The sequence below is a fragment of the Stenotrophomonas sp. RG-453 genome, from assembly GCF_033843685.1.
In the GTDB taxonomy this organism is placed as follows: Bacteria; Pseudomonadota; Gammaproteobacteria; order Xanthomonadales; family Xanthomonadaceae; genus Stenotrophomonas; species Stenotrophomonas bentonitica_A.
Genome location: NZ_JAMYED010000008.1, coordinates 56,157 through 170,842, shown reverse-complemented (window position 1 = coordinate 170,842; position 114,686 = coordinate 56,157). Strand labels below are relative to the sequence as shown.

General features: G+C 68.1%; 97 protein-coding genes (2 of these 97 cut by a window edge). 54 read left to right on the top strand and 43 right to left on the bottom strand.

What is annotated here, in order from left to right:
- The 6 genes from NJD74_RS16130 to NJD74_RS16105 all read left to right on the top strand — a co-directional run.
- Positions 1-105, top strand: partial view of a biopolymer transporter ExbD gene (locus NJD74_RS16130; protein WP_319624568.1) — the end only. Its footprint begins 309 nt before the window's first position; 105 of the gene's 414 nt are visible here — the last part of the coding sequence; its start codon lies off the left edge, out of view; it ends in the stop codon at positions 103-105.
- 115 nt (positions 106-220) lie between these two features.
- Positions 221-1,681 (top strand): cardiolipin synthase, encoded by a 1,461-nt coding sequence (gene cls, locus NJD74_RS16125; RefSeq protein ID WP_070474227.1) that lies wholly within the window; start codon positions 221-223, stop codon positions 1,679-1,681.
- 68 nt (positions 1,682-1,749) lie between these two features.
- Positions 1,750-2,010, top strand: a complete 261-nt coding sequence (locus tag NJD74_RS16120) for a hypothetical protein (RefSeq protein ID WP_019184059.1) — start codon at positions 1,750-1,752, stop codon at positions 2,008-2,010.
- 4 nt (positions 2,011-2,014) lie between these two features.
- Positions 2,015-2,758 carry a pyridoxine 5'-phosphate synthase gene (locus NJD74_RS16115; RefSeq protein ID WP_102788768.1) on the top strand — a complete coding sequence of 248 codons (744 nt, stop codon included), beginning with the start codon at positions 2,015-2,017 and terminating at the stop codon, positions 2,756-2,758.
- A 286-nt stretch (positions 2,759-3,044) separates the two neighbouring features.
- The gene (locus NJD74_RS16110) at positions 3,045-4,136 is read left to right on the top strand and encodes a PA0069 family radical SAM protein (protein WP_319624567.1); all 1,092 of its coding nucleotides are present in this window, start codon (positions 3,045-3,047) and stop codon (positions 4,134-4,136) included.
- Between the two features lie 103 nt (positions 4,137-4,239).
- Positions 4,240-4,605: a hypothetical protein gene (locus tag NJD74_RS16105; RefSeq protein ID WP_070474195.1), complete on the top strand. Its 366-nt coding sequence runs from the start codon at positions 4,240-4,242 to the stop codon at positions 4,603-4,605.
- Here the strand turns inward: NJD74_RS16105 and NJD74_RS16100 are convergent, their stop codons facing one another.
- The 3 genes from NJD74_RS16100 to NJD74_RS16090 form a co-directional block, all read right to left on the bottom strand.
- Entirely contained in the window at positions 4,606-5,316 is a 711-nt protein-coding gene (locus tag NJD74_RS16100) for a 2OG-Fe(II) oxygenase (RefSeq protein WP_319624587.1), read from the bottom strand.
- A gap of 109 nt (positions 5,317-5,425) precedes the next feature.
- The gene (locus NJD74_RS16095) at positions 5,426-6,442 is read right to left on the bottom strand and encodes a class 1 fructose-bisphosphatase (protein WP_070474199.1); all 1,017 of its coding nucleotides are present in this window, start codon (positions 6,440-6,442) and stop codon (positions 5,426-5,428) included.
- Between the two features lie 167 nt (positions 6,443-6,609).
- Positions 6,610-7,812, bottom strand: a complete 1,203-nt coding sequence (locus NJD74_RS16090; RefSeq protein ID WP_102788772.1) for an amino acid aminotransferase — start codon at positions 7,810-7,812, stop codon at positions 6,610-6,612.
- 176 nt (positions 7,813-7,988) lie between these two features.
- Here NJD74_RS16090 and NJD74_RS16085 point away from each other — a divergent pair, with 176 nt between their 5' ends.
- On the top strand, positions 7,989-10,115 hold the full coding sequence (locus NJD74_RS16085; RefSeq protein WP_319624566.1) for a TonB-dependent receptor: 2,127 nt from the start codon (positions 7,989-7,991) through the stop codon (positions 10,113-10,115).
- Between the two features lie 10 nt (positions 10,116-10,125).
- Here NJD74_RS16085 and NJD74_RS16080 read toward each other — a convergent pair whose 3' ends face one another.
- Entirely contained in the window at positions 10,126-10,467 is a 342-nt protein-coding gene (locus tag NJD74_RS16080; protein ID WP_102788774.1) for a hypothetical protein, read from the bottom strand.
- A gap of 144 nt (positions 10,468-10,611) precedes the next feature.
- On the opposite strand from NJD74_RS16080, the gene NJD74_RS16075 reads away from it, so the two are divergent.
- The 3 genes from NJD74_RS16075 (at position 10,612) to ligD (ending at position 14,639) form a co-directional block, all read left to right on the top strand.
- Positions 10,612-11,007, top strand: coding sequence for a hypothetical protein (locus NJD74_RS16075; protein ID WP_019184068.1), 396 nt, complete (start codon positions 10,612-10,614; stop codon positions 11,005-11,007).
- 98 nt (positions 11,008-11,105) lie between these two features.
- Positions 11,106-12,047, top strand: coding sequence for a Ku protein (locus NJD74_RS16070; RefSeq protein ID WP_102788775.1), 942 nt, complete (start codon positions 11,106-11,108; stop codon positions 12,045-12,047).
- A gap of 6 nt (positions 12,048-12,053) precedes the next feature.
- Entirely contained in the window at positions 12,054-14,639 is a 2,586-nt protein-coding gene (gene ligD, locus NJD74_RS16065) for a DNA ligase D (RefSeq protein WP_102788776.1), read from the top strand.
- On the opposite strand, the gene NJD74_RS16060 is transcribed toward ligD, so the two are convergent.
- The 4 genes from NJD74_RS16060 to adh all read right to left on the bottom strand — a co-directional run bounded on the left by NJD74_RS16060 (position 14,640) and on the right by adh (position 18,202).
- Positions 14,640-15,035, bottom strand: coding sequence for a hypothetical protein (locus tag NJD74_RS16060; protein ID WP_319624565.1), 396 nt, complete (start codon positions 15,033-15,035; stop codon positions 14,640-14,642).
- Positions 15,036-15,091: 56 nt separating this feature from the next.
- Entirely contained in the window at positions 15,092-15,469 is a 378-nt protein-coding gene (locus NJD74_RS16055; RefSeq protein WP_102788778.1) for a DUF779 domain-containing protein, read from the bottom strand.
- Positions 15,470-15,557: 88 nt separating this feature from the next.
- The gene (gene adhP, locus NJD74_RS16050) at positions 15,558-16,586 is read right to left on the bottom strand and encodes an alcohol dehydrogenase AdhP (protein WP_019184073.1); all 1,029 of its coding nucleotides are present in this window, start codon (positions 16,584-16,586) and stop codon (positions 15,558-15,560) included.
- Positions 16,587-16,672: 86 nt separating this feature from the next.
- Positions 16,673-18,202 (bottom strand): aldehyde dehydrogenase, encoded by a 1,530-nt coding sequence (gene adh, locus NJD74_RS16045; RefSeq protein WP_319624564.1) that lies wholly within the window; start codon positions 18,200-18,202, stop codon positions 16,673-16,675.
- 239 nt (positions 18,203-18,441) lie between these two features.
- Here adh and NJD74_RS16040 point away from each other — a divergent pair, with 239 nt between their 5' ends.
- Entirely contained in the window at positions 18,442-20,325 is a 1,884-nt protein-coding gene (locus NJD74_RS16040; RefSeq protein ID WP_102788780.1) for a sigma-54-dependent Fis family transcriptional regulator, read from the top strand.
- 19 nt (positions 20,326-20,344) lie between these two features.
- Here the strand turns inward: NJD74_RS16040 and eda are convergent, their stop codons facing one another.
- A complete protein-coding gene (eda, locus tag NJD74_RS16035) occupies positions 20,345-20,983 on the bottom strand; it encodes a bifunctional 4-hydroxy-2-oxoglutarate aldolase/2-dehydro-3-deoxy-phosphogluconate aldolase (protein ID WP_019184076.1) in 639 nt (212 codons plus the stop codon).
- On the bottom strand, positions 20,970-21,986 hold the full coding sequence (locus NJD74_RS16030) for a sugar kinase (protein WP_083298789.1): 1,017 nt from the start codon (positions 21,984-21,986) through the stop codon (positions 20,970-20,972). Before NJD74_RS16030 ends, eda begins: the two co-directional genes overlap by 14 nt.
- Positions 21,987-22,257: 271 nt before the next feature.
- Here NJD74_RS16030 and NJD74_RS16025 point away from each other — a divergent pair, with 271 nt between their 5' ends.
- From NJD74_RS16025 to NJD74_RS16015, 3 genes are all read left to right on the top strand, one after another.
- Positions 22,258-25,014, top strand: coding sequence for a TonB-dependent receptor (locus NJD74_RS16025; protein ID WP_070472762.1), 2,757 nt, complete (start codon positions 22,258-22,260; stop codon positions 25,012-25,014).
- 263 nt (positions 25,015-25,277) lie between these two features.
- Positions 25,278-28,457, top strand: coding sequence for a TonB-dependent receptor (locus NJD74_RS16020; protein WP_102788781.1), 3,180 nt, complete (start codon positions 25,278-25,280; stop codon positions 28,455-28,457).
- Positions 28,458-28,608: 151 nt separating this feature from the next.
- Positions 28,609-32,427, top strand: coding sequence for a LamG-like jellyroll fold domain-containing protein (locus NJD74_RS16015; RefSeq protein WP_174704351.1), 3,819 nt, complete (start codon positions 28,609-28,611; stop codon positions 32,425-32,427).
- Between the two features lie 27 nt (positions 32,428-32,454).
- Here the strand turns inward: NJD74_RS16015 and NJD74_RS16010 are convergent, their stop codons facing one another.
- The 5 genes from NJD74_RS16010 to NJD74_RS15990 all read right to left on the bottom strand — a co-directional run bounded on the left by NJD74_RS16010 (position 32,455) and on the right by NJD74_RS15990 (position 37,549).
- Positions 32,455-33,294 (bottom strand): PhzF family phenazine biosynthesis protein, encoded by an 840-nt coding sequence (locus tag NJD74_RS16010; protein ID WP_070472755.1) that lies wholly within the window; start codon positions 33,292-33,294, stop codon positions 32,455-32,457.
- 80 nt (positions 33,295-33,374) lie between these two features.
- On the bottom strand, positions 33,375-33,965 hold the full coding sequence (locus NJD74_RS16005; RefSeq protein ID WP_070472752.1) for a cysteine dioxygenase family protein: 591 nt from the start codon (positions 33,963-33,965) through the stop codon (positions 33,375-33,377).
- A gap of 116 nt (positions 33,966-34,081) precedes the next feature.
- On the bottom strand, positions 34,082-34,900 hold the full coding sequence (locus NJD74_RS16000; RefSeq protein ID WP_083298790.1) for a rhamnogalacturonan acetylesterase: 819 nt from the start codon (positions 34,898-34,900) through the stop codon (positions 34,082-34,084).
- A gap of 44 nt (positions 34,901-34,944) precedes the next feature.
- Entirely contained in the window at positions 34,945-36,567 is a 1,623-nt protein-coding gene (locus tag NJD74_RS15995; protein WP_319624563.1) for a carboxylesterase/lipase family protein, read from the bottom strand.
- Positions 36,560-37,549, bottom strand: a complete 990-nt coding sequence (locus tag NJD74_RS15990; protein WP_319624562.1) for an alpha/beta hydrolase — start codon at positions 37,547-37,549, stop codon at positions 36,560-36,562. The genes NJD74_RS15995 and NJD74_RS15990 overlap by 8 nt, the downstream gene beginning before the upstream one ends.
- 151 nt (positions 37,550-37,700) lie before the next feature.
- Here NJD74_RS15990 and NJD74_RS15985 point away from each other — a divergent pair, with 151 nt between their 5' ends.
- From NJD74_RS15985 to NJD74_RS15940, 10 genes are all read left to right on the top strand, one after another.
- Entirely contained in the window at positions 37,701-38,522 is an 822-nt protein-coding gene (locus NJD74_RS15985; RefSeq protein ID WP_083279831.1) for a 2-keto-4-pentenoate hydratase, read from the top strand.
- 37 nt (positions 38,523-38,559) lie between these two features.
- Complete coding sequence (locus NJD74_RS15980) at positions 38,560-39,564, top strand: TRAP transporter substrate-binding protein (RefSeq protein WP_026069922.1); 1,005 nt, start codon at positions 38,560-38,562, stop codon at positions 39,562-39,564.
- A gap of 12 nt (positions 39,565-39,576) precedes the next feature.
- Positions 39,577-40,107, top strand: a complete 531-nt coding sequence (locus NJD74_RS15975) for a TRAP transporter small permease (RefSeq protein ID WP_019184090.1) — start codon at positions 39,577-39,579, stop codon at positions 40,105-40,107.
- 3 nt (positions 40,108-40,110) lie between these two features.
- Positions 40,111-41,394, top strand: a complete 1,284-nt coding sequence (locus NJD74_RS15970; RefSeq protein WP_319624561.1) for a TRAP transporter large permease — start codon at positions 40,111-40,113, stop codon at positions 41,392-41,394.
- Positions 41,367-42,524 carry a pectate lyase gene (gene pelA, locus NJD74_RS15965; protein WP_319624560.1) on the top strand — a complete coding sequence of 386 codons (1,158 nt, stop codon included), beginning with the start codon at positions 41,367-41,369 and terminating at the stop codon, positions 42,522-42,524. The genes NJD74_RS15970 and pelA overlap by 28 nt, the downstream gene beginning before the upstream one ends.
- A 38-nt stretch (positions 42,525-42,562) precedes the next feature.
- Positions 42,563-44,143, top strand: a complete 1,581-nt coding sequence (locus NJD74_RS15960; protein ID WP_070472734.1) for a family 43 glycosylhydrolase — start codon at positions 42,563-42,565, stop codon at positions 44,141-44,143.
- 43 nt (positions 44,144-44,186) lie between these two features.
- Complete coding sequence (locus NJD74_RS15955) at positions 44,187-45,245, top strand: LacI family DNA-binding transcriptional regulator (protein WP_046274231.1); 1,059 nt, start codon at positions 44,187-44,189, stop codon at positions 45,243-45,245.
- A gap of 219 nt (positions 45,246-45,464) precedes the next feature.
- Positions 45,465-46,313 carry a 5-dehydro-4-deoxy-D-glucuronate isomerase gene (gene kduI / locus NJD74_RS15950; protein WP_319624559.1) on the top strand — a complete coding sequence of 283 codons (849 nt, stop codon included), beginning with the start codon at positions 45,465-45,467 and terminating at the stop codon, positions 46,311-46,313.
- A gap of 66 nt (positions 46,314-46,379) precedes the next feature.
- A complete protein-coding gene (kduD, locus tag NJD74_RS15945) occupies positions 46,380-47,135 on the top strand; it encodes a 2-dehydro-3-deoxy-D-gluconate 5-dehydrogenase KduD (RefSeq protein ID WP_019184096.1) in 756 nt (251 codons plus the stop codon).
- Between the two features lie 178 nt (positions 47,136-47,313).
- Complete coding sequence (locus NJD74_RS15940) at positions 47,314-48,414, top strand: GDSL-type esterase/lipase family protein (RefSeq protein ID WP_319624558.1); 1,101 nt, start codon at positions 47,314-47,316, stop codon at positions 48,412-48,414.
- Positions 48,415-48,525: 111 nt separating this feature from the next.
- Here the strand turns inward: NJD74_RS15940 and phhA are convergent, their stop codons facing one another.
- Positions 48,526-49,422 (bottom strand): phenylalanine 4-monooxygenase, encoded by an 897-nt coding sequence (gene phhA, locus NJD74_RS15935; RefSeq protein WP_046274215.1) that lies wholly within the window; start codon positions 49,420-49,422, stop codon positions 48,526-48,528.
- Between the two features lie 127 nt (positions 49,423-49,549).
- On the opposite strand from phhA, the gene NJD74_RS15930 reads away from it, so the two are divergent.
- A complete protein-coding gene (locus NJD74_RS15930; RefSeq protein ID WP_019184100.1) occupies positions 49,550-50,032 on the top strand; it encodes an Lrp/AsnC family transcriptional regulator in 483 nt (160 codons plus the stop codon).
- 125 nt (positions 50,033-50,157) lie between these two features.
- On the opposite strand, the gene NJD74_RS15925 is transcribed toward NJD74_RS15930, so the two are convergent.
- On the bottom strand, positions 50,158-51,156 hold the full coding sequence (locus tag NJD74_RS15925) for a patatin-like phospholipase family protein (RefSeq protein WP_070472724.1): 999 nt from the start codon (positions 51,154-51,156) through the stop codon (positions 50,158-50,160).
- Positions 51,157-51,396: 240 nt separating this feature from the next.
- On the opposite strand from NJD74_RS15925, the gene NJD74_RS15920 reads away from it, so the two are divergent.
- On the top strand, positions 51,397-53,664 hold the full coding sequence (locus NJD74_RS15920) for a TonB-dependent receptor (RefSeq protein ID WP_070472721.1): 2,268 nt from the start codon (positions 51,397-51,399) through the stop codon (positions 53,662-53,664).
- A gap of 126 nt (positions 53,665-53,790) precedes the next feature.
- Here the strand turns inward: NJD74_RS15920 and NJD74_RS15915 are convergent, their stop codons facing one another.
- Both NJD74_RS15915 and NJD74_RS15910 read right to left on the bottom strand, forming a co-directional pair.
- Positions 53,791-54,639, bottom strand: a complete 849-nt coding sequence (locus NJD74_RS15915) for a phosphatase PAP2 family protein (RefSeq protein WP_319624557.1) — start codon at positions 54,637-54,639, stop codon at positions 53,791-53,793.
- Between the two features lie 128 nt (positions 54,640-54,767).
- Positions 54,768-55,553, bottom strand: a complete 786-nt coding sequence (locus NJD74_RS15910; protein ID WP_319624586.1) for an ATP-binding cassette domain-containing protein — start codon at positions 55,551-55,553, stop codon at positions 54,768-54,770.
- Between the two features lie 195 nt (positions 55,554-55,748).
- Between NJD74_RS15910 and NJD74_RS15905 the strand changes: the two genes are divergently transcribed.
- The 6 genes from NJD74_RS15905 (at position 55,749) to NJD74_RS15880 (ending at position 63,403) form a co-directional block, all read left to right on the top strand.
- Entirely contained in the window at positions 55,749-56,951 is a 1,203-nt protein-coding gene (locus NJD74_RS15905) for a fatty acid desaturase (protein ID WP_019184105.1), read from the top strand.
- A 3-nt stretch (positions 56,952-56,954) separates the two neighbouring features.
- On the top strand, positions 56,955-57,332 hold the full coding sequence (locus NJD74_RS15900; protein ID WP_070472711.1) for an EF-hand domain-containing protein: 378 nt from the start codon (positions 56,955-56,957) through the stop codon (positions 57,330-57,332).
- A gap of 73 nt (positions 57,333-57,405) precedes the next feature.
- The gene (gene mutM, locus NJD74_RS15895) at positions 57,406-58,218 is read left to right on the top strand and encodes a bifunctional DNA-formamidopyrimidine glycosylase/DNA-(apurinic or apyrimidinic site) lyase (protein ID WP_319624556.1); all 813 of its coding nucleotides are present in this window, start codon (positions 57,406-57,408) and stop codon (positions 58,216-58,218) included.
- Between the two features lie 65 nt (positions 58,219-58,283).
- Positions 58,284-58,847 carry an ECF-type sigma factor gene (locus NJD74_RS15890; protein WP_019184109.1) on the top strand — a complete coding sequence of 188 codons (564 nt, stop codon included), beginning with the start codon at positions 58,284-58,286 and terminating at the stop codon, positions 58,845-58,847.
- A gap of 30 nt (positions 58,848-58,877) precedes the next feature.
- Positions 58,878-61,709 (top strand): serine/threonine-protein kinase, encoded by a 2,832-nt coding sequence (locus NJD74_RS15885; protein WP_284128570.1) that lies wholly within the window; start codon positions 58,878-58,880, stop codon positions 61,707-61,709.
- A 92-nt stretch (positions 61,710-61,801) separates the two neighbouring features.
- A complete protein-coding gene (locus NJD74_RS15880; RefSeq protein ID WP_319624555.1) occupies positions 61,802-63,403 on the top strand; it encodes a glucan biosynthesis protein D in 1,602 nt (533 codons plus the stop codon).
- Positions 63,404-63,434: 31 nt separating this feature from the next.
- Here the strand turns inward: NJD74_RS15880 and NJD74_RS15875 are convergent, their stop codons facing one another.
- Positions 63,435-64,046 (bottom strand): thymidine kinase, encoded by a 612-nt coding sequence (locus tag NJD74_RS15875; RefSeq protein ID WP_019184112.1) that lies wholly within the window; start codon positions 64,044-64,046, stop codon positions 63,435-63,437.
- A 47-nt stretch (positions 64,047-64,093) separates the two neighbouring features.
- Positions 64,094-64,786 carry an SEL1-like repeat protein gene (locus tag NJD74_RS15870; protein ID WP_070426328.1) on the bottom strand — a complete coding sequence of 231 codons (693 nt, stop codon included), beginning with the start codon at positions 64,784-64,786 and terminating at the stop codon, positions 64,094-64,096.
- A 158-nt stretch (positions 64,787-64,944) separates the two neighbouring features.
- On the opposite strand from NJD74_RS15870, the gene NJD74_RS15865 reads away from it, so the two are divergent.
- Complete coding sequence (locus NJD74_RS15865) at positions 64,945-66,921, top strand: UvrD-helicase domain-containing protein (RefSeq protein ID WP_319624554.1); 1,977 nt, start codon at positions 64,945-64,947, stop codon at positions 66,919-66,921.
- A 153-nt stretch (positions 66,922-67,074) separates the two neighbouring features.
- Entirely contained in the window at positions 67,075-67,605 is a 531-nt protein-coding gene (locus NJD74_RS15860) for a GNAT family N-acetyltransferase (RefSeq protein WP_070472700.1), read from the top strand.
- Positions 67,606-67,724: 119 nt separating this feature from the next.
- On the opposite strand, the gene NJD74_RS15855 is transcribed toward NJD74_RS15860, so the two are convergent.
- Entirely contained in the window at positions 67,725-68,393 is a 669-nt protein-coding gene (locus NJD74_RS15855; protein WP_070472695.1) for a DUF480 domain-containing protein, read from the bottom strand.
- A 102-nt stretch (positions 68,394-68,495) separates the two neighbouring features.
- Between NJD74_RS15855 and NJD74_RS15850 the strand changes: the two genes are divergently transcribed.
- Both NJD74_RS15850 and pyrF read left to right on the top strand, forming a co-directional pair.
- A complete protein-coding gene (locus tag NJD74_RS15850; protein WP_319624553.1) occupies positions 68,496-69,428 on the top strand; it encodes a 5'-nucleotidase, lipoprotein e(P4) family in 933 nt (310 codons plus the stop codon).
- On the top strand, positions 69,425-70,150 hold the full coding sequence (gene pyrF, locus NJD74_RS15845) for an orotidine-5'-phosphate decarboxylase (RefSeq protein WP_070472694.1): 726 nt from the start codon (positions 69,425-69,427) through the stop codon (positions 70,148-70,150). Before NJD74_RS15850 ends, pyrF begins: the two co-directional genes overlap by 4 nt.
- A 26-nt stretch (positions 70,151-70,176) precedes the next feature.
- Here the strand turns inward: pyrF and NJD74_RS15840 are convergent, their stop codons facing one another.
- Positions 70,177-70,302, bottom strand: coding sequence for a hypothetical protein (locus NJD74_RS15840; protein WP_261798221.1), 126 nt, complete (start codon positions 70,300-70,302; stop codon positions 70,177-70,179).
- On the opposite strand from NJD74_RS15840, the gene NJD74_RS15835 reads away from it, so the two are divergent.
- Both NJD74_RS15835 and plsB read left to right on the top strand, forming a co-directional pair.
- A complete protein-coding gene (locus tag NJD74_RS15835) occupies positions 70,301-71,269 on the top strand; it encodes a hypothetical protein (protein WP_070472689.1) in 969 nt (322 codons plus the stop codon). The genes NJD74_RS15840 and NJD74_RS15835 overlap by 2 nt on opposite strands.
- Positions 71,269-73,983 (top strand): glycerol-3-phosphate 1-O-acyltransferase PlsB, encoded by a 2,715-nt coding sequence (gene plsB / locus NJD74_RS15830; RefSeq protein ID WP_019184120.1) that lies wholly within the window; start codon positions 71,269-71,271, stop codon positions 73,981-73,983. The genes NJD74_RS15835 and plsB overlap by 1 nt, the downstream gene beginning before the upstream one ends.
- Before the next feature lie 296 nt (positions 73,984-74,279).
- Here plsB and NJD74_RS15825 read toward each other — a convergent pair whose 3' ends face one another.
- Positions 74,280-74,483 carry a DUF465 domain-containing protein gene (locus NJD74_RS15825; protein ID WP_026069927.1) on the bottom strand — a complete coding sequence of 68 codons (204 nt, stop codon included), beginning with the start codon at positions 74,481-74,483 and terminating at the stop codon, positions 74,280-74,282.
- Between the two features lie 96 nt (positions 74,484-74,579).
- Between NJD74_RS15825 and ttcA the strand changes: the two genes are divergently transcribed.
- The 3 genes from ttcA to NJD74_RS15810 are packed head-to-tail and all read left to right on the top strand — an operon-like array spanning position 74,580 to position 77,293.
- Entirely contained in the window at positions 74,580-75,491 is a 912-nt protein-coding gene (ttcA, locus tag NJD74_RS15820) for a tRNA 2-thiocytidine(32) synthetase TtcA (protein WP_319624552.1), read from the top strand.
- A 50-nt stretch (positions 75,492-75,541) separates the two neighbouring features.
- Positions 75,542-76,447: a recombination-associated protein RdgC gene (locus NJD74_RS15815; RefSeq protein WP_228884748.1), complete on the top strand. Its 906-nt coding sequence runs from the start codon at positions 75,542-75,544 to the stop codon at positions 76,445-76,447.
- A 57-nt stretch (positions 76,448-76,504) separates the two neighbouring features.
- On the top strand, positions 76,505-77,293 hold the full coding sequence (locus tag NJD74_RS15810) for a SprT family zinc-dependent metalloprotease (protein WP_070472676.1): 789 nt from the start codon (positions 76,505-76,507) through the stop codon (positions 77,291-77,293).
- 115 nt (positions 77,294-77,408) lie between these two features.
- Here NJD74_RS15810 and NJD74_RS15805 read toward each other — a convergent pair whose 3' ends face one another.
- Positions 77,409-78,281: a methylglyoxal synthase gene (locus NJD74_RS15805; RefSeq protein WP_319624551.1), complete on the bottom strand. Its 873-nt coding sequence runs from the start codon at positions 78,279-78,281 to the stop codon at positions 77,409-77,411.
- 174 nt (positions 78,282-78,455) lie between these two features.
- On the opposite strand from NJD74_RS15805, the gene NJD74_RS15800 reads away from it, so the two are divergent.
- The gene (locus NJD74_RS15800; protein ID WP_070472669.1) at positions 78,456-78,752 is read left to right on the top strand and encodes a hypothetical protein; all 297 of its coding nucleotides are present in this window, start codon (positions 78,456-78,458) and stop codon (positions 78,750-78,752) included.
- A gap of 83 nt (positions 78,753-78,835) precedes the next feature.
- Here the strand turns inward: NJD74_RS15800 and NJD74_RS15795 are convergent, their stop codons facing one another.
- The 3 genes from NJD74_RS15795 to NJD74_RS15785 form a co-directional block, all read right to left on the bottom strand.
- The gene (locus NJD74_RS15795) at positions 78,836-80,281 is read right to left on the bottom strand and encodes an FAD-dependent oxidoreductase (RefSeq protein ID WP_102788794.1); all 1,446 of its coding nucleotides are present in this window, start codon (positions 80,279-80,281) and stop codon (positions 78,836-78,838) included.
- A gap of 127 nt (positions 80,282-80,408) precedes the next feature.
- The gene (gene gltB / locus NJD74_RS15790) at positions 80,409-84,863 is read right to left on the bottom strand and encodes a glutamate synthase large subunit (RefSeq protein WP_102788795.1); all 4,455 of its coding nucleotides are present in this window, start codon (positions 84,861-84,863) and stop codon (positions 80,409-80,411) included.
- A 166-nt stretch (positions 84,864-85,029) separates the two neighbouring features.
- Positions 85,030-85,386 carry an I78 family peptidase inhibitor gene (locus NJD74_RS15785; RefSeq protein ID WP_235319035.1) on the bottom strand — a complete coding sequence of 119 codons (357 nt, stop codon included), beginning with the start codon at positions 85,384-85,386 and terminating at the stop codon, positions 85,030-85,032.
- A 179-nt stretch (positions 85,387-85,565) separates the two neighbouring features.
- On the opposite strand from NJD74_RS15785, the gene NJD74_RS15780 reads away from it, so the two are divergent.
- A complete protein-coding gene (locus NJD74_RS15780) occupies positions 85,566-86,630 on the top strand; it encodes a DNA topoisomerase IB (protein ID WP_319624550.1) in 1,065 nt (354 codons plus the stop codon).
- A 9-nt stretch (positions 86,631-86,639) separates the two neighbouring features.
- Here NJD74_RS15780 and NJD74_RS15775 read toward each other — a convergent pair whose 3' ends face one another.
- Positions 86,640-86,981 carry a hypothetical protein gene (locus tag NJD74_RS15775; protein WP_019184131.1) on the bottom strand — a complete coding sequence of 114 codons (342 nt, stop codon included), beginning with the start codon at positions 86,979-86,981 and terminating at the stop codon, positions 86,640-86,642.
- A gap of 207 nt (positions 86,982-87,188) precedes the next feature.
- On the opposite strand from NJD74_RS15775, the gene NJD74_RS15770 reads away from it, so the two are divergent.
- Positions 87,189-88,310: an SDR family oxidoreductase gene (locus tag NJD74_RS15770; protein ID WP_070472659.1), complete on the top strand. Its 1,122-nt coding sequence runs from the start codon at positions 87,189-87,191 to the stop codon at positions 88,308-88,310.
- Here NJD74_RS15770 and NJD74_RS15765 read toward each other — a convergent pair.
- Positions 88,267-88,671: a serine hydrolase gene (locus tag NJD74_RS15765; protein WP_139146360.1), complete on the bottom strand. Its 405-nt coding sequence runs from the start codon at positions 88,669-88,671 to the stop codon at positions 88,267-88,269. The genes NJD74_RS15770 and NJD74_RS15765 overlap by 44 nt on opposite strands.
- A 110-nt stretch (positions 88,672-88,781) precedes the next feature.
- Between NJD74_RS15765 and NJD74_RS15760 the strand changes: the two genes are divergently transcribed.
- Both NJD74_RS15760 and NJD74_RS15755 read left to right on the top strand, forming a co-directional pair.
- A complete protein-coding gene (locus NJD74_RS15760; RefSeq protein WP_102788798.1) occupies positions 88,782-89,168 on the top strand; it encodes a BlaI/MecI/CopY family transcriptional regulator in 387 nt (128 codons plus the stop codon).
- Positions 89,169-89,183: 15 nt separating this feature from the next.
- A complete protein-coding gene (locus tag NJD74_RS15755) occupies positions 89,184-91,037 on the top strand; it encodes a M56 family metallopeptidase (protein ID WP_319624549.1) in 1,854 nt (617 codons plus the stop codon).
- Between the two features lie 80 nt (positions 91,038-91,117).
- Here NJD74_RS15755 and NJD74_RS15750 read toward each other — a convergent pair whose 3' ends face one another.
- Genes NJD74_RS15750 through NJD74_RS15740 form a run of 3 tightly spaced genes read right to left on the bottom strand, consistent with a single transcriptional unit; the run spans position 91,118 to position 95,085 of the window.
- Positions 91,118-91,453 (bottom strand): I78 family peptidase inhibitor, encoded by a 336-nt coding sequence (locus tag NJD74_RS15750; RefSeq protein ID WP_070473849.1) that lies wholly within the window; start codon positions 91,451-91,453, stop codon positions 91,118-91,120.
- 48 nt (positions 91,454-91,501) lie between these two features.
- Positions 91,502-92,608: a ribonuclease H-like domain-containing protein gene (locus tag NJD74_RS15745; protein ID WP_070473847.1), complete on the bottom strand. Its 1,107-nt coding sequence runs from the start codon at positions 92,606-92,608 to the stop codon at positions 91,502-91,504.
- Positions 92,605-95,085, bottom strand: coding sequence for a DEAD/DEAH box helicase (locus NJD74_RS15740; RefSeq protein WP_026070064.1), 2,481 nt, complete (start codon positions 95,083-95,085; stop codon positions 92,605-92,607). Before NJD74_RS15740 ends, NJD74_RS15745 begins: the two co-directional genes overlap by 4 nt.
- Before the next feature lie 171 nt (positions 95,086-95,256).
- Between NJD74_RS15740 and NJD74_RS15735 the strand changes: the two genes are divergently transcribed.
- Complete coding sequence (locus NJD74_RS15735) at positions 95,257-95,739, top strand: hypothetical protein (RefSeq protein WP_102788800.1); 483 nt, start codon at positions 95,257-95,259, stop codon at positions 95,737-95,739.
- 30 nt (positions 95,740-95,769) lie between these two features.
- Here the strand turns inward: NJD74_RS15735 and NJD74_RS15730 are convergent, their stop codons facing one another.
- The 9 genes from NJD74_RS15730 to NJD74_RS15690 all read right to left on the bottom strand — a co-directional run bounded on the left by NJD74_RS15730 (position 95,770) and on the right by NJD74_RS15690 (position 108,350).
- Positions 95,770-97,599, bottom strand: coding sequence for a hypothetical protein (locus tag NJD74_RS15730; protein ID WP_070473843.1), 1,830 nt, complete (start codon positions 97,597-97,599; stop codon positions 95,770-95,772).
- Positions 97,596-99,767: a hypothetical protein gene (locus NJD74_RS15725; protein WP_102788801.1), complete on the bottom strand. Its 2,172-nt coding sequence runs from the start codon at positions 99,765-99,767 to the stop codon at positions 97,596-97,598. Before NJD74_RS15725 ends, NJD74_RS15730 begins: the two co-directional genes overlap by 4 nt.
- Complete coding sequence (locus tag NJD74_RS15720; protein ID WP_319624548.1) at positions 99,764-100,882, bottom strand: BatA domain-containing protein; 1,119 nt, start codon at positions 100,880-100,882, stop codon at positions 99,764-99,766. The genes NJD74_RS15725 and NJD74_RS15720 overlap by 4 nt, the downstream gene beginning before the upstream one ends.
- Positions 100,879-101,775 carry a DUF58 domain-containing protein gene (locus tag NJD74_RS15715; protein ID WP_070473836.1) on the bottom strand — a complete coding sequence of 299 codons (897 nt, stop codon included), beginning with the start codon at positions 101,773-101,775 and terminating at the stop codon, positions 100,879-100,881. The genes NJD74_RS15720 and NJD74_RS15715 overlap by 4 nt, the downstream gene beginning before the upstream one ends.
- A gap of 10 nt (positions 101,776-101,785) precedes the next feature.
- Entirely contained in the window at positions 101,786-102,769 is a 984-nt protein-coding gene (locus tag NJD74_RS15710; protein WP_019184930.1) for a MoxR family ATPase, read from the bottom strand.
- 61 nt (positions 102,770-102,830) lie between these two features.
- Positions 102,831-103,532, bottom strand: coding sequence for a DUF4159 domain-containing protein (locus tag NJD74_RS15705; RefSeq protein WP_070473832.1), 702 nt, complete (start codon positions 103,530-103,532; stop codon positions 102,831-102,833).
- Between the two features lie 67 nt (positions 103,533-103,599).
- Complete coding sequence (locus NJD74_RS15700) at positions 103,600-104,934, bottom strand: TldD/PmbA family protein (RefSeq protein ID WP_070473830.1); 1,335 nt, start codon at positions 104,932-104,934, stop codon at positions 103,600-103,602.
- Between the two features lie 20 nt (positions 104,935-104,954).
- A complete protein-coding gene (locus NJD74_RS15695) occupies positions 104,955-106,589 on the bottom strand; it encodes a TldD/PmbA family protein (protein ID WP_019184927.1) in 1,635 nt (544 codons plus the stop codon).
- A 132-nt stretch (positions 106,590-106,721) separates the two neighbouring features.
- A complete protein-coding gene (locus NJD74_RS15690) occupies positions 106,722-108,350 on the bottom strand; it encodes a TldD/PmbA family protein (protein ID WP_319624547.1) in 1,629 nt (542 codons plus the stop codon).
- Positions 108,351-108,494: 144 nt separating this feature from the next.
- Here NJD74_RS15690 and NJD74_RS15685 point away from each other — a divergent pair, with 144 nt between their 5' ends.
- From NJD74_RS15685 to NJD74_RS15675, 3 genes are all read left to right on the top strand, one after another.
- A complete protein-coding gene (locus tag NJD74_RS15685; RefSeq protein WP_019184923.1) occupies positions 108,495-109,121 on the top strand; it encodes a DUF938 domain-containing protein in 627 nt (208 codons plus the stop codon).
- 92 nt (positions 109,122-109,213) lie between these two features.
- The gene (locus NJD74_RS15680) at positions 109,214-109,852 is read left to right on the top strand and encodes a hypothetical protein (RefSeq protein WP_019184922.1); all 639 of its coding nucleotides are present in this window, start codon (positions 109,214-109,216) and stop codon (positions 109,850-109,852) included.
- Between the two features lie 108 nt (positions 109,853-109,960).
- Positions 109,961-110,893: an AEC family transporter gene (locus NJD74_RS15675; RefSeq protein WP_319624546.1), complete on the top strand. Its 933-nt coding sequence runs from the start codon at positions 109,961-109,963 to the stop codon at positions 110,891-110,893.
- Between the two features lie 33 nt (positions 110,894-110,926).
- Here NJD74_RS15675 and NJD74_RS15670 read toward each other — a convergent pair whose 3' ends face one another.
- On the bottom strand, positions 110,927-112,411 hold the full coding sequence (locus NJD74_RS15670; RefSeq protein ID WP_070473824.1) for an AAA family ATPase: 1,485 nt from the start codon (positions 112,409-112,411) through the stop codon (positions 110,927-110,929).
- Positions 112,412-112,543: 132 nt separating this feature from the next.
- Here NJD74_RS15670 and NJD74_RS15665 point away from each other — a divergent pair, with 132 nt between their 5' ends.
- The 4 genes in view from NJD74_RS15665 to NJD74_RS15650 are tightly spaced (at most 42 nt apart) and all read left to right on the top strand, a layout consistent with a single transcriptional unit that may run on beyond the window.
- Positions 112,544-113,176 carry a ParA family protein gene (locus NJD74_RS15665; RefSeq protein WP_019184919.1) on the top strand — a complete coding sequence of 211 codons (633 nt, stop codon included), beginning with the start codon at positions 112,544-112,546 and terminating at the stop codon, positions 113,174-113,176.
- 13 nt (positions 113,177-113,189) lie between these two features.
- Positions 113,190-113,666 carry a histidine phosphatase family protein gene (locus tag NJD74_RS15660; protein WP_070426355.1) on the top strand — a complete coding sequence of 159 codons (477 nt, stop codon included), beginning with the start codon at positions 113,190-113,192 and terminating at the stop codon, positions 113,664-113,666.
- A 42-nt stretch (positions 113,667-113,708) separates the two neighbouring features.
- The gene (locus NJD74_RS15655; RefSeq protein WP_051010531.1) at positions 113,709-114,266 is read left to right on the top strand and encodes a YceI family protein; all 558 of its coding nucleotides are present in this window, start codon (positions 113,709-113,711) and stop codon (positions 114,264-114,266) included.
- A protein-coding gene (locus tag NJD74_RS15650) for a phospholipase D family protein (protein WP_319624545.1) crosses the window boundary here: on the top strand, positions 114,263-114,686 show its 5' portion. The gene runs 1,610 nt beyond the window's last position; only the first 424 of its 2,034 coding nucleotides appear in the window; the start codon lies at positions 114,263-114,265; its stop codon lies off the right edge, out of view. Before NJD74_RS15655 ends, NJD74_RS15650 begins: the two co-directional genes overlap by 4 nt.

The window sequence follows — 114,686 nt, the reverse complement described above, 5'->3', positions numbered from 1 at the left end:
CTGCGCATCGATGCCAGCCCGGACTCCGAGTACGACGTGATGGCCAAGGTGTTGGCTGCCGCGAAGAATGCTCAGATGAAGAAGATCGGCTTCGTACAGCATTAATACGCAAGACGCAGTCATGACGCGACTGGAAAACGCCCCTGGAAACAGGGGCGTTTTTTTTGTGCCACCGCCCGTGGATACGCGCCAGCGCCACGCCGCCCGCTATCATCCGGCCATGCTCGCAACCTTCGATCTCTTCGGGGACTGGCTCGACGCCATCCCGCACCTGCGCCCGCTGATGGTGGCGGCCTACATTCTCTATCTGCTGTGGCTGACCGGTTGGATCATGCTGCAGAAGCGCGAGCCGGTCGCCACGCTGAGCTGGATCCTGTCGCTGGCCGCCCTGCCCTACCTTGGCCTGTTCATCTACTACCTGCTCGGCCCGCAGAAGGTGAAGCGGCAGCGCCTGCGCCGTGGTCGTTCGCGCTCGGGGATGGAGCATTACAGCAGCGTCTGCCCACCGGATGCGGACTGCACCGAGCTGGCCAAGATCGCCCAGGCCACCACCGGGCTCTCACCGAGCTCGGCCACCGAGGTGGAGTGGCTGGTCGATGGCGCGGCCACCTACAGCGCACTGCTTGCCGCGGTGGCCACGGCCAAGGACCACCTGCACCTGGAGTACTACATCTTCAATCCGGACCACGCCGGCACCGCGCTGCGCGATGCGCTGACCGAGCGTGCGGCGGCCGGCGTGCGCGTGCGCCTGTTGTTGGATGCGGTCGGCTCGTCGTCCATCCGCAAGCGCTTCCTGCAGCCGCTGCTGGATGCAGGCGCCGAAGTCGTCTGGTTCCATCCGCGGCAGCTGCTCAAGCCGTTCAAGCGGCCCTGGTTGAACCTGCGCACGCACCGCAAGCTCGTCATCATCGACGGCCTGCAGGCCTTTACCGGCGGCATCAACATCACCGATGAGGAAGACGAGAGCGTCCGCCCGGATGCGTATCGCGACCTGCACATGCGGCTGCGTGGCCACGTGGTGCGCAGCCTGCAGCTGGTCTTCATCGAGGATTGGATCTACGCCACCGGCCAGGAGCCGGCGCGCTTCAACATCGCCCAGCTGTGGCCGGAAACCATGCCCAGCCGCAGCGAGGGCAGCATCAATGCGCAGGTGCTGGTGTCCGGTCCGGATTCGTCGTGGGAGACCATCCACCGGCTGCACGTGGCGGCGATCCACGAAGCGAAGGAGCGCGTCTGGCTGGTGACGCCCTACTTCGTGCCCGGCGAAGCCGCACGCATGGCACTGACCTCGGCCGCACTCGGTGGCCTGGACGTGCGCCTGCTGGTGCCCAAGATGAGCGACTCCTGGTTCGTCACCCAGGCCGCGCGCTCCTACTTCGACGAGCTGCTGCAGGCCGGGGTCAAGATCTACGAGTACGGCCCGCGCATGCTGCACACCAAGGCCTTCATCGCCGATGACGACGTCTGCATCGTCGGCAGTGCCAACTTCGATCACCGCAGCTTCCGGCTCAACTTCGAGCTCTCGATGATGATCAGCGATACCGGCCGCGTTGCCGCGCTGGCCGAGATCCTGCTGGCCGAATACAGCAGCGCCGCGCCCGTCTACAACGACCGCCAGCGTTCGCTCTGGCGGCACCGTGTTCCGGAGGCGTTCGCCCGCCTGGCCTCGCCGCTGCTGTAGCCGCTGCTCCCCGTGGAACCGCACCCGGCGCCAGCGCTACACTGGCCCGGTCAATCGGGGAGAACGACATGTACTGGCTGTTTCTGCTGTTCGCGCTGGCCTGTTTCGGCATGGCGCTCAAGACCCCCCACATGGGGCTGATGGCGCTGTCGCTGCTGGGCACCCTGGTGTTCCTGCTGGCGTGGGTCCGCGGCCTCTACGTGGCCCGCTTCGGCGATGTACAGCCCACCCGCGCAGCCATCACCGATCCCAACGAACTCCGTCGGCTGCGGGAGCTCGCCCTCCAGGCGCGCACCCCGACCGCTCAGGGTGAATCCGACCCCTCGTAGTGCCATGACCCAACTCAGCGTCAACGTGAACAAGATCGCCGTCCTGCGCAACTCGCGGGGTGGCAGCGACCCGGACGTGCTGCAGGCCGCCCGTGCCTGCCTGGATGCCGGCGCCCACGGGATCACCGTGCACCCGCGCCCGGACCGCCGCCACATCCACGCCGAGGACGTGCTGGCCTTGTCCGCGCTGACGGCCGAGCGCGGCGTGGAGTTCAACATCGAGGGCAACCCGTTCGCGCCACCGCGCGAGGGCTACCCGGGGCTGCTGCCGCTGTGCGCGCAGACCCGCCCCGCCCAGGCCACCCTGGTGCCCGATGGCGACGGCCAGCTCACGTCCGACCACGGCGTCGACTTCGCCCGGGATGCGCAGCGCCTCCGCCCGCTGATCGCCGAATTGAAGACGTACGGCTGCCGGGTCAGCCTGTTCGTGGACGCGGGCAACCCCGACATCGCACAGGCCGCGGCCATCGGTGCCGACCGCGTGGAGCTCTACACCGGCCCCTACGCCGAGGCGCATGCCGCCGGCGATGCCACCGCCATGCTGGCGGTGTTCGCCGATGCCGCCCGCCGCGCCCAGGCGGCCGGCCTGGGCGTCAACGCCGGCCACGACCTGTCGCAGGACAACCTGGCCGATTTCCTGCGGACCGTGCCGGACGTGCTGGAAGTCTCGATCGGCCATGCGCTGATCAGCGAGGCGCTGTATGACGGGCTGGATGCCACGGTGAAGGGCTATCTGCGGCTGCTGTGATGCGGCGCGTAGCCCTGCCGCGTAAGGGGCGCCCGGCATCAGGTAGCGCCGACCGTTGGTCGGCTCAGCGGCCCGTGACGTGGCACCGCAGGCACGCGCTCTGGCCCTGTGGATAATGTAGGGGATCAAATCGGTCTCCACCTCCGCCGACCCATACCCGGCGCGGGTTTCACTTCCCATTACGCCTGTGGTTAGTAATACTACTAACCATGGATATCCCCTATCCCCGCCGTTCCGACGCCACGACGTCTCATTCCCTGAGACATCCGGGCGATAGGCTTTGAAGATGGGTATTGCGATCAAAGGCCGGGGCTCCAGCACGCACCTGGCGGGCCGCTTCGAGGTCACCGTCAGCGAAGCGATGGACGACGGCTGGGCGCCGGACGAGAGTGAAGAGTTCGCTGCCCCGCGCCTGCGCACCGAAGTCCGTGCCGAGACCGCACGCAGCATCATCAGCCGCAACAAGTCGCCGGACGTCGGCTTCAGCCAGTCGGTCAATCCGTACCGCGGTTGCGAGCATGGCTGTTCGTACTGTTTTGCCCGGCCCTCGCACGCCTATCTCAATCTCTCGCCCGGGCTGGACTTCGAGACCAAGCTGTTCGCCAAGACCAATGCGCCGCAGCTGCTGCGCAAGGAGTTCTCGCGCCCCGGCTACGTGCCGCAGCCGATCGCGCTGGGCATCAACACCGACGCCTACCAGCCGATCGAGCGCAAGCTCAAACTCACCCGCCAGCTGATCGAGGTGATGCTGGAAACGCAGCACCCGTTCTCGCTGATCACCAAGAATGCGCTGGTCGAGCGCGACATCGACCTGCTCGCACCGCTGGCGGAAAAGCAGCTGGTCAGCGTGCACTTCTCGGTGACCTCGCTGGACCCGCACCTGTCGGCGAAGCTGGAGCCACGCGCCTCGGCCCCGCATGCACGGCTGCGCGCGATGCGTCGCCTGAGCGATGCCGGCATCCCGGTCGGGGTAATGGTCGCGCCGGTGATCCCGTGGATCAACGATGCCGAACTGGAAGCCGTGCTTGAGGCCGCCCACGATGCCGGTGCCTCCACCGCCGGCTACGTGCTGCTGCGCCTGCCGCTGGAAGTGGCGCCGCTGTTCCGCGATTGGCTCGACACCCACCACCCGGACCGCGCCACGCACGTGATGAGCACCATCAACCAGCTGCGCGGTGGCAAGGACTACAACAGCGGGTTCGGCACGCGCATGCGCGGCGAAGGGGTCTACGCGGACCTGCTGTCCAACCGTTTCAAGCTGGCCCGCAAGCGCCTGGGCTTCGATGCGCAGCACAGCCATTGGCCGAAGCTGGACTGCACCCGCTTCCTGCGGCCGTTGCCGCCGCGGGTGGACTCGCCCCAGGGCTCGCTGTTCTAACCAGCGCCCCCGATGGACTTTGGGCCGCGCCCGCCCAACAATCGGGCCAAGGCGCCGCGTCGCGGTGGTCTGACGTCCATATCGGATAGCCAGGGGGAACCCCATGTCATCGGCAGCCACCTCGGCCGCGTCGAACGCGGCCAACATCGCGATCAATGCCGCCATCACCGCAGCGGTGCAGCAGCAGCGCGACGCGTTGATCGCACACTTCACCGGCCATCAGGCGCTGTCGCCGCAAAGCGCGATCGCGGCGGACGGCATCGACCCGGCACTCCATGCGCCACTGAAGTACTACCGCGACAACGGCGTCATCCGCGACGCGGGCGGTGATCGTCTCTATCTCGATCTGGACGTGCTGGCCGGGTTGAAGGCCAAGGCGAAGCGCACCGGGCGCAATGTGCTGATCACGGTGATGGTGTTGGCCGTGGTTGTGGTTGCCGGTGCTGTGTTGCTGGTGTTGGCGCGCTGATCAATTCCCACCAAACAATTTCTGCGCACTCTGGAAAAGAATCCAGCTCGTCGCAATGAACTTGTCCCCACCCTGCGGCCGGTTGCCCCGATGCGTGTGGGTGAACGCGGTCGGTGCGATCAACAGGCTGCCCGTGCGCGGCGCGACCTTGCGGCCCTGGAACAGGAACTCGGTTTCGCCGGCGCCGAAATCGTCATTGAGGTAGAGCGTCCACAGCAGATGGCGGTGCAGCGTTTCGCCGGCCGGATCGCGTGGGTACAGCTCGCAGTGCCAGTACGGATAGCCACCCTCGCCCGCCGCATACCATTGCAGATTGATGGCACCGGGCCGCAGGCAGGTGCGGGCCAGGTCGGACAGCGTGGCGTCGTCCATGTCGGGGAAATCCTCGGCCCCCAGCCGGCGCGGCTGGCCCTGGCTGTCCTGGATCTGCAACATCAACGGCGAGATCAGGGCCTGTGGATAACGGCGTAGATAAGTCAGCAAACCCTTGAAAACCGCCTGCTGCAGCACTGCTTCGGCCTGCCGCCACTCGGGGCGCCCGCTGATGCGAAGATCCTTGCTGTGCTTGAGTTCCGGGAACACACCGCTGCCCACTTCGCCCGGCTGCAACTGCGCACTGGATCGCATCTGGGCCTGCAGGGCCGCGCAGACCTCGTTGGGGACGGCGTTGTGGATTACTTCGATGAAATCGAGCGGCGCGTCGGCAGTCATGGGGTCATCCGTGGGCACGAATGGCCGATGGTGAACGCTGCCGTGGCCGATGTCACGCCGTTGCCACGTATCAACAGGGCTGACCGGATGGCCAGCCCTGTGTAGCAAATCAACCCGCCGCGCTGTCGTGTTCGCGGTGGTAACGGGTGGCTTCTTCCACTTCATTGCGCGACCCGAGGAACACCGGCACGCGCTGGTGCAGCTGATCGGGCTGGATGTCGAGAATGCGCTTGCGGCCGGTGGTGGCGGCGCCGCCGGCCTGCTCGACCAGCAGGCCCATCGGGTTGGCTTCGTACATCAGGCGCAGCTTGCCGGCCTTGGAGGGATCCTTCGTGTCCCACGGGTAGATGAAGATGCCGCCGCGGGTCAGGATGCGATGCACGTCGGCCACCATGCTGGCGATCCAGCGCATGTTGAAGTTCTTGCCGCGCGCGCCTTCCTTGCCGGCCAGCAGGTCCTGCACGTAGCCCTGCATCGGGGCTTCCCAATGCCGCTGGTTGGACATGTTGATCGCGAATTCCTGGGTGTCCGCCGGGATCTGCATGTCCGGCGTGGTCAGCACGAACTCGCCCTTCTCGCGGTCCAGGGTGAACGCGTGCGTGCCGTGGCCGACGGTGAGCACCATCTGCGTGCTCGGCCCGTAGATGCAGTAGCCGGCGGCGACCTGCGCGGTACCCGGCTGCAGGAAGCTGGCGTCGTTGGGCTGTTCGGTGCCGGGCGGGCAGCGCAGCACCGAGAAGATGGTGCCGACCGAGACATTGACGTCGATGTTGGAGCTGCCATCGAGGGGATCGAACAGCAGCAGGAAGTCACCGCGCGGGTAGGTGTCCGGCACCGGCTGGCAGTGATCCATTTCTTCCGAGGCGCAGGCGGCGAGATGGCCGCCCCAGGCGTTGGCTTCCAGCAGGATCTCGTTGCTGATCACGTCCAGCTTCTTCTGCGCTTCGCCCTGCACGTTGCCGGTACCGGCTTCGCCGAGCACACCGCCCAGCGCGCCCTTGCTGACCGCGATGGAGATGCTGGTGCAGGCGCGGGCGACAACAGCGATCAGCTGGCGCAGATCGGCGTTGATGCGGCCGGCATGTTGCTCTTCGATCAGATAGCGGGTCAGCGACGTCTGGGACATGGAATCAGGCGGCCTTTAGAGGAGAAGCGCCTATTGTCGCCCTTCGCCGGAGCCATTACGAGGCGCGGGCCGCCGTAACCGTTCCCACCGCGCGCAACGCGCTGCCGGCGCGGCAAAGAAAAACGGCCGCGCAGGGCGGCCGTTCTGCTTCACAGGAGCACTACTGCTCAGCCCTTGCTGACGGTCGCCACGGCCTTGGCCACGTATGCCAGGTTGCCCTGGTTGAGTGCGGCCACGCAGATGCGGCCGGTGCCGACGGCGTAGATCGCGAACTCGTCGCGCAGGCGGTCCACCTGGGCGCGGCTCAGGCCCGAGTACGAGAACATGCCGGCCTGGTCGTTGATGAAGGCGTACTCCGGTGCGCCGGCGGCGACCAGGTTCTCCACCAGACCGTGGCGCAGGGCGTGGATACGCTCACGCATCTCGGTCAGTTCCGCTTCCCACACCTGGCGCAGCTCAGCGCTGTTGAGCACGCCGGCCACCAGTGCCGCACCATGGTTGGACGGGCTGGAGTAGATCGTGCGGATGATGCGCTTGACCTGCGACTGCACGGCCTTGGCCGCGTTCGCGTCCGGGGCGACCACCGACAGCGCGCCAATGCGCTCGCCATACAGCGAGAACGACTTGGAGTACGAGTTGGCGACCACGAAGCTGTCGATGCCGGCCTCGGCGATGATGCGCACGGCGGCGCCATCTTCGCTGATGCCCTTGTCGAAGCCCTGGTAAGCCATGTCGATGAACGGGAACAGCTGGCGGTCCTTCAGCAGCTCGGCCACCTGCTTCCACTGCGCGACGGTGAGGTCGGCACCGGTCGGGTTGTGGCAGCACGCGTGCAGCAGCACCACGGTGCCCGGCTGCAGCTTGCCCAGGTCGGCCAGCATGCCGTCGAAGTCCACGCCATGGGTGGCGGCATCGAAGTAGGTGTAATCGACCACGTCGAAACCGGCCGCGCCGAACACCGCGCGATGGTTTTCCCAGCTCGGGTTGCTGATGGCGATGGTGGCGTGCGGCAGCAGCTTGTGCAGCAGGTCCGCGCCGACGCGCAGCGCACCGCTGCCGCCGATGGTCTGCGAGGTGGCCACGCGGCCAGCGGCCAGCAGCGGCGAATCCTTGCCGAAGACCAGCTCGCGGGTGGCCTGGTTGTAGGCCGGCAGGCCGTCGATCGGCAGGTAGCCGCGCGGTTTGGCGTCATTGGCCAGCTGCTGTTCGATCCTGTTCACGGCGCGGAGCAGCGGGATGCGGCCGCTCTCGTCGTAATAGATGCCCACGCCCAGGTTGACCTTGGTCGGACGGCTGTCGGCGTTGTAAGCCTCGGTCAGGCCCAGGATCGGGTCGCCTGGGACCAGTTCCACATTTGCAAAGAAGGACACGGCGGTACTCATTCGGATGACGGAAGGGGGAGGGTGGCGCGACGCAGGATTGGCGGCAGAATCAGCCAAAACCGACCCATCGTAACAAAGCCCTGCCAAGGGCGCCGAGGCCGTCGTCACGTCATCTTCCGTACCATGGCGTGCGGCACGCCCATTTACCGAGGATCCCGCCCCGCATGCTCCGTCTTACCCCGCTGGCCCGCCATTGGGCGCTGGCCTCGGCCGTGTTGCTGCCGTCGCTGGCGCAGGCCCAGAACACCCCCGCTCCCACCGCCCCGATCGAGCGGCTGCCCACGGTCCAGGTCCAGGCTGCGCGCGTGGCGCAGGTGGCCGATATCGACCTGCCCGCCTCGCTGACCACGGTCTGGGTGGATGAAGACCGTACCGGCCCGCTGGCCCAGCTCTCCGAGGCGCTCAACGGCATCCCCGGGGTAGTCGCACGCGATCGTCAGAACTACGCGCAGGACACCCAGCTCTCGATCCGCGGCTTCGGCGCGCGTTCGACCTTCGGCGTGCGCGGCGTGCGCGTGCTGGTGGACGGTGTGCCGGCCACCATGCCCGACGGCCAGGGCCAGCTCTCCCACGCCAGCCTGCTTTCGGCGCAGCGCGTGGAGGTGCTGCGCGGGCCGTTCTCGGCGCTGTACGGCAACTCCTCCGGTGGCGTGGTCCAGGTGTGGAGCGCGGACGGTGCCGAAGGCGACCCGTGGCGCCTGCGGCTGGATACCGGCAGCGACAACACTGTCAGCGCCGGCGCCCAGCTGCGCGGCGTGCAGGGGCCGATCCGCTACAACGTGGCCGCCAACCACTTCCGCACCGACGGTTGGCGCGATCACAGCCAGGCCCGGCGCGAGTCGGTCAACGCCCGGCTGGGCACCGATGTCGGCGGCGGCCAGCTGGATCTGGTCCTGAACTACTTCGATGCGCCCGACGCACAGGATCCGCTCGGCCTCACCCGCGCCCAGGTGCGCGAGAACCCGCGTCAGGCGACCGCGGTGGCTACCCAGTACAACACCCGCAAATCCGTGCGCCAGGCCCAGGCCGGGCTGGTCTTCACCCGAACGGAGGGCGCGCAGACCTGGCGTGCGATGGGCTATGCCGGCCAGCGCAGCGTGGAGCAGTACCTGGCGATCCCACCGGGGCCGCAGGCCAACCCGCTGCACGCCGGCGGGGTGATCAATCTGGACGGGGCCTATGGCGGCCTGGACGCGCGCTGGGCGTGGCACGGTGACTGGGCCGGCCGCCCGTTGGATGTGGTGATCGGTGCCAATGCCGACCGTCAGCAGCAGGATCGCCGCGGTTACGAGAACTTCGTGGGTGATCAGGTCGGTATCAAGGGCCGCCTGCGCCGCGACCAGAGCGACCGGGTCGAGAACGTGGACCAGTTCGCGCAGGCGTGGTGGCAGTGGGCACCGCGCTGGTCGTTGCTGCTCGGTGTGCGCCACAGCACCGTCCGCTTCCGCTCCAACGACCACTACATCACCGCCGGCAATCCGGACGACAGCGGATCGCGTCGCTACGAAGCGACCACGCCGGTGGCCGGCGTGGTGTTCCGCGCCAGCGATGCCTGGCGGCTGTACGCGTCGGCCGGGCGTGGCTTCGAGACCCCGACCTTCAACGAGCTGGGCTACCGCGCCGATGGCCAGGCCGGGCTGGCGCTGGATCTCTCGGCGGCCCGTAGCCGCAACCTGGAAGTGGGCAGCAAGTGGCACGGCCAGAGTGGCGCACAGGTCGAGGCTGCGCTGTTCCGCGCCGATACCGATGACGAGCTGGCGGTGGCGAGCAACAGCGGCGGCCGCAGTACCTACCGCAACATCGGCCGGACCCGCCGCCAGGGCGCGGAGGCCAGCTATGTACAGCCGCTGGGTGCGCAGGCGGATCTCACGCTGGCCTACACCTGGATCGAGGCCACCGTGCGCGACCCGTATGCGCTGTGCGCGGCCGCTGGCTGCAACACGGTGGCGGCCGGCTCACGCCTGCCGGGCGTACCCAGGCAGCAGTGGAACGCGCGGGTGCAGTACCGCCCGGGCCCGTGGCAGTGGGCCGCCGAGGTGGTGGCCTCCAGCGACACCGTGGTCAACGATGTGGCCACCGACAGCGCGCCGGGCTATGCCCTGTTGAACCTGGAGGTGTCGCGGCGCTGGACCACCGCGCAGGGCACGCTGCGGGCCTTCGCGCGGATCGACAATGCGCTGGACCAGCGCTACATCGGCTCGGTGATCGTCAACGACGGCAACCAGCGCTTCTTCGAACCCGGCCCGGACCGCCGCTACAACGTGGGCCTGCAGTGGCAGTGGGCGCCCTGATCGGAGCGGCTTACCTGGGCGGCTTGGCCGGCACGAACGGTGAGGTCGGGTCGCTGGCCGGGAAGGTCTCTTCCAGCGCCTCGTCCTGGTTGTCGCTGGCGTGTTCCTTGCGCTGGCGGCGCTGGTATTCATCCTCGCGGCGATGATGACCGGCCGGGCCTTTCTCGCCGGCCGCCGAATCCTTGCGGTCGCGCGGGACCGGATCCGGCGTGACCGCCACCGGCAGGTGATCGGGTGCGTCATCGGGCACGGACATGCCGGCGCCGCGGTCTTCGGCGTCCTGGTTGTCATGTTTGGCGCGCTGCTCGCCGGGGACCGGGGCGGTGGCGTCGCGCAGGGGATCGCGGGGCATGGGAGTTCTCCAGTTGCTGTGCAGCCCACTACAGCGCGCGGCGGGTGAAGTCGCTGCGAATCCCGGTGCGTCAACGAATCTGTCACGGCTGGATAACGGCGGCGGGTCTATTCCTGCCTCCCCCACCGCTGTCGGAGTCGTGTCATGCCCCGCCTGGACCGCCGTGCCGCACCCGCGTTGTTCAACGCCTACCTGCAGCCGGAACGGAGCGGGCGCCGCGCGCGCCGCGACCGCGCCGAAGACGCGCAGGCGGTCGCCCAGGACTACCTGCAGTACATGCGCAGTGACTACGAGCAGCGCCGCAGCCAGGGGCGCCGCAGCTGGCGCGACCTGTACCCGGCCTATGCCTTCGCCCTGACCACGCATTACGCCGACTGGCCGCGCGGCGCCGATGACACCGACGGCGAGCTGGCCGAGCACTGGGAACAGATGCGCGGCCAGTCGCGGCTGGGCTGGCACCAGGCACGGGCGGTGGTCGAGGATGCCTGGCTGGCGCTGGACCACATGCCGGCGGCGGCGGTGCACGGCCTGCTGCAGTAACCGCGGGCGTGCAGCCACGGCCTGCACAGGCCGGACACAGGCGTTTCACGTGCTGCGCGGTACAGCTGCCCTCCCTGAAGTGTTGGAGTGGCGCCACCATGGCCCGACCGATCTGGACCGGCACGCTGTCATTCGGGCTGCTCAATGTCCCGGTGTCGCTGATGTCCGGCGAACGCAATGTGGATCTGCACTTCCGGATGCTGGATTCGCGCGACCGCAAACCGATCCGCTTCGAGCGCGTCAACGCGGATACCGGCGAAGAAGTGCCGTGGAAGGATATCGTCAAAGCCTACGAGTACGACAAGGGCAGCTACGTCGTATTGGAAGAAGACGACATCCGCTCGGCCGCGCCGGAAAGTCATGAAGCGGTGGAGGTGGAGACCTTCGTCGATGCCGGCACGATCGATCCGCGCTACTACGAGAAGCCCTACCTGCTGGTGCCCGCCAAGAAAGCCGAGAAAGGCTACGTGCTGCTGCGCGAAACGTTGCGCAGCACCGGCAAGGTCGGCATCGCGCGGGTCGTGGTGCGCACCCGCGAGTACCTGTGCGCGGTGATGCCGCACGGCGACGCGCTGGTGCTGATGATCCTGCGTTATCCACAGGAACTGGTCGACCCGGACGAGTACAAGCTGCCCAGCGGCAGCCTCGCCGAGTACCGCATCAACAGCAAAGAAACGGCGATGGCCGAGCAGTTGATCGCCTCCATGTCCGGCGAATGGAAGCCGGATGAGTACCACGATGAATTCCGCGAGCGCCTGCACACGCTGCTGAAAAAGCGGATCAAGGCCAAGGGTGGCACCACCAAGGTGGAGGAAGAGCCGGCCCCGCGCGAGGACGATGCGACCAATGTGGTCGACTTCATGTCGTTGCTGCAGAAGAGCCTGGATGCCAAGAAGCGCACGCCGGCCGCCAAAAAGTCAGCGGCGAAGAAGGCCACGGCGAAGGTCGCCAAACCCGCTGCGGCCAAAAAGGCGACCAAGACAGCAGGCAAGGCGACCAAGAAAACCACCAAGCGCGCGCCCGCGCGCAAAGCCGGGTAAGCCGACGTGTCCCTGCAGGAATACCGCCGCAAACGCCGCTTCGATGGCACCCCCGAGCCGGATGCCGAGCGCCGCGGCGCGCCGGCGCGGCGACCGATCTTCGTGGTGCAGCTGCACCACGCCAGCTCGCGCCATTACGACTTCCGGCTGGAAGCCGACGGCGTGCTCAAGAGCTGGGCGGTGCCGAAAGGCCCCTCGCTGCGCGTTGGTGAAAAACGGCTCGCGGTGGAGGTTGAAGATCACCCGCTGTCCTACGCGACGTTTGCCGGCGATATCCCCAGCGGCCATTACGGCGCCGGGCATGTGGACGTCTACGACCACGGCACCTGGGCCTGCGATGGCGATCCGCTGGAGGCGATCGCGGCCGGCAAGGTGGACTTCGTCCTGCACGGTGAACGGCTCAAGGGCGGGTGGAAACTGGTGCGCACCGCGATGAAGGGCAAGCAGCACCAGTGGTTGCTGATCAAACGCGATGACGAGGAGGCCAGGGATATGGAGGCTGATGATCTGTTGAAGGGGGCGCCGAAGGCAGCCAAGCGCACGAGCGCGAAGAAGGTTGCCGCTGCCAACGCCAGCAAAGCTGCCCCGGCAAGGAAGACCGCGCCGGCCAAGGCCGCGACAGGTGGCCCCGCACGCAAGGCCGAACGCAAGGCCGACGCGCGCTGGTCCAAGCGCGCGCTGGCCCTGCAGGGCGCTCGCACAACGCCCTACCCGCACGACTTCAAGCCCCAGCTGACCGATCACCGTGCCACCGCACCGGACGGCGAGCAGTGGCTGCACGAGATCAAATGGGATGGCTATCGCCTGCTGGTCGATGTGCGCGATGGCGTGGTGTCGCTGCGCTCGCGTGGCGGGCTGAACTGGACCGACGATTTTCCCGAGGTGGTGCAGGCGATCGAGCGGCTGCCGGTGCGCGATCTGCGCCTGGACGGTGAGCTGGTGGTGCTGGATGCGCAGGGCCGCAGTGACTTCACTGCATTGCAGAAGGTCATCGATGGCACCGCCAAACAGCCGCTGCGCTATGTGGTGTTCGACATGCCCGGCATCGCCGGGGTGGATGTCAGCCGGGTGCCACTGCTGGCGCGCAAGGCCCTGCTCAAGGACCTGCTGGGCGCCACGCCGGGCACCCTGGCCTACAGCGACCACGTGCGCGACCACGGCCCGGCGGTGTTTGCCGCCAGTGGCGAGGCCGGCTTCGAAGGCATCATCAGCAAGCGGATCGACGCGCCCTACGTCAACGCGCGCTCGCGCGACTGGATCAAGATCAAGCACGAGAACACCGATGAGTTCCTCATCGTCGGCTATACCGAACCGAAGGGATCGCGCAGTGGCTTCGGCTCGCTGCTGATGGCCACCCCGGACAAGCGCGGGCTGCGCTATGTCGGCCGCGTCGGCACGGGCTTCGACGATGCCGCGCTGCGCGCGCTGACCAGGCAGCTGACCCCGCTGACGGTGAAGGACGCAGTGGTCGAGCTGCCTGCGCATGTGCCGTTCACCGCACGCAGCGTGCACTGGGTGAAGCCGGTGCTGGTGGCGGAGGTCGCGTTCCGTGGATGGGCCAAGGAAGGGTTGCTGCGCCAGGCCAGCTTCAAGCGGCTGCGCGAGGACAAACACGCCAAGGATCTGGGCGCCACAGCTACTGCCGTCTCCCCTATCGTCTCCAGTACCGCGGCCTCCGCCACCCCGGCCGGAACGCGCGGGCGAAAGAAGGCAGCTACGGCCGCGCAGGACGAGAGCACCGTGACGATCAGCCATCCCGAGCGCGTGGTGTTCGCCAAGGCGAAGATCACCAAGGGCGAGGTGGCCGACTACTACCGCCGCATGGCGCGCTGGATCCTGCCCGAGGTGGCGCACCGCCCGCTGTCGGTGCTGCGCTGCCCGGACGGGGTGGACAAGCCCTGCTTCTTCCAGAAACACCATGGCACCGGCCTGAGTGGCGCGGTCAAGGCGATCCCGCTGGAGCAGAAGAGCGGGCGCGAAGACTACCTCTACATCGAGGACGTGGAGGGTCTGCTGCAGCTGGTGCAGATGAACACCCTGGAGCTGCATCCCTGGGGCGCCACCGTCGAGGACCCCGAACATCCGGACCGGTTGGTGTTCGATCTGGATCCCGGCGAAGGCGTGAACTGGACGCAGATAAAGGCCGCCGCACGCGACGTGCGCGCGCGCCTGCAGGAAGCCGGGCTGGAGAGCTTCGTCCGGCTCTCCGGCGGCAAGGGCGTGCACGTGGTGGTGCCGCTGCAGCCCAAGGCCGACTGGGCGCAGGCCAAGGACTTCTGCGAGGCGTTTGCGCAGGCCATGTCCACCCAGGCACCGGATCGCTATGTGGCGACGATGAGCAAGGCCAAGCGCGACGGGGTGATCTTCATCGACTGGCTGCGCAATGCGCGCGGCGCCACCAGCGTGAGCTCGTGGTCGCTGCGGGCGCGGCCCGGAGCCGGCGTGGCGGTGCCGCTGCGCTGGGAAGAGCTGGGCCGCATCGCGGCGCCGGACGCCTTCCCGATGGCGAAAGCACTGCAGCGCGCGGAGCGGCTGAAGCAGGACCCGTGGGAAGGCATGAAGCAGGTGAAGCAGGTGCTGCCCGGCAGCTGATCAGGCGCGCGCTGGCCGGAACCGCGTGCCTACCCACAGGCCCACGAATGCCTGCACCGGCAGCGAGACCAGCAGGATCACCACGAACCAGAACGGGAAATCGCTGCCGAAATCCCACGCGGTGTAGATCGATGCGGCCGCGATCACCGCCCACACCACGCCGCCGTGCACACGCGGCCAGATGGGCGCATAACGGCTGGCAAAGGCGATTGCGGTGATGCCGCTGAGGATCGTCCAGGCCAGGTCCCAGGCCAGCTGCGGCTCGCCGCCCGGCGGAATGCGCAGCAACGGCACCAGCCACGAACCGAGGCTGTTGACCAGCACCATCACCGCGAACGCGAACACGACAGCCAGTACGGACAGCAGTGGATTCTTCAGGGCGGACCACACAGGCATGGCAGGGGCGTCACGGCGGGGGAGTCGCCATTATGGACGGGTTGCCGCGGCGTGTTTCAGACCCGGCCGGCTGCCTTGAGCTGGGCGAACTCGTCATCACTGAACAGCCGTGAGCGGACCAGGAAGCGCACGCCCTCGCCGTTCTCCAGCGAGAACATGCCGCCCCGGCCAGGCACCACGTCGATGATCAGCTGGGTGTGCTTCCAGTACGCGAACTGCGACGGGCTGATGTAGAACGGGGCGCCGCCGATCTCGCCGAGCTGCACGTCGCGGTCGCCCACGATGAAATCGCCCTGGGCAAAACACATCGGCGAGGAGCCGTCGCAGCAGCCACCGGACTGATGGAACAGCAGGTCGCCATGGCGGGCCTGCAATGTCTCGATCAGCTGCAGGGCCGGGAGCGTGGCCATTACCTGGAGCGGGAGGTCGGGCATGGTCGGGATTCTCCGGGAGCCGGCCAGCGAGGCCGGCACTACCGTGGAACAGGCGCTGCCGAGGTACATCGGCAGCGCGCCGTGTGTTCTACGCGTTCATGTCGAGCACCACGCGGCCTTCGATCTTGCCTGCGTGCATGCGCGCGAAGATGTCGTTGATGTTCTCCAGCGAATCGCTGGTGACCGTCGCGGCGACCTTGCCCTGCTCGGCGAATTCCAGCGATTCCTGCAGGTCCAGGCGGGTGCCGACGATCGACCCACGCACGGTGATGCCGTTGAGCACCATGCCGAAGATGTCCAGCGGGAAGTTGCCCGGCGGCAGGCCGTTCAACGAGACCGTACCGCCCCGGCGGACCATGCCCAGTGCCTGCTCGAAGGCCTTCGGCGAGACCGCGGTGACCAGTGCGCCGTGCGCGCCGCCGATCTCCTTCTTCAGGAACGCGGCCGGATCGGTATTGCGCGCGTTGACGGTGATCGTCGCGCCCAACCGCTCGGCCAGCGCCAGCTTGCCGTCATCGATATCCACCGCGGCCACGTTCAGGCCCATCGCCTTGGCGTACTGCACGGCCATGTGGCCGAGCCCGCCGATGCCGGAGATCACCACCCACTGGCCGGGCTTGGTATCGGTGACCTTCAGGCCTTTGTAGACGGTGACGCCGGCACACAGGATCGGCGCGACCTCGATGAAGCCCACGCCCTTCGGCAGCAGGCCGACATAGGCTGCATTGGCCAGCGCATATTCGGCGAAGCCACCGTTCACCGAGTAGCCGGTGTTCTGCTGCGCTTCGCACAGGGTTTCCCAGCCGCCCAGGCAGTGCTCGCAGTAGCCGCACGCCGAATACAGCCACGGGATGCCGACGCGGTCGCCCTCGCGGATGTGGCTGACACCCGCACCCACCGCAACCACGTGGCCGACCCCTTCATGGCCGGGAATGAAGGGCGGGTTGGGCTTGACCGGCCAGTCACCGTCCACCGCATGCAGGTCGGTGTGGCACACGCCACAGGCTTCGATCTTCACCAGGATGTCGCCGGGCCCCGGACGCGGCACCTCGACCTCCTCGATGCGCAACGGCTTTCCGAATTCGCGGACGACAGCGGCCTTCATGGTCTTGTTCATGCGTGGATCTCCGTGGATTGCCAATGACAGCACTGTGGCGCCGGCCGCATGCCGGCGCCTTGATCGGGATCAAGCCCGACGCGGGCTCAGAAGAAGCCCAGCTTCTTGGGCGAATAGCTGACCAGCAGGTTCTTGGTCTGCTGGTAGTGGTCGAGCATCATCTTGTGGTTCTCGCGGCCGATGCCCGACTGCTTGTAGCCGCCGAACGCGGCATGTGCCGGATAGGCGTGGTAGCAGTTGGTCCACACGCGCCCGGCCTGGATGCCACGGCCCATGCGGTACAGGCGCGACGCATCGCGGCTCCACACGCCGGCGCCGAGGCCGTACAGGGTGTCGTTGGCGAGCTCCAGCGCTTCCTCCTCGGTCTTGAACGTGGTCACCGAGACCACCGGCCCGAAGATTTCTTCCTGGAACACGCGCATCTTGTTGTGGCCCTTGAACACGGTGGGCTTCACGTAGAAGCCGCCGGCCAGGTCGCCGTCCAGCTTGGCCTGCTCACCGCCGATCAACACTTCGGCACCCTCCTGCTTGCCGATGTCGAAGTAGGAGAGGATTTTCTCCAACTGCTCGGAGGAGGCCTGCGCACCGACCATGGTGTTGGGATCGAGCGGATTGCCCTGCTTGATCGCGGCCACGCGCTTGAGCGCGCGTTCCATGAATTTCTCGTAGATCGATTCCTGTATCAGCGCGCGCGACGGGCAGGTACACACCTCGCCCTGGTTGAAGGCGAACAGCACGAAGCCTTCGATGGCCTTGTCGAGGAAGTCGTCGTCCTCGGCCATGACATCGGCGAAGAAGATGTTCGGGGATTTGCCGCCCAGCTCCAGCGTCACCGGGATCAGGTTCTGGCTGGCGTACTGCATGATCAGCCGGCCGGTGGTGGTCTCGCCGGTGAAGGCGATCTTGGCGATGCGCGGGTTGGACGCCAGCGGCTTGCCCGCCTCCACACCGAAGCCATTGACCACGTTGAGCACGCCCTTGGGCAGCAGATCGCCGATCACCTCCATCAGCACCAGGATCGAAGCCGGGGTCTGCTCGGCCGGCTTGAGCACCACGCAGTTGCCGGCGGCCAGGGCCGGGGCCAGCTTCCAGGCGGCCATCAGCATCGGGAAATTCCACGGGATGATCTGCCCGACCACGCCGAGCGGCTCGTGGAAGTGGTAGGCGATGGTGTCCTTGTCGATCTCCGACAGGCTGCCTTCCTGCGCGCGCACCGCCCCGGCGAAGTAGCGGAAGTGGTCGGCCATCAGCGGGATGTCGGCGTTGAGCGTTTCGCGGATCGGCTTGCCGTTGTCCCAGGTCTCGGCATGGGCGAGCAGCTCGAGATTTTCTTCGATGCGGTCGGCGATCCGGTTGAGGATGTTGGCGCGCTCGGTGGTCGAGGTCTGGCCCCAGGCGGTCTTGGCCGCGTGGGCGGCGTCCAGCGCCTCTTCGATGTCCTCGGCGTTGGAGCGGGCGACCTCGGTGAACACCTTGCCGGTCACCGGCGTGGTGTTGTCGAAATACTGACCGCTGCGCGGCGCCACCCACTCCCCGCCGATGTAATTGCCGTAGCGCGGCTTGAAGATGGACTGCGGGTCGGTGGCGTGCGGCTTGGCGGACGTGACGGCATTCATGGGTGCATCTCCGGATGGCGGTGGACAGGCCCGGTAAGGGTCTGTTCCATGGCGCAAGGACGATGCCAGGTTCGACGTGGTGCGGTGCGACATGGCCTCACCCGGCGCACCGATTGGGGAGGCCCGCGGAAACTGGTGCGGTGCACCACCGCCGGTCATTGCACGGTAACGCCGGGTGTGGTGTTTATCGGAACAGGCCCCGCTACAACTGTCGCAGATTGCGACACTGGAGAATCCAGGTGTCCCAGCTCCCGCTCCAGCACCGTGTCGGCAATGCGCGACGCTCCTTTTTCGAGCGCGGCGCGGCGCCGGTCGGCATCGTGCCCGACACCATCCTGCAGTCGTGGCAGCGCTGCCAGCGCGGCGGGCTCTCGGTGGATGCACAGCCGGAGGTCGAACCGCTGCCGGACGCCCGCCTGCGCGAGCTGCGTCAGCGCCAGGAAACACTGTGGCGGTTGGCGCGGCCGGAGCTGGATGGCCTGGCCGCCGACATCGCCGCGACCGGCAGCATCGCGCTGCTCACCGACGAAGCCGGCTGGATCCTGGATGCGGAGGGCAACCCGGGTTTCCTCGACAAGGCCGGGCGGGTGGCGTTGATGCCAGGCGTGCGCTGGGATGAAACCACGGTGGGCACCAATGCGATCGGCACCGCCATCGTGGAAGGTCGCTCGGTGGAGGTGCGTGGCGGTGAGCACTACTTTGCCCCGCACGCGATCCTGACCTGTTCGGCGACGCCGATCTTCGATCCCTACGGGCAGCGCGTGGGGGTACTGGATATCTCCGGCGATGCGCGCCAGCAGCACCTGCATGCCCGCGTCCTGGCGCGGCAGGCGGTGGCGCACATCGAACACCGTTACTTCGAGGCAGGGCTGGGCGACTGCGAGGTGGTCCGCCTGCATCACGACGCCGGGCTGCTCGGCACCGCGCGCGAAGGCGTGCTGGGCTTCCGCAATGGCCGCCTGGTGGCCGCCAACCGTGCCGGGCTGGCCCTGTTCGGCCTGGACCACGGCGACATCGGCAGGGCGCCCTACGAGGCGTTGTTCGATGGCCCGCTGTCGCGGCTGCACGATGATGGCGCGCTGGTCGACCGCCAGGGACGCGCGCTGTATGGCCACGTGAGCCCGTCCGGTGGCGCCACGGTACGCTCGCCACTGCCCGCGCGGCCGACCCCCGCGGCACCCGCGCGCGCCGCCGCAGCTGCGGTGCGGGTGGACGCCACGCCGCTGTTCGATGCGGCCCAGCAGCAGGTGCTCGAGCGCGCCTGCCGCGTGCTGGATGCGCAGCTGCCGGTGCTGCTGCAGGGGGAGACCGGTACCGGCAAGGAAGTCTTCGCACGTGAGCTGCACCGGCGCAGTACGCGTGCCGACAAGCCGTTCGTGGCGGTCAACTGTGCGGCGCTGCCGGAAGGCCTGATCGAAGCCGAGCTGTTCGGCTACGAGGAAGGTGCCTTCACCGGCGCGCGCAAGAGCGGCAACACCGGCCTGCTGCGCCAGGCCCAGGGCGGGGTGCTGTTCCTCGATGAGATCGGCGACATGCCGCTGGCGCTGCAGCCGCGGCTGCTGCGCGTGCTGCAGGAGCGCACGCTGTCACCGCTGGGCGGCGGCAAGCCGGTGCAGCTGGATTTCGCCCTGATCTGCGCCACCCACCGCGATCTGGACCAGGCAATGGCCGCCGGTGATTTCCGCAGCGATCTCTACTACCGCATCGCCGATCACAGCGTGCGCCTGCCGGCGCTGCGCGAGCATGGCGACCGTACGGCGCTGGTGCAGGGCCTGTGGCAACGCCTTGGCCAGGGCCGGCAACTGGAGTCCGCCGCGCTGGAGGCGCTGGCCGGGTATGCCTGGCCAGGCAATGTGCGGCAGTTGTGCTCGTGCCTGCGCACGCTGGTGGCGCTGAGCGATCCGGGCGAGGTGATCCTGCATGGGATGCTGCCGGCCTATCTGCACAGGGTGCACGCAGCGGTGATGCCATCCACGGCAGAGGGGCTGGAGGCGATGACCGAAACCGCCATGCGCGATGCGCTGCGCGCCAGCCATGGCAATGTCGCCCAGGCCGCGCGCGCGCTGGGCATCAGTCGCAGCACCCTGTATCGCCGCGTCGGGGCGACGGCCCGCCGCCACTGAGGCGGCAGGCCGTGCGGGCTCAGCCGACCAGCGCGGCCGAATCGCGCGCGAGCTGCTCGATGCCGGCCCAGTCCCTGGCCTGCAGCAGCGCCCGCGTGGTGAGCCACGAACCGCCCACGCACAGCACGTTGGGCAGATGCAGGAAATCGCGCGCGGTCTGCGCGCTGATGCCGCCGGTCGGGCAGAACCGCACATCGCCGAACGGGCCGTTCCATGCCGACAGCATGGCCGCGCCGCCGGCCTGCACCGCCGGGAAGAACTTGAAGGTATCCAGGCCCTGCTCCAGGCCGAGCATCAGCTCCGACGAGGTCGCCACGCCCGGCAGGAACGGCAGATCGGTATCGCGCGCGGCGGCGTACAGGCGCGGGGTCGCGCCCGGCGATACCGCAAAGCGCCCGCCCACCTGCTTGACCTTCTCCATCTGCGCGGCGGTCAACACGGTACCGGCGCCGACCACGGCATCGGGCACGGCCTCGACCATCGCCTGGATCGCCTCCATCGCCATCGGCGTGCGCAGCGTCACTTCGATCACCGGCAGGCCGCCGTTGAACAGGGCACGCGCGACCTCGACCGCATCCTCGACATTTTCCGGGGTGAACACCGGAATCACCGGGGCCAGTTTCAGGACTGCGCGTACGCGCGGATCAGCGCCGGACATCGAATCGCTCCTCGCCCGTGAGGGCCATGACGTCAGCCTCGCTGACAGGGTTGAAATCGCCGGGGATGGAATGCTTCAGGCAGCCTGCGGCGAGGCCGAAACGCACGATCGCGTCCGGCGCGAAGCCGCGCATCATGCCATGCAGGATGCCGGCGGCGAAGGCATCACCGCCGCCGATGCGGTCCACGATGCCGATCATTTCGCGGGTTGGCGCCACCGCGCGGGTGCCATCACGGCCGATCAGCATCGCCCCGAGTGCATGGTTGTCCACGCTGTGCGGGGTGCGCTGGGTGCAGGCCATCCACTGCAACCGCGGGAACGCGGCGAAGGCCTGCGCCGCGGCCGCATCGACGCGCTCACGCACATCGGCCTGCTCGAACGCACCCCCGAGCACCACGCCGATATCGCGGTAGTCAGCGAAGACGAGATCGGCGCAGGCGAACAATTCGCGCAGGATGCCAGGCGCATCGCCCTGCCAGCGCGCCCACAGCGACGGGCGGAAGTTGCCGTCGAAGGACACCTTCACGCCGCGCGCGCACGCCGCACGGGCTGCGGCCAGCGTGGCCTGGGCCATCGCCGGGTTGAGCGCCGGGCTGACCCCGGACAGGTGCAGCCAGTCGGCGCCGGCCAGCAGCGTGTCCCAGTCGTAGTCGGCGGGACTGCTGTTGGCGAAGGCCGAATCGGCGCGGTCGTAGACCACTTCACTGGCACGCTGCACGGCGCCGGTGGTCAGGAAGTACAGGCCCATCCGGCCGTCGGTGCGCCGCACGGCGGTGGTGTCCACGCCGTGGCGGCGCAGCTCGCCCACGGCGTACTCGCCCAGCGGGTTGGCCGGCACCGTGCTGACCGCGGCCACTGCATGCCCCAGATGGGCCAGAGAGACACCGACATTGGCCTCCGCACCCCCGGCGTGCACGGCCAGCTGCGGGCTCTGCAGCAACAGCTCCCGGCCGGGGGCGCTCATGCGCAGCAACAACTCTCCGAAACAGACAACACGACTCATGGTCTTGGATCCTTGTGAGGGCCGCAGACGCCGCAAGGACGCCCAGCAGCAATGGCTAGCGGTGTCATTCTAGCGATGGACGCCGCCCCGTCCACCTGTCCCGAATGTCGGAACCATTGTCCTGCAAGCGTCTGCGGGACATTGAAAGTCTGCTGCGGTGCAAGATGCCGGATCAGTAACGGGCTGTTAACGTCCGCCCTGACCAGCGGTGTCATTGCACTGACATGTCGTTGGATAGCTGTTTCATGTAGCACCTTGGGAGAGGGAAAACATGCAAGTCCAGAACACGCAGAAAAAGACACCGGTTACCTTGCTCGCATTGTCGATCGGCCTGGCGCTGAGTGGTACCGCGCTGGCCCAGGATGCGGGCACCAACCCCACCGACCTGGATACCGTCACCGTCACCGGCTACCGCGCCAGTGTCGAGAAGGCGCTGGACATCAAGCGCGGCGAAGCCGGCGTGGTCGATGCCATCGTCGCCGAGGATATCGGCAAGTTCCCGGATCTGAACCTGGCCGAGTCGCTGCAGCGCATTCCCGGCGTGGTCATCACCCGTGAGGCCGGCGAAGGCCGCAACATCTCGGTGCGCGGCCTGGGCCCGGACTTCACCCGCGTGCGCATCAACGGCATGGAAGCGCTGACCACCGTCGGCGCCGGCGACCAGAGCGGCGGCACCAACCGTGGCCGTGGCTTCGATTTCAACGTGTTCGCCTCGGACCTGTTCTCGCAGTTGATGGTGCGCAAGACCGCCTCGGCGGACGTCGAGGAAGGCTCGCTGGGGGCCACGGTCGACCTGCGCACCGCGCGCCCGTTCGACTATGACGGCTTCACCTTCGCCGCCAGCGGCCAGGCCGGCTACAACGCGATGGCCGAAAAGGCCGACCCGCGCATGGCCGCGCTGATCTCCAACACCTTTGCCGACGGCACCTTCGGTGCCTTGTTGTCGGTGGCCTATTCCGAGCGCCAGGCGCTGGAAGAGGGCTCCAACACCGGCCGCTGGGCCAACGGCCCGAGCAACGGCAACTTCAATGCGGCCTCGCCGTTCGCCGCCGCCCGTTCGGCCGACGTCTACCACCCGCGCTTCCCGCGCTACGTGCAGATGGAGCATGAGCAGAAGCGCCTGGGCGTGACCGGCACCCTGCAGTGGAAGCCGAGCGATGCCACCGAATTCTCGCTGGATGCACTGTATTCCAAGATCGATGCGACCCGCGACGAACACTACATCGAAGCGATCTCCTTCAGCCGTGGCACCAGCACCACGCCGCGCCTGGTCGGCAAGCCGGCGATGATCGTCAAGAACGGCGCGATCGAGAACAACGCACTGGTCTACGGCGAGTTCGACAACGTCGACATCCGCACCGAAAACCGCCATGACGAGTGGAGCACCGAGTTCAAGCAGCTCAGCCTGAACGGCCAGCACCGCTTCGGTGATGACTTCACCCTGTCCGGCAAGGTCGGCATCTCGCGCTCCAAGCACGAGAACCCGGTGCAGACCACGATCATCATGGACAAGTACGACGTCGACAATTACAGCTACGACTACCGGGGCAACAGCCGGTTCCCGACGCTGAACTACGGCATCGACCCGACCAACCCGGCGGGCTGGGAACTGGCAGAAATCCGCCTGCGCCCGCAGTACGTGGACAATGACTTCGATACCGGCCAGCTCGACTTCAACTGGAACATCAGCCCGGGCTTCCGCCTGAAGGGCGGCGTGCTGGCCAAGGACTACACCTTCAAGACCACCGAGCTGCGCCGTGCCAGCGAACTGGCCGTGCCCAACTTCGCCGATGGCACCAAGATCGTGCCGGTGGACATGACCGAGCAGGCCGGCCTGAAGGGCATCAACGGCAGCCCGTCCAACTGGGTGGTGCCGGACCTGAACGCGATTGCCGACCAGTTCGACATCTACAGCAACAGCGGCATCTTCGCCGTCGCCCCGCGCGCCAACAACGTGCGCAGCGTCGAAGAGAAGGACCGTGGTGCCTACCTGATGGGCGAGTTCTCCACCGAACTGGGCAGCCTGCCGCTGTCGGGCAACGTGGGTGTACGCTACGTGCGCACCAAGCAGAGCTCCACCGGCCTGTCCACGCTGGCCACCGGTACGGTCTCCACCACCGAGAACCGCACCTACAACGACACCCTGCCCTCGTTCAACCTGGTGGCTGAAGTCACCCCGGACTTCCTGATCCGCCTCGGCGCGGCCAAGGTGATGAGCCGCCCGGGCCTGGGCAGCCTGACGCCGGGCGCAACGGTGGCCGTGGCCGGTGGTGCGCGCACCATCTCCAGCGGCAACCCGGACCTGGAGCCGATCCGCGCGACCAACGTCGACCTCGGCTTCGAGTGGTACTTCGCCGAAGGCGCGATGGCCGGCATCGGGCTGTTCTACAAGGACATCGAGAGCTTCGTGCAGACCACCCGCGAAGTGCGTCCGTACTCCGACAGCGGCCTGCCCGCCTCGCTGCTGATCGGCACCGGTGCCTCGCCCGCCGACGACTTCACCTACAGCCGCCCGGTCAACACCCCGGGCGGTGAACTGCACGGCGTGGAAGCCAACTACACCCAGCCGTTCACCTTCCTGCCGGGCAAGTGGTCCAACCTGGGCGTGCAGTTGAACTACACCTGGGTGGAATCGCAGATCCAGTACCTCAACGCGGCCGGCCAGCCGGTGATGAAGACCGACCTGACCGGCCTGTCCAAGTCGTCCTGGAACGCCACGCTGTTCTACGAAGGCAAGGTCTTCTCCGGCCGTGTCTCGGCGACCAACCGCGATGACTACCTGACCCAGGCACCGGGTACGGAAGCCGGCTTCAACCTCGACGGTTACCACGGCATGACCGGCACCACCGTCATCGATGCCTCGATCCGCTACACGATCAGCGACCAGCTCGAACTGAGCCTGGAAGGCATCAACCTGACCAACGAAGCTTCCGACGAGTGGGTCTACTCGCCGGCCACCGGTCGGCTGCCGCTGCAGTACACCGAAACCGGCCGCCAGTTCCTGCTCGGCGTGCGCTACAAGTTCTGATTCAACGGCAGTACCCGCCGGCGGCGTGAGTGATCACGCCGCCGGCTGCGCGCGCGCCGCCATCGTTGCCATCCCACGACTCTCACCAGCGAATGCACGCTGCTGCGGCGCAAGATGCCGCCGCGTGAAGGGTTTGTTACGTTTCGGATGACCAGCGGTGTCACCGCGGCAATGCGCGCTGGACGCTCCGGGGGAGGCCGGACGTCATGACTCATCAACATCACGGTCGCATGGCGGCGAACCCTGGGAGGGGCTTACACACGATGGAACGACTCGACACCCGCAAAAAGACACCGGTTACCTTGCTCGCAGTATCGGTCGCCTTGGCGTTGCAGGGCGTGGCTGGCATCGCCGCGGCACAGCAGACGCCGGAACAGGCCGCGTCACTCAACGCGGTCGATCTGGACAAGGTGGAGGTCAAGGCGACCTACCGCGAAAGCCTGCAGCAGTCGCTGGATGAAAAGCGCTACAGCGTCGAGCAGGTCGATGCGATCTACGCTGAAGACATCGGCAAGTTCCCGGATCTGAACCTGGCCGAGTCGATGCAGCGCATCGCCGGCGTCTCGATCGACCGTGAAGGCGGCGAAGGCCAGCAGATTTCCGTGCGCGGCCTGGGCTCGGACTTCACCCGCGTGCGCATCAACGGCCTGGAAGCGCTGTCCACCGCAGGCAGCGGCACCACCGGCGTCAACCGCAGCCGCGGCTTCGACTTCAATACCTTCGCCTCGGAGCTGTTCAGCCGGGTCAAGATCAACAAGACCCAGTCGGCGCAGACCGATGAGGGCTCTCTCGGCGCCACTGTCGACCTGCGCGGCTCGCGCCCGTTCGATTTCGAGGGCTTCCAGGCCTCGCTCGGCGGCCAGTACGGCTTCAACGAACTCTCCAGGAACAAGGACCCGCGCATCTCCGGGCTGATCAGCAACACCTGGGCCGACGGCCGGGTCGGCGCGCTGATGTCGGTGGCCTACAGCAAGCGCACCATCTTCGAAGAAGGCTACAACCCGGTCCGCTGGGAGCACGGCAACTACCGCAACTCCAACCAGAGCACCGCGGCCAACAACGGCACCTATGGCTTCTGCAGCCCGGCCGGCTACGACCCGCAGACCCCGCGCAACCCGCTGGCCAATGAAACCGCCGCCGGTGTCGGCAGCGCCGCCAACCAGGCGCGCAGCAACGGCTGGGGCAGCTACGGCATCGATGCGACCCACTGCGGCCCCGGCCTGGATCGCCCGGCCGCGACCGCCGAGAACATCGCCGCCTACGAGACCGCGACCAACGCCTGGATCCCGCGTTACCCGCGTTATATCCGCACCGAACATGAGATCGAGCGCCTGGGTGTCACCGGCGCAGTGCAGTTCAAGGTCAGCGACGACACGCAGTTGAACCTGGACATGCTGTACTCCAAGCTCGACAAGAACGTGCGCGAAGACTCCATCGGCGCCAACCTGCATCGCACCGCGCAGTACGGCGGCAAGACCCAGATCGTGGTCCGCGAAGCGCATGCCGATGAGCAGAACCGCCTGACCTACGGCGTGTTCGACAACGTCGACTTCCGCACCGAATCCACCGCCATCGAAGAAAGCACCGAGTTCAAGCAGTTCAGCCTGAACCTGGAGCATCGCTTCAATGATGCGGTGCGCCTGGATGCCGTGGTCGGCCACTCCGAGTCGAACTATGAGCGGCCGGTCTTCTCGATGGTCAGCTTCGACAACAGCAACCTGGACGGCTTCGTGCTGGACATGCGCAACGGCAAGGTGCCGGCGATGTCCTTCCCGTTCGATCTCAACGCCGTGGACAACTGGAAGTGGCTCGGCTACGGCAGCACGCCGGTCAACGCCAACGGCACCGCGCGTGGCGGCAACATCAGCGAAGTGCGCTTGAATCCGCAGTACGTCGACAACGCCTTCGACACGGCCAAGGTCGATCTGACCTTCGATATCAGCCCCACCTTCACCCTGCGCGGCGGTCTGGCCTTCAAAGACTACGACATGAGCACGCAGGAGTTCCGCAACATCAGTTACGGGCGCCTGTCGCAGGCACTGCCGGCCGGCGTCACCGTGGGTGACCTGAGCGATACGCTGAGCGGCTTCGGCAAGGGCATGGACGGCAACCTGCCCAACAGCTGGCTGGTGCCGGACTTCAACCAGATCGCCAAGCTGCTGGACATCTACTGCAACTGCGACACCGGTACCCTGGGCGGCGACTACCGCCTGGCCAGCGTGGGCCACTTCGGCGCGTCCAACAACAACTTCGACGTCAACGAGAAGAGCTACGGCAGCTACCTGCAGCTCGACTTCAACACCGATCTGCTGGGTCGTGCGTTCCGTGGCAACCTCGGCGTGCGCTATGTGCAGACGCGGATCACCGCCGATGGCTATGCGCCGTGCACCGCGGCCAATGCGACCGATCTGTCTTCGGCCTGCGCGCCGTTCTTCGGCGTGGCCAGCGCCACCGCCGATCCCGGCGAGCGCCTGCAGGTCGCCACCCGGGTCGGCCACAAGTACGACGACTGGCTGCCCTCGCTGAACCTGGCCTGGGACCTGAGCGATACCTTCGTGCTGCGCTTCGGCGCGGCCAAGACCATGGCCCGCCCGACCCTGTCCAACCTGTCGCCCAGCGTCAGCGGGGGACCTACCGCGTACTTCGATGACGACCGCAGCTACTCGATCAACCTGGGCAACCCCAAGCTCGATCCGTTCCGCTCGACCAACTACGACCTGAGCGCGGAGTGGTACTTCGAGGAAGGGGCGCTGCTGTCGGCGGCACTGTTCTACAAGGACATCGACAGCTACGTGCAGCGCACGCGCCTGCTCACCACCTGGGCGGACATGGGCTACTCGCTGGACCTGCTGCCGACCGGCTTCAGCCCGGACACCGTGTTCAACGTGCAGAGCTACTTCAACACCCCGGGCGGCCCGCTCAAGGGCTATGAAGTGTCCTACCAGCAGCCTTTCAGCTTCCTGCCCGGCTTCTGGAAGAACTTCGGCGTGCAGCTGAACTACACGCACGTCGAGTCGAAGATCAAATACATGTTCAGCTCGGGCACCGGCAGCACGATCGTCACCACCTACACCGAGAACGACCTGCTGAACCTCTCGCCGAACTCGTACAACGCCACCCTGTACTACGACGACGGCCGCTTCAGCGCCCGCGTCTCCACCAGCTACCGCGACGCGTACATCAGCACGATCCTCTCGCAGGAGAACGTGTGGGACCTGGACGGCAACCAGTTCGCCACCGCCGACGTGCAGGGCAAGTACAGCGTGGAGAACGTGGACTTCAACATGTCCTACAAGGTCAACAAGAACCTCTCGCTGACCTTCGAGGCGATCAACCTGCTCGACACCGCCGACGAGCGCTACGTCGATTCAGCGCTGTCGCTGCCGGATCGCTACACCCATACGGGCCGCCAGTACTACCTCGGCCTGCGTTACAAGTTCTGACCGTGCTGCGTCTTCCGCCACAGGTATCGCGCCCGCTTGCATCCTTCTCTCCGGGATGGCGGGCGCGGTGCCGGGGCGGGAGGCCACCGTGAGCGGCTGACCCCCGCTGCTGGTTCCGCTGTACTGTTTCTGCTGTCGAAAGGAAGGTCTCATGCATCGCGTTGTCGCCGCCTCGATCCGCCCCTCCCGCCTGTCCGCCAGCCTGCTGGCGCTGCTGCTTGCGGGCAGTGGCACCGCCTGGGCGCAGACCGCGCCCCAGCTGCTGTTCCACGTGTCGGCCGACCAGGGCCTGCAGGCCGATACCGCCGCGGGCGACCCGGTCCCCAACTTCGTGGACAAGGTGAAGCGGGTTCCCGACGGGGCGCATGGCAGTGCGATCGAATGGGCCGATGACGGCGTGCTGTCGTGGAATGCCCCCGGCAACATCCAGGCCCAACGCGGTACGCTGGGCTTCTTCTGGCGTTCGCGCTACGCGGTGGGTGAAGCACCGTTCGTGATCTTCCGGGTTGGTTATGCCGACCACAGCAGCTGGGACATGGCCTGGCTGCGCATCGACTGGAACGGCCACGGCTTCGATGCCTTCGTCACCGATGCCAACCTGGCGCGCACCCGCGTGTCGTTCAAGCTCGACCAGAACCCCTCGCCGCAGCAGTGGCAGCACATCGCCTTCGGCTGGGACGAAAACCACGGCGTGCGCCTGTACGTGGACGGCAAAGAGGTTGCCCGCCAGGAGACCACCGCCGACTACGACGCCGCACTCGATCAGCTCGGCCTGGCCGGACGCGTGATGGCGCCCTACCAGGTGCAGAGCCGCTACAACTTCCTGCGTGGCAGCGATTTCGACGAGATCCGCGTCTACGACCGTCTGCTCGATCCGGCCGGCATGGCCGCACTGGCCCGGAATGCTGCCCCGACCACGGCCGTGGCCGCGCCTGACCCGATGCGCGCCTGGCGCCATCGCCATGGGTGGGAGGCCACGCCGCCGCCGGCATTGAGTGCCCCGACCACCACGATCCGCAAAATCGAATTCGCCGATACCAAGGACCACAAGCAGTGGATGTGGAAGGCGACCGACGGCATCGCCGAGACCACCTGGCCGGGCGTCTACAACCGCTCGCGGCTGGCCGGACGGGATGATTACTTCCAGCTGCCGGACTGGAATACCTATGTCGAGGGTGGCCAGCAGCTCGACCTGACCCTGCCGGCCGGTGAAACCGTCAACCGCATCGAAGTGCGCGGTGCAGCGTTTGGCGGGCTCAGCCACAGCGTGGACGGCCAGCCGGCACAGACCCTGTTCCAGCGCCCGCAGGGCGTGGTCCGCAGCGTCAACAGCATTCCAGCCCAGGACGGCGGCGTGCTGCACTTCCGCAATACCGCGCAGGAAACCCCGATCCAGGAAATCTGGGCCTACCAGGTCAGCGACGCCGCCGAGCCGGAGGGCACGGTCAAGCAGCGCTACCTGATCGACAGCCAGGCGCTGCCGGATTACACCAACATCGCCGCACTGCGCGAGTACATCGACGGCCGCTACCCGGCGGCCGAACGCAGCACGGTGATGGCGCTGCCCAAGGGCGCCGGCTCGCGCAAGCGCACGGCCGACACGCTGCCCGCGCAGCCGATGCCGATCGTGCACGTGCTGATTCCCTCCGGCGTGAGCGACGCGCCGGCCGCGCAGCCGCTGATCCGCAGCTGGGCACACAGCTGGGAGAACATGCATGACGGCCTGGATGGCATCGCCATCGATCTGCCCAAGCTGGATCTGCCGGCCACGCAGGACGGCCTGATCCCGCTCAACATCCGCATCAAGGACCCGATCTGGCCGGCGCGCGACATGATCGACGTGTCGGTCTCGGTCAAGCCGGGCCAGAAGCGCACCCTGTGGCTGGACCTGCGCGATCGCATCCTGACCGCCGACAGCCTGTGGATCTCCATCGCCTCTGCGGCGCCCGGCTTCAATGCGACCTCGCTGGATGGTGCGGAAATCCGCATGGTCTACAAGGACCGCGAGGAGGCGAAGAAGGAACACATCGCCGACCGCTTCAATCAGGTACGCGACAACTGGGGCTTCCTGGTCGAAGAGCACACCACCTCCAAGCGCCAGCGCCTGTATGCGCGCGTCTATGCCGACCTCAGCGATCTGCTGCGCGTCGATCCGGACCACGAACTGGGCCGGCTGTACTGGAACTACATCAGCTACAACAGCCAGGGCAAACCGCCGTTCACCCAGCCCGACGCGCCCAAGGGCGTACCGCTGTGGGCCTTCCGCCAGACCGAAGACCTCAAGTACGTACGCCGCTTCATCGACTGGTGGATCGACAACCGCCAGATTGCGTACGGGGATTTCGGCGGGGGCATTTCCGATGATTCCGATCTCACCCAGCAGTGGCCGGGCCTGGCCCTGATGGGCGTGCAGCCGGACAAGCTCAATGCCTCGCTGACCGCGCTGTCCGATGCGGTGTACCGCAATGGCATGTTCAGCAATGGCTTGAGCACCATCGAGACCGACGAGCTGCATGCCTACGAGGAAGGCATCAACACCAACAGCGCGATGCTCTACCTCAACTGGGGTGATCCGCTCACCGTCGAGCGCCTGATGGAAACGGTGAAGGCCTTCGATGAACGCATCATCCTGCCCAATCCGCAGGGGCATCTGCTGTTCTCCAGCAACTGGTTCGGCGGCAACAAGGTCTACCGCGAGCCGAACTGGCAGTGGCAGAAACCGTACTCCTTCCCGGTGCTGCACCCGGCGTTCCTGATCGGGCAGTACAACGCCGACCCGACCGGCCGAAAGCTGGTCACCGGCCTGGCCGACAGCTACCTGGCCCACGCCTACACCGACGACAAGGGGCGCTGGGCGCTGCCGAACGAGATCCACTGGGCGACCGGCAAGACCCGCGGCGGCGAGCTCAACAACGGCTCGGGCAGCGGCGACATCATGCACACCTTCTGGGCGGCATGGCGCTGGACCGGCGATGACAAGTACCTCAAGGCGCTGGACTACCGCGTGGAGCGCGGTGGCCCGGGTGCCTTGTCCAACCTGGGCGAGAACTACGTCGAGGCGCTGGGCCGCGGTGCCGAGTGGAACCCGCGCTTCATCAGCGATGCCGACGGTGGCAACACCGGCTTCTCCAGTCTGATGGCGTGGCAGGCCACCGGCGACAAGAAGTACCTGGAGGCATTGCACGCTGATGGCATCCAGGCCAAGGCCCAGCGCGAGTACATGAACACCGAAGGCCACTGGTGGTCCGACCGTGTCGAGGCGCCGAGCGAGTTCCTGCAGCGCGCGCGGTTGGGCGGTATCGCGCTCAAGCGCAACCAGAGCTGGCCCGGCCACACCGTGAGCTGGCGCTTCGCCCAGCCGGACGCGGCCGAACAGGTGGCGCTGCTGGTGCACGCGCCTTCGCCGGACCGCTTCAAGGTGATCGCCTACAACCTGGGCACGCGCGCGGTGGACGCGGAGATGAGCACCTGGAACGTCACCGCCGGGCAATGGCGGATGACCAGCGGCGTGGACCGCGACGGCGATGACCGGATCGACGGCAAGGCGACGACGCGCGATCTGGCGCTGGAACGCAGTGCCTCGACCACGCTGCGCTTCGCGCCGGGGCAGAGCCAGGTGTTCGAGTTCGAGCTGGTGCAGGCCGGCACGCCGGTCGAGCAGCGGGCCGACCTCGGGATCGGGCGGAGCGATGTCCGCGTGGAGGGCGGCCAGGTGCAGGTGACCGTGCACAGCCTGGGCCACGTCGCGACCAGCGTGGGCGTGGCGGTGCTGGAAGATGCCAAGGGCCGTGCGCTTGCCCGGGTGGAGATTCCCAGCCTGCCCGCGCCGAGCGATCTGGTGCCGAAAACCACCACGATCAGCCTGCCGCTGCCGGCCGGGGATCACAGTGGGCTGCGCGTGCGTGTCATGCAGGCCGATGGCGCCGCCGAGGTGACCCAGCGCAACAACCTGGTGGTGCTGGACCGGTAGTGCCATGCCATGCATGGCAGCGACGGATCACAGCGTGACCTGCCCCTCGATGCAGGTCACGCAGTCCCCGCCGATCCATAGTGCTTCGCCCACGCGTTCTACCCGCAGCCGTCCAGCACGGCCCATCGCGGTGCCCTGGCTGATCACATAGCGCTCCGGCGCCTCGCCGGTGCTCAGCAGCCAGCGCGCGATGCCGGCATTGAGGCTGCCGGTGGCGGGGTCCTCCGGTGCGCCGTCACCGGCAATGAAGGCGCGGCTTTCGTACTGGGCCTCGTCGCCATCGCTGGCCTGCCACGGCCCGAACACGCCGACCTTCAGCCCCTGCAGCTGCGCGTAGTCCGGCTGGATCGCCAGCACCGCGGCGCGGTCACGCAGGCGCAGGGCCAGCCAGCCGGTGCCGTTGTCCGCCCAGCGCGCGTCCACCACGTCCTCCGCCGCCACGCCGAGCCCGCGCCGCACCTGTTCGCGCAGGTCCGGTGCCAATGCCTCGCCCCGCAGCAGTGGCGGCGCCAGGAATGCCAGGCCCGCCTCGCTGCGACGGATCCGCACCAGGCCGATGCCGCACTCCTGCACGATCTCTTCGTCCTTGGGCACGCCGCCATGGGCCAGCCAGGCATGACAGCTGCCCAGGGTGGGATGCCCGGCGAACGGGAGTTCTTCCAGCGTGGTGAAGATGCGCACGCGATAGTCTGCCTGCGGATCGGTAGGCGGCAGCAGGAAGGTGGTCTCGCTCAGGTTGGTCCAGTGCGCGAACGCGGCCATGCGCGCCGCGTCGATGCCTTGGGCGTCCAGAACCACGGCAAGCGGATTGCCCCGCAGGGGATCCTGGCTGAACACATTGACCTGTTGGAACGGCAGCGTAGGCATGGCGGAACGTCGGTAACCGGGTGCAACGCGCATGATGCGCGCCACCGCGGCGTCGGGTCGAGCGGTGCGCCCGTCGCGCCCTAGGCCGCGTCGGTTTCCATCACCTGCACGCGGCGCTGGTACCAGCCATCGGCCTCGGGTTCGAAGATGGCACTACGGGTCATCTTGCCCTGGTAGACGTGCACCGAGATCGCCAGCTCCGCATCGCTGGTATTGCGGATGGTGTGGTACTCGTGCGGCGGGATCAGGCTGCCGGCACTGCCACAGTCGCCCACCACGGCCGCTTCGGGGCGGAAGCTGAACCGCTCGCCATCACGCTCCAGCAGCTGGTACTGGGTGATTTCCAGCTGGCCCAGCCACACGCCCTCCACGCACCACAGCCCGCTGTGGTCGTGCAGCGGCGTGCCCTGCCCCGGCCCCCAGCTCATCGCCACGATGCTGTAGCCGTGCACGGGGCTGCGGTACAGCTCGCGGCGCGCGTAGTGGTCCTGGATTGGGCGATGCACGCAGGCCGGCAGCTGGATGCGGCTGTCGGCGATCGCCTCACGCAACGCCGAGCGCAGCGTGGTGGCGATCTGGTGCGCGTGCTCGTGCTGCACCGCATGGTCGACCGCGGCGATCAATCGATCGCGGCCATGGAACGGCGGAAACGGGTTGCATTGGTCTTGCATGCCCCGAGTCTAGGCGATCCGGGTGAACAACGTGTTTGACCTGGATCACATCCGTTTGCCCCACGATCTCCGACATACCCCGCCATTCGAAAGAAATAGTCGGACTTGCCTATTGATCAGGGAATCAGCAGCGTCCGCAACGAGGGAACCTGACGGGCAAGTTCCTCGGTGACCAGTGTGGCGAACAGCGCCGCGCCGTCCGGGCCCAGATGGGTGTAATCAAAGGCGACCTTGGCCTGCCCCATGGGCTCGGTGGCGGCGTTGTTCTGCGCGACAGGTGCGCCAGCGACGGGCGCTGCACCCACCGTCGTACCGCCCAGCGCCGCACTCACCTGCGCAGGCGTGGCGGCCGCCTGTGCCAGCGGCATCGAGGCTACCGGCCCAAGCGCCTGCACCACCGCGCGGCTGCGTGCGTGGAGGTCGACCAGCGGCACCTCCAGTTCCCGCGCAACAGTGCGCACGGCCTCGGCCCACGGGGCCAGATCATCGATCAGCACGCCGTCGGCGAACTGGCGGCGGGTCAACGGGGTCAGCAGCACCGGCTGTGCACCGGTGGCGCGGACCTCGCGCACGTAGCGGCGCAGATTGTCCGGGAACTCGCGCTGCAGATCGGTGGAGCGGCCCGGCTTGCCTGGCTGGTCGTTGTGGCCGAACTGGATCAGTACCCAGGTCTGCGCATAGCCCGGCATGCGCATCTCCGCCTCGGCCAGCGCCCACGAGCCTTCGGCACGGTAGTTGTAGGTGCTGCGGCCGCCGCGGGCGAGGTTGGTGCAGGTCAGGAACGAGGTCACGTGCCGTGCGCAGAACGCCGGCCCCCAGCCGCCCTGCACGGCCGTGGTGGAATCGCCGACCAGCACGATCTTGCTGGCGCGGATCGGGGTCGGTGCCGGGCGGTCCATCACCGCCGGATCCACGGCGGCCTGCGCCGCGCTCATCAGGGCGAACAGTGCGCTGCCGAGCAGCCAGGACGTACACCGCATCAGAATGTGCCTCGTTGGATGAAGGGGGCCTGCTGATAGAGACGACGCTCGCCACCGCGCGGGTCGTCGGCCTGCTGTGAGGTGGCATCGAACAGCATCGTTTCGCGGCGGGCGAGCGAATAGGTCTGCCAGCGTGGCAGTCCGCCATGATTCGGATCGCCATGGCGGGCGAAGGCGATCAAGGCCTCGCTCATCGTGGCCGCCACGCGGCTGGCTTCCTCGCCGTTGCCGGTGCGCGAACCGGGGCGGTCGATGTTGTCGAACACCAGCGGGATATCCAGGGTGTGGAACGCACCGAACCTGCCGCCGTCCAGCGGCGAGCCCCAATCGAGTTGATAGGCCCAGGTGGGTGCGCCCTGGCGTGCACGCGCCTCCAGTTCCTCCACCGCACCGCGCCATGAACGACCGGCGGTGGTGGCGGCGAAGAACACCTCCGAAGGCGTGTAGTGCGGATACAGGCGGCGGTACTCGGCGATCACCACCGAGGGCAGCAGGTCCACGTATTGCTCTTTTTCCAGCTTGGCCGGCAGCGTCTCCCAGGTCAGGGCGAAGTTGGCCGGATCGTTGCCGAGGAAGGCGCGGGTTTCATCGTGGGTGTTGCCGATCACCATCGGGATTCCGGCGGACTGTGCCGGCGCCTCCGGCCAGAACGGATGCACCGGCAGCGAGCGACCGTCCAGCACGGGGCCCACGTACAGGCTGCTGTTCTCCACGCGCGAGGGATCGCGTGCACGGGTGGCGGCCAGCAGCGCTTCCATCGGCATCGTGCGCAGCGCCTCGGCATCGGCCGCCCCCACGGCCTGCATCGCGATCTGCGCGCGCTGGGTGGCCGCACGCGGGCCGGCAGCGGTGACCTGCTGCCCGCTCATCGTCCACGCGCGCTGGAACAGGCCGCGCGCGGCCGGCATCGCCATCAGCGTGGCGATCTTCGCCCCGCCACCGGATTGGCCGACCACGGTAATGTTGCCCGCATCGCCACCGAACTCCGGCGCGTGCTGGCGTACCCACTGCAGCGCCTGGACCAGATCGAGCTGGCCGACATTGCCCGAATCGGCGAAGCGCGCATCGCCCAGCTGCGCCAGGTACAGGTAACCGAACACGTTGAGCCGATGGTTGACCGTGACCACGACCACGTCACCACGCCGGCACAACGCGCTGCCGTCATACAGCGGGTCGCTGCCCGAGCCGTTGTTGTAGGCACCGCCATGGATATAGAACACGATCGGCCGCGTGCCGCCGTCGCGCAGCGCCGGGGTCCACACGTTGAGAAACAGGCAGTCCTCGCTGCCCGGCCCTTCGTTACCGCCCTGCGGCGCGGCATTGCCGTACGCCAGTGCATCACGCACGCCACGCCAGGCCGATTCCTGCACGGCCGGCTGGAAGCGCCGGGGCGCGGTATCGGCGCCGTAGGGAATGCCGCGGAACACATTCACGCCCTGCTCGAGCTGCCCGCGCAGGCGCCCGCTGCGTACACGCGCCAGCGGCGCGGCATCGTGGCGCGGGCCGGGCACCCCGGCAAAGGCCGGCAACAGCGGCAGGCTGGTAGCACCGAGCATGAGTGCGTAGCGCGCACTGTCGCGCAGGAAACGACGCCGTTGAAGATCGGCGGGGGTATCAGTCATGGCGCGCGGGCTCCGTGTGGCGCGAAGGGATCCAGCGCAGGGCCAGCTCGGACCACTGCGCAACGGTCAAACCGGGCGGGATGCGCACGCCGAAGCCGTGGCCGCCGAACGGGAACAGATGTATTTCGGTGGTGACGCCGGCGCGCCGCAGCGCCTGGTAATACACCAGGCTGTTATCGACCGAGACCACGGTGTCGTCCTGCGCATGCACCAGGAAGGTCGGCGGCGTATCGGCGCGGACCTGCTCCTGCATCGAGAACCGCGCCTGCAGCGCGGCATCGGGGTGCGGGCCAAGCAGGCGCGTACGCGAGCCGGTATGCGCGTGCGCGCCCATGTCGATCACCGGGTAGATCAGCAAAGCGACATCCGGGCGTGCGCTGAGCGCATCGATGGCATCGCGATGGGGATAGACCGGTGCATCGAAGCCATTGCTCAGCCGTGCCGCGACGTGGCCGCCGGCCGAAAAACCCATTACTCCGACGCGCTGCGGATCGATCTGCCAGCGCGAAGCATCCGCGCGGATCACCCGCATCGCGCGCTGCGCATCGGCCAGGGCGGCCTGGCGATCACTGCGGCCGGCGGGCAGCCGGTAGCGCAGCACGAACAGGGTCACCCCGCCCTGCTCGACGAACGCCGGCACCAGGGCAGTGCCTTCCTTGTCGAGCACGACGCGCTGGTAGCCGCCGCCGGGCACCACCAGCAGCGCGCTGCCGTTCGGGCGCGGTGGCCGGTACACCACCAGGTAGGGCGCACTGACGTTGTCGATGTAGCGATCCGGCAGGGCGGGATCATGGCTGCGCTCCACCACGTTGGGCACGCTGGCCGGGCCGGCTTCGCCCGGCACCTCGCCCGCCGGCCACAACGCGATCCGGTCCGCCGCGCCAGCGGCCGGCTCGGTGTCCGGCACGGCATGCTCGGCTGCGCGCGCGAGGCCGCAGGCCAGCAGGAAAGGCAACAATGACAACACTAGGGGGCGGCGCATCGGCGGACGTCCTTCCGGCAGGGGAACAGGCATCGTGCCTGACCGGCAGCCGTTCTGATGCGCTGCACATTGCCAATGACACCGGTTTACCATATACAGCACATCCAACCGCTGTCGATTGGCAGTGCAACAATTTTTCCGGGAGACCCGCTTGAGCAACGACCACGGCAAACAGGACCTGCCCGACCAGGGGTTGGGCGAGATCGCCCGGCACTTCGTCAGCGCCCGCCAACACGGCCAATCCCTGCCGGATTTCCCGGGCACCATCCCGGAAGACCTCGTCACCGCCTATCAGGTACAGGACCAGGCCATCGCGCTGTGGGACGACCAGGTGGTCGGCTGGAAGGTGGGCTACATCGCCGCCGAGCGCCGCGATGTCTCCGGCGACGATCGGCTGCTGGGCCCGATCTTCTCGCGTCAACTCTGGAATGCTACCGGTGGAACAGTAGAGATTCCGGTGTTCGTCGGGGGCTTCGGCGCGGTCGAGGCCGAGTACGTGATCCAGCTGCAGGAAGACGCCCCGGCGGACAAGCTGCAGTGGACTCCGGAAGAAGCCGAGGCCCTGGCCGCCAAGCTCTTCATCGGCGTTGAAGTGGCCAGCAGCCCGCTGGCGACCATCAACAAGCTCGGCCCGCGCGTGGTGGTGTCGGACTTCGGCAACAACAATGGCCTGGTGCTGGGCCCGGAAATCCCGGACTGGACCCGCCTGGACGATGCCGACCTGCGTGCGGAAACCCGCATCGAGGGCGAGGTGGTCGGCACCGGTGGCGCGACCCTGCTGCCCGGTGGCCTGCGTACCGCCTATGCCTTCGCCCTGGGCCGCTCGGCGCAGCGTGGGCGGCCGTTGAAGGCCGGCGACCTGATCGCCAGTGGCAACGCTACCGGCATCCACGATATCGCCGTGGGCCAGCAAGCATTGATCCGTTTCGTCGGCTACGGCGACATTACCTGCAAGGCCATCGCCGCCGGGTAACCGCGCGGACATGGCGAGCACGCTTGGGAGGGCGCAGATGTTCACTCGCAGAAGTTTCCTGGCCACCAGTCTGGGCGCGCTTGCCGCGCCCGCGCTGACGGCTTGTTCGCGGTCGTCCAACGCCGCACCGGCTGGTGCGCAGTTGCTGACCGCCACCGACGTCCACGTCGCCGACTACCCCACCGTCACGGCGGTGAAATGGATCGGGAAGACGCTGGAAGAAAAAACCGGCGGCCGGCTGCGCCTGCGCCAGTACCACTCCGGCCAGCTCGGCCGCGAGTCCGAGGCGATCGACATGGCCCGCTTCGGCGCCATCGACATCACCCGCGTCTACTCCGGCGCGCTCAACAACGCATTTCCGCTGACCCAAGGCCTGTGCCTGCCGTATGTGTTCGAGTCGGTGGCGCACATGCGCCGCGCCCTCGATGGTGGCGTTGCCGATACGGTCCTGCAGGGCTTTGAAACCCGCGATCTGGTCGGCCTGGCCATCTACGATTCCGGCGCGCGCTGCTTCTACAACACCAAGCATCCGATCGTGGAACCCAAGGACCTGCACGGCCTGAAGCTGCGCGTGGCGTCTTCGGACATCTTCATCCAGCTGATGCGCCTGCTCGGTGCCAACCCGACCCCGATGTCGCTGGGCGATACCTTCTCGGGCATGGAAACGCACATGATCGACGGTGCGGAAAACAACATGCGCAGCTTCCACTCCAGCCGCCACTTCGAGGCCGCGCACTACTGGTCGCAGAGCGATCATTCCTACGCGCCGGACGTGCTGCTGATGTCGCGCCAGAGCTTCGATGCGCTGAGTCCGGCCGACCGCACCCTGGTGATCGAGACCGCACGCGAGTCGGTGCAGGTGATGCGCGAGCAGTGGGATGCCTCGGAAAACACCGCCCGCCAGGCCGTGGCCGACTTCGGCATCAAATTCAACGAGGTCGACATGCCGGCCTTCCGCAAGGCCGCAGACCCGCTGCTGCAGCGATACCTGCAGCAGCCGGAGCTGGCCGCCCTCACCCGTCGCATCCGCGACTTCGCCTGAGGCCCCGACGCGATGTCCGACTCGACTTCCGAAACCGTCATCACCCCGACCGCGCCGCAGCGCCTGCTCAACGTCATCGCCGATGTGGCGATCTACATTGCCGTCATCGCCCTGCTGGGCCTGGTGGTGGTGCAGGGCTGGCAGGTGTTCGCCCGCTATGTGATCAATGATTCGCCCAGCTGGACCGAGCCGGTCACGCTGCTGCTGCTCGCCACCGCGATGAGCCTGGGCGCGGCCACCGGCGTGCATACCCGCCGCCATTTCGGCTTCTTCCTGCTCGCCGCGCACATGGGCCCGGGCCTGCGCCGCGCGGTCGATGTGTTCGCCGCGCTGGTGGTGGCCGTGCTGGGCGTGGTCATCGCCTGGTGGGCGGCCGTGCTGCTGATGGACGGCCTGGACATCAAGGCCGCCGGCGCCAACCTGCCGCAGAGCATCAACTACCTGCCCCTGTCGATCGGTGGCGCCTTGATGGCGATCTTCGCCGTGAACCAGATGGCGCTGGCTGTACGGCCGGCCGATGCCGTTGCCGAGGGAGATCGCTGAGTCATGGGTATCACCATTCTTTTCACCGTGTTCGCGGTGCTGTTGCTGCTCGGTGTGCCGGTCGCGTTCGCGCTCGCCGCCGCCGCCCTGGCTACCTTGTGGTACCTGGATCTGCCGACGCTGGTGCTGGTCCAGCAGATCTCGGCCGGTACCGGCTCGGCCTCGCTGATCGCCATTCCATTGTTCATCTTCGCCGGCGAAATCATGATGCGCGGCGGCATTTCCGAGCGCCTGATCTCACTGGCGTCTTCGCTGGTCGGGCGCATGCGCGGCGGCCTGGGCCAGTTGTCGATCCTGTCCTCGCTGTTCTTCGGCGGTGTATCCGGTTCGGCCATCGCCGATGTCTCGGCGGTCGGCGGCACGATGATTCCGCAGATGGTCAAGCGCGGCTATGACCGTGACTTCGCGGTCAACGTCAGCATCACTGCCGCGCTGGTCGCGCTGCTGGTGCCGCCCTCGCACAACCTGATCCTGTTCTCGGCCGCGGCCGGGGGTGGCCTGTCGATCGCCGATCTGTTCGCGGCCGGCATCGTGCCGGCGCTGCTGATGACCGTCGCCCTGATGATCACCGGCTACGTGGTCGCGCGCCGTCGCGGCTATGGCGTGGAAATCTTCCCAGGCTGGCGGGCGGTGCTGCTGCGGCTGGTCTCGGCCCTGCCCGGCCTGGGCCTGGTCGCGCTGATCTTCATCGGTATCCGCGCCGGCATCTTCACCGCGGTGGAAAGCGCGGCGATCGCCGTGGTCTACGCCCTGCTGGTGACCACGGTGCTGTATCGCCAGCTGGACTGGCGCGAGTTCCTCGGCACGGTCACCCATGCCGCGCGCAGTACCGGCGTGATCCTGTTCGTGATCGCGACCGCGGCGGTGTTCGGCTGGCTGCTGGCCTATCTGGAAGTGCCGTCGGCGGCGGTCAATTTCCTGCAGTCGTTCGCGCACAGCCAGTTCATGGTGCTGTTGATGATCGTGATCATGCTGTTGCTGCTGGGCACCTTCATGGATCTGGCGCCGATGATCCTGATCTGCACGCCGATCTTCCTGCCGGTGGCCAAGGCCTACGGCATCGATCCGATCCACTTCGGCCTGGTGCTGGTGCTGACCGGTGGCCTTGGCCTGGTGACGCCGCCGGTGGGCTCGGTGCTGTTCATCGGTACCGCGATCGGCAAGATCAGCGTGGGTGAGAGCATGCGCTCGATCTGGCCGTTCTGGTTCGCTGCCCTCGGCGTGCTGCTGATCGTCACCTTCTTCCCGGAAATGTCGCTGTGGCTGCCCGCCCTGCTGCGCGCGTAAGCGTGCGGCGGCTGGCTGCCCTGCTGTGGGTCGCCCTGCCCTGCGCCGCCATGGCGCAGGGCCAGGACATCGCGCTGCGCGGCTTCCAGGACGGCATCAACCATTGGCAGAGCGGCCACGGCACGGACTACCCGCGCTATCGGCCCGATCAGTACCGGCAGATCGCCGACAACCTGGTCGCGCTGCAGCGGCGCGGTGGTGGCTGGGCGGTCAACCAGGATCCCCAGCGGATCCTCGACGAGGCCGCCAGGGCCCAGGTATCGGCCGACCAGGCCACGCCCGGCGGCAGCTTCGACAACCGCAACATCTACACCCAGGTCAGCTACCTGGGCGAGGCCTTCGCGCGCAGCGGGGAGGCCCGCTATCGCGATGCGGCCGTGCGCGGCCTGGACTTCATCCTCGCCGAGCAGATTCCAACGTGTGGCGGCTGGCCGCACTCGGTGCCGTCGCGCACCTCCTACCATGGCCATATCACCTTCGCTGACGACGTCACCAGCGGTGTGCTGACCACGCTGCGGCGGGTGCAGCGCGAGCCGGTGTTCGGCTTCATCACGGCCGATCAGCGTGCCCGCGTGGACGCGGCCGTGACCGCCGGCGATGCCTGCCTGCTGCGCCTGCAGGTGCGCCAGGACGGTGTGCCGACGATCTGGGCCGGCCAGTACGACCGCACCACCCTGCAGCCCGCGCAGGGCCGGAAGTTCGAACTGCCGGCGCTGGTCACCGACGAGAGTGTCGGCGTGGTCCGCTACCTGATGTCGATCCCGGATCCATCGCCGGAGGTGGTCGCCTCGGTCAACGCCGCCATGGCGTGGTTCCAGGCGCACGCGCTGACCGGCTGGCGGCTGGAGACCTTCCAGACCACGCCGGAACAGTTCCAGTTCCATCGCACCACGGTGGATCGCCGCCTGGTCGCCGATACGGATGCCCCACTGCTGTGGGGGCGCTTCCATGACCTGCGCGACAGTTCGGTGGTGCTGGCCAACCGGGAGGGCGAACGCGTGGCCACCTTCGATCAGATTCCGCGCGAGCGCCGCACCGGCTACCACTGGTACGGCACCTGGCCGCAGGCCCTGATCACCACCGAGTACCCACGCTGGCAACAGCGTCTTGCCGGGCCCGGGGCGCGCTGAGCGCGGCCGGCCCACGATACGTTCAAGGGAGAGAGACGATGCACTTGAGGAAGACCCTGGCGAGCTTCGCCACCGCCTGCCTGCTGCTGGCCGGCGCCGGACACGCCGCCGAGCCGGCCACCGCCTGGAAGCGCGGGATCGAGAACCAGCGCCAGGCCGACCTGGGCAACGGTACCTTCCTCAACCCGGTGTTCGCCGGCGACCGTCCGGACCCGTCCGTGCTCAAGGATGGCGACGACTATTACCTCACCCTGTCCTCGTTCGATGCCTACCCCGGCCTGCCGATCTGGCACTCGCGCGACCTGGTCAACTGGCAGCCGCTGGGCCATGCCATCACCAGGAACGTGGGGGCGATCTGGGCCCCGGACATCGTCAAGCACGGCAGCCGCTACTACATCTACTTCCCCGCCCGCACCGGGGAGACCCGCAGCAACTTCGTGGTCTGGGCCGACAACATCAAGGGCCCGTGGAGCGAGCCGATCGACATCGGCCTGGGCAGCTACATCGATCCCGGCCATGCGGTGGGCGAAGACGGCAAGCGCTACCTGTTCCTCAGCGGCGGCGACTATGTGCAGCTGGCCGACGACGGCCTGAGCGTGGTCGGCACGCCCAAGCACGTCTACGACGGCTGGAAGTACCCGGAAAGCTGGGATGTGGAGGCCTATGCGCAGGAAGGCCCGAAGATCAATTTCCGCGATGGCTGGTACTACATGACCACCGCCGTGGGCGGCACCGCCGGCCCGCCCACCGGGCACATGGTGATCACCGCGCGCTCGCGCTCGATCCACGGCCCGTGGGTGAACGCACCGAACAACCCGATCATGCGCACCCGGTCGGCCGCCGAGCCGTGGTGGTCGCGCGGCCACGCCACGGTGATCGAAGGCACCGACGGGCGCTGGTGGATGATGTATCACGGCTACGAGAACGGGTACTGGACGCTGGGCCGCCAGGCCCTGCTGGAGCCGATCGAATGGACCGCCGATGGCTGGTTCGTGGCCAAGGGCGGCGACCTCGGCCAGCCGCTGGCCATGCCTTCGGGCACATCGGTCGGCCAGCACGGCATGGCGTTGTCCGATGACTTCCGCGGCAAGACCCTCGGCGCACAGTGGTCGTTCTTCAACCCGGCCCAGGACGAGTACAAGCGCCTGGGCTTCACCGGCAAGGGCATGGTGCTGCAGGGCAAGGGCAGCACCCCGCGCGACAGCTCGCCGCTGACCGCCATCGCCGGCGACAAGGCCTACCAGTTCGAGGTCGAGATGGAGATTGCCCCGGGCGCAGTGGGCGGTGCCCTGCTCTTCTACAGCGACCGCCTGTACGTGGGCGTGGGCAGCAACGGCGAGAAGTTCATCATGCACCGCTACGGCGAGGAGCGCCCCACCCGGCTGGCCCCCAGCGCCACCGGTGGCACGCTGTGGCTGCGGGTGACCAACAACCGCCACATCGTGACCATCCACTCCAGCACCGATGGCAAAACCTGGCAGAAGTACCCGGTTCAGATGGAAGTCTCCGGCTACCATCACAATGTGGCGGGCAAGTTCCTGGCCTTGAAGCCGGCGATCTATGCTGCCGGTGACGGCAAGGTCCAGTTCCGGAACTTCCGCTACCGCGCCCTTGATTGAGCTCCCCGCTAGAATCCCCTGACTCATCCCCGGTTTGAACGACATGTCATTGCGCAGCAAAACCGATCCGTCGCCGCACGGATTGACCAAAGGCAAGGCCGCCACGATCAACGACATCGCGCGTCTGTCCGGGGTATCGAAGAAGACCGTTTCGCGGATCATCAACAACTCGCCGCTGGTGCGCAAGGACACGCGCGAGAAGGTCGAAGCGCTGATGCGCGAGGTCGGTTACACGCCGGACCCGCTGGCCCGGGGGCTGGCGTTCCGGCGCTCGTTCCTGATCGGCATGGTGTACGACAACCCGACCGCGCAGTACATCGTGGACATGCAGTACGGCGCGCTGGACGCGCTGCGCGGCTCCAGTTTCGAACTGGTCGTGCACCCCTGCGATTCGCGCAGCCCCGGCTACATCGAGGGGGTGCGCCGCTTCGTGCAGCAGCAGAAGCTGCACGGCGTGATCCTGGTGCCGCGAGCCTCCGAAGACCAGGCGCTGGTGGACATGCTCGATGAGATCGGCTGCCGCTTCACCCGGATCGCCTCGCTGCCGCTGGATGACACCTCGCAGATGGTGGTCACCCACGATCGCGACGGCGCGGCCGAAGCTGCCGATTACCTGCTTTCCCTGGGCCACCGCGACATCGCCCTGGTGACCGGCCCGAGCGCGTACCGCTCGGCGCACGAACGCACCGCCGGCTTCATCGATGCGCTGGCCAAGCGCGGCATCGAGCTGCCCCCCGCTCGCATCGTCGAGGCCGGCTACACCTTCGAATCCGGCGTGGCCGCGGCCGAAAAGCTGCTGCTGGGCAAGCAGCGCCCGACCGCCATCTTCACCGGCAACGATGAAATGGCCGCCGGTATCTACAAGGTCGCCCTGCGGGCGGGCATCAACATTCCGCGCCAGCTGTCGATCATCGGCTACGACGACAGCCCGCTGGCCTCGCGCCTGTGGCCGTCGCTGACCTCGGTGCGCCGCCACACGCGCGACACCGGCCGCACCGCCGCGGCCATGCTGATCCAGCCCGATGGCCAGGCGGTGATGCAGCACGCCAGCGTGCGCCCGCACCTGATCGTGCGCGACTCCTGCCAGCCGCCCGAGGATTGACGCGCGCCGCGATGGCAACGACGCGCGGTCATGATGAACGCGTCGCCGCGCGCCCGTGCCATCCGTTGCCGATCGCACGGCTTTTCTGACATGGACACCACGCCGGGCCCGCCCCGGTCTATCGTGCGCTGCAAAATGACACCGGTTTACCAAATCGCTACAATCACTTGAAATCGCGCCGGGGCCGACGCATCGCCCCACCCCTGCTCTGGAGACGCCATGTACTGCAAGACCCACTACGCCACCCATCCCGACGCCATCAAGGGCGCCAGCAATGACGACCTGCGCGAGCTGTATCTGCTCGACGGTCTGTTCAACGCCGATGCGGTGACCTTCAAGTACACCCATTACGAGCGCTTCGTGCTCGGCGGTGCGGCCCCGGTCAACGGCCCGGTCTCGCTGCCCAAGCAGACCGAGCCGGCCTCGGCTGCCGGCCACGCGTTCCTGGAGCGCCGCGAGCTGGGCGTGATCAACGTCGGCGCCGGCAGCGGCACCGTCACCGTAGACGGCACCGTGTTCACGCTGGGTCCGAAGGACGGCCTGTACGTGGCCATGGGCAGCACCGAGGTGGTGTTCGCTTCCGATGACGCGGCCAACCCGGCGCAGTTCTACCTGGCCTCGACCCCGGCGCATGCGCGCTTCGAGACCAAGGCGCTGTCGATCAAGGACGCCGTGGCACTGGACCGTGGCGCGCTGGAAACCAGCAACGAGCGCACCATCTACCAGTACATCGTGCCGGCCACCTGCCAGTCCTCGCAGCTGCTGCTGGGCCTGACCGTGCTCAAGCCGGGCAGCGTCTGGAACACGATGCCGCCGCACCTGCACGACCGCCGCAGCGAAGTCTATTTCTACTTCGACCTGGGCCAGAACGACCGCGTGTACCACTTCATGGGCGAGCCGGACGCGCAGCGCCACATCGTCATCCAGAACAACGAAGCCGTCGTCTCGCCGCCGTGGTCCATCCACATGGGCGCGGGCACCAGCAACTACGCCTTCATCTGGGCGATGGGCGGCGAGAACCTGGATTACACCGACATGCACGTGCTGGACATCTGCCAGCTGAAGTAACCCCGACACGCCGCCGGCATCGCGCTGGCGGCGTCTGTTATGCATTGGACAAGGACCACATACGCAATGGCTAATCCGTTCAGTCTGGAAGGCAAGGTCGCCCTCGTCACCGGTGGCAACACCGGCCTGGGCCAGGGCATCGCGGTCGCATTGGCGCAGGCCGGTGCCGACGTCGCCGTGGCCGGCATCGCGCCGCCCACCGAAACCATCGCCAAGATCACCGCCTTGGGTCGTCGCTGCCTGGCGATCGAAGCGAACCTGATCAGCATCGAGCCGGTCGAGCGCGTCATCCGCGAAACCATCGAAGGCCTGGGCGGCCTGGACATCCTGGTCAACAACGCCGGCCTGATCCGCCGCGCCGACGCGGTGGAGTTCAGCGAGCAGGACTGGGATGACGTGATGAACGTCAACATCAAGTCCGCGTTCTTCATCTCGCAGGCCGCCGGCAAGCATTTCATCGCCCAGGGCCGCGGCAAGATCATCAACATCGCCTCGATGCTGTCCTTCCAGGGCGGTATCCGCGTGCCGTCGTACACCGCGAGCAAGAGCGGCATCGCCGGCATCACCCGCCTGCTCGCCAACGAGTGGGCCAGCAAGGGCATCAACGTCAACGCGATCGCCCCGGGCTACATGGCCACCGACAACACCGCCGCACTGCGCGCCGATGAGGACCGCAACAAGTCCATCCTCGACCGCATCCCTGCAGCGCGCTGGGGCACCCCGGAAGACCTCGGCGGCACCGCCGTGTTCCTGGCCTCCAGCGCCTCGGACTACGTCAACGGCGCGGTCCTGCCGGTCGACGGTGGTTGGCTCGCCCGGTAACACCATCGCTATGCGCTGGCGCTCCCACGATCTGCGCTGCAGATCGTGGGCCCCGAGCAATCGTTGCATCCAGACCCCCACCGCTTCGCGGTCGCCCCCTGACTCAGGGGGCTTTCCACCAGATGCACGCCGGTAGTGCCGGCCGCTGGCCGGCAGCTCTCCATTCAGGAGCATGACCATGCTGCGTTTGCTGTTGTCCCTGTCATTCCTGCTCGCGGCCCCCAGCGCGCTGTGCGCCCCGCACCGCATCTTCATTGCCGGGGATTCCACCGCCGCCGAGTACGGCCCGGAGCGCGCGCCACAGGCCGGCTGGGGCCAGGCCTTGCAGAGCTATCTCGATCCCGCCGTGTGGGAGGTCCGCAACCATGCCAAGGGCGGCCGCAGCACGCGCAGCTTCATCGATGAGAAGCGCCTGGATGCGATCGCCGCCGAACTCCAACGTGGCGACGTGCTGCTGATCCAGTTCGGCCACAACGACGCCAAGTTCGAAGACCCCACCCGCTACACCGATCCCGCCGTTGCCTACCCGCGGTTCCTGATGCGCTACGTGCAGCTGGCCCGCGACAAGGGCGCAACGCCGGTGCTGATCACCCCGGTGGCGCGGCTGCTGTACGACTTCGGCTCGCTGCTGGATACGCATGGCGTGTACACCCAGGCCGTGAAAGCGCTGGCCAGCCGTGAGCAGGTCGCGCTGATCGACCTCAATGACAGCTCCACGCGCTGGATCCGCGGGCTGGGCGAGCAGGGTGCCAGGCCCTATTTCATGTTCGTACCCGAGCAGAACAAGGCCGACGGCACGCACTTCAGCGTGGCCGGTGCGACGGCGGTGGCGTGCCTGGTGATGCGTGACTGGGCGGCGTTGCAGCCTGGACTCACTTCGGCGCTGAAGCGCGATATCGACTGCGAGGTGCGCAGTGCAGGGCAGGGCAGTGATGCGGCGAAGCCCTCGCGTGTCGTGCACGAACGCGATATCGCCGTGACCCAGCCGGGGCCGCACGGCGGGGCGGGGCCGACCACGGCGTATCCGTTCTTCGCCGGGGATGACCTGCCGTTCGTGCTGCGCAAGCGCGTGCTGCACAAGGGCGCGGGCATCGGCCTGCACCCGCAGCACAAGGACGAGATCTACTACATCGTCAGCGGGCAGGGCAGCTACGTGCTGGATGGCAAGCAGTACGACGTGGCGGCGGGGGATGCGCTGCTGACGCGGACAGGGAGCTCGCATGCGCTGCAGCAGGTGGGGGAGCAGGATCTGGTGGTGCTGCTGGCGTATCCGCGGTAGAGCCGACCGTGGGTCGGCTGCTCCCGCTCAACGGCGTCCGCCGCAACGTCGCTCGAGCGCCAGCCGACCAACGGTCGGCTCTACCGATCGCACAACGGTCGGCGCTCCCGATCACACGTCGCCGCCGTCTTCCCAGCCTTCGCCCGTGCCCTTCTGGAATACGCGGTCACCGTCCTGCACCTCACCGGCCGGCAGATGGTCCTTCGCCTCCAGCCCGGCATAGATCGGGGTGAAGTCCGGCGCGGTGGCCTGCATCAACTGCTCGAAGCTGTCGATGACGAAGTAGGTCTTCTGGAAGGTGTCGATCCGGTAGCGGGTGCGCATGATCCGCTCCAGATCGAAACCGATCCGGTTCGGTGCGGCCGACTCCAGCGAGTACAGCGATTCGCCCTTGGACGACACGATGCCGGCGCCGTAGATGCGCAGGCCCTCATCGGTGTTGATCAGCCCGAATTCCACCGTGTACCAGTACAGGCGGGTGAGGTGCTGCAGCGCCTCCGGGCCGATGGCATGCGCCTTGACGCCGCCGCGGCCGTAAGCGGCCATGTAATCGGCGAACACCGGGTTCATCAGCAGCGGCACGTGCCCGAACAGGTCATGGAACATGTCCGGTTCGGCGATGTAGTCGATCTGGTCCGGGCGGCGGATCCACCAGGTGACCGGGAAACGGCGGTTGGCCAGGTGGTCGAAGAAATCCAGTTCCGGCAGCAGCCCCTCCACACCCACCAGGGTCCAGCCGGTGGCGGCGCCGAGCACCTCATTGAGCTGGTCGAAGCGCGGGATCATGTGCGCGCTCATGCCCATCTCATCCTGCGCATGCAGGAATTCCTTGCTGGCGCGGCCGACCAGCAATTCGCGCTGGCGCTGGAACAGGGTGCTCCAGGTCGCGTGGTCGTCGGCGGTGTAGCTGTCCCAGGGCTGTTCCACGATGGCAGTGGTATAGACCGGCACGTATCCCTTGTCGGTCTGCTGGTGTTCGACGCGGCGGGGGGCGGTGGCGGTTTCCATCGTGGTGGTCTCCTGGGAAGTCACCTGTCGATGCTAGGGCAGGGCGCGCGCAAGAGGTTTGCAAAGTTGCGCGGATATGGCCTGTTGGCGCAATATCATTGCGTCCACATCATGTTGCGGGGCAGCAATGACCGGAGATGCCCAGTTCGACCGCACGGATCTGCGCTTGCTGGCGGAAATCCAGCAACACGGTCGTGCCACCAACGCCGAGCTCGCCGCCCGGGTCAACCTGTCTCCGTCGGCCTGCCTGCGGCGGGTCCAGCGGCTGGAAAGCGAGGGCGTGATCGCCGGGTATGGCGCCCGCCTTGAGCCGCGTCAGATCGGCCTGGGCCTGCAGGCCTTCGTCCGCGTGCAGCTGGAAAAACACGACCAGCACGCCATCGGCGTGTTCGCCGACAGCGTCGTGGAATGGGATGAGGTGGTGGCCTGCCACGCGCTCACCGGCGACATGGACTACCTGCTGCACATCTATGTGCGCGACCTGGAGCACTTCTCCAGCTTCCTGCTCGACAAACTGCTCAATGCCGCCGGCGTGGCCGACGTCAATTCCAGCTTCGTGCTGCGCACGGTCAAGGAATTCCGCGCGCTGCCGTTGTCGCAGCTGGAATGACGCCGATCGCCCTCGCGATCGCACGGTAGAGCCGACCGTTGGTCGGCTGCCCCAACCCCATGGCCCCGCGGCAACGTCGCTCGAACGGCAGCCGACCAACGGTCGGCTCTACCGGTGGCGGAGTTTCAGCCCTCGCACTTTTCCTTGCGCCCCATCAGCCGGCCCACGCGCGAAGGCGCATCGCACTTGGGCTTGGGCGGCGGCGGGGCGAGCGCGGCGGCACGCGCCTTCTGCAGCTGCTGCACCTTGGCGCGGATCTGCGGCATCGCCGCCATCGCGGCCTTCTCGCCTTCCAGGATCGCGTTGTTGCGCTGGCCGAAATCGGCCGCGCCGATGTCCAGCACCTTGGGCCGGATGATCACGTCCGCGCGTGCCAGTTCCTGCTCGCCCAGGCGCTGGCCCATGATCGAGATCGACTGGTTGACGATGCCGAGCATGCCGGTCGGCGCCTTGCCGCTGGCCTTGCTGGAGATGTCCACGGCGATCACGATGTCCGCGCCGAGCTGGCGCGCCGCATCGACCGGCACCGGGCTGACCACGCCGCCGTCGATGTAGTTGTACTTGCCGATCTTCACCGGCTCGAACACGCCGGGGATGCTGCTGGAGGCGCGCACGGCCTGGCCGACATTGCCACGCACGAACACGGTGCGCTCGCCGGTTTCCAACTGGGTGGCGACCGCGGCGAACGGCTTGCTCAGCTTCTCGGCGGGGCGGTTGTCGACCTGGGCGTTGACGTAGTCCTGCAGCTTCTGGCCCTGGACCAGGCCACCGGAGAACAGGCGCACGTCGCGGATGCTGGCTTCATCCAGGGCCACCGCCTTGGACTGCATCTGGAACGCGTCCATGCCGCTGGCGTACAGGGCGCCGACCACGCTGCCGGCGCTGGTGCCCGACACGACCACCGGTTCGAAGCCGTTGGCCTCCAGCATCTTGATCACCCCGATATGGGCGAAGCCCTTGGCCGCGCCGCCGCCGAGCGCGATGCCGATCTTGACCGGCTTGGCCGGGGTTACCGGCACGGCCGCCGGCGGCGGGGTGGGGCGCACGGGATCACCGCCGCAACCGGCCAGCAGGCCGAGCAGGGCAACGGACAGCGTCAGGCGGGTACGGCGCAGTGAGGTCATCGGCGTGGCAACGTGAATGGGCATCGAGGCCCGCCAGCATACCGAAGCGCTGGCGGACCCGGCAGGGCGGCAGGGCAGGGCATTCAGGCGATGACCGGGGATGTCGGGACGCGATCGCCGTCACAACGCGCAGGCTCGGGAGCAGGTAATGAATAGGCGTTGTTTGCGGCTCTGTTGCTGTACTGCAACAATTGTCTGGTAGCGCCGGTCCACCACCCCTCCCAACACAGCCTAAACGCCATGTTCCCGAACCGCACTGCCCACGGCCGTTTCCCGTCCGTGCACCCGCTCGTTGTCGCGCTTGCCGCCCTGCTGCCATTGACGGCCGCAGCCCAGGATGCCCCCGCCACCAAGGATCCGGTCGCCCTCGATACGCTGCAGGTCACGGCGCAACGCCGCGTCGAAAACGCCAAGGACGTGCCGGTCTCGATCTCGGCCATCCAGGGTGAAAAGCTCGACGTGCTCGGTTCAGCCGGCGATGACATCCGCTTCCTGTCGGCGCGTGTGCCCAGCCTGAACATCGAATCGTCCTACGGCCGTGCCTTCCCGCGTTTCTACATCCGCGGCCTGGGCAACACCGATTTCGACCTCAATGCCTCGCAGCCGGTCTCGCTGGTGTATGACGATGTGGTGCAGGAAAGCCCGCTGCTGAAGGGCTTCCCGCTGTTCGACCTGGCCGGTGTGGAAGTGCTGCGTGGCCCGCAGGGCACGCTGTTCGGCCGTAATACCCCGGCCGGCGTGGTCAAGTTCGATTCGGCGCGTCCCTCGCAGGATGCCGACGGCTATATCAAGGTCGCCTACGGCAGCTACAACACCTGGAACACGCAGGGCGCCTACGGCGGCCCGCTGACCGACCGCTGGTCGGCACGCGTGTCCGCGCTGTACCAGCGCCGCGACGACTGGGTCACCAACACCCGCCAGGGCGCCCCGGCGCAGGGCTTCGAGGGGTATGACGAAGCCGCTGCCCGCGTGCAGTTCCTGTACGAAGGCGATGATGTCGAAGCGCTGTTCAACCTGCACAAGCGCAAGCTCAACGGCACCGCGCGCCTGTTCCGCGCCAACATCATCAAGCCGGGCACCAACCAGCTGGTCGAGAACTTCGACCGCGATGAAGTCTCCACCGATGGCCAGAACTTCTCCGACCTGGAAACCTGGGGCGGCAGCGCGCGCCTGAAGTGGGACCTGGGCCGCGTGACCCTGCACTCGATCACCGGTTACGAGACCGCCGAATCGCTGAACCACGGCGACATCGACGGCGGTTACGGTGCCAGCTTCCTGGGCGCCGGCAACTACGGTCCGGGCAACATCCCGTTCGCCTCCGAATCGGCCGATGGCCTGCCGCACCACCGCCAGTGGACCCAGGAATTCCGCGTGGAATCCAATGAGTGGGGCCGCTTCGACTGGCAGGCCGGCGTGTTCTACTTCGATGAAGATGTCACCATCGACAGCTTCAACTACGACTCGCTGACCCCGGGCAATCCGCAGACCGGTCACGCCGTGCAGCAGCAGCGCAACAAGGCGTGGGCCGCGTTCGCCTCCGGCGATTTCGACGTGACCGAGCGCTTCAAGCTGCGCGGTGGCGTGCGCTACACGCAGGACAAGAAGGACTTCAGCGCCAGCGTGCTTCAGGCCGTGCCGTTCGGCACCCCGGTCAGCGGCCCGTACATCGCCAGGACCGATGTCAACGACGTCAGCTGGGACCTGAGCGGCGTCTACCAGATCACTGACAACCTCAACGCGTATGCCCGTGTGGCCAAGGGCTTCCGCGCGCCGTCGATCCAGGGCCGCCTGGCCTTTGGTGGCGTCTCGCAGGCGGATTCGGAGAAGGTGATCTCCTACGAGGCCGGCATCAAGGCCGACCTGTTCGACCGCCGCGCACGCCTGGGCTTCAACGTGTTCCGCTACAACGTCGACGGCCAGCAGCTGATCGCCGTGGGTGGCAGCAACAACACCGCGACCCTGCTTAACGCGGACAAGACCATCGGCCAGGGCGCCGAGCTCGACTTCGAGGCCTACCTGACCGACCACGTCCTGCTGACCCTGGGCAGCAGCTACAACGACACCGAGATCAAGGACAAGGATCTGGCGGTGGCGATCTGTGGCGGCGGCTGCACCATCACCGACCCGACCACGGTCATCGATGGCGGCACCTACGCGCTGGTCAACGGCAATCCGCTGCCGCAGGCGCCGAAGTGGATCCACAACCTGACCCTGCGCGCCGGCTTCCCGGTCAACGATGCCAGCGAGTTCTATGTCTACACCGACTGGGCTTACCGCAGCGAAGTGAACTTCTTCCTGTACGAGTCCCCGGAGTTCCGCAGCCGCTCTTCGCTGGAAGGGGGCCTGCGCCTGGGCTACAACTGGGATTACGGCCAGTACGACGTGGCCGTGTACGGCCGCAACCTGACCGACCAGGTCCGCGTGGTCGGCGCGATCGACTTCAACAACCTGACCGGCTTCCTCAACGAGCCGCGCACGTTCGGCGTGGAGTTCACCGCGAAGTTCTGATGCACGTCATGCGGTAGGTGCCCACCGTGGGTGGGCACGCCCGTGAAAACGAAAACGGCGCGGAGAAATCCGCGCCGTTTTTTTTTGCCATGCGCGGTAGAGCCGACCGTTGGTCGGCTGCCCTGCTTACAACGCGCTCGCCGGCCGCACCTTCAACACCGCTTCTTCAGCCGCGCAATCCTGCGCCGAATGCAGCCCTGCCTTGCGTGCCGCAGCGATCTCCTTGCGTGCCGCCAGCAGGTCACTGTTGAACACAGCGTTGTCATGCAGGCGTGCCACGGCGGCAGCGCCCATGAAGCGGCCTTCCAGGATGTCGCTCTGCCAATGCACGTTGCAGACTAGGCGGCTCTCGCCATAGTTGCGGCCGCGTGCCTGGATCGCGTCGGCGCGGTCCGGGGCGATCTCCGAGAGGATCAGGGCCCAGGCCCAACCGATCGAGGTATGGCCGGACGGATAAGAACCATTGCCGCGCAGGTCCTTCTCGTCTTCCGGCGAGCAGGTCGGCTCGTTGTTGACCATGAACGGCCGTGCGCGCTGGTAGTGCTTCTTCGCCGTGCGGGTGGCCGCGCTGGCATCGATCCGGCTGCGTTCCAACAGACGGTACAGGGCGGGCGTCTTGACCGCATCCACGTCGACATCGATCGCGCAGGAGAACTGGTTGGCACCGGCCGGGAAGGCGAGCTCGGCGTCACGGTGGGCCTGCTCGAAGCGTGGGCTGCCGCGCAGGGCACGGGCTTCACGGCTGACCTGCTCATCCAGCGCGAAGCCGGCCGAGCCGGCCGCCGGCGGTGCCGGTACCAGTGCCAGGCTGTCCGGCACGGCGCTGCCCTGCAGGTAGCCGACCGCCTTGGTGGTGACCGACGCTTCCACCGCCGTGGTGCGCGGTGCCGCCGTTGACGAACAGCCGGCAAGGGCGGCGAGCAGGGCAGTCACCAGCATCGGGCGGACGGCAGCGGAGCGCAGGAACGACGACATCGGCAGGTCTCGAAGAGGGGGAGCCGCATGATCGCAGCTTCATCCGGCCACGGGAGCGGCCGGGCGGCATCCGGCCAGATCCGGCATGGCCGTGCCGCAGTGGGGGGCCGCGGGGCCCCCTTTCGCGTTCACCCCGCGAACGCGCTCAACCGGCCGGCCTGTTCCACCACGCGGATCGGGCCGCCGAACAGCTCGGACAACGGTCCATCCCGCAGCAGTTCCGCGCGCGGGCCATCGGCGAGGATCTTGCCACCGCGCAGCATCACCACCCGCTCGATCTCGGGAATGATCTCCTCGATGTGGTGGGTCACCAGCACCAGCGTGATGCCCTGGCGGGCGAGATCGCGCATGGTGGCGATCAGCTGCTCGCGGGCGATCAGGTCCAGCCCGGTGGAGGGCTCATCCAGCAGCAGGGCCTGCGGCCGGTTCACCAGCGCCCGGGCGATCAGCACGCGCCGGGTCTCGCCGGCCGACAGCTCGGCATAGCCACGCTGCAGCAGGGGCAGGGCGCCGGTCATGGCCAGGGTTTCACGCGCGCGTTCGCGCATCCCCGGGGTCACTTCGCGGAAGGCCGGCACCACGAAGCTGGCGAAGAAGCCGGTCAGCACCGCCTCTTCCACGGTCAGCCCGGGCATGTCCGATAGGTTGCTGCTCAGGTCGCCGGTGACGATGCCCAGCTGCGAGCGCAGCCGGTCCACCTGCCAGCGGTTCTGGCCGAGCACGCGCACCGCCACCGTGCCATCGCCATGCGCCAGCGGGTACAGCTCGCGGGTGATGAGCTTGATGAAGGACGACTTGCCGCAGCCATTGGGGCCCAGCAGGGCGGTGTGCTGGCCCTGTTCGATGCGTAGGCTGAGATCGTGCAGGACCCGGACCTGCCCGCGGATGACACAGGCGCGGTCGAGCTCGATCAGGGGGACGGAGGAGGCCGGCACCACCGGCGAGGCTGCGACTGTCATGAATGCGGGGGCATGCTCACGAAGGTAAGGGAGGAACTGAATGACTGCGCAAAAATGGCATCGAAGGGATGAAGTTTGCAACGTCAGGCCCCATCATGTCCGAAGGTGTACCCGTTTCCTTGCTGGCCGACTGCGGCCCGGAGTTCTGCGATGCTCGATACGCTCCTCAACTTCCTGACCGGCGGCGTCGTCGGCCTTGGCTGGTGGGGCATGGCGCTGGTGCTGCTGGTATTCACGCAGCTCACCATCTTCGCCGTGACCCTGTATCTGCATCGCAGCCAGGCGCACCGGGGGGTGGATTTCCATCCGGTCATCGCGCACTTCTTCCGGTTCTGGACCTGGCTGACCACCTCCATGATCACCAAGGAGTGGGTGGCGATCCATCGCAAGCACCACGCCAAGGTGGAAACCGATGAAGACCCGCACAGCCCGGTGACCAAGGGCATCGGCATGGTGTTCTGGCGCGGCGTGGAGCTGTACCGCGAGGCCCGCGCAATGCGTGCGGACATCGAGCAGTACGGCCGCGGCGCCCCGGATGACTGGATCGAGCGCCACCTGTACACCCCGCACGCCAATCTCGGCCCGGTCGCGCTGCTGGTCATCAACAGCGTGCTGTTCGGCCTGCCCGGCGTGGCCCTGTGGGCGATCCAGATGGCCTGGATCCCGTTCTGGGCCGCCGGCGTCATCAACGGCCTGGGCCACTGGTGGGGCTACCGCAACTTCGAATCGGCCGATACCTCCACCAACCTGACCCCGTGGGCGTTCTGGGTGGGTGGCGAAGAGCTGCACAACAACCATCACGCCTTCCCCAGTTCGGCGCGCTTCTCCATGCGCCGCTGGGAGTTCGACATCGGCTGGGCGGTGATCCGCGGCCTGCAGGCCCTGCGCCTGGCCAAGGTACTGCGCGTAGCACCGAGCATGGACGTGCGCCCGAACATCGCCGTGCCGGATGCTGAAACCCTCAAGGCCCTGCTGTCGCACCGCTTCCAGGCGATGACCGATTACCAGCGCAACGTGTTCGTGCCGGCCCTGCGCGAAGAGGCCGCGATGGCTGGCGCCAAGTTGCGCAAGCTGCTGCCGCGCCGCATGCGCCGTGGCCTGGTCAACGACGGCCGCTGGCTCAAGCCGGATTGCCGCGCCCAGCTCAGCACGTGGGTCGAACAGCGCCCGCGCATCCGCGTGCTCGTTGAACACCGTGCGCGTCTGGCAGCCCTGCTGGAAGCACGTGGCAATGACGCCGCCGAACGCTTGAAGCTGCTGCAGGCGTGGTGCCATGAAGCGGAAGCCAGTGGCATCGCCGCGCTGCAGAACTATGCCGCGCGCCTGAAGGGCTACGCACTGACGGCGCACTGATCGATGCGCTTCCCGACCGGGAACGTCTCCGCAAAACGCCGCCTTGTGCGGCGTTTTGCGTGTCTGGGCCTGGCCGTTGGCGTGCTGGGTGCGACGGCACAGGCGCAGGTCACGGATACGGGCAGTTACCTGCAGCGCATGGACACCGACGGCGACGGCCGGGTCAGCGTGGAGGAATACGTGCAGTGGCTGCTGTACGCCTTCGATCGCATGGACCGCAACGGCGATGGCGTGCTCAGCGCCGATGAGCTGCCCGGTGGCAAAGGCCCGCCGATCACGCGGGAGCAGCGGCGGCAGACGCTGATCCAGCGGTTCCACAAACAGGATGCCAATGGCGACGGGTATTTGAGTGCGCGCGAGTTGGCTGCGCCGCCGCGCTGAGCGTCACTCGGACCGTAGCGGGGCAGTCCGCCGCTCTACCGCGGTTCATCGGGGGACGCCTTAGAATCCCCTCATGCCCGAGCTTCCCGAAGTAGAAACCACCCGCCGCGGCCTTTCCCCACACCTGGAAGGCCGCAGCATCCACGGCGTGATCCTGCGTCGCCCCGACCTGCGCTGGCCGATTCCGCCGGAGATCAGCACGCTGCTCCCCGGGCAGGCCATCCAGGGCGTGCGCCGCCGCGCCAAGTACCTGCTGCTTGATACCGCCATCGGCAGCGCGCTGCTGCACCTGGGCATGTCCGGCAGCCTGCGCGTGCTGCCCGGCGATACGCCGGTGCGCGCGCACGACCACGTGGACATCAGCCTGGACAACGGCCGGCTGCTGCGCTTCAACGACCCGCGCCGCTTCGGCAGCCTGCTGTGGCAGCCGGCCGGGGAAACCCATGCCCTGCTGGCCGGGCTGGGTCCGGAGCCGCTCGACGACGCCTTCGATGGCGACTACCTGTTCGCCCGCAGCCGCGGCCGCAGCGCGTCGGTGAAGACCTTCCTGATGGACCAGGGCATCGTGGTCGGCGTCGGCAACATCTACGCCGCCGAAAGCCTGTTCATGGCCGGAATCAATCCGCTGCGCGAGGCCGGGAAGATCTCCCGCGCGCGCTACCAGCGCCTGGCCGATGCGGTGAAACAGATCCTGGCCTATGCCATCACCCGCGGCGGCACCACCCTGCGCGATTTCATCAATCCGGACGGGGCGCCGGGGTACTTCGAGCAGGAGCTGCTGGTCTACGGGCGTGAAGGCGAGCCCTGCCGGCAGTGTGGCCGGCTGCTCCGCCACGCCACCATCGGCCAGCGCGCCAGCGTCTGGTGCGGGCACTGCCAGCGCTGAATCGTCGCGCGCCTGTCGCCCATCGGGCGGTATAGTCCGGCCAACGTCACCGGCGGGGGTGTGCGATGGACGAAGGACCGGATATCACCGTGTGGCTGGATTCGGCCCGGGCGGGCGACCGCGCCGCGCTCGACCGGGTCCTGACCCTGCTCTACCAGGAACTGCACAGCATGGCCCGCCGGCAGCTGGCCGGCCAGCAGGGCCGCACCCTGGATGCCACCTCGCTGGTGCACGAGTCGTACCTGAAGCTGCTCGGCTCGCGGGGCGCCGCGCGCTTCGAGGACCGCGCGCATTTCTTCGCCTACGCCGCCTCGGCGATGCGCAGCGTGGTGGTCGATTACGCGCGCAACCGGCTGGCGCGCAAACGCGGCGGTGACCTCAAGCGGGTGGAACTGCCGGAGAACAGCAGCAGCGGCGTGCGCCTGGATGAAGACCTGCTGGCGCTGGATGTCGCGCTGGCGCAGCTGCACGCGGTGGATGCACACCTGGCCAAGGTGGTGGAACTGCGGTACTTCGCCGGCCTGTCCGAGCAGGAAATCGCCGACCTGTGCCAACGCTCGGAGCGCAGCATCCGCCGCGACTGGCAGAAGGCGCGCATGTTCCTGCTGGCGTCGGTCGGGGAGCCCTGAAAGCCCACGCATCGTCCGGGGAGAGGACCGATGGAGGCGTCACGCTGGCGGCAGCTGTCCTGCCTGCTGGATCAATTGCTGGAACTGCCCGAACCGGCGCGTGAGCAGCGGCTGTCGCGCCTGCGTGTGGAGGATCCGGGCCTGGCCGAGGATGTGGAGCGCCTGCTCGCCCACGAGCGCGACAGCCACGAGTTCCTTGCCCAGCCGTTGTGGACCGCCGCGCCGGAGGACAGCCGGGTAGGCACGCGGGTCGGCCCGTACCGGCTGCTGCGCCCGCTCGGCGAGGGCGGCATGGGCGAGGTCTGGCTGGCCGAGCGCGCCGATGGCCTGTACGAGCGCCAGGTCGCCCTGAAGCTGCTGCGCAGCGGCTACGCCGATCCCGGCCTGCGCCAGCGCTTCAGCCGCGAGCGCGAGATTCTGGCGCGGCTGCAGCACCCGAACCTGGCCCATCTGCTGGATGCCGGCGTGGATCTGCAGGGGCAGCCTTACCTTGCGCTGGCCTACGTGGAAGGCGAGCCGATCACCGAGCACTGCCAGCGCCTGGCGCTCCCGCTGGAGCGGCGCCTGCAGCTGATGTTGCAGGTCTGCGCGGTGGTCAGCCACGCGCACGCGAACCTGATCGTGCATCGCGACCTCAAGCCCTCCAACATCCTGGTCACCGCCGAGGGCGAGGTGAAACTGCTGGACTTCGGCATCGCCAAGCTGCTCGACGATGACGAGGGCAAACCGCCCGTGCATCCTCCCACCGAAGCGCGGGCGTTCACCCTGCACTACGCCGCGCCGGAACAGGTCCGCGGCGAGCCGGTCTCCACGCTGACCGATGTCTATTCCCTGGGCGTGGTGTTGTTCGAGGTGATCACCGGGCAGAAGCCCTATCGCCTGCGCCGGCACAGCGATGCGGAGTGGGAGCGCTCGATCCTGGAGGTGCAGGCCCCGCGCGCCTCGGCGGTGGTGGCGCGCGTGGCGGCAGCCGGGGGTGAGCAGGCGGTGGCGGCCAGGCGCCTGTCGCGGCGCCTGCGCGGCGACCTGGACACCATCCTGCTCAAGGCCCTGCAGAAGGAACCCGGGCAGCGCTACGCCTCGGTGGAAGCGCTGGCCCAGGACCTGCGCCGCTTCCTCGAAGGCCGCCCGATCCATGCCCGGCCGCAGCACGTGGGTTACCGGCTGCGCAAATACCTGGGCCGCCACCGCTGGGGCGTGGCGCTGGGCAGCATGGCGGTGCTGGCCCTGCTCGCACTGGCGCTCACCGCGCTGTGGCAGATGCAGCAGGCCCGGCGTGAAGTGGCGCGCGCCCAGGCGATGGAGGATTTCACCGTGGGCTTGTTCGACCGGGCCGCCGGCGTGCGACACGGCAGTTTCGATCTGCGCCAGCTGCTGGCCACCGGACAGCAGCGGGGCGAGGCGGAACTGCGCGATCAGCCACTGTCGCTGGCCGAGCTGGAAGGCGTGATCGGCCGGCTGCGGATCGGCATGGGCGACTACCAGCTGGCGCTGCAGACGCTCGATCACCAGCGCGCGCTGCTCGAGCAGGCCGGCGAGGTGCCACCGGCGCTGCAGCTGGAAGCGGTGACCCAGCGTGGACGGGCCCTGCGCATGCTGGGGCGCTCGCGCGAGTGCGTGACCCACCTCACGCCGATGCAGGCATTGGCCACGCAGCAGCGTCTGCGGCTGCCGACGGTCGTGGCCGAGTACCACACCCAGTTGGGGCGCTGCCAACAGCTGCTGGGCTACCGCGACAACGCCCGTGCCTCCTTCGAGCAGGCGCGGGTGCTGCGCCGTGATGTGCTGCGTGATACGCAGGGCACTGCGGAGAGCCTGGCCGATCTGGCCGCGCTGGACAGCGACGATGGCCGTGCGGCGGCCGCATTGGCCGGCTACCGGCAGGCGCTGCAGCTGCTGCAGGCCAAGGCCAGCGCGCGCAACCCGCAGTTGATCGCGCTGCGGCGGCACATGGGCGAGACGCTGGCCGCACAGGGCGACCTCGACGCTGCCGGGCAGGCGCTGCAATGGGCCGGCGCCGATGCGGTGGCACTTTACGGGCCGGATCACCCGGAAACCCTGTCGATCCGTCGCCTGCGCGCGCTGCTGGCGCTGCAGCGCGGTGACCTGCAGCAGGCGCAGGCCCAGTTGCAGCAGGTGCATCGCCTGACCCGGCAGGCGCTGGGTGAACAGCATCGCGATACCGGCCTGACCTGGCATGCGCTGGGGCGGCTGGCGCTGGAGCGCGGTGACAGTGCCACCGCGATCGATGATCTGGGCCGCGCCGTGGCGATCTGGCGCCAACCCGATTGCGTCGGCCTGCTGCCGCAGGGCCTGTACGACTATGCCGCTGCCCTGGCCCAGGGCGGGCGTTGGCAGGCTGCCCTGGCCGCCCTGCATGAGGGACGGCAGTGGCAGGCCGCGCAACGCGGCGACGACGATGCGTCCGTGCAGCAGGCCGATCGGCAGATGGCGGAGATCGTCAGTGCGCAGGGTGATCCACGCCAGGCCGGCGAGCAGTTGGCGGCGCTGATGCGTCGGGTGGACCGTGCCGGGCCCTCCAGCCCGGCGCTGCAGCGCGCGTTGCAGCTGGCCTGGGGCCGCAACCTGGGCCGGATGGGCCAGACCGTGGAAGCGCGCCGCGCGCTGGCGCCCTTGCTGGTGGGCGACGCCGCCGACCTGGACAGCCGTGCCCTGCGCTGGCGCGCGCGCGCGGCGATGGCGCAGCTGGACTGCGGCACCTCCCCGGCGCGTGCGCGCGAAGCACTGGGCCAGCTTCGGCAGGAGCTGCAGGCACAGTGGCCGCAGGGCGGGCAGTTGCTGCAGGAGGTGAACCGGCTGCGCCAGGACTGCGTGCCGGCGCAGGTCGCCGCCGGGCCCTGACCGTGCTGGCTGAACGCCGCCGCGCATTCACCTCGGCGAATTAACGTCTGCGTGCCTATGATGGCCGGCCCTTCCCTGCCATCGCTGCCTGCATGCAACGACGCGACTTCCTCCGCAATGCCTCCGTGGCCCTGGCCGCTTTCGGCCTGCCCGCACTGCCGGCCTGCGCCGCGCAGGGCAACCAGGTCGGCCTGCGCCGGCTGGGCCAGCCGCAGCCGTTCGATTTCGCCTCGCTCAAAGGGCAGGCCCGCGCGCTGTCCCAGGCCGCCTACCAGAGCCACAAGCGCACTCTGCCGGGCCCGGTGGAAGGGCTGGACTGGGACCAGTACCAGTCCATCCAGTACCGTCAGGACCACGCCCTGTGGGCCGACCAGCCCGGGCGTTACCAGGCCAAGTTCTTCCACCTGGGGCTGTACTTCCATTCCCCGGTGCGGATGTTCGACGTGACCGACGGCAAGGCGCAGGAACTGGCCTATGACGGCGCCGCCTTCGATTACGGCAAGAGCGGCCTGAAGGGCAGCCACCTGCCGGCCGACCTGGGCTTTGCCGGCTTCCGCCTCAATACCCGCAAGGACACCGACCGCGACTTCGCCGCGTTCCTCGGTGCCAGCTATTTCCGCGCGGTCGGCAAGGAGGGCCAGTACGGCCAATCCGCGCGCGGCCTAGCGATCGACACCGGCATGGGCAAGCCCGAGGAATTCCCGGATTTCATCGCCTACTACCTGGAGCAACCGGCAGCGGACTCGAACACGCTGGTGGTCTATGCCCTGCTGGATTCACCCAGCACCACCGGCGCCTACCGCTTTGCGATCACCAACGGCGATGTGCTGTTGATGGACATCGACTGCGCGCTGTACCCCCGCAAGGCGATCGAACGCCTGGGCATCGCCCCGTGCACCAGCATGTACCAGGTCGGCGAGAACGACCGCCGCATGGCCTGGGACTGGCGCCCGGAGATCCACGATACCGATGGCCTGTCGATGTGGACCGGCGCCGGCGAATGGATCTGGCGCCCGCTGTGCAACCCGTACCACCTGCGCTTCAACATGTTCGTGGACAACAACCCGCGCGGCTTCGGCCTGCTCCAGCGCGACCGCAACTTCGACCATTACCAGGACGACGGCGTCTTCTACGAGAAGCGTCCGTGCCTGTGGGTCGAACCGAAGGGGCAATGGGGCAAGGGCTCGGTGCAGCTGGTTGAAATCCCGACCGTGGATGAGACCTTCGACAACATCGTGGCGTTCTGGAATCCCGAGGCCAAGCCGCAGCCGGGCCAGGAGCTGCTGCTCGGCTACCGCCTGTACTGGGGCGCGGAGCCGCCGGCGCGCCCGCCGCTGGCGCACTGCGTGGCCACCCGTACCGGCCTGGGCGGGGTGATCGGCAAGAAGCGCGAGTACTTCTCGTGGCGCTTCGCGGTCGATTTCGAAGGTGGCGAACTGGCCGCGATGATCGACAAGGGCGAAGTCGAGGCCGTCGTGCAGGTCAGCCGTGGCCGCACCGAGATCGTTTCGGCGCGCCCGCTGCGCGAGATCAAGGGCTACCGTGCGATGTTTGACGTGGTGCCGCCGGATGACTCGACCGAGCAGATCGACATCCGCCTGTACCTGCGCAGTGGCGGGAAAACGTTGACCGAAACCTGGCTCTATCAGTACAGCCCGCCGCCGAAGGGCGCGGCGGAGCGCACGTTGTACTGAGGCGCCTGGGTGAGGCTGACGGGGAGGCGGGTCAACCGGCCTGCAACGGGTCGATACGGCCTTCACCGCGCATGATCTTCTTGAACTCTGCGCGGCTTACCGACACATAGCGCTCGTTGCCGCCGATCTCCACCTGCGGCCCGTCCTGCACCGCGTGGCCGTGCTCATCCACGCGCACGGTCATCGTGGCCTTCTTGCCGCTGTGGCAGATCGTCTTGATCTCCTGCATCTCATCGGCCCAGGCCAGCAGGTACTGGCTGCCTTCGAACAGCTCACCGCGGAAATCGGTGCGCAGGCCGTAGCAGAGCACCGGGATGCGCATCTGGTCGACCACCTCGCTGAGCTGCCACACCTGGCTGCGGCTCAGGAACTGCGCCTCATCCACCAGGACGCAGCCCAGCGGGCCGTGCGTGCCGATGTCCTCGGCGATCAGCTGCTGCAGGTCGGTGTCGGGGTGGAACGCGATCCCGTCCGCCTTCAGGCCGATCCGCGAGGCGACCACGCCGTGCCCGGCGCGATCATCCAGCCGCGGGGTCAGGATGGCCACGCGCATGCCCCGCTCGCGGTAGTTGTGCGCCGACTGCAGCAGGGTCGTGGTCTTGCCGGCGTTCATCGCCGAATAATAGAAATAGAGCTTGGCCATGCCGGGATTTTATCCGTTCGGCGGCCCCGGCATGGCGCCGGATCGGTTCAGTCCCGCAAGCCCGGTACCGTGGTCGGCATGCCGACCTCCACGCTCCCGGTGCCGATGGCACGCCCGGCCGCCTCCAGCTGCCGCGCCTGCCATTGCCAGTACTGGGCCGGCTGCCAGTATTCGTCCCGATAGAACACGTCCGGCTCCACGTAGCGCTGGCCGCGATCATCGCGGACCAGCATGCGCATGCCGCCGACCGAGCCGGTACGGCTGCCGGTGACCTCACTCAGCCCGCGCCGGAGTTCACGCTCCAACCGGGGCTGGGCCACGGTGTCGCCGAACTCGGCGTACAGGGCCTGGCCTTCCTGCACCGCGCGGGTCTGCTCGTCCGGGGTCAGCGCAGCCCAGTAGCGCTCACGCAGCACCAGCAGGAACTCGGTCCCGCGCTCGGCGGCCAGGTCCATCCAGGCATAGGCCAGCGCCCGGTCCTGCCCGCCGCCCTGGCCGTTCCACCACATCTCGGCCAGCGCCGCCTGGGACAGTTTGTCGGCATGGCGGGCGCCGAGGCGGTAGAAACGCCGCGCTTCCTCGAGGCGGCCGCGCGCCTGGGCCTCCTTGCCGAGCTTGCGGTAACGCAGGTCGGGGTGCCGGTTCAGGAAGGCGTCGGTGTCCTGTGCATCCTGGGCACGCAGGTCCGGCTGGCTCGACTGCCCCCAGGCGGGCAGGGCCGCGAGGGCCGCGACCAACATCCACACCCCGCGTCCTTTCCTGCTCATTGCCATGCGTCGCGTCCTCTGCGTCGATCAGGACAATGGATACCCCACCCCCGTGAAGGCGTCAATCCGGGCGGTGGCGCGTCGATGCGGGCCGACCAAGGCCGGTACAATGCCCCTCCCCTGGAGATGGCATGCACGGTCTCAATCCTCCCCAACACGCGGCAGTGATGCATTGCGAAGGTCCTCTGCTGGTGCTCGCCGGCGCGGGCAGCGGCAAGACGCGCGTGATCGTGGAGAAGATCGGCCAGCTGATCGCCAGCAAGCGCTACCCGGCGCGGCGGATCGCGGCGATCACCTTCACCAACAAGTCGGCCAAGGAAATGCGCGAGCGCGTGGCCAAGCGCCTGCGCGGTGACGATGCCGATGAAGTGACGATCTGTACCTTCCACGCGCTGGGGCTGAAGTTCCTGCAGATCGAACACGCTGCGGTGGGGCTCAAGCGCGGGTTCTCCATCTTCGATGCCGACGATTCGACCGCGCAGGTCAAGGACCTGATGTACGGGGCCAAGCCGGACGACATCGAGGACGTGAAGAACCTGATCTCGCGCGCCAAGAACGCCGGCCTCTCATCCGAGCAGGCGATGGCCGCGGCGCGCAGCACGCGCGAGAAGGAAGCGGCCAGCGTCTATGAGCGCTACCAGCTGCGTTTGACGGCCTTCAACGCGGTCGATTTCGATGATCTGATCCGCCTGCCGGTGCAGGTGCTGGAAGAAAACCCGGAGATCGCACTGGCCTGGCGCGAGCGCATCGGCTACCTGCTGGTGGACGAATGCCAGGACACCAACGATGCCCAGTACCGGCTGCTCAAGCAGCTGGCCGGCAGCAAGGGCAACTTCACCTGCGTGGGCGATGACGATCAGTCGATCTACGCCTGGCGCGGTGCGAACCCGGAAAACCTGCAGCAGATGGCGCGCGACTACCCGGCGCTGGAAATCATCAAGCTGGAGCAGAACTACCGCTGCTCCAACCGCGTGCTGCGCGCGGCCAACGCACTGATCGCCAACAACCCGCACGAACACCTGAAGAAGCTGTGGAGCGACCAGGCCGACGGCGAGCGCATCCGCGTGTGGGAATGCCGCAACAGCGAGCATGAAGCGGAAAAAGTGGCCGCGGAGATTTCGTTCCTGGCTACGTCCAGGAAGATTCCGTGGAGCGATTTCTGCATCCTGTTCCGCGGCAACTTCCAGTCGCGGCCGCTGGAAAAAGCGCTGCAGCTGGTGCGCGCGCCGTACCACATCACCGGCGGCACCGCGTTCCTGGAGCGCCAGGAGGTCAAGGACACGCTGTCGTGGCTGCGCCTGCTGGTGAACCCGGACGACGATACGGCGTTCATGCGTGCGGTGCAGTCGCCCAAGCGCGAAGTGGGGGCCGGCACCCTGGCCAAGCTGGCCGAGCTGGCCTCGGAAAAGGATCTGCCGATGGCGCATGCCGCCGAAGCGATCGGTGCGCTCTCGCAGTTGCCGCCGCGCGCGGCCAATGGCCTGAGCCGCTTCACCGACATCCTGCGCGACCTGCGTGCGGAGATGCCCAAGCTCAGCTCCGGCGACCTGGTGCGCAAGCTGGTGAAGGAATCCGGGCTGGTCTCGGATCTGCGTAGTTCGTGCAAAGAAGAATCGGTGTACCAGCGTCGCCTCGGCAACCTGGAAGAACTGGCGCAGTGGTTCGAGGGCGGCCCCCGCGGAGCCTCCACCGCCGATCTGGCCGCGCAGCTGGCACTGCTCTCGCGCAACGACAAGGACGACGGTGGCAACCAGGTGCGGATGATGACCCTGCACGCCTCCAAGGGCCTGGAATTCCCGTACGTGTTCATCATCGGCTGCGAGGACGGCGTCCTGCCGCACCAGGTCAGCCTGGACGAAGGCAACCTGCAGGAAGAGCGACGCCTGCTGTACGTGGGCATCACCCGCGCCAAGGTGCAGCTGTGGATGAGCTACAGCAAGCTCACCCGCAAATTCGGCGAGCACGTGCGGCTCAAGCCCAGCCGGTTCTTCGATGAGATCCCGGCCGAGGAAATGCAGCGCGATGGCGCCGATCCCGTCGCCGACGCCGCGCGCAAGAAAGAGCGCGCCAACGCAGGCCTGGCCGCGATCCAGGCCCTCTTCGACTGACCCACCGCCGGGGGTAGAGCCGACCGTTGGTCGGCTGCCCAAAGCGCGTCGGTTGCCGTATCCCGGCTCGAAGCGCAGCCGACCAACGGTCGGCTCTACCGTGTTCGCGGCGCGCATTGCACAATCGAGGTATCACCTTTCACCGGTACCCGCATGTCCGCCGTGATCCAGACCGACCGTTTGCACCTGCGCCTGATCGATCCTGACCACGATGCCGCCGACATGCTGGCCCTGCTCAACGAGCCGGGCTTCATCCGCAACATCGCCGACCGCGGCGTACGCACCCTGGCGCAGGCGCGCGACTACACCGCCGAGCGCGTGCTGGGCAGCTACACGCTCAACGGCTTTGGCATGTACGCCATCGTCCGCCGCGAAGACGGCGCATGGTTGGGCAATGCCGGCCTGGTCCGGCGCGCCGGGCTGCCGGCCCCGGATATCGGCTATGCACTGCTCTCGCAGTACGAAGGCCACGGCTACGCGTTCGAGGCCGCGCGCGGGGTGATGCACTACGCGCGCGATGTGCTCGGTCACACCGATCTGTACGGCATCGTGTCCCCGGACAACGTGCGCTCGGCCGCGCTGCTGCGCAAGCTGGGCATGGAGGATCGTGGCGACCTGCTGCTGCCGCCGCCACACGAGGAGGTGGTGCTGCTGTTCGCCACCCCCGGCGCACCGGCGCCCTGACACCGGCGACGTGCACGGCGCCACACCCACCCGCCGGTAGAGCCGACCGTTGGCCGGCTGCCCGTCACCAGCGAATCAATCAGCGACACAGGTAGAGCCGACCGTTGGTCGGCTGCCCCTCACCCGCCCAATTGCGCGCGCAATTCCGCCAGTTGCTCCTGCAGCTCGGCCACCGTGGCCTCCAGCTGATGCACGCGCGCTTCCAGCGCCGGGCTGCCGCCACCACCGCCGCCGCTCGACGAAGACCCCTTGTAGCTCTCCGCCAGGGCCTGCACATCCACCGGGCCACCCAGCAGGTGCATGTAGCGGTCCTCACGCTGGCCGCTGGCGCGCGGCAGCTGCACCGCCAGACCGCGCTGGATCATGCGCTCGATGTGGTGGCGCAGCTCCTCCGCGTCCTGGAACTGGAACAGCCGCTCGCTGCGGGTCAGCAGTTCGTTCACCGTCTGCGGGCCGCGCAGCAGCAACAGGCCCACGATGGCCAGCTGTTGCCGGGTCAGGTCCAGCGCACTGCCGGCGCGATGCTCGTAGCGCTCGGCGCGCGAGGAAAACTGCTGGCGGGCCAGGCCCATGCTTTCCAGCTGGCGCAGCGCATGGTGCACATCACCGGCGGACAGGGCCATCACCGGCTCGCGCGCGGTCTTCTGGTTGGCCGCCACCTGCGCGGCGTTGACCGTGAGCGGGTAGGCGTCCGGGGTGGTCGCCTCCTTCTCGATCAGGCAGCCCAACGCGCGGGCCTGGGCCGTGCTCAGCACGGGCAGGGCAGGGGTCTGGGTGTCGTCGGTCATGGGGCGCTCCGGGGTGTTTCAGGGGCGTGCAGCATAGCCGAGCCCTGGCTTGCGCATGAATGCCGCCGGACAAGCCGGTAAACTGGCGCGAATCTGTTGCCGGTGAATGCCATGCGTCGTAGTGCTGTTTCCCTGTCCGTGCTTGCCTGTGCCGTGCTGGCACTGAGTGCCTGCAAGCGCACCGAAACCCCGGCCGATGCCGGCCCGCCGGCCGCTGCGGCTGCCGCGAGCGCCCCGGCCGCCACCGGCGATGCCGCCGTGGCCGCCAATGACAACCTCAATGCCGTGCTGTGGATGCAGCGCGCGCAGGAATACCGCGCGATCACCGAGCAGACCTACCGCGCCGCCGCCGATCACCTGGACACGGCGCTGAAGGAAGCCAACTGGGACGCGCTGGTGCCGGAAGAACGCGGCAACGCCGCCAAGGGCCTGAAGCCGGCCGTGGTGCTGGACGTGGATGAAACCGTGCTGGACAACTCGCCCTACCAGGCGCGCCTGGTGCGCGATGGCAAGGAGTACGACGAGCTGAGCTGGGACCAGTGGGTGGCCGAAAAGAAGGCCAAGGCGATTCCGGGTGTGGTCGATTTCGCCAAGGCGGCCAACGCCAAGGGCGTGACCCTGCTGTACATCTCCAACCGCGCCGTGCATCTCAAGGAGGCCACGCTGGCCAACCTGCGCGAGCAGGGCCTGCCGGTGGCCGACGACAGCGTGTTCCTCGGCCTGGGCACCGTGGTGGACGGCTGCGAGCAGGCCGGCAGCGAGAAGAACTGCCGCCGCCGCCTGGCCGGCCAGAAGTACCGCGTGCTGATGCAGTTCGGCGACCAGCTGGGCGACTTCGTGGAAGTCACCGCCAACACCAACGACGGCCGTGACGCGCTGCTGCAGCAGTACCACGACTGGTTCGGCGAGCGCTGGTGGATGCTGCCCAACCCGACCTACGGCGGCTTCGAGCCGGCCCAGTTCAACAACGATTACAGCCAGTCGCGCCAGGCCCGCCACGACGCCAAGCGCGCCGCGCTGGATTACGCACCGTGAGCCTCGCGCCGCTGCCGCTGCGGGACGACGAGCGCCTGATCTTCGCGCTCGACGTGCCCGGCCGCGATGACGCGCTGGCCTGGGTCGATCGCCTGGGCGACGCGGTGTCGTTCTACAAGATCGGCATGGAACTGCTGGCCTCCGGCGAGTACTTCGAGGTGCTCGATGCGCTGGCTGCGCGCGACAAGCGCGTGTTCGTCGACCTGAAGTTCTTCGACATCCCCGCCACTGCCGCTGCGGTGATCAAGCGGCTGTCGCAGTGGCCGGTGAGCTACGCCACCATCCATGGCTGGCACCCGGCGATGATGGAAGCCTGCGCGGCCGCCAACGGCAGCGACATGCGCCTGCTGGCGGTGACCGTGCTGACCTCGATGGGCCGCAGCGACCTGGCCGGCATGGGCATCGACCGCGAGCCGGTGGAGGTGGTGGTCGAGCGCGCGCTGGCCGCCCAGGCCGCCGGCATCGATGGCGTGATCGCCTCCGGCCAGGAGGCCGGCCCGATCCGCGCGGCCACCGGCGCCGGCTTCTCGATCGTGTGCCCTGGGATCCGCCCCGGTGGCCCGGTCGGTGATGACCAGAAGCGCACCGTGGGCGTGGCCCAGGCCTTTGCCGACGGCGCCGACGCGATCGTGGTCGGTCGCCCGATCCGGCTCGCCAGCGACCCGCAGGCCGCCGCCCGCGCGATCCAGGCCGAGATCGCCCAGGCGCTCGCCGCGCGCTGAGGCAGTGACGGGGCGGAGCGGCCCCGTCACCGCCGGTTTTTCTGTACATTCAAGGGCTTGCGCATAAAGCGCAGGGTCGGCAGGTCTGCCGGCTTGCCGCTGTCACCGAACAGGCCGCAAGATGCGGACCGGTCCGGGGAGTCCGAATTCATGTCCATGTCGTTGAAGCCGTGGCAGTACCGAGGGCAGGTGTTGGCGCTGGCCCTGTGCGGGTTGGTGCTGCTCAGTGCCTGCAAGGACAAGCAGATCGATCCGGACGCGCCGGCGTCCGAGCCGGTCGCGGCCCTGCAACAGCTGGCCCAGCGGGTCGCCGACAACGATCTGGTCGGGTACGCCAAGGCAGCGGTGCCGCCGAGCCAGTACGCACGCCTGCAGGGCGCGTGGAGCCAGGGCCACAGCCGCTGGCCGCTGACCGAGCTGCCGCTGGATGGGCAGTTGCTGCCGATGCTGGCCGCGCTGTCGCGGCCGGATGCGCCGCAGCGGCTGCAGCGCTCGTTCGATACCCAGATCGCCGGCCAGGCGACCCAGGTCCGCCAGGCTGCCCACTCGATGGGACTGTTCGGCGAGCAGTACCTGCGCAACCAGAGCGAGTACAGCGACAGCGAGCGCGCCCATTACACCCAGGTGGTGAACGCGCTGAGCCGCTGGGCTGCCGCCGCGCCACTGACGGACAAGCAGCGGGCCAGGACCACCATCACCCTGCTGACGGCCACCGCGCGCACCGCCGGGCTGTCCACCGATGCGGAGCTGCAGGCGGCCGGCATGGAAGAGAGCCTGCGCCGGCTGAGTCCCTTCATCAAAGCCTTCAAGACGGCCCTGGCCAGCTACGGGCTGTCGCTGGATGAGGCGCTGACCGGGCTGCGCGGCGAGCTGACCTCCGAGCTCGGCGACGACGCCCTGGTGCGCATCCAGTACACGTTGGCCGGCGAGCAGATCGAAGCGCAGGTGCGGATGACCCGGCGCGAAGGCCACTGGTATGTGACCCGCACGCTGGAAGACACCGACGCGCTGCTGCAGGCCGCCGACGCCGCACAAGCTGAACATGACGCCCGCCAGGCGGCCGAGGCAGAAGCCGCTGCAGCGGTCAAGGACGATGCTTCCGCATCGGCTAAGCCATAATGAAGCCGATGCCGAACCAGAATCCCCTGCCTTTCCCCGGCGAAGAGCCGCCCAAGACGCCGGACGCCACGTCCTCGTCGCCCGCTACCGTGCCGTCCGACGGTGCTGCCGCTCCGGTTCCGCCGGTCGCTGGCGCGCCCGCGGAGGCCGTTGCCGTCGATGCGGAGCCGGCGGCCATCGTGCCGTCGGCGATCGTGCCCGGCACCCGTGCGCCCAGCGGCCGCCCGCCGTGGTGGTCGCGCCTGCTTGGCCGTCTGGTCGAGCCGTGGCTGTCGCTGAAGATCGAACCCGAACATCCCGGCCAGTACAACGATGGCCGGCCGGTGGTGTACGTGCTGGAGGACTACGGTCTGTCCAACGCGCTGATCCTGGACAAGGCCTGCCGCGAGGCCGGCCTGCCGTCCCCGCTGGTGCCCATCGCCGGTGATCCGACCGGGCGCAAGCGCGCCTACCTGGCCCTGTCGCGCCGGAGCAGCAGCAACTCGCTGATCCCCGAGCAGCGCGGGGCCAAGACCCACTCCGACTCGCTGGCCAAGGTCCTGCAGGCGCACCGCGCCCGCGGCGAGCTGGACGTGCACCTGGTGCCGGTGTCGATCTTCGTCGGCCGCGCGCCGGACAAGCAGAGCGGCTGGTTCGCGGTGCTGTTCTCGGAAAACTGGGCCCTGGTGGGTCGTTTCCGTCGCCTGCTCGCGGTGCTGCTCAACGGCCGCAGCACGATCGTGCGCTTCGCCCCGCCGATCTCGCTGCGCACCACGGTCGATGAGGGGCTGGACCCCGAGCGCACCGTGCGCAAGCTGCAGCGGGTGCTGCGCACCCATTTCCGCCGCATCCGCGAATCGGTGATCGGGCCGGACCTGTCGACCCGCCGCCTGCTGGTGGACAAGGTGCTCGACGCGGACACCGTGCGCGAAGCGATCGCCTCGCAGGCCAAGCGCGACAACTCCAAGCCGGCCGACGCCTGGAAGAAAGCCCACGCCTACGCGTGGGAAATCGCCGCGGACTACTCCAGTCCGGTGGTGCGTTCGGCCAGCTTCATGCTCAGCCATGTCTGGAACCGCATCTACGCCGGCGTGCTGGTCCACCACCTGGACAAGTTCAAGGCCGCCGCGCCCGGGCACGAAGTGGTCTACGTGCCCAGCCACCGCAGCCACATGGATTACCTGCTGCTGTCCTACCTGCTGTACGACCGCGGCATCGTGCCGCCGCACATCGTGGCCGGCATCAACCTGAACCTGCCGGTGGTCGGTACGCTGCTGCGCAAAGGCGGTGCGTTCTTCATCCGCCGTTCGATCCGCGGCAACGCGCTGTACTCGGCGGTGCTCAGCGAATACGTGGCGCAACTGGTCGCCGGCGGTTACTCGATCGAGTACTTCGTCGAAGGCGGCCGCTCGCGCACCGGGCGCCTGCTGCAGCCCAAGGGCGGCATGATCTCGATGACGCTGCGCGCGTTCCTGCGCCAGCCGCGCAAGCCGGTGCTGTTCCAGCCGGTCTACATCGGCTATGAAAAGCTGATGGAAGGCGGCAGCTACCTGGACGAACTGTCCGGCCGGCCGAAGGAGAAGGAATCGATCTGGTCGCTGCTGTGGTCGATCCCCAAGGTGCTCAAGCAGAATTACGGCCAGGTGGTGGTGAACTTCGGCGAGCCGATCGCGCTCAACGACGTGCTCGCCCAGCGTGCGCCGGAGTGGAACGGCCAGCCGGTCGGCGAAGACGAGAAGCCCTCGTGGCTGTCCGGCACGGTGGATCACCTGGCCGAACGCATCCAGGTGCATATCAACGGCGCCGCCGACGTCAATCCGATCAACCTGCTCGCGCTGGCGCTGCTGTCCACGCCCAAGCATGCGATGGGCGAGGCGGACCTGATCGCGCAGATCGAACTGTGCAAGACCCTGCTGGTGGAGATGCCGTACTCGGACCGGGTGACGGTCACTCCGCACTCGCCGGAGCGGATCATCGCCCACGCCGAGGAGATCAACGTCCTCACCCGCATCAAGCATCCGCTCGGCGATGTGCTCAGTGTGAGCGGCGATACCGCGGTGCTGCTGAGCTACTTCCGCAACAACGTCATCCATCTGTTCACCGCCTCCTCGTGGGTGGCCTGCTGCTTCCAGAACAACCGCCGCATGAGCCGCACCGGGCTTGTCCAGCTGGGCCGTACGGTGTACCCGTTCCTGCAGGCCGAGCTGTTCCTGCCGTGGACCGAAGACGAGTTCGCCCAGCGCATCGAGCAGACCATCAACGTGTTCGTGCGCGAAGGGCTGCTGCAGAACATCAACGACGACGACGGCGGCATCCTGGCGCGCAACACCGGGCAGACCGATGAAGTCTTCCGCCTGCGTGCGATCGGCCATTCGCTGCAGCAGGCGTTCGAGCGTTATTACATCGCGATCTCGGTGCTGGTGAAGAACGGCCCGGGCACGCTGGGCGCAGCCGAGCTGGAAAGCCTCTGCCAGCAGGCCGCGCAGCGCCTGAGCCTGCTCTATGCGCCGGCCGCGCCGGAATTCTTCGACCGCACCCTGTTCCGCGGCTTCATCCAGAAGCTGCGCGAGCTGCGCCTGGTGTGGCCGGATGAAAACAGCAAGCTGCTGTTCGATGCGCGCCTGGATGCGTGGGCCAAGGATGCGAAGTTCATCCTCGGCCGCGAACTGCGCCACACCATCGAGCGTGTCAGCCCGGAAGCGGCAAAGCCGGAAGAGCCGGTCAGCACGGATTGACGACGGCACATCGTCGATCCGACGTATCCGGCCGCATCCGGACGTATCCGGATCTTGTTGCGTTCGCCAGCAATTCGTAGGTACCGACCGTTGGTCGGTACCCGCGCGCAAGCGCGGCACAAGCGTCCGGAGGCCTGGCAACACGGCGTGCCCCGGCTGACCGACGCTGACCACCGTCCGAAGCCTCACGCCAGGGGTTCATGCCGCCGGGAGCAACAGCAGCCGACCAACGGTCGGCTCTACCCTTGGGACATCGGTGGGGATCGGGAGCAACAGCAGCCGACCAACGGTCGGCGCTACGCCGGTTCGTCTGGAATCAGCATGTCTTCCAGCTTGGCGATGCAGTCCTTCAACTGCAGCTTGCGCCGCTTCAGGCGCTTGGCCTCCAGCTCATCGTCGCCGTTGGCGGCCATGCCCAGGATCTGCTCATCCAGCGCACGGTGCTCCTGCCGGAGCGCGGCAAGGCGGGCACTGATATCGGTGGGTGTCATGGTGTCCACAAGCGCTGAGCATACACATCTGCGGTGACCGCCGGGAGTGAACGCAGTCACTTCCCGGCCCCTGTGAGGGTGCGCCCCAGCCGGTAGAATGAAGGGATGAGCGCTGCTGTCATCCGTCTGCCCGATCCCGTTCCGCGCGCCCGCGATCCGCGCGCGCCCGGCGGCGTGCAGGACCGCCTGGCACGGCAGCTGCGGCGCCAGGTGGGCCAGGCGATCGCCGACTTCGGCATGATCGAGGCCGGCGACAAGGTGATGGTGTGCCTGTCCGGTGGCAAGGACAGTTACACCCTGCTCGACATCCTGTTGCAGCTGCAGAAAAAAGCGCCGGTGCCGTTCGAACTGGTCGCGGTGAACCTGGACCAGAAGCAGCCCGGCTTTCCCGAGCAGGTGCTGCCCACCTACCTGGCCTCGATCGGCGTGCCGTTCCAGATCATCGAGCAGGACACCTATTCGGTGGTCAGCCGGGTGATCCCGGAAGGCCGCACGATGTGTTCGCTGTGCTCGCGCCTGCGCCGTGGCGCGCTGTACCGGCATGCGGCCGAACACGGCTTCACCAAGATCGCGCTGGGCCACCACCGCGACGACAGCGTGGCCACGTTCTTCCTCAACCTGTTCCACCACGCCAAGCTCTCGGCGATGCCGCCCAAGCTGCGCAGCGACGACGGCCAGCACATCGTGATCCGCTCGCTCGCCTATGTGAGCGAAGCGGATATCAGCGCCTACGCGCAGGCGCGCGCGTTCCCGATCATTCCGTGCACCCTGTGTGGCAGCCAGGACACCCTGCAGCGCCGCCAGGTGGAGCAGATGCTGCAGCAGTGGGAGCGCGACCAGCCCGGCCGCATCGACCAGATCGCACGCGCACTGGGCAACATCCATCCTTCGCAGCTGGCCGATCCGGCGCTGTTTGATTTCATGGCATTGGGGCGCGCTGCGGCCGTCCCGTTGCCCGACCCGCCGGCCTGGGCCGGCACTGCCCACGACCCCGGGCACGCCACCGGCCCGGCCTGAGCCACGCCGGTGCGCCCGCCCTTCCTTTCACGCTCTTACCCTGGACGTCCATGTTCTTTCGCAACCTGACGCTGTTCCGCTTCCCGACCGCCACCGATTTTTCCGAAGTGGACACCCTGCTGCCGCAGGTGCTGCTCAAGCCGGTCGGTCCGCTTGAAATGAATTCGCGCGGCTTCATCTCGCCGTTCGGCCGTGAAGAAAAAGCCGTGTTCTCGCACCGCGTCGGCGATGCGCTGTGGCTGACCGTTGGCGGTGAGGACAAGATCCTGCCGGGCGCGGTGGTCAATGATCTGCTCGCCCGCAAGCTCGAGGAGATCGAAGAGAAGGAAGGCCGCAAGCCTGGCGGCCGCGAGCGCAAGCGCATGAAGGACGACCTGCTGCACGAACTGATGCCGCGCGCCTTCGTGAAGAGCTCGCGTACCGACGCGCTGATCGACCTGACCCACGGCTACGTGGCGGTGGACTGCTCGAGCAGCAAGAAGGGCGAGAACATGATGTCCGACATCCGTGGCCTGCTCGGCAGCTTCCCGGCGATGCCGTTGAACGCCGAAGTCGCCCCACGGTCGATCCTCACCGGCTGGATCGCCGGCGAACCCCTGCCGACTGGGCTGAGCCTGGGCGAAGAGTGCGAGATGAAGGATCCGGCCGAGGGTGGCGCGGTGGTCAAGTGCCAGCACCAGGAACTGCGCTGCGACGAGATCGACAAGCACCTGGATGCCGGCAAGCAGGTCACCAAGCTCGCCTTGGTGTTCGAGGACAACCTGTCCTTCGTGCTGGGCGATGACCTGATCGTGCGCAAGCTCAAGTTCCTGGATGGCGCGCTGGACCAGCTCGAGCATGCCGACGACGACGGCCGCCGCGCCGAACTGGACGCCCGTTTCGCCCTGCAGAGCGGTGAAGTGCGCCGCCTGTTCCTGCTGCTGGAAGAGGCCTTCAAGCTGAGCAAGGCGGACTGACCGGTACCGATCAGTCCCCAGTCATGCGCCGGTCACGGCCGGCGCTATGCTGTACCCATGTCCGGATTCCTCCGCCGCCTGATTTCGCCGGCTGTCAGCACGCTGCAGCGCGATACGGTACGGCTGCGCCTGGAGGATGCCGAGATCGACGTGCTGCGGGTGCGCGATCCGCGGGCGCGCCGGATCAAGCTCAGCGTCGATGAGCGCGGTGTCCGGCTGACCCTGCCGCCGCGCGCCAGCCTAGTGATGGGCGAGCGTTTCCTCGAGCAGCATCGCGGCTGGTTGTCCGAACAGCTGCGCGGCTACCAGGCCACCAACCTCCCGCCACCGCTGGTGATCGGCGAGCCGGGTGTGTTGCCGTTGCGCGGCGAACTGCTGCCGCTGCGCTGGGAAGCCGGTCGGTACGCCACGCTGCGCGTGGACGAGCGCGGTGCCTGCCTGCACTGGCCCGCGCGCGGGACCGACGCCACCCTGCGCCGCACCCTGCGCGAGTTCTATGAAGCACAGACGCGTGCCGACGTCGGCCAGTGGCTGCCGCGCTACCTGCCCGGCCTGCCACGTGCACCGGCGCGGCTGCGGCTGAAGGTGATGTCCTCGCAATGGGGCTCGCTGGCGCCGGACGGCAGCATGGCGCTGGATCTGGCCCTGGTGCTGGGGCGGCCCTCGGCCTTCGAGTACGTGCTGGTGCACGAGCTCTGCCACCTGATCCAGGCCAATCACTCCCCGGCATTCTGGGCCGAAGTGGAGAAGCGCTTCCCGGCGTGGCGCGCCGAGCGGGATTACTTCCAGCTCGAAGGGCGGCGCCTCAAGGCCACGCTGCGGCAGCTGCTGACCCCGACACCATAACGGCCGCGGCAACGCGTGCTCTACCGGGTAGTGCCGGCCGCTGGCCGGCTCCTCATCAAACCCACCCTCGCGCGATTGCCGGCCAGCGGCCGGCACTACCGGTGCGACGGTTCCGTCAGTTCCCCTCCCGCAACGCCGCCCCCTGCGCCCAGCGCGCCGCCACGCGCGGCGCGGTGATGCACACGGCCTGATCGGTCACGGTGGTGACGGCACGCTCCAGCAGCTGGATGTCAGCTTCGTGCTGGCGAGCCACGTGCGGGTCCTCGAAGAAGATCGCGCGCTGGCAATGGCCTTCCAGCACGCGGTCGGCGATCTGCGCATCACCGCCCATCGGGCCGCTCTGGTAGCGCGTCACCCATTCCTCGCCCTGTGGCCAGCCGCGGCTCCACGCCAGTTCATTGAGGCGCTGGCCGGTAGTGCCGGTGCCGACCCGGTTGCGGAAGCGTGACAGCACCTGGAAATGCTCGTCGGCGAAGGCCAGCATCGACGGCTTCATCGCGTCGTGCGCGATCAAGGCCAGCGTGTGCTGCTCGAAAGCGTGCAGATCATCGGCGCCCGGGTCCGGCGCGAGGCCGGCGTGCAGGCGCTCGACTTCCACCCAGTCGCGCGCGGTGGCGACGGTGGAGATGAAGGGTTTGCCGTGGATCACGCACTGGCGCTTGAGCGCGGTCGCTTCGGGAAAGACCGAGGACGGGTCGACCGGGTCCATCAGATAGATGGCACCGTCCAAGGTGCGCTCCGGCGTGCCCATGCCCACCACCTCGGCGACCAGCTTCATCAGGCCGCCCTCGCGCCCATTCGGGTAGCGGCGCAGCGGCGCGAAGTCCTGCAGGAAGCCCAGCCGCTGGATAGCATCGAAGGTGCGCCCGACCGCATGCAGCTCGACGCCCAGTTCGCGCAGGCCGGTATCGCTGGCGCGCAGCCAGCGGAACAACGCGGCGTGCTTGTCGTGGTGGTGCAGGCGGTTCGCGGCCAGGCCGATGCGCATGAGGGCAGTCCAGAGAGAGACCGCGCCAGTGTAATCCGCCCAGGTTGCGGGGAAGCAAGCGTCGAACAGTGATGGAGATCACGCGTCTTCACGCAGTTTCGTAGTTGTTGCATGGTCTCGGGAGGGGCCGTATCCGACAGTGGTGGTCGTCCGTCAATCAGGAAACCCCCTGCCATGACCCTCCCCCCTTCCCCCGCCGTCTCCTCATCTTCGCCAGCCGCCTCGGAGACGGGCCGCCGCATCCGCGCGCTGGCCATGGTGCTGCGCGAGGCGCCCCAGGCCGATGCCGAGGTGCTGCTGGCCGGGCTCGCGCGCATGCTCGATGCGCACATGGGCCGCGGCCACGATGATGTGGTCAGCAACCGCCGCATCCGCGACCAGCTGGACAACATCGAGCTGCTGATGGCACTGGAGATCGAGCGCGCCGGCGTGCGTCAGACGCCGGTACCGGTGGTATCGCGCGCCGCCTGAGCGGCCGCACGCGCAGTACGTGAGGGCCCGGGCGCGAGGCGACGCGCCCGGCATCGCCTCACCCCGGCATCGCAACGGCGCCGTTACGCCGAGAGCAGCTGCACGATGCTGCCGGCCGCGTCGCGGCCCTCGGCCACGGCCGTCACCACCAGGTCCGCGCCGCGCACTGCATCGCCACCAGCGAACAGGCGCGGGTGGGCGGTCTGGAACGGCAGGCGACCACTGCCACCGGCCACGATGCGGCCGTTGTTGCCGGCCTCCACGCCCTGCTCGGTCAGCCAGCCCGGCGCACTCGGCGAGAAGCCGAAGGCGATGATCACCACGTCCGCTTCCAGCAGCGATTCGCTGCCGGCGATCGGCACCGCGTTGCGGCGGCCCTGTGCATCCGGTTCGTCCAGATGCGTTTCCACCACCATCACGCCGATCACTTCATCGTCCGCGCCGGCCTCGATCGAGAGCGGCTGGCGGTTGAACAGGAAGCGCACGCCTTCCTCGCGGGCGTTGGCCACTTCGCGCGCCGAGCCGGGCATGTTGGCCTCGTCGCGGCGGTAGGCACAGGTCACCTTGGCCGCGCCCAGGCGGATCGCGCTGCGCACGCAGTCCATGCCGGTGTCGCCGCCGCCGAGTACGACCACGCGCTTGCCTTCCAGGTCGGGCAGGGCGATCTGGTCTTCCCAGCCGGCGATCGGCCGGCCGTGTGCGTCGCTGCCACTGACGATGCGGCTGTTCTGCACCAGGAACGGCAGCGCCGGCAGCACGCCCTTGAGGTCCTGGCCGAGCAGGCCACCATCGGTATAGCGGTACGCGCCGGTGCCGACGAACACCGCGTCGTACTCGGCCAGCAGCGCATCGATGCTCACATCGCGGCCAATCTCCACGCCGAGGCGGAACTGCACGCCCATGCCCTCCAGCACGTTGCGGCGGCGGCTGATCACCGATTTGTCCAGCTTGAAACTGGGGATGCCGAACTGCAGCAACCCCCCGATCTGTTCGTAGCGGTCATACACCACCGCCTGGACGCCGGCATGCGCCAGCTTGTCGGCACACGCCAGCCCGGCCGGGCCGGCACCGATCACCGCCACGCGCTTGCCGGTGGCTTCCACCGCGCTCATGTCCGGGCGCCAGCCGGTGGCCAGCGCGGTATCCACGATGTACTTCTCGACCGCGCCGATCGTGACCGCGCCGAATTCCTCCAGCGTGCAGCTGCCCTCGCACAGGCGGTCCTGCGGGCACACGCGGCCACACACTTCCGGCAGCGGATTGGTCGAGTGGCACAGCGTGGCCGCTTCGTGGATGCGGTTCTCCTGCACCAGCTGCAGCCACTGCGGGATCGCGTTGTGCACCGGGCACTTCCAGCTGCAGTACGGGTTGCCGCAATCCAGGCAGCGCCCCGCCTGGAACTGCGCGTCTTCCTTGCCGAACTTGCCGTACAGCTCGCCCCAGTCGCCGGAGGTGCGCAGTTCGACCGGGATGCGCTGCGGCATCGTCCGGGGCAGATCGAGGAACTGGAAAGCTTGCTTGCGGCTCATGGGTGGGCCCTGCGGTGATGAGTTGCCGGCCAGCGGCCGGCACTGCAATGTGAGGTTGCCGGCCAGCGGCCGGCACTACAGCGGTGGGATGTGCGGCGCCGGCGTGGGGCCGGCGCCTTGACCCCGGTCAGGCGGCGCGGCGCAGCGAGTCGGTCAGCGATTCGATGCTGGCGGCCTTGGGTTTGACCAGCCAGAACTTGCCCACGTAATCGCGGAACTCGTCGAGGATCTGCTGCGCCCAGATGCTGCCGGTCAGTTCGCGGTGGCGGCTGATCAGCGTATGCAGATGCTGGCGATGGTTCTCGAAGCCCTCGGCCGAGATGCGGTGGATGTCGATCAGCTCGTGGTTGTAGCGGTCCACGAAATCACGGTCGATATCCAGCACGTAGGCCAGGCCGCCGGTGAAGCCGGCGCCGAAGTTGAGCCCGACCTTGCCCAGCACCAGCACGATGCCGTCGGTCATGTATTCGCAGCAGTGATCACCGGCGCCTTCGATCACCGCCAGCGCGCCGGAGTTGCGCACGCCGAAGCGCTCGCCGGCGCGGCCCGCGGCGAACAGCTCGCCGCCGGTGGCGCCGTACAGGCAGGTGTTGCCGATGATCGCGGTGTTGCGCGCCTCGAAGCGTGCGCCACGGGGCGGACGCACCACCAGGCGGCCGCCGGCCATGCCCTTGCCGACGTAGTCGTTGGCTTCGCCTTCCACTTCCAGCTGCAGGCCACCGACGTTGAACGCGCCGAAGCTCTGCCCGGCGGTGCCACGGAAGCGCAGCGTCAGCGGTGCATCGGCCATGCCTTGGTTGCCGTGCGTGCGCGCGATCTCGCCGGACAGGCGGGTGCCGATCGAGCGGTCGGTATTGTGGATCAGGAAGCGGTGTTCGCCGCCGAGCTTGCCGGCGATCGCCGGGGCCAGCAGGCCATCCATCTGCGTGGCCAGGCTGTCCGGCGATTCGTACAGGCGCTGCGCGGCGCAGTGGCTGCCGGCGTACTCGGCCGGGTTGAGCAGACGCGACAGATCCACCTTGACGCCCGGGCGCGGCGAGACGTCCAGCTGCTGCAGCAGGTCGGTGCGGCCCACGATCTCGTCCAGCGAGCGCACGCCCAGGTAGGACAGCCAGCCACGCACTTCTTCGGCCAGCAGGCGGAAGAAGTTCTCCACGCGCTCGGGCAGGCCGGTGAAGTACTGCGCGCGCAGGCGCTCGTCCTGGGTGGCCACGCCGGTGGCGCAGTTGTTGAGGTGGCAGATGCGCAGGTACTTGCAGCCCAGCACGATCATCGGCGCGGTGCCGAAGCCGAAGCTGTCCGCGCCCAGCAGCGCGGCCTTGATCACGTCCAGGCCGGTCTTCAGGCCGCCGTCGGTCTGCAGCAGGGTACGCCCGCGCAGATCGTTGGCCACCAGTGCCTGGTGCGATTCGGCCACACCCAGTTCCCACGGCACGCCGGCATAGCGGATCGAACTGACCGGGCTGGCCCCGGTGCCGCCGTCATGGCCGGACACGGTGATCAGATCGGCGCCGGCCTTCACCACGCCCGCGGCGATGGTGCCGACACCGGCATGGCTGACCAGCTTCACGGAGACCAGCGCGGTGGGGTTGACCTGCTTGAGGTCGTAGATCAGCTGGGCCAGATCTTCGATGGAATAGATGTCATGGTGCGGCGGCGGCGAGATCAGGCCGATGCCCGGCTTGGCGTAGCGCAGCCGCGCGATCAGTTCGTTGACCTTGTGCCCGGGCAGCTGGCCGCCTTCGCCGGGCTTGGCACCCTGCGCGACCTTGATCTGCAGCACTTCGGCGTTGACCAGGTACTCGGCGGTGACGCCGAAGCGGCCCGAGGCCACCTGCTTGATCTTGCTGCGCTTCTCGGTCCCGTAGCGCACCGGGTCTTCGCCGCCTTCGCCGGAGTTGCTGCGGCCGCCAAGGCGATTCATCGCGATCGCCAGCGCTTCATGCGCCTCGGGCGACAGCGCACCGAGGCTGATCGCGGCGGTATCGAAGCGGCGGAACAGGTCTTCGGCCGGGGCCACCTGGTCCAGCGGGGTGGGCGTGGGCGCGGCCTTGAGCTGCAGCAGGTCGCGCAGCGCCGACACCGGCCGGCCATGCACGGCTTCGCAGTAACGCTGCCAGTCCGCGGCATCGCCACTGCGCGCGGCGCGCTGCAGGGTCATGACCACGTCCGGGTTGTACATGTGGTATTCGCCGCCGTGCACGTACTTCAGCACGCCGCCGACATCCGGGCGCAGCAGGTCGTTCCAGGCACGCACGGTGAGCTCGCGCGCTTCATCGTCCAGACGGGCGAAGCCGACGCCGGCCACGCGCGAGGCGGTGTCCGGGAAGCACAGGTCCACGACCTCGTCATCCAGCCCGACGATCTCGAACAGCTGCGCGCCGCGGTAGCTGGCCACGGTACAGATGCCCATCTTGGAGATGATCTTGGACAGGCCCTTGTAGATGCCCTTGCGGTAGCGGCGGCCGATCTGCGACTGCTCGCCGCCCTTGCTCAGCTGCAGGATGCCGCGCCGGCCCAGGTCGAACAGCGTCTGGTAGGCCAGGTACGGATACACCGCGGTGGCACCGAAGCCGAGCAGGCAGGCCATGTGGTGCGGGTCGCGCGCGGTGCCGGTTTCCAGGATCAGGTTGACGTCGCAGCGCAGCCCGGCGTTGGAGAGGTGGTGATGCACCGCGCTGGTGGCCAGCAGGGCATGCACCATCGGCCGGTCGGCCACCGGATAACGGTCGCTCAGCAGCAGCATGACGATGCCTTCGCGTGCAGCCGTTTCAGCCTCGGCGCAGATGCGCTCGATGCCCGCCTTCAGGCCCTCGTCCAGGCTGTAGGACAGATCGATCAGCCGGTTCTTGTCGGCGTACTGCTCCATCTTGATCAGCTGGCGCAGTTTGCGCTGGCTGAGCACCGGCGAATTGAGGATGACGTGGTTCACCGTCTCCGCGCCGGCATGGAAGATGTTGGTCTCCTTGCCGAGCTGGGTGGACAGCGACATGACGCAGTCTTCGCGCAGCGGATCGATCGGCGGGTTGGTGACCTGCGCGAACGCCTGGCGGAAATAATCGTAGAGCGGACGGCTGTGCTGGCTCAGCACCGCCATGGGCGTGTCATCGCCCATCGAGCCGGTGGCTTCCTGCTCGGTCTCGGCCAGCGGGCGCAGGATCTGCTCGACCTCTTCGGTGCTGAGCTGGAACAGCTTGTGGTAGCTGCGCAGGGTGCGCTCGTCGAAGGGCTCTTCCACCAGCGACGGATCGATCAGCTCGGTCTGCAGGTAGGTCACGCCCTGCTGCAGCCACTGCTTGTACGGCGCGCGGCCACGGTTGATACGGTCGATGGCGTCCGAATCGAGCAAGTCACCGCGCTTGAGGTCGATGGCCATCATCTCGCCCGGCCCCAGCTTGCCCTTGCGTACCACGCGCTCGGCCGGCACTTCCCACACGCCCGCTTCGGAGGCGACCAGGAAGTGACGGTCGGAGGTGAGCATCCAGCGCGCCGGGCGCAGGCCGTTGCGGTCCAGGGTACAGGCAGCATAGCGACCGTCGCAGGCCACGATGCCCGCCGGGCCATCCCACGGCTCGCTGTTGAGCCCGTAGAACTCGTAGAAGGCGGCCAGGTCGGGATCCTTGAACTCCAGCGACTGGGTCGCCGGCGGCACCAGGATGCGCAGTGCCTGGATCAGCTCCATGCCGGCGCTGACCATCAGCTCGAGCATGTTGTCCAGGCTCTGCGAATCCGAGCCGTGCATGGAGATCACCGGATCGAACTCGGCGATATCGAAGCGCGGGGTCTTCCACACCTTGCTGCGCGCCTGGGCCCAGCGGCGGTTGCCCTCGATGGTGTTGATCTCGCCATTGTGCGCGAGCATCCGGAACGGATGCGCCAGCGGCCAGCGCGGCAGCGTGTTGGTGGAGAAGCGCTGGTGGAACACGATCGCACTGGAGGCCAGGTCGTTGCGCTGCAGGTCCACGTAGAAGCGGCTCAGCTTGTCCGGCAGCACCATGCCCTTGTAGCTGATCGCATTCGGGCTGAGCGTGGTGACGTAGTAATCGGCGTGGTCACGCAGCTGCTGTTCGCTGCGGCGGCGGGCCAGGAACAGGGCCAGGGTGAAGGCAGCCTCGTCCTGCGTGGCACCGGCATCGACGAACACCTGTTCGATATGCGGCAGCGTGTCGCGGGCGAGCTGGCCGCAGACGCTAGGATCGGTGGGCACTACGCGCCAGCCGACCGGCTGGCAGCCGGCGTCGCGCAGCTGCTGTTCCAGCGTGTCGCGGCAGGCCTGTGCGGCGGTGGGGTCGTGCGGCAGGAACACCACGCCGGCGGCGAACCGCGCGCCAAGGGTGAGGCCAGCCTCGGCGGCGAGCGCGTTGAGAAACACGTCGGGACGGCGCAGCAACAGGCCGCAGCCGTCACCCGTGACACCGTCGGCGGCGACGCCGCCGCGGTGGGTCATGCGCGATAGCGCGGCGATAGCGGTGTCGACTAGCAGTCGGGACGGCTGGTCGTCGAGCTGGGCGACCATGCCGAAACCACAGGCATCTCGCTCATCTTGCGGGTCGTAAAGCCCTTGGCGGTTGCGGGGGGCCATCTCTGCCTCAATGTCGGGTGAGCGGCGACACTCGTCCCCGCTCAATCCGTTGAGCGCATCTGGAGGCACCGGATGACTCGACTAGAGCATAGTTGCTGCAACGCCGCAATACACGGTTGCAGGCGCAACCAAACCCTTGTGTTTCAGGGGTTTCCGCAGCGCCTGTTCAGCCGCAACGGACGCCGGCCACGACGTTTTTGGCATCCACTTCCACGTTCAAGCGCTCGCCGATGAACTCCATCGTGGTCATGTCATTGGGCTTGAGCACGCGCAGGCTGCTGGCACCGGCATCCTGCTGGGCCTGGCTGCCGATCTCGTCGGTGTAGGGCTGGCCGACCAGGCTCTGCACCTGGGTGGCATCGCAGTTGCCAACCGGCGGGGCTTCGGTGGCTTTGCCGGCTTCGTCGGTCGGCGCGGCAGCCGCTTCGGCGGCCTTCTGTGCATCGGTGGCGACCGCTTCCTGTTCGTCCATGGGCGGTGCGCTGCAGGCACCGAGGACCAACAGGGCGGGGAACAGGGCCATCAGCCCGAAAGAACGCCGCAGGCGGCGGAACGACAAGGACGACATCGGTACTCCAGGAAGCGAGCCAGTAAACCGGGGAGGATATCGCCAAGCGCGGTGTGAGGTGTTTGTGTTGCGTTATTGACGCGGTGCCGCACCGGCAGCGGCGACACTGCGCTTCCCTGATCCGCGTCGCGTCCATGAGCCCGAGCCGCACCGTCACCCCCGAAGCCGCCGCTGCCCGCCAGGCCGGCCTGCGTTACGTCAGCGATGAACTGCCCGGCATCGCCCGCCGCAAGGCCGGCAAGGGCTTCGCCTACCGCGATGCCGACGGCGCGGCGGTGCGCGATGCGGCCACCCTGGCCCGGATCCGCGCGCTGGCCATCCCGCCGGCCTACACCGACGTGTGGATCTGCGCGCTGCCCAACGGCCATCTGCAGGCCACCGGCCGCGATGCGCGAGGGCGCAAGCAGTACCGTTACCACGCTGATTGGGCGCGGGTGAGGGGCGATGGCAAGTTCGATCGCATCATTGCCTTTGGTACCGCCCTGCCCACGCTGCGCCGACGGCTGCGCCGCGATCTGAAGCTGCCCGGCTTCCCACGCGACAAGGTGCTGGCGATCGTGGTGGCGCTGCTGGCACAGACGCTGGTGCGCGTTGGCAATGAAGTCTATGCACGTGACAACCGCTCTTACGGGCTGACCACGCTACGCAACCGCCACCTCGCGCTGGTCAAGGGCGGCCGGGCGCAGATGCGCTTCCGGGGCAAGTCCGGGCAGGCGCATGAGGTGGATGTGGATGATCGCGAACTGGTCAAGCTGATCCGTGGCTGCCAGCAGCTGCCCGGGCAGGCGCTGTTCCAGTATCGCGATGACGATGGCGCGGTCCAACCGGTGGACTCGGGCATGGTCAACGACTATCTGCACGATGCGATGGGCGAGGATTTCAGCGCCAAGGACTTCCGCACCTGGGGCGGCACGCTGGAGGCGATCCGTCAGCTTGCCGTGACCGAGCTGCCCGAACCCTCCAGTGAGCGCGCGCTGGCAGCATTGCAGAAAGAGGTGGTATGCGAGGTCGCCAGCCTGCTGGGCAACACACCGTCGGTGTGCCGCAAGGCGTATATCGATCCTTGCGTATTCGATGGCTGGCGGGCCGGCTCATTGAAGGCCCTTGCCGGCCTGCGTGGCGAGCGCCAGTGGGAACTGGCCACGCTGAAAGTACTCAAAGCCGCGCGGCGCACCGTCCGGCGTGCCCGCGCGGGATGAGCGTAGCGATCAGCCGCAATAGATCGCGGTGATGTTGTTGGTATTGCCGGTTTCGATGGTCAGCCGCTCGCCACCGCTTTCCGCACCGGTGGTGGATGGCACCGCGCCGCTGGCGGTCGGGCCGCTTTCCAGGCGCTGACCGCGCAGCACGATCACTTCCAGGCTGTCGCTGTCCACGCGTGCCCTTTCGACGGTTGCCGCCGACGCAGCCAGCCCGGTCGCACCGCGGACCTTGTCGATATGGCACTGGCCGGAAATGACGCCGTCGATCGGCTGGACCTGCGCGACGGGGGTGCTGCTGCAGGCGGACAAAGCGAGGACGGCCACAGCCGCGGACAGGTAACGAAGCATGAGACGTACTCCATGGGAATTGCGCTCAGGGTGCATCGGCGCCCGTATGCAGCGGATGAATCCTCTACACGGTGTGGGCACGCTCCATTCACCGTGCCTGGCCGCCCGGTTGACCATAGTGGAAGTGCGCACTGCCGACACGGGATCCCCGACACGGCGCGCATTCGAGTTTGATCCACGCATCTGATCCGGCAACAGGAGTCGAGCATGGCCACGGCCAAAACCCGTAAGACCACCAAGACCCCCACCTCCCGCAAGCGCCCGCGCCCGGCCGAAGCAGCCGCGACCGCGGCCGAACCGCGCAGCCGCACCCCGGTCGTCAAAACCGCGACCCGCAAGGCCGCCGCCACCGATCCGCGCGCTGCGCGCGTGGCGGCCCGCCAGCGCCGTCTGCAGGACCAGGAAAAGGCCAAGGACGCGCGTGCGGCGAAGAAGGCCGCCAAATCCACGACCAAGAAGGCGACCCAGGCAGGCCCGCGCCGCCAGCCGGAGAAGATGCCTGCCGAACAGTTGGCCAAACCCGGCAACGAACACGCGATGCAGCTGGCCCCGCGCTTCCTCGCGCCGGATTACCAAGGCAGCGGCAAGCTCAAGGGCAAGCGCGCCATCATCACCGGCGCCGACTCGGGCATCGGCCGCGCGGTGGCCGTGCTGTTCGCCCGCGAAGGCGCCGATGTCGCCGTGCTGCACCTGGATGAAAAGAAGGACGCCAAGATCACCCGCGAGCACGTCGAGAAGGAAGGCGCCCGCTGCCTGGTGATCGCCGGCGACGTGCGCGACCCGGCGTTCTGCAACAAGGCGGTCAAGCAGGTGGTCAAGGCGTTCGGTGGGGTGGACATCCTGGTCAACAACGCCGCCTTCCAGCTGCATTGCGACCGCCTTGAAGACCTTGAGGACGAGCACCTGCAGGAAACCCTGCAGACCAACATCGGCGGTTACATCCAGATGGCGCGCGCGGTGCTGCCGCACCTGGGCGAAGGCGCCTGCATCATCAACAGCGGCTCGGAGACCGGCCTGTTCGGCAGCAAGTCGCTGGTGGACTATTCGGCGACCAAGGGCGCGATCCATGCCTTCACCAAGGCGCTGGCCAGCCAGCTGCTGCCGCGCGGCATCCGCGTCAATGCGGTTGCGCCCGGCCCGGTCTGGACCCCGCTGAATCCCGCCGACAAGAAGGCGCCGGACGTGGCCGAGTTCGGCCAGGACAGCGACATGGGCCGACCGGCGCAGCCGGAAGAGCTCTCGCCGGCGTACGTGTTCCTCGCCTCGCCGATTACTGCCAGCTACATCAGCGGCGTGATCCTGCCGGTGATGGGCGGGCCGCGCGGCTGACGGTCGGCACCGGCGCACCCGCGCCGTAGAACGCGGCGATCTGCGGAATGAAGTTCTGCGGGTTGGCCCCGACCAGGTTGGTCAGCACCACGATGGCCAGCCCCTGGTCGGGGTAAGCAATGAACGCCGAGCGCGCGCCGCCCATGCCGGCCACCTGGCGTTGCGGGGCTCCCTGCAATACCGCCCAGCCGTCTCCCCAGGCGCCCTCACTGCCATCGTTGAGCCGTTCCGGGGTCCACATCCGGCGGGTGCTGGCGGCGTTGATCCCGGCGACATCGAACTGGCGCGTCGCCACGTAGCGGTCGTACGCCATGGCCGACTGCGCGGCGATGATCCGTGCGAGCAGTACATATGTGACCACGGCGGAATGGCACGGCCGAACGACCGTTCGTCGGCGCGCGCCATCCGGCACTTGACGACACCTGTAGTCACTGGCACGGTAGCGACACGTGTAGTCATAGGGAGTGCGCCATGCGCGGCAAGACCATCGGGGACCAGGAACTGGCCCTGCTGCAGTACATCGCGGAACAGGAGCGCCCCAGTGTCGGGGAGGTCGCCACCGGCTTCGGGGAGCCGCGCGGGCTGGCACGCTCGACCGTGCTGACCATGATGGAGCGCCTGCGCGCCAAGTCGTACCTGAGCCGCAAGCAGGTGGACGGCGTGTACCGCTATGCCACCACCAGTGGCCAGGACAGCGTGGTGCAGGGCGCCGTGGCCAGCTTCGTGGAGAAGACGCTGCAGGGCTCGGTCTCGCCGTTCGTCGCCTTCATGTCGCACAAGGTGGATGTCAGCGATCAGGAACTGGCCGAGCTGGAAGCGCTGGTCGCACAGTTGCAGTCACGCAAGCGGGAGGGCTGAGCCATGGACACGATGATGAGTGAGCTGTTGATGCGGCTGGGCTGGACCAGCGTGCAGAGCGCGGTGCTGGTGGCGCTGGTGTGGGGCGTGTGCCGCCTGCTGCCGCAGCTGCCGGCCGCCACCCGCTGCCGCCTGTGGTGGCTGGTGGCCGCACAGGCGGTACTGGGCCTGGTGTGGAGCAGCCCGCTGGAGTTGGCCGTGCTGCCCGCACCGGCCACCATGACGGCACCGACGGTGGCGTTGCCCGCGTTCGATGCCGCCGTGCAGGCGGCCTCGGTCGCCTATGCGCCGGCCGCGGTCGAGACGGCGACGATGGTGTGGTCCTGGCCCTCGCTGCTGCTGGCCTTGTGGGCCGCCGGCGTGCTGTTGATGGTGGCGCACAGCCTGCGGGGCTACCGCGCCAGCCGCGCGCTGGTGCGCAGCGCCACCGAGTGCACCGACGCCGGGCTGCAGCAGGCATTGCAGCTGGCTGCCGAAGCCCATGGCCTGCGCCGTGCGCCGCGCCTGAAGCTCTCCGCGCAGATCCGCTCGCCGCAGTTGATCGGTCCGTGGCGGCCGGTGCTGCTGTTGCCGGCGCGCGAGCTGCCGGCGATGTCGGCCGACGACCTGGACATGGCGCTGACCCATGAGCTGATTCATCTGCAGCGCCGTGACCTGTGGTGGGGCCTGCTGCCGGCGGTGTCGCAGCATCTGTTCTTCTTCCATCCGCTGGTGCACGTGGCAGCCCGCGAGTACGCGCTGGCCCGCGAAGAAGCCTGCGATGGTGCCGTCGTGGCCGGGCATGGCCATTGCCGCCATGACTATGGCCGCCTGCTGGTGCAGCTCGGTGTCGCGCCGCGTCCTGCGGTGGGCGTGGCCAGCGCCTCGCCCAACCTGCGCAGTCTCAAGCGCCGCCTGTTGACCCTGCAGCAGACCCGCAGCGTGCCGCGCGTGGCTTCGTTGGCGATCACCGCGTTGTTCGTGGTGGTCGGCGTGGCGCCGCTGCGTCTGGTGGCTGCGCCGCCGCCGCCGCCGGCCGCACCCCAGGCACCGGTCGCGCCCAGCGCACCCACCCCGCCGGCAGCGCTGCCGGCACCGGCGCCGCGACCGGCCCCTGCGGCGCTGCCCGCGCCTGAGCCTGCTCCCGCGCCGGAACCGCTGTCGGCCCCGGAACCGCCGGCCGCGCCTGCCGCACCCCGTGCGCCGGAGCCGCCGAAGGATCTGGACGACGGCATGTCCTACGTCACCCACGGCCGGCTCGACATCAGCCGGCAGCCCGCGCAGGCTTTCGTGCTGATGGGCGGCGACGACAACTTCGTCGATGCGTCCGTCGCCGACCTCAAGCAGGCCCGACGCGACGTGGGCGGCAGCGCGCCGGCGCTGTGGGTACGCCGTGGCCAGGCGCGCTATCTGATCCGCGATCCTGCCGTGCTCAGCCAGCTCAGCCGCAGCCAATCCGACGTGGCCGCGCTGGGCAACGCACAGGCTGAACTGGGCGACCGCCAGGCCGTGATCGGGCAGCAGTTGGCCAAGGTCTCGATGCAGGTCACCGCAGACGCGCTGGCGGCGGTGGATGTCGAGGCGGTAGCCAATCACGTCACCCGCCAGGCCGGCCTGGATGCGGCCGCCGAGGCCAACCAGGCCGCTCGGCAGGCGCGTGCGGCGTCAGCCAGCGCCAGCCAGGCAGCACGCCAGGCGCGCGTCGCCACAGCCAACGCGGTGGATGCCCGCCAGATCACCCTGGTGGCACGCGAGCAGGCGCAACTGGGCCGCGAACAGGCGCGTCTGGCGCAGCAGCAGAGCCTGGCCTCGGCCCGCGCCGTGCGCGAGGTCCGCACGGCCATCGATCAGGCGCTGGCCAGTGGCAAGGCCGAGCGCCTGCGCGACTGACCCCGCCTGCCTGGCACGGCGGCCCGCAGATAATGGCGGGCCGCCGCCTTCAGTCGCAGCACGCGGCAGGGTTCAACCGGTCACCCGCAGTTGGCGCGCACGATCCTGTTCTGCGCGTCCACTTCGATGCTGAGCCGGTCTTCGCGGAAATCCATCGTCATCGCCATGCCCGGCTTGAGCACGCGGGCGTTGCGCGCACCGCTGTCCTTCACCGCTTTCTGGATCACCGCCTCGGTGGCGGTCTGCCCGGTCAGGCCGGTGAGTTTTTCCGGGTCGCATTGGGAGGCGCTGCCGGCCAACGCGGGTGGCGCGGTGGAGGTGGGGCTGTCAGCCGGCGTCGCCGCCGTCTTGCCGGGATGGCTGCACGCGGCCAGCGGCAGGGCGCAGCCCAGGGCGAACAGAAGGTTCAGACGCATGTGGTGGTCCTCCCACGGTAAGGACCCGCAGTGTCCGTGGGCCGGCCTTTACACCGCGTCAATGGCCTGCAGCGCCAACGTCTCCCGGTCACGCTGTTCCTCGGCCACCAGCCGTCGCATCAACAGCGCCAGGGTCACCACGTCCTGGTGGTTGTGCTCGGCCACGCGGCGCAGGTTCACCGCGCTGCCCCCGCGCAGGTAGTTCAACCACGCCGCCGGGGCTTCCGAGCCGGGCAGGTCGTCTTCGCGCACGATCTGCAGCAGCTGACGTTCGATCGTGGCCAGCCGGCAGTTTTCCCAGGTACCGCGATAGCGGCGGCGGGTCGGGAACAGCAGGTCGACGTGATCCAGCGGGGTGATCGGGCAGCGCTGCCGCGCCAAACGGTAGCGGGTCTTGAGCAGCGGGGCGTCGTAGCAGCGGCCGTTGTAGCTGGAGAACACCGTGGTTGGCCGCAGCCACCCGGCGAACTCGCGCAGCATCGCGGTTTCGGCGGCCATCGTGGTCATCAGCAGCTGGCGGATGCGCAGGCCATCGCCGCGTTCGGGATGGGCGTGCCAGTCCGCGGCGCCGATCATGAAGGCGCGGGTGCCGGTACCGCCGGCCAGGCCAGTGGTTTCGGTATCGAAGAACAGCAGGTCCTGTGGCTGCACCTGTTCGCCCTCGCGCTTGGCGAAGGCGAGCGACAAGGGCTCGGTGGGAATGGCCTGCGCGACGAACGACTCGATCAGGAACAGGCCCGGCGCGATTTCCTCGCCCGGTACATGGCGGTCCTTGGCGTTCTCGCGCGGGTGGGCGGTGCTGAGGCTCCGCTCGCGCAGGCCGAGCAGCCGGCGCAGGCCACCGATCTCGGGCTTGCGCAGCGCGGGCGCCGGGAGGGCAGGCGCTGCCGGTGCGGTATCGCGTGCGGCCTCACCGGTGGGCTTGTGTCGGATTTCCTGCTCCACCCAGCCGAACACGGAGGCGGGCGCGGGCGTGCGCGCACGGGCGTCGTTGGCGGCGGCCGGGAGGGGCGCGGGGGCGGCGACGCCGGTAGCGATGGTGTCACCCGCATCGGATCGGCCCGCAGTGGCGATGGACGGATCACGGGCCGGCGCCGGCGTTGCATCACCGGCCTGCCGGCGCAGCAGGCGCAGCTTGTCCAGGCTCAGGCTCACGGGGCGACCATCTCGGCGCTCTGGCGCTCACGCTCGGCGGCAGACGGCAACGCCGCGCTGTCGAACAGCGCCAGCACCTTCAGGGCCAGTGCCTTGGGCGTGGTGGCATCGTCTTCCTGGCCGGCCAGGACCGGCCCCACGCAGGCGGGGCAGCCGGCCTTGCAGTCGCAGCCCTGCACCAGCTCGCGCGCGCGCAGCAGCAGCTCGGCCTGGCGCAGCCACAGCGGCTCGCTCAGGCCCACACCGCCGGGGAAGTTGTCGTACAGATACACCGTCGGCACGAACTGCTGCTGCAGCTCGATCGCGCTGGCATCGAACTCGGCGCCCCGCAGCTGCCCGCGGCCACTCTGGTCGGCCACCGCGAACCACGCGCCATCGCCATTGCCAACCGCCTTCTGCAGGTCGCGCGCATCGGCCATCACCGCCACCGTGGCGACGATGTGCAGCGCATACGCCGCGCCGAGGAAGCCGTCCAGCGCTTCCTGCTTGCTGTCGAACGCGGTCAGCAGCAGCGCCTGCGGCAACTGCCACCACACCGCCGTGGTGTGCAGCTCCTGGTCGGGCAGGTTGACCGGGCCGTAGCCGATGTTTTCATGGGTGTAGTAGCGGATCTTCTTGTAGCCGGCCACGCGGCGCACCACGTGCACTTCGCCGTGGTGCGAATCGCCGCGCCCGGCAATGCAGCCATCGAAGCGGTCCAGCACCTTGAGCTTGGTGAAGTCGATGCTGTCGGTGTAGTAGTCCACGTGGGTACGCGTGACATAGGCCTTGCGGCCTTCCCAGTCCAGCCGCTCCACCTGGTAGGGCGTGGATTGCACCATGTGGATGGCACCTTCGTACAGCGTCAGCGCGGCGGCGGAGTAATCCACCTCGGCGATGATCTGCTGCTTGCCGTCGCTGCGGTCCACCACCACGAAGTTGCCGTCGGCGACCGAGCGCAGGCTGACCGCGTTGGCCGGGTAGCTGTCGGCGATCCACTCCCAGCGGTCGCCCTCGCGATGCACGACCTCGGTCTCGGCCAGCGCTTCGAGGAAGACCAGCGGGTCGATCGGCCCGAACGGATCGCCGGCCAGGAAGGGCAGCTCGAAGGCGGCGCAGCGGATGTGGTCGAACAGGATCAGCGGCTGGTCCGGTGCGATGCGCGCATGCTCGGGCGAGGCCTCGGCGAAGAAGTCCGGATGCCGCACCACGTACTGGTCCAGCGGCTGCGAGCTGGCCACCATCACCCCCAGCGCGGGCTGCTGGCGACGACCGGCGCGGCCGAAGCGCTGCCAGGTCGCGGCGACGCTGCCCGGGTAGCCGTTGAGGATGACCACGTCCAGGCTGCCGATATCCACGCCCAGTTCCAGCGCCGAGGTGCTGACGATGCCGTCGATGTGCCCGGCACGCATCGCCCGCTCGGTTTCGCGCCGCTCGGTGGGCAGGTAGCCGCCGCGGTAGGCGCGGATGCGGGCCGGCTTGCGCGGGTCGTGGTCGAAGATGTCCTTGAGGTACTTGGTCAGCACTTCGACCATCAACCGACTCTGCGCGAAGATCAGCGTCTTCAGGCCGGATTTGATCGCTATGCGGGCAATGCGGTTGCTCTGCGAGCGGGCGGACGCACGCAGGCCGAGATCGGCGTTGACCACGGGCGGATTCCACAGCAGCACGTGCTTGGGCCCGCTGGGCGCACCGGATTCGGTGATCGCGGTGACCGGCGCTTCGATCAATGCCTCGGCATGCGCCTGTGGGTTGCCGATGGTGGCCGAGCACAGGATGAACTGCGGCTCCACCCCGTAGAACGCGCAGATTCGCTTGAGCCGGCGCAGCACGTTGGTAACGTGGCTGCCGAACACGCCGCGGTAGGTGTGCACCTCATCAATCACCACATAGCGCAGGTTCTCGAAGAACTGCGCCCACTTGGTGTGATGCGGCAGGATCGCTTGGTGCAGCATGTCCGGGTTGGAGACCACGATGTCGCCGTGCAGGCGGATCGCCTGGCGCGCATCGCCTGGCGTATCGCCATCGAAGGTGAAGGCTTTCACGCCCAGGTCGCCGGCGCGGTTGAGCTCCAGCAGCTCGGCCACCTGGTCCTGGGCCAGCGCCTTGGTCGGGAACAGGTACAGCGCCTTGGCCTTGCCCTGCATCGCCGCGCTGACCACGGGCAGGGTGTAGCACAGCGACTTGCCGCTGGCGGTGGGGGTGACGATGGCCACGTGCTCGCCGCGCTGGCTGGCCTCCCAGGCCTGCGCCTGGTGGCTGTAAAGCTGCTCGATGCCGCGCGCCTTCAGCGCATTGACCAGCGCGGCGGGCACATCGGCCGGGATCGGCGCGTACTGGCCCTCGCGGGCGGGAATCGTGAAGCTGCCGGTGATGCGGTCGTTGTAGCGGCGCTGCAGGCGTGCGGTCAGCAGCGCACCATCGCGCGAGGGCAGCCCATCGGTGGTGGCGAGGCGGCGTTCGGCGTCCTCGGTCCGCTTGGCGAGTTCGTAAGCCATGGTCACAACGGTCTGCAAAGGACGCTATGGAAACATGACCGCGTCTCAATGTCTGAGACATCGCGATGCGGGCCGGTGAATGGTTCAGTGCCCGCCGCGCCGGCCGGACAGGTGCCATCAACGAAATCTGACGCCGGCCTCCGTATGCTTTGAGGCCAGCCCGCAACCAACATGGATGGAGTCGCTGTGGCATTACGTGGAGAGCAAGGTGCAGCGTTGCTGGCCGGCCTGGTGCTGGCCGCTGCCGTGCAGGCACAGCAGGTGGCGCCACCCGACCCCGTGGAGCCGCCGCCTGCGCCGACGCAGGGGGATGTCACCACGCTGGGCGAGGTGCGTGCGCTCAAGCCCGACGACGAGCCGCTGGATCTGTACCGCTTCAAGAATCCGGTGCAGGTGCAGCCGAACCGGTTCAGCCGCACCTGGAGCGAACCCCCCTCGCCCGAGCAGGTCAGCATGAGCGGTGGCTATCTGATGATGGGCATCAACAAGGGGCTGGCCGCCGCGGCGCAGGGTGTGAACAAGCTCACCGGCGGACCCGACCAGATCCAGTCCGCGACCGCCCGCCCACCGCCGGAGTTGACCGACGACGAGCAGCGCCGGGCACAGCAGGTGTGTGTGCAGCAGGGGGGATGCCCGGCGCCGCCGGCGCGCTGATCTGGCAGGACAGCATCGCTCCGGCGCGCGTCAAGCGGGCCTCGCTCCCCGCCGCCGCTCCATCCACCACAGCAGCCCGGCCGCCAGCACGAAGGCGAGCAGCCATGGCCAACGCGGTCCTGGCGTTTCGATCACGCCGGCCGACGTTGCCGCGGTGCCCACGGCCAGACGCTGTGCGGTGGCCTCACGCAGCTGTTGGCGATGCAGCGATCGCGCAGCGGCCGGATCGAACACGTAGAACGCGTGGCGGCTCTCACCCTGCTGCAGCTGATGCCAGCCGGCCTGCGTCGGCCAGTAGCCGGCGCAGCGTTCCGCGCCGCTGGCCGGATCGATGCGCAGCGCAATGCGCGCGCCATCCGGTGCGCGCACCTGTGCAGGTTCCCGCAGCTGGCACAGCGCTACGCGCTCGCCGGCCCACGGGGTATCGGAGTCGACGCGTGGAGCATCTGCGGCGGGAAGTGGGCGCGCCACGCGGGCCAGTACGCCGCTCCACAGCTCGGCGTGGCGATCGTCGCGACCGGCCAGCACCAGTCGATAGCTGTCGGTGACCGGCAGCAGCGCAACACGGCCCCGGCCCAGCGGGCGATAGCCGCCGATCGCATTGCCCTTGTCATCGTGCAGCAGCGGTGTCGCGTCGTTGACCGTCACACCCAGCCGCTCCAGCACCGGCAGCGCAGCCTGGTGCGAGGCCGTGTCGGCTTCGTCGATGTAGGTGGTGGTGTCCGACGCGGGCCGCTGGGGACCACGGCGTGCCTGCAGCAACGCGGCATCGGCGTCGGCCGGCAGTGTCAGCGGGGCGGCCTGGTTGTTGCCGCTGATGGGCATACCCCAGCCGCGCAGCGCCTGGCGCGCGCTGTCGTTGAGGGGGCCGCTGGTGCGGACGAGCACGCCCAACCCACCGCGGATCGCCTGCTGCAGCGCGCTGCGTTGCACCGCCGACAGCCCGGCCAGACTGCGCTCATCGAGCAGCACGGCATCCGTCGCCGCCAGCGTCGCCGCAGTGAGCGCGACCGGTGCATCGCCGAGCGACACCCCACCGCCGGCATGGGCCTGCGCTTGTACGGCCAGCCCCGCATCGGTCGCCCAGCGACGCAGGTACTTCAACTCGGGCCCCGGCGCACCGGCCAGGATCAGCAGCCGCGGCGCTGCCGCGCCCACGGTGTCCACCGGTACCTCCAGCGTATCGACCACGTGCTGCCCGGCATCCAGCAGGCGCAGACGGAACGTGCTCTGCCCTGGCACGCGCGCGACACCATCAAGCTGCACGCGACCATCGGCCCTTGGCATTGCGCGGTCAACCACCAGCCCGGCCGGGTCCACAAGCTCGGCGCGTGCGTTCGGCACGCCCTGCGCACGCGCGCGGACGGTGAACACCGCACCGGGCGCAGCAACCGGTGGCGGCTGCAGTGCGATCCAGCCCTGTGGTGCGCTGGGCCATTCGATACGCACGCCACGGGGCAGCGCGGCATCGCGATCGCGGGCCGACAGGCCATCGCCGATCAACCGAAGGGAGGTGGGACCGGGATGCTGGCGCAACGCGGTGGCCAGGTCGGGCGCGGCGAGGGCGTCTGCCACTTTCGTCGCTTCCGGCAGTGCGACCACGGTCTCGCCCGGCGCCGCTGACCAGCGCACCTGATCGGCCGCGCCAGTCAGCACGGTCAGCTGGCCACCGGCCACGCGCTGCATCGGTGGCACCAGGGTCAGGTAGAGCAGCACAGTCGCCACGGCCTGCAACACCAGCAGGCTGGCGAACACACCGGGTGCCCGCGCCGGTCCACGCCATTGCTGCCAGCACAGACGCGCGCTGCTCAGCAGCAGCACGGCGAACAGCGCGATCAGGATCCAGCGCGGGTCGCTCACGGGGTGGCCTCCAGTGCATCCAGGTAGCGCTGACCCATGGCATCGGGGGCGTTGCGCCGGGCGACCTGCGGCAGTGGCCGCAGCAGCGCACGCCACAGCTGCGCGCGCAGGGCCTGGTGGCAGTCGGCGCAGTCCGGGGTGATGCGCAGTGTTTCGATGGCGGCGGCCAGGCTCAGCGGGTCCGGCAGGCGCGCTTCATTGCGTCGCAGCCAGTGGGTGAGTGCGTCCAGATCCGGCGCGCTGGCCGGATCGGCCAGCTGCTGCCAGACCTGCACGATGGCCTGGTCGGGTGCCTCCAGCGCACGCAGTGGCAAGGTGCGGCTGGCCAGGTCGGCGCGATCGCCGCTCATGCGTCGGCTCTCGTCGATCGGCGGCAGTTCCGGGCCGACCCGTGCCAGGTAGATGCGCTCGGCCTGCTGCACTTCCTTGATGAAGCCCAGCGCCTTGTAGGCGTAGGGCAGGGCACGCTCGGGCTGGCCCTGGCGCAGCTCGCCTTCCGACGACCACATCTGATCGAGCGCCGCCTTCAGCGTGGCGCGCGTCTTGGGATCGAGCAGGGTGGCGGCCTCGGCGTGATCGTGGGTATGGCCGTATTCGGAGAGCACGTCGGTGGCGCTGCCGAACACCGGGGCGCTGCCGTCGGTCGGCGCGCCATGATCGTGGTCGTCGTGGCCGGCCTGCGCCTGGGTCCTGGCATGGTCGCCATCGTGATCGTGATCGTCATCGTGCGCGGCCGCCGGTGTATCACTGGTCGGCAGGGCATCGCTGGTCGGCGGTGGCTTGGCCCCGCCTTCGCTTTCCTCGCCGAGGAACTGGCCATAGCGCAGGCGCAGGATCCGCTGGTCCACGCCGATCGCATCGGCACGCTTCACGAATTCCTCCGCCGGCAGCTGGCGACGCTGTTTGATCAGCGCTTCAGCGTCGATGATGATCTGGCGCTGGCTACGGAAATACGCGGGCAGGGTCTTCTTGACCATGCCCTCCATGTCGGTGCCCTGGATCTCCGCTGCGCTGGGCAGGCGCAGGATCACGCTGCTGCTCTGGGCGGTCTGCGCGCCGGGCGTGTGGGTGTCGCGCACGGTCAACTGCGCGATCACATCGTTGCCTTCGGTGGCGCCCAGCGCGGCGAGATCGAGCGTGCGCGCGAAGCGCCGCTGCGTCGCCGGTCCGGTGCCGACGAGGTTGAAGGTCTGCTCGCGGAAGGTGATGTTCTCGCCGCTGCCCTGGGCCAGGGTGACCTTCAACTGTGCCGCGGCAACCACGCCGTAGTCGTCGGTGGCCTCGAACTGCAGCGGCCACTGGCGTTGGCCGGGTGTCCCCAGCACGAGACTGCGGTCGGGAGCGATCACGCGCACCACGGGCGGGCGATCGGGCACCACATCGAGCCGGTACAGGCGGGTGTCGCGCAGGGCAGGCTCGGTGACCACGCGGTACAGCGCCGGACGCGTGGCGGTCCACTGCGTGGTCCATTGGTCGCCATCGCGTTGCAGCGCGATGCGCTGGCCATCGTGGAACTGGAGCGCAGCGGCCTGCGGTTGCGCCGAGAAGCGCAGCGACCAGTGCAGGCGGCTGTCCTGCGGGACCTTGCCGTCCAGCGTGCTCTGCACACGCGCGGCCTGCCCGGTGTAGGCCGGGGCGGTGATCTCCAGCCGGGCGGAACGCAGCTGCGGTGGCTGCGCGGGTGTGGCCGGCGGTGCCGCCGCGCCCGGGAACAGGGGCGCCGCGTTATGGCCGCGTGGCCAACTCAGCGCCAGTGCCATTACCACCAGCGACGTGATCACCGAGGCCAGCAGCCACCGGCGCGGCCAGCGTGGCCGCAGTTCGGGCATGCGCGCCTGCAGGGCGGCGGCGACATGCGTGCGCTGCCGCTGCTGCAACGGGTTCAATGCCGCCGGTGGGGCAAACAGCAGGTCGGCACTGTCCTGTGCGACCGGATGGTCGTTCAACCGGCGGACCAGCCATTGGCGATCCAGACCACGTGCGCGCCAGGTCGCCACGCCGACGCTGACCAGCAACGTCGACAGCAGGACTACCGTAGCCGCGTTGAAGCCGGCCAGCCGCCACGCCACCGCGCTGATCGCCAACGCGGCCGGCACCGCGAGCAGGGTGGTGATCCACCACTGCCGCCGGCGCGCGCGCTGCCAGGCGTGCTGGATGGCAGCGTTCATGCGCCGGCTCCGCGGCGCGGTGAGGTCGCGATCACCCGTTCCAGCGCGAACAGCAGCACGATCAGCACCAGCAGCCAGGGGCTCAGCTCGCGCGGTGCGGGCAGCGGCGTGGCGCCGCCGCGCAGCGGCTGCTGTGTCGCTGCCGCGGCGAGGGTCGGCGGGGCGGGTGCGGCGAGGACGGCCAGCAACTGGCGCGGGAAGCCGGGATCGCGCAGCACCGGCAGGGCCGTCGGCGTCAGCGGCGACGCGAAGCGCAGCAGGCGACCCTGTCCTTCGGACCGCTGTTCCAGCACCACTGCACCGTCTGCATCGCGCAGGACGGGCATCCAGCCGGCCTCCGCAGCACCGGGCGCGACCAGTACGCTGCCGCCCTGGTGCACCCACGCCTGCCAGGCAGCAGGCAGCGGCGCAGCGGCGAGCCACACGCCGGTCTGCCCGGCATCGGGGGCGGTACCGGCACCGCGGGCAGGAGACAACGCCTGGTTGGACCAGGCACGCTGCAGCGCGGCCAGCACGCGCTGCTCGCCTTCTGCGATCTCGCCACCGACCTGTAGCACCGGCGGTGCGGCGGTGCGCGTGCTGGCCGGCGCCAACGGCACCGGCCGCCAATCCACGGCACGCGACAGGCGCGGCCGCTCGCCATCCAGTCCGGGCATCGGGTCGGGCACGTACACCGTCAGCGGTGCGCCGGCAGGCAGTGTCTGGTCCAGCTCACGCAGCAGGCTGGACAGCGCGGAAGCGGTCGCCGGGGCGGCATCGGCCAGTGCGGGGAAGCCCGGAGCCAGCCAGCGCCAATCTCCCTTCGCGTCCTGGCCACGCAGGGCCGTACCGTCCAGACCAGGGGCGACCACCGTGACCGGGTGGATGTCGGCGGCGCCACCGTGCAGCACCGGCCGCGCCAGCAACAGGGCCAGTGTAGCCAGCAGCAGCAGCCGCACCAGCAGCAGCGGCCACTCGTCGAAGCGGATCTTCTGGCGCGGCCGGATCCGGGCCTGCAGCCAGCGCAGCGCGGCGAAGTCGAGTGGCGCGTACTGATGCCGCCGCGCCAGGTGGATCAGCAGCGGGACCAGCCAGGCGGCCAGTGCCAGCAGTCCGAGCGGAAACAGCAGGCTCACGCGCCGCCTCCGGCACCGAGCAGCGCCCGCAGCGGCTGATCCAGCGGCTGGTCGAGATAGCCGGTGGCATGCACGATGCCGCTGCTCTGCAGCCGCGCCTGCAACGCGCGCTGGGCGGTATCGAAACGGGCCAGGTATTCGGCACGGATCGCACGGCCATCGCCCAGCAGCTCCTCGCCGGTTTCCGGATCGCGGAAGCGGTGGCCGTCGGTGAACGGGAAATCGCGCTCTTCGGCGGTCAGTACCTGCAGGTGCAGCACCTCGCGGCGGGCGGCGGCCAGCCGTTCCAGCAGCACGATGCTACCTTCGTCGAAACCGTCGCCCAGCGCGACCAGCAGGTCGCCGGCCTGCACCCGCTCCCAGACCGGGGCCAGGGAAGTGACCGGCGGCCACGTGCCGCTGGCCCGAAGTTGGCGCAGCAGCAGGTGCACGCGGTCGCGCTGGCGCGGGCCGTGCCCGGCGGGGACCAGTTGCACGCTCTCGCCGCTGATGGCGATCACGCCGAAGCGGTCGCTTTGCTGCAGGGCCAGTTCGACCAGGCAGGCGGCGGTGGCGCAGAGGTAGTCCAGGCGCGACCAGTCCGGTCGCGCACGGTCGCTCTGGCGCGCCGAGGCGGTCGCATCGATCAGCACCCAGGTCGTGATCGGGCTTTCGCGTTCGGATTCACGCACGAAGAAGCGGTCCGAGCGCGCGTAGAGCTTCCAGTCGATCTGGCGCAGTTCATCGCCAGGTTCATAGGCGCGGTACTGCGCAAACTCCAGCCCGGCGCCGCGGCTGCGGCTGGCGTGCTGGCCGATGCCGTGCGCGCCGCGTGCACGCCGTGGCAGCAGCCGCAGCGCCTTCAGGCGGCTGCGGACATCGGCGGGGATCGCGATCGGTACGTTGCGGCTCACGGTGTGCGGATCAACCCGGGAACGGCACGGCCTGCAGCAGCGCGGCGACCACGTCGTCGGCGCTCTTCTGCTCGGCCTCGGCAGCGAAGGACAGCAGCAGGCGGTGACGCATCACCGGTGCCGCCAGCGCCTGCACGTCCTCGCGGGTGGCCGCGAAGCGGCCCTGCAGCAGCGCGCGCGCCTTGGCCGCCAGCACCAGCGATTGCCCGGCACGCGGGCCGGCGCCCCACTTGATCCACTGGTTCACCGCCGCCGGTGCGTCGCTGCCCGGGCGGCTGGCACGCACCAGGCGGGTGATCCAGGTGAGTACGTCGTCGCTGATGTGGACCTCGCGCACGGCTGACTGCAGCGCCAGGACCTCGTCAGCCTCCATCACCTTGGGGACGCTGCCGTTGGCGCTGCCGGTGGTCTGCAGCAGGATGTCGCGCTCTTCCTGTTCGGTGGGGTAATCCACCCGCACGTGCAGCAGGAAGCGGTCCAGCTGGGCTTCGGGTAGCGGGTAGGTACCGGCCTGCTCGATCGGGTTCTGCGTGGCCAGCACGAAGAATGGCGCCGGTAGCGCATAGGTGGTGCCGGCGTAGCTGACGGTGCGCTCCTGCATCGCCTCCAGCAGTGCGGCCTGGGTCTTGGGCGGGGTGCGGTTGAGCTCGTCGGCCAGCAGCAGGTTGGTGAAGATCGGGCCCTTCTGGAACCGGAAGTGACGGTGCCCGGTGCCGTGGTCCTCTTCCAGCAGCTCGGTACCGAGGATGTCGCTGGGCATCAGATCGGGGGTGAACTGCACGCGCCGGAACTGCAGCTCCAGTGCCTGCCCGAGCGAGCGCACCAGCAGGGTCTTGCCCAGCCCGGGCGCGCCCTCGAGCAGGCAGTGGCCGCCGGCCAGCAGGCCGATCAGCAGCTGCTCGACCACGGCGTGCTGGCCGACCACCGCCTGGGCGAGCGCGCCGCGCAACTGCTGCAGTTTGGGGAGAAGGGCATCAAGGCGGTCGGTCGTCATAAGGCACTCGCAGGATCGGCGTAGAGCCACGCCATGCGTGGCTGAAAAAGCAGGAAGAAGCTCAGCTGTTCAAGGCATACATCACGATGTTGACCGCGAAACGGGTGTTGTCTTCGGCCAGGAAGCGCTTGTTGCGCCAGTCGTAGTCCCACTCGCACCCGTAATCCTTGTTGCTGTAGAGCACGCCGAGGCGGCCATCGATCTGGATGCCCTTGAGGTAATCGTGGACCAGATCATCGCCCCAGCCATTGAGCTCGAACCCGGTGGCCGGCGGGCCCTCGGGGAAGCGGAAGAAACTGCGGTAGAGCGCGTGGTTGTTGGGCAGCTTGTTCAGCGCCTTCGGCCCGAACAGCTTGGCCATCTGTGCTTCAAAGGACTTCGCGAACAGACCATCGATATCGTGGTTGCAGTCATCGACGAACACGAAGCCGCCATTGCGCACGTAACGCACGAAGTTCTGCCGCTCGGCGGCATTGAACTCGACCAGCTTGTGCCCGGCCAGATAGCAGAACGGTGCCTCCAGCATGCGCGGATCGGACAGCGCGATCACGTGCTCGGTGGGGTCCACGCGCAGGGTGGTGTAATCGATCAGCGAGGTGATCACGTTGGACGGCATGCGCGCGTCCACGTCCCAGTCGCCGGAGTCGTACTTGAGGCGGGTGAACCAGAAGTCGTACCGCCCGGCCTGGGCGCGCGCCGGCGCGGGCAGGGCCGCGAACGCCGCACTGCCCAGCATCAGCCGCAGGAACTGTGCGCGGTTCATCGCCGCGCACGTTCCCGGGAGCAACCGGCCAGCCGGGGAGACGGCCAGTGGCCGTCACGACCGTTCATCAGACCGCGTCGGACAACGAGGTGAAGGTGAAATCGCGCAGCTTCATCGGCGGGATCATCATCACCAGGCTGGATTCGTCACCGGCCACACGCACCGGCTTGCCCAGCTCTTCGATGTTGTTGAGCATGATCACCGGCGACTCGTTGAAGCGGAAGTTCTTCACCGGGTGCTTGATCTGGCCGTTCTCGATGTAGAAGGTGCCATCGCGGGTCAGGCCGGTCAGCAGCACGGTCTGCGGATCGACCATGCGGATGTACCAGGTGCGCGTGACCAGGATGCCCTTCTGGGTGCCACGGACCAGCTCGGCCGTGCTCTTGTCGCCGCCGGACATCAGCAGGTTGCCCGGCCGCGCGTTGGCGGTCTTGCCCTGCTTCTGCGCCCAGAAGCGGGAGTAGTTGAGGTTGGCGATCTTGCCGTCCTTGATGATGTCCAGCTTCTCGCGCGGCTGGCCTTCGTTGTCCCACGGCAGCACGGCGGCTTCGGGGTGCCACGGGTCGGCGACCATGGTCACGCGCGGGTCGTAGACCTGCTCGCCCAGCTTGTTGCCGCCGCCCTTCCTGGACAGGAAGCTGCGGCCTTCATCGGCCGAGCGCGCATCGAAGAAGTTCATCATGAAGCTGATCAGGCCGGCCGCGGCCGCCGGCTCCAGGATCACCGTGTACTTGCCCGGCTCCAGCGCCTTGGCTTCGGCCGATTCGGTGGCCTTGCGCATGGCGATGCGGATGTCCTGGTCGGCCTTGAAATCGGCGGCATCCTTGAGGTTGCGACCGACCCAGCCCGAGCCGCGGCCATCTTCGGTACGCACGGTGCAGGTGTAATCGAAGTTGGTGCCGCGCTGGTAACCGAAGTTGCCGTTGCTGTTGGCGGTGGCCTGGAAGCTCTGGCCATCTTCCAGGAAGCCGGCCGCGATCAGGCCGTTGCCACGGCACGGTGCGATCGAGTCGGCGGCAACCTTGGCGCGGAAGGCCGGGTCGATGGCCGCGGTGGATTCGCTGAAGGTCGGGCTGGGCCGGTAGGTCTGCTTGCCGATCGCCGGCAGGAACTCCGGGTTCTCCGGGGCCAGGCGGGCCAGATCCTCGGCGCGGCGCACCACGCGTTCCAGCGCGGCATCGTCGAATTCGTTGATCGAGGCGGTGCCGACGCGCTTGCCGAAGGCGACCGTGACGGCCAGTTCGGTGTTGTCGACGATGCCGCTGGTGGAGACATTGTTCAGTGCGAAACGGATGTTGCCGTCGATCGAGCCGGCCAGCACGGCGGTGCATTCATCGGCCTTGGAGAGCGCGATGACCTTGTCGAGGATGGCCTTGGCCTGGGCTTCGGTGAAGATACTCATGGATTGGGGCTCCTGACCGGTCAGCCGAGGCTGCGCGCGGTGTTGATGACGTTGATGCCGTTGAAGCGCGCGGTGGACGAACCGTGCGAGACCGCCGAGACCTGGCCGGGCTGGCCCTTGCCGTCGAAGAACGAACCGCCCAGGCGGTAGTCGCTTTCATCGGCGACAGCGGTACAGGCGTTCCAGAACTCCGGCGTGCGGATCTGGTAGGCCACGTCCTCGAGCATGCGGGTGATCTGGCCGTTCTTGATTTCATAGAACAGCTGGCCACCGAACTGCGCGTTGTACCGCTGCTGATCGATGGAGAACGAGCCGTCGCCGATGATGTAGATGCCGTTCTCGACGTCCTTGATCATGTCGGCCACGCTCAGCTTGGTCTTGCCCGGTGCCATGGACACGTTGGCCATGCGCTGGAACTGCACGCTGGACCACGAATCGGCATAGCAGCAACCGTCGGACTCGGTCTTGCCGAGGATGTGGGCCTGGTCGCGGATGGTCTGGTAATCCACCAGCTTGCCTTCGCTGATCAGGTCCCAGCGCTTGGTCTTGACGCCTTCATCGTCGTAGCCGACCGCGCCGAGGCTGCCCGGCTGGGTCTTGTCGGCGAAGATGTTGACCTTGTCGCTGCCGTACTGGAAATGCTGCTCGCGCTTGTCCAGCGTGGCGAAGCTGGTGCCGGCGTAGTTGGCTTCGTAGCCGAGCACGCGGTCCAGTTCCAGCGGATGGCCGACCGACTCGTGGATGGTCAGCCAGGTGTGCGACGGATCCAGGATCAGGTCGTACTTGCCCGGCTTCACCGACGGGGCCTTGAGCTTCTCCTGCGCCTGCCTGGCCGCGGCGATCGCATCGGCCTTCATGTCGTAGGAGTTGCGGTAGTTGACCACGCCGTTGGGCGAGACCGCCTTGCCGGTGCCGACGCCATCGAGGTACTCGTAGCCCAGGCCCATCGGCGAGGACAGCCCCGAGCGGGTGCGGAACTTGCCGGTGCTCTTGTCGATGGCGGTGACCGTCATCGGTGCCCAGATGCGGTGCACGTCCTGGTCGATGTAGGAGCCGTCGGTGGAGGCGAAGTACTTCTGCTCGTTGACCAGGAACAGCATCGAGTTGACGAAGCTGGCGCCGGCGCCCATCGCGCCTGCATTGACGTCCAGCAGCAGCTCGACCTTTTCCTTGATCGGCACGTCCATCGCGTTCTTGCGGATCGGGGTGCGCCAGGACACCTCACCCACGCCGGGCGCGGCAGCCAGCTGCACCGGGGCGGTCTGCACTCCGGCGTTGGCCTTGGCGATCGCCGCGGCCTGCTGTGCGGCGCGGGCCACGTCGGTGGTGCCGAGCTGGTTGGTGGCGGCAAAGCCCCAGGCGCCGTTGACGATCACGCGGATGCCCACGCCGGTCGACTCGGTGTTCACCACGTTCTGGACCTTGTCCTCGCGGGTGATCACGTACTGGCGCAGGTAGCGGCCGATACGGACATCGCAGTAGGTCGCGCCCGCCTGGCGCGCAGCGGCCAGGGCGGCGTCGGCCAGGCGCTTTTTCAGGGCCGGGTCGAGGCTGCTCTGCAGTTGCTCGGCGGCAATGACCTTGCCGAAGAACGACGGCACGATCAGTCCGCCAGCGGTAAGCCCGGTCAGGGCGAGAAAGTCACGTCTTTGCAAGGCAGCTCTCCACGTCGGTGTGGGGGTGGCAGGGAAACAGCGACATCAGGGCGACCGCCGCGGCGGCACAGCCGATTCTTGCGGCCATGCGTGCGCCGCGGTAGTGACATTCGGCACGGAGCAGGGACGGGCTCATCCCAGGCTGCGTGCGGTGTTGATGATGTTGATGCCATCAAAGCGCGTGGTCGCCGAGCCATGCGAGACCGCAGAGACCTGGCCCGGCTGGCCCTTGCCATCGAAGAACGAGCCGCCGAAGCGGAAATCGCGCTCATCGCAGATCGCGCTGCAGGCATTCCAGAACTCTGGCGTGCGGATCTGGTAGGCGGCATCCTCGACCATGCCGGTGATCTCACCGTTCTTGATCTGGTAGTACAGCTGCCCACCGAACTGCGCGTTGAAGCGCTGCTGGTCGATCGAGTACGAGCCGCGGCCGTGGATGTAGATGCCGTTCTCCACGTTCTTGATCATGTCGGCCACGCTCAGCGGGGCCTTGCCCGGCGCCAGCGACACGTTGGCCATGCGCTGGAACTGCACGCTGGACCACGAATCGGCGTAGCTGCAGCCGTGGCTTTCCTTCTCGCCGAGGAGGTGCACCTCATCGCGGGTGGCCTGGTAGTTGACCAGGATGCCGTCCTTGACCAGGTCCCAGCGCTTGGTTTTCACGCCTTCATCGTCGTAGCCCACCGCGCCCAGGCTGCCCGGGGCGGTCTTGTCGGCGAAGAAGTTGACGATGTCGCTGCCCCAGCGGAAGCCCGCCTCGCGCTTGTCCAGCGTGGCGAAGCTGGTACCGGCGTAGTTGGCTTCGTAGCCGAGCACGCGGTCAAGCTCCAGCGGGTGGCCGACGTTCTCATGGATGGTCAGGAACAGGTTGGACGGGTCCAGCACCAGATCGTACTTGCCCGGCTTGACCGACGGCGCCTTGAGCTTTTCACGGGCGTGGCGGGCGGCAGCAATGGCATCTTCGACCGGGTCGTAGGAATCGCGGTAGGCGACCACGCCGCCCGGCAACGCGATCTTGCCGCGCGCGTCGCCATCGAGGAATTCGTAGCCCATGCCCATCGGCGAGGACAGCCCGGCGCGCGTACGGAACTTGCCGCTGGCCTTGTCGATCGCGGTGGCGGTGAACGGCAGCCAGATCCGATGCACGTCCTGGTCGATGAACGAGCCGTCGCTGGAGGCGAAGAACTTCTGTTCGTTGACCAGGAACAGGGTGGAGTTGATGAAGTCGGCGCCGGCATTGAGCGCGGCCGCATTCAGCGACAGCAGCATCTCGACCTTGTCCTTGATCGGTACCGCCATCGCGTTCTTGCGGATCGGGGTCTTCCAGCTCACGTCACCCACGCCGGTCACCGGCGCCAGCTGCACCGGGCGGCTCTGGATGCCGGCGTTGGCGCGGGCGATCGCCGCGGCCTGCTCGACCGTGGCCAGCACCGCGGCCGGGGTCTGCTGGTGGGTGGCGGCAAAGCCCCAGGCGCCGTTGACGATCACCCGGATGCCGATGCCCGAGGATTCGCTGTTGGTGACGTTCTGGACGTTGGCCTCGCGGGTGATGATCGCCTGGTTGAGGTACCGGCCGATGCGCACATCGCAGTAGCTGGCACCGGCGCGTTTGGCGGCGGCAAGCGCGGCCTCGGCCAAGGCCTTGCGGCGACCCACATCGCCCGGTTCGAGCAGCTGCTCGGCGGCGATCAGCCGGCCATGCGGCAGTACCAGGCCCGCCAGGCCCATTCCAGACAGCGCTAGAAACTCACGACGTTGCACAGCTCACATCCCCCAAGGACGGCCGGCGGCGCGCAGGCGGCCGGCGTTGGACAAGTCTTCGACTTTCGGTGGCATCGCACAGTGGCACAAGTGACTGCGGTCATGGTTGGATGGACATCGATTCCCTGCCGATGTGACATTGCGATGAGCCAGATACGCTGGTCCGAGGCCTGCGACCGCAACCGCGCGCCGATCCTGGCGGTGCTGCAGCGCCACCTCGCCGACCGCCACCGGGTGCTGGAGATCGGCAGCGGCACCGGCCAGCACGCCGAGTCCTTCGCGGCGGCACTGCCCCACCTGCAGTGGCAGGCGAGCGACCATCCGGATCACCTGCCGGGCATCGCCGAGCGGCTGGACGCCGCGGGCCTGCCCAACACACCGGCCCCGTGGCCGCTGCAGGCCGTGTTGTCCCCCGCGCCCGGGCTCGGGCCGCTGCCGCCGGACGCGCCGTTGGCGTTCGATGCGGTGTTCAGCGCCAACACCCTGCACATCATGAGCTGGGCGCACGTCCAGGCGCTGTTTGCCGGGCTGCCGGCCGTCATGGCGGCCGGTGCCGTGCTCTGTATCTACGGTCCGTTCAATGCCCATGGCGAGTACAGCAGCGACAGCAACCGCCAGTTCGACGCATGGCTCAAGGCGCGGGACCCGGCCTCGGGCATCCGCGACGCCGAGGCGGTGGATGCGCTGGCGGCGGGGGCGGGCCTGCAGCTGATCGAGGACGTGGCGATGCCGGCCAACAACCGCCTGCGGGTGTGGCGGCGCGCCGGCTAGCGCCGACCGCTGGTCGGCCGCGCTTGGTGTCCGGCGCATGCTGCGGTTAGGATCAGGAGGGGAGGTTGTTGTGACAACCTGGGGGAGTTTGCATGGCAATTGCAAGACAGATGGTGGCCGGCGTGATGCTGGCCATGGGGGCGTGTGTGTTCAACGCGTCGGCGCAATCGCTGCCGGCCGTGCAGGAGTTCTACTTCGACAACGACGTGGCGGCCGCCCCGATGGTGGTGGTGCAGGGCCAGGGCGGGGAGCTCGTCGACCAATTGATGAAGCAGCGCGAGCGCGGCCGCAAGAGCCTGGAAGCGACCGTGCAGCTGGCCGGCGTGGCGATCGCGCAGGGCCGGCCCGAGTTGGGGCGCAGTCTGTACGAACAGGCCGCGACGACCGCATCGGCCAGTTCGGTGCCCGGTCGGTCGGTGCGCTGGAACTACGGCTGGGATCTGTTCCGGCTGGGTGAGGCCGACGCGGCGTTGGTGCAATGGACCGCGGCGCAGAACACGCTGCGCGGGAATCCGGCATGGGTGCCGCCCACCTTCGCGCTGGCGCTGTGGACGCTGGGCCGCAAGACCGAAGCCGTGCAGTGGTACGCCGCCGCCGTGCGCACCGAGCCGCAACAGTGGAGTGGGGCCGATCGCTACGCCGAACTGCTGCCTGGTTGGCGCGACAGCGAGCGCAGCACGCTGGCCGAGGTGCAGCGTGCATGGGCCGAGAAGCCACCGGCCTGGCCATGATTCCGCAGGCCGGCCCGTGCAGGCGGGCTGGCCGGCCATAGCGCGGGCGATGCGGGCTTCGACCATGGTCGGAACATGCCATGCAGGCGATTGGGCTAGGCTGTCGCGATGGCTTTCGACGCATTCGCTCTGATCGTGACCATGCTCGGCCTGGGCATGGCGTTCTCGCGCCTGCGCGCGCTGCCGGAGAACACGGCCGATGTGCTCAACCGCATCGTGCTGTACGTGTGCCTGCCGGCGGCGGTGCTGATCTATGTCCCGCGGCTGCATCTGGACACCAGCCTGATCGGGCTGGTCGCCACGCCGTGGCTGTTGATGCTGTGCACGCTCGCACTGGTGAGCCTGGCCACGCGCGCGTTCGGCTTCGCCCGGGATGTGCATGCGGTGCTGCTGATCTGTGTGGCGCTGGCCAATTCCAGCTTCATCGGCTATCCGATGGTGCGTGCCCTGCTAGGCGATCACGTCCTGCCCTATGCGGTGGTCTACGACCAGTTCGGCACCTTCGTGCTGCTGTCCACCTTTGGTCTGTATGTGATCGCGCGCTACAGCGGCGACACCCCGCCCACCGCCGCGCAGATCCTGCTGCGGATCGCGAAGTTCCCGCCGCTGTGGGCGTTGCTGTTCGCGCTGACCCTGATGCCTGAGCAGCCGCCGGGCTGGATCGGCACCGGGCTGAAGCAGCTGGCCGATGCGATGCTGCCGCTGGTGATGTTGGCGGTCGGTTTTTCGATCCAGCTGCGCCTGCCATTGGACGAGCTCAAGCCGCTGGGCATCGGGTTGCTGTTGAAGCTGCTGGTGATGCCGGCGCTGGCGCTGCCGATCTCGTGGGGGTTCGGCCTGCAGGGTGCGATGCTGCAGGCCAATGTGCTGGAGTCGGCGATGCCGACCATGATCACCGCCGCCGCGCTGGCGATGTCACATCGCCTGGCCCCGCGCCTGGCTGCCGCGCTCGTCGGCTACGGCATCCTGCTGTCGCTGGTGACGCTGCCGGCGTGGGTGTGGGTGCTGCAGCGCGGGGCCGGTCTTCCTGGGTCGTCATGATCAGGCAGCCGGCAGCCGGCTGACGGTCGGGCGCTACCCGTCCGCGCTGACGGTGCGCCCGCGGGCCCACTCGCGCAGCGCGGTGACCTGCTCGGCCATCAGCACCGACAACGGCCGGCTGCCGCGGATCTCCTGCATCAGCAGCTGGGTATCCAGCCCGCGTGATTCGGCGTGTGCGGCGTACAGCCCGGCGACCACCGCCTGTTCGATCTCCGCCCCGGAGAATCCGTCCGCCGCGGCCGCCAGCGCCGGCAGCGCGAAATCGTCGGCGTTGAGCTGGCGCTTGCCCAGGTGCAGGCGCAGCAGTTCCACCCGGGTGTTGGCATCGGGCAGGTCGACGAAGAAGATCTCATCGAAACGCCCCTTGCGCAGCAGCTCGGCCGGCAGCTCATGGACCTGGTTGGCGGTCGCGACGATGAACACCGTGCCCTTGCGTTCGGCCAGCCAGGTCAGCAGGTGGCCGAGCACGCGGCGCGAGACGCCACCATCTTCGCCGCCACTGGCCAGGCCTTTCTCGATCTCATCGATCCACAGCACACACGGCGTCAGCTGCTCGGCCGAGGCCAGCGCATCGCGCAGGTTCTTCTCGGTCTCGCCGTGGTACTTGTCATACAGGCTGCCGAAATCCAGCCGCAGCAGCGGCACGCCGAAACCGGCGGCCGTCGCCTTGGCCAGCATCGACTTGCCGCAGCCCTGCACGCCCAGCAGCAGCATGCCCTTGGGCGGGTCCAGGCCCGCCGGGCCGGCGCCGCCGAGGAAGACCGGGCGGCGCTGGTTGACCCAGCGCTTGAGCCGGTTGGCACCGGCCACGTCGGCGAAGCGGGTGGTGTCGTATTCGTAGTGCAGGTGTCCGGCGCGGTTGAGCAGCTCGAACTTGAGCCGGGCCAGCTGCGGCAGGTCGTCCTGGCTGAGCGCACCGTCGGCGAAGATCAGCTGGCGGGCGATCCGCCGCGCGTCGACCAGGCTCAGCCCGCGCAGGTTGTGCAGGATCTTCTGGACCGCCTCGTTGTCCACCTCCACGCGCCGCCCGCCATGTTCGCGGGCATAGGCTTCGGCTTCCTCGCGCAGCATCTTCAACAGCGCGTTGAGGTCGGGCAGGCGCGGATTGAAACGGGTGGCCAGCGCTTCCAGCTCGGCCGGCAGCTCCACCTTGGCCCCGATCAGGACCAGCACGTGGGCCTGGCAGTGGCGCCGCTGGATCAGGTCGCGCAGGGCGCGCTGGTGGCTGGCATAGCCCAGGTAGGGATGGAAATCGAGCAGCAGGTAGATGCCGCGCTGCTCGGCCTGGCGGATCATCTGCAGGGCCGCGCTGGCGTCGGGCGGGCCGACCGGGTCGTCCTCGCGGTCCATGTCGATCCGGCGCAGCCCCTCGGTGATCGACCAGCGGTGCAGGGCGCGCCAGACATGCATCAGGGTCTGCCGGAACAACTCCACCACCCGGCCTTCATCCTGGGTCTCGATGATGATCAGCGGGGTGTTGGCGCGGATCAGCGCGCTCAGGTCCTGTAGTTCGCTCATGCGGGCGGTCAGTCCATTGGAACCATCCACGATAGCAAAGCCGTGGGCGCCGGTTCTGGTTCAGCGCCGCGACTATCTCCGTCACAGGCGCCGGTGTAGGCTGCGGAAACGTTCCCCGGAAGCGAGGCCTGCATGAAGACGATCCTGGTGGCCGGTTCCAAAGGCGGGGTGGGCAAAACCACCGTCGCCACCCACCTGGCGGCGCATTCGGCATTGGAAGGCAAGCGGACCGTCCTGGCCGATGCCGATCCACAGGGCTCCAGCACACGCTGGGCACAACGCCGCTCGGTCCTGGAAAGCGCCGTGCTGCCGATCGACGTGTACCGCAAAAAGAGCTGGGAACGACTGGTTCCCGACGGCACCGACGAAGTCATCATCGATGCGCCGGCCGGTGCGATGGCCGACGATATTCCGCATTTCCTTGACGTTGCCGATGCGGTGGTGGTTCCCGTGCTGCCGTCCGCGCTGGACATCGAAGCCATCGTCGGCTTCCTCAACAGCCTGTCGCGCGTGGCCCGCGTCCATGACCGCAGCCTGCCGGTCGGGTTGGTGCTCAACCGCACCAAACCCTGGACGCAGACCTCGCAGCAGGCGATACAGATGTTGGCCGATTGGCCTTACGAGGTCGTTGCGCAGTTGCGCGACAGCCAGAGCTATGTGGTGATGGTCGGGCTGGGACGGAGTCTGTTCGACTACCGCTCGGCCCAGGTGCGCGAGCACCAGAGTGACTGGGAGCCGCTGTTGAAGTGGCTGAAGAAAGCCTGACACGAGAGATCCCATGCGAGAACTGATACTGCTGCGTCACGCCCATGCCGAAGCCGCCAGCACCGGCCAGGCCGATCTGGACCGCCCGCTGTCGCCGGTCGGTCTGGCCGAAGCCGAGGCCGCCGGCCGCTGGCTGAAGGAAAACAACCTGCTCCCCGACTGCGTGCTCTGCTCGCCGTCGCGGCGTACCCGCGAAACCCTGGAGGCCGTGCTGGGCATCACCGGCTTCGTCGAAAAGCGCCTGGAGGATGCCGTCTACGAGGCCACCCCGGGCACCTTGATGGGGCTGATCGATGCGCGCCGGGACGTCGACCGCCTGCTGGTGGTCGGGCACAACCCGGGCCTGGAACAACTGGTCGCCCTGATGAGCGAGGGCACCAGCAGTGACTACCGGGGCATGCCACCGGGCGGAATCGCGGTCCTGGCCTTCGACCGTGAGGCTGCCATCGAGCCGGGTGTGGCCAGCCTGACCGCCTTCTGGTGGCCGTAACCCGTGTGGGCAGTCCGCGCGGCGTGGGTCGGGCTGCTGTTGATGGCAGGGGCGGCCCATGCCGCCCCGCCCTCATCGGTGCCGGCCGCCACCAGCCAGGCCCTTGCCTTCGATACGGCCACCTCGCGCTTCGGGTTTGAGATCCGGACGCGGCTGGGGCAGCGCATCGAGGGCATCTTCCCCCGCTTTGAAGGCAACATCGAAGTGCTCTCCGACGGCCGCCACCAGGTGCACCTGCGGATGTTCACCCGCTATGTCGAGATTCCCGGCAAGGCGCGCTACACCGGCTGGATGCGGGGCGAGGAGTTCTTCGACGCGGCCCGCTACCCGGTCGTGGAGTTCGACTCGCTGCCCTACTGGCCCGAGGTGGTCGACAAGGGGGGCAGCATCCAGGGCCGGCTGATCCTGCGCGGGGTCAGCCACCCGGAAACGCTGCGGGTCGAGCCACCGCAGTGTGCCCGGGCCGGGTATGATTGCGACGTGGTCAGCCGCGGTACCGTCCAGCGTGGCCGGTATGGAATGGACAGCTGGCAGCTTGCCCTGAGTGATCGAGTGACCTTTGTATTGCGTGCGCGTCTGAGCGAGGCGCCGAAACCGTGAACCCATTGCTGCGTCTGTTGGTGCTGGCAACGCTGTTGCTGGGCAGCGGCTGTGCTTCGCTGTCCAACGCCGAGCGCGACCGTGCCGCCGGCATCGCCGTACAGGCGCGTTCGACCGTGGTCGATTGCGCCCAGCCGGACCGCTGCGCGCTGGATTCGCCGCTGCGTGCCCTCGGTGGCCGCGCCTTCGCCGAATCGCACGCCGGCCAGCCGCGGCACTACGCTACCATCCTCGACGAAGGGGAAGTTTCCCTCGTCGCGCGCTTGAACCTGATCCGCAGCGCCACGCGCAGCATCGACCTGCAGACCTACATCTTCGACAAGGACGACAGCGCCCGGCTGGTCCTGGACGAACTGCAGGCGGCCGCACGCCGCGGGATCAAGGTGCGGGTGCTGATCGACCAGCTCTCGGCGATCTCCG

What these genes read in the sequence shown, in the direction of transcription:
- cls (WP_070474227.1), top strand. Translation starts at nt 221, where the DNA reads ATGCTCGCAACCTTCGATCTCTTCGGGGACTGGCTCGACGCCATCCCG.
- NJD74_RS16120 (WP_019184059.1), top strand. Translation starts at nt 1,750, where the DNA reads ATGTACTGGCTGTTTCTGCTGTTCGCGCTGGCCTGTTTCGGCATGGCG.
- NJD74_RS16115 (WP_102788768.1), top strand. Translation starts at nt 2,015, where the DNA reads ATGACCCAACTCAGCGTCAACGTGAACAAGATCGCCGTCCTGCGCAAC.
- NJD74_RS16110 (WP_319624567.1), top strand. Translation starts at nt 3,045, where the DNA reads ATGGGTATTGCGATCAAAGGCCGGGGCTCCAGCACGCACCTGGCGGGC.
- NJD74_RS16105 (WP_070474195.1), top strand. Translation starts at nt 4,240, where the DNA reads ATGTCATCGGCAGCCACCTCGGCCGCGTCGAACGCGGCCAACATCGCG.
- NJD74_RS16100 (WP_319624587.1), bottom strand. Translation starts at nt 5,316, where the DNA reads ATGACTGCCGACGCGCCGCTCGATTTCATCGAAGTAATCCACAACGCC.
- NJD74_RS16095 (WP_070474199.1), bottom strand. Translation starts at nt 6,442, where the DNA reads ATGTCCCAGACGTCGCTGACCCGCTATCTGATCGAAGAGCAACATGCC.
- NJD74_RS16085 (WP_319624566.1), top strand. Translation starts at nt 7,989, where the DNA reads ATGCTCCGTCTTACCCCGCTGGCCCGCCATTGGGCGCTGGCCTCGGCC.
- NJD74_RS16080 (WP_102788774.1), bottom strand. Translation starts at nt 10,467, where the DNA reads ATGCCCCGCGATCCCCTGCGCGACGCCACCGCCCCGGTCCCCGGCGAG.
- NJD74_RS16075 (WP_019184068.1), top strand. Translation starts at nt 10,612, where the DNA reads ATGCCCCGCCTGGACCGCCGTGCCGCACCCGCGTTGTTCAACGCCTAC.
- NJD74_RS16070 (WP_102788775.1), top strand. Translation starts at nt 11,106, where the DNA reads ATGGCCCGACCGATCTGGACCGGCACGCTGTCATTCGGGCTGCTCAAT.
- NJD74_RS16060 (WP_319624565.1), bottom strand. Translation starts at nt 15,035, where the DNA reads ATGCCTGTGTGGTCCGCCCTGAAGAATCCACTGCTGTCCGTACTGGCT.
- NJD74_RS16055 (WP_102788778.1), bottom strand. Translation starts at nt 15,469, where the DNA reads ATGCCCGACCTCCCGCTCCAGGTAATGGCCACGCTCCCGGCCCTGCAG.
- adhP (WP_019184073.1), bottom strand. Translation starts at nt 16,586, where the DNA reads ATGAACAAGACCATGAAGGCCGCTGTCGTCCGCGAATTCGGAAAGCCG.
- adh (WP_319624564.1), bottom strand. Translation starts at nt 18,202, where the DNA reads ATGAATGCCGTCACGTCCGCCAAGCCGCACGCCACCGACCCGCAGTCC.
- eda (WP_019184076.1), bottom strand. Translation starts at nt 20,983, where the DNA reads ATGTCCGGCGCTGATCCGCGCGTACGCGCAGTCCTGAAACTGGCCCCG.
- NJD74_RS16030 (WP_083298789.1), bottom strand. Translation starts at nt 21,986, where the DNA reads ATGAGTCGTGTTGTCTGTTTCGGAGAGTTGTTGCTGCGCATGAGCGCC.
- NJD74_RS16025 (WP_070472762.1), top strand. Translation starts at nt 22,258, where the DNA reads ATGCAAGTCCAGAACACGCAGAAAAAGACACCGGTTACCTTGCTCGCA.
- NJD74_RS16020 (WP_102788781.1), top strand. Translation starts at nt 25,278, where the DNA reads ATGGAACGACTCGACACCCGCAAAAAGACACCGGTTACCTTGCTCGCA.
- NJD74_RS16015 (WP_174704351.1), top strand. Translation starts at nt 28,609, where the DNA reads ATGCATCGCGTTGTCGCCGCCTCGATCCGCCCCTCCCGCCTGTCCGCC.
- NJD74_RS16010 (WP_070472755.1), bottom strand. Translation starts at nt 33,294, where the DNA reads ATGCCTACGCTGCCGTTCCAACAGGTCAATGTGTTCAGCCAGGATCCC.
- NJD74_RS16005 (WP_070472752.1), bottom strand. Translation starts at nt 33,965, where the DNA reads ATGCAAGACCAATGCAACCCGTTTCCGCCGTTCCATGGCCGCGATCGA.
- NJD74_RS16000 (WP_083298790.1), bottom strand. Translation starts at nt 34,900, where the DNA reads ATGAGCGCGGCGCAGGCCGCCGTGGATCCGGCGGTGATGGACCGCCCG.
- NJD74_RS15995 (WP_319624563.1), bottom strand. Translation starts at nt 36,567, where the DNA reads ATGACTGATACCCCCGCCGATCTTCAACGGCGTCGTTTCCTGCGCGAC.
- NJD74_RS15990 (WP_319624562.1), bottom strand. Translation starts at nt 37,549, where the DNA reads ATGCGCCGCCCCCTAGTGTTGTCATTGTTGCCTTTCCTGCTGGCCTGC.
- NJD74_RS15980 (WP_026069922.1), top strand. Translation starts at nt 38,560, where the DNA reads ATGTTCACTCGCAGAAGTTTCCTGGCCACCAGTCTGGGCGCGCTTGCC.
- NJD74_RS15975 (WP_019184090.1), top strand. Translation starts at nt 39,577, where the DNA reads ATGTCCGACTCGACTTCCGAAACCGTCATCACCCCGACCGCGCCGCAG.
- NJD74_RS15970 (WP_319624561.1), top strand. Translation starts at nt 40,111, where the DNA reads ATGGGTATCACCATTCTTTTCACCGTGTTCGCGGTGCTGTTGCTGCTC.
- NJD74_RS15960 (WP_070472734.1), top strand. Translation starts at nt 42,563, where the DNA reads ATGCACTTGAGGAAGACCCTGGCGAGCTTCGCCACCGCCTGCCTGCTG.
- NJD74_RS15955 (WP_046274231.1), top strand. Translation starts at nt 44,187, where the DNA reads ATGTCATTGCGCAGCAAAACCGATCCGTCGCCGCACGGATTGACCAAA.
- kduI (WP_319624559.1), top strand. Translation starts at nt 45,465, where the DNA reads ATGTACTGCAAGACCCACTACGCCACCCATCCCGACGCCATCAAGGGC.
- kduD (WP_019184096.1), top strand. Translation starts at nt 46,380, where the DNA reads ATGGCTAATCCGTTCAGTCTGGAAGGCAAGGTCGCCCTCGTCACCGGT.
- NJD74_RS15940 (WP_319624558.1), top strand. Translation starts at nt 47,314, where the DNA reads ATGCTGCGTTTGCTGTTGTCCCTGTCATTCCTGCTCGCGGCCCCCAGC.
- phhA (WP_046274215.1), bottom strand. Translation starts at nt 49,422, where the DNA reads ATGGAAACCGCCACCGCCCCCCGCCGCGTCGAACACCAGCAGACCGAC.
- NJD74_RS15930 (WP_019184100.1), top strand. Translation starts at nt 49,550, where the DNA reads ATGACCGGAGATGCCCAGTTCGACCGCACGGATCTGCGCTTGCTGGCG.
- NJD74_RS15925 (WP_070472724.1), bottom strand. Translation starts at nt 51,156, where the DNA reads ATGACCTCACTGCGCCGTACCCGCCTGACGCTGTCCGTTGCCCTGCTC.
- NJD74_RS15920 (WP_070472721.1), top strand. Translation starts at nt 51,397, where the DNA reads ATGTTCCCGAACCGCACTGCCCACGGCCGTTTCCCGTCCGTGCACCCG.
- NJD74_RS15915 (WP_319624557.1), bottom strand. Translation starts at nt 54,639, where the DNA reads ATGTCGTCGTTCCTGCGCTCCGCTGCCGTCCGCCCGATGCTGGTGACT.
- NJD74_RS15905 (WP_019184105.1), top strand. Translation starts at nt 55,749, where the DNA reads ATGCTCGATACGCTCCTCAACTTCCTGACCGGCGGCGTCGTCGGCCTT.
- NJD74_RS15900 (WP_070472711.1), top strand. Translation starts at nt 56,955, where the DNA reads ATGCGCTTCCCGACCGGGAACGTCTCCGCAAAACGCCGCCTTGTGCGG.
- mutM (WP_319624556.1), top strand. Translation starts at nt 57,406, where the DNA reads ATGCCCGAGCTTCCCGAAGTAGAAACCACCCGCCGCGGCCTTTCCCCA.
- NJD74_RS15890 (WP_019184109.1), top strand. Translation starts at nt 58,284, where the DNA reads ATGGACGAAGGACCGGATATCACCGTGTGGCTGGATTCGGCCCGGGCG.
- NJD74_RS15885 (WP_284128570.1), top strand. Translation starts at nt 58,878, where the DNA reads ATGGAGGCGTCACGCTGGCGGCAGCTGTCCTGCCTGCTGGATCAATTG.
- NJD74_RS15880 (WP_319624555.1), top strand. Translation starts at nt 61,802, where the DNA reads ATGCAACGACGCGACTTCCTCCGCAATGCCTCCGTGGCCCTGGCCGCT.
- NJD74_RS15875 (WP_019184112.1), bottom strand. Translation starts at nt 64,046, where the DNA reads ATGGCCAAGCTCTATTTCTATTATTCGGCGATGAACGCCGGCAAGACC.
- NJD74_RS15870 (WP_070426328.1), bottom strand. Translation starts at nt 64,786, where the DNA reads ATGTTGGTCGCGGCCCTCGCGGCCCTGCCCGCCTGGGGGCAGTCGAGC.
- NJD74_RS15865 (WP_319624554.1), top strand. Translation starts at nt 64,945, where the DNA reads ATGCACGGTCTCAATCCTCCCCAACACGCGGCAGTGATGCATTGCGAA.
- NJD74_RS15860 (WP_070472700.1), top strand. Translation starts at nt 67,075, where the DNA reads ATGTCCGCCGTGATCCAGACCGACCGTTTGCACCTGCGCCTGATCGAT.
- NJD74_RS15855 (WP_070472695.1), bottom strand. Translation starts at nt 68,393, where the DNA reads ATGACCGACGACACCCAGACCCCTGCCCTGCCCGTGCTGAGCACGGCC.
- NJD74_RS15835 (WP_070472689.1), top strand. Translation starts at nt 70,301, where the DNA reads ATGTCCATGTCGTTGAAGCCGTGGCAGTACCGAGGGCAGGTGTTGGCG.
- NJD74_RS15840 (WP_261798221.1), bottom strand. Translation starts at nt 70,302, where the DNA reads ATGAATTCGGACTCCCCGGACCGGTCCGCATCTTGCGGCCTGTTCGGT.
- plsB (WP_019184120.1), top strand. Translation starts at nt 71,269, where the DNA reads ATGAAGCCGATGCCGAACCAGAATCCCCTGCCTTTCCCCGGCGAAGAG.
- ttcA (WP_319624552.1), top strand. Translation starts at nt 74,580, where the DNA reads ATGAGCGCTGCTGTCATCCGTCTGCCCGATCCCGTTCCGCGCGCCCGC.
- NJD74_RS15815 (WP_228884748.1), top strand. Translation starts at nt 75,542, where the DNA reads ATGTTCTTTCGCAACCTGACGCTGTTCCGCTTCCCGACCGCCACCGAT.
- NJD74_RS15810 (WP_070472676.1), top strand. Translation starts at nt 76,505, where the DNA reads ATGTCCGGATTCCTCCGCCGCCTGATTTCGCCGGCTGTCAGCACGCTG.
- NJD74_RS15805 (WP_319624551.1), bottom strand. Translation starts at nt 78,281, where the DNA reads ATGCGCATCGGCCTGGCCGCGAACCGCCTGCACCACCACGACAAGCAC.
- NJD74_RS15800 (WP_070472669.1), top strand. Translation starts at nt 78,456, where the DNA reads ATGACCCTCCCCCCTTCCCCCGCCGTCTCCTCATCTTCGCCAGCCGCC.
- NJD74_RS15795 (WP_102788794.1), bottom strand. Translation starts at nt 80,281, where the DNA reads ATGAGCCGCAAGCAAGCTTTCCAGTTCCTCGATCTGCCCCGGACGATG.
- gltB (WP_102788795.1), bottom strand. Translation starts at nt 84,863, where the DNA reads ATGGCCCCCCGCAACCGCCAAGGGCTTTACGACCCGCAAGATGAGCGA.
- NJD74_RS15785 (WP_235319035.1), bottom strand. Translation starts at nt 85,386, where the DNA reads ATGGCCCTGTTCCCCGCCCTGTTGGTCCTCGGTGCCTGCAGCGCACCG.
- NJD74_RS15780 (WP_319624550.1), top strand. Translation starts at nt 85,566, where the DNA reads ATGAGCCCGAGCCGCACCGTCACCCCCGAAGCCGCCGCTGCCCGCCAG.
- NJD74_RS15775 (WP_019184131.1), bottom strand. Translation starts at nt 86,981, where the DNA reads ATGCTTCGTTACCTGTCCGCGGCTGTGGCCGTCCTCGCTTTGTCCGCC.
- NJD74_RS15770 (WP_070472659.1), top strand. Translation starts at nt 87,189, where the DNA reads ATGGCCACGGCCAAAACCCGTAAGACCACCAAGACCCCCACCTCCCGC.
- NJD74_RS15760 (WP_102788798.1), top strand. Translation starts at nt 88,782, where the DNA reads ATGCGCGGCAAGACCATCGGGGACCAGGAACTGGCCCTGCTGCAGTAC.
- NJD74_RS15755 (WP_319624549.1), top strand. Translation starts at nt 89,184, where the DNA reads ATGAGTGAGCTGTTGATGCGGCTGGGCTGGACCAGCGTGCAGAGCGCG.
- NJD74_RS15750 (WP_070473849.1), bottom strand. Translation starts at nt 91,453, where the DNA reads ATGCGTCTGAACCTTCTGTTCGCCCTGGGCTGCGCCCTGCCGCTGGCC.
- NJD74_RS15740 (WP_026070064.1), bottom strand. Translation starts at nt 95,085, where the DNA reads ATGGCTTACGAACTCGCCAAGCGGACCGAGGACGCCGAACGCCGCCTC.
- NJD74_RS15735 (WP_102788800.1), top strand. Translation starts at nt 95,257, where the DNA reads ATGGATGGAGTCGCTGTGGCATTACGTGGAGAGCAAGGTGCAGCGTTG.
- NJD74_RS15725 (WP_102788801.1), bottom strand. Translation starts at nt 99,767, where the DNA reads ATGAACGCTGCCATCCAGCACGCCTGGCAGCGCGCGCGCCGGCGGCAG.
- NJD74_RS15710 (WP_019184930.1), bottom strand. Translation starts at nt 102,769, where the DNA reads ATGACGACCGACCGCCTTGATGCCCTTCTCCCCAAACTGCAGCAGTTG.
- NJD74_RS15705 (WP_070473832.1), bottom strand. Translation starts at nt 103,532, where the DNA reads ATGAACCGCGCACAGTTCCTGCGGCTGATGCTGGGCAGTGCGGCGTTC.
- NJD74_RS15700 (WP_070473830.1), bottom strand. Translation starts at nt 104,934, where the DNA reads ATGAGTATCTTCACCGAAGCCCAGGCCAAGGCCATCCTCGACAAGGTC.
- NJD74_RS15685 (WP_019184923.1), top strand. Translation starts at nt 108,495, where the DNA reads ATGAGCCAGATACGCTGGTCCGAGGCCTGCGACCGCAACCGCGCGCCG.
- NJD74_RS15680 (WP_019184922.1), top strand. Translation starts at nt 109,214, where the DNA reads ATGGCAATTGCAAGACAGATGGTGGCCGGCGTGATGCTGGCCATGGGG.
- NJD74_RS15675 (WP_319624546.1), top strand. Translation starts at nt 109,961, where the DNA reads ATGGCTTTCGACGCATTCGCTCTGATCGTGACCATGCTCGGCCTGGGC.
- NJD74_RS15670 (WP_070473824.1), bottom strand. Translation starts at nt 112,411, where the DNA reads ATGAGCGAACTACAGGACCTGAGCGCGCTGATCCGCGCCAACACCCCG.
- NJD74_RS15665 (WP_019184919.1), top strand. Translation starts at nt 112,544, where the DNA reads ATGAAGACGATCCTGGTGGCCGGTTCCAAAGGCGGGGTGGGCAAAACC.
- NJD74_RS15660 (WP_070426355.1), top strand. Translation starts at nt 113,190, where the DNA reads ATGCGAGAACTGATACTGCTGCGTCACGCCCATGCCGAAGCCGCCAGC.
- NJD74_RS15655 (WP_051010531.1), top strand. Translation starts at nt 113,709, where the DNA reads ATGGCAGGGGCGGCCCATGCCGCCCCGCCCTCATCGGTGCCGGCCGCC.